This window comes from Amycolatopsis sp. NPDC050768, from assembly GCF_040654155.1.
In the GTDB taxonomy this organism is placed as follows: Bacteria; Actinomycetota; Actinomycetes; order Mycobacteriales; family Pseudonocardiaceae; genus Amycolatopsis.
Window position 1 is genome coordinate 221,098 of the sequence record NZ_JBFAHL010000013.1, and the last position, 89,755, is coordinate 310,852.

Genomic DNA, 89,755 nt, shown 5'->3' on the forward strand with positions numbered 1-89,755 from the left:
TGGCATGCCGGATCCTCCTCTATATTTGTTATGTAGAGGACTGTAGCAAATGTATCGACGTTAGGAAGCGAGGCGGTCCAGCCTTGTCAGTGGATCTGGCCCGCGGTCAATAGATCTGGCCTCGATGTCCCCCACCCGGCCTGAACCTTGCGGACGTTCAGGCAGCAGAGGTCGTTGCGAGTCGGGGCGACTCGCCCGGCTACGTGCCCTGGTGGCCACGTCCTGACGTGATGCTGTTCAACGTCCTGGTCCACATGCTCACGGAGACCAGCCGGCACGCCGGGCACGCCGACATCCTGCGCGAACAGTTGGACGGCGAAGTCGAGATGGATGCGGCAAGCATGGCCCGGCGGGGGCAGGATGCAGCCTTCTGGGAGCGTCGGCGGGCGGAAATCGAGCGGGCGGCCAAAGCCGCCGATCCAGCCACGGCCTGACCGTTTCACCGCCTAATCAGGCGGAACACCTCGTTCACGGCCCCTGGCCTGCCGCATCCATCGGGCCAACTCCGGCGCCGCTGGACACGACTCGGGTGAAATGAGGTCGCCCAGGTGACCTGGGTCGCCTTAGGAGGCGAGGCGGTCCAGCCACTCGCGCAGCATGGTCTGCTCGACCGGGGTGAGCTGCTCGCTCTTCCCGTCCAGCGCCGTCGCGAGGGCGACGGCCAGCGCGCCGACTGTCGACGGCGCGTCGGCGGGCTCGTCGGTGATCAGCTTGGCGAGCAGCGCGTCGCGGACCTGGTGGGACATCGCCAGGTCGCGCGCGTCTTCGGGCTGGGCGATGAGGCTGAGCGTGACGCCGGAGTTGGCGGCCGCGATCTGCCGCGCGGCCTCGGCGGGGGTCACGCGCAGGCGGCCCTGGCGGGCGGCGTGCGTGAGCAGCTCCAGCAGCATCGCCTCGGCGCTGGAGGTGAGGGTGCAGGGGACGCCGGGCTGGATCTGGCCGTAGAGCAGCACGTAGAAGGCGGGGTGGGTCAGGCCGTAGTCCACGTGGCGGTCCCAGCCCTCGCGGATCTGCTCGACCGGATCGGCGTCCGCGCGGTTTTTGTCGGTGCTCTCCACATACTGGGTGAAGCCGAAGTTGACCACCGTGTCGAGCAGTCCCTGCTTGCTGCCGAAGTGGTGGTACAGCGTCGGCGCCTGCACGCCGGCCCGCTCGCAGATCGCGCGGGTCGAGACCGGTCCGCCGGCCGCCGCGTCGAGGAGCTGGGCTGCTGCCAGGAGCAGCCGGTCCTTGGCGCTGGTGTTCTGGATGGGCATGTAACGAATGTAGCGCTTGATGGAGGGGAGAAGCGGATGCCGCTGGCTGACGAGATGCTCAACGACGCGGTCGTCAGGGGGCTGCTCGCGTCGATGAAGGCAGCCGCGCCCGGCGTCGCGTTCGGGGAGCTCCGCCGGGTCCGCCTGGGTGGGCTCGGGCTGCGGCAACGCACGGACGCGGTGCGCGACGCACTGTTGGCCGACCTGCCGGGCGGCTACCGCGAGCTGTCGGACGTCGTGGAGCGGGCGTTGGCCGACGAATCGTTCTCCGGCTGGATGATCTGGCCCGTCTCGGAGGCGGCTTCGGCGCGGGCTCTGGCGGACGGCGGGCCGGTCGCGTTCGACGCCGCGTTGGATCTGCTCGCCGCCTTGACCCCGCGGCTCACGGCGGAGTTCGCCATCCGGCCGCTGCTCGACGCGGATCTCGACCGGGCGTTGCCGAAGGTGCTGACCTGGACTTCCGACCCGTCGGAGCACGTCCGCCGCCTGGCCTCGGAGGGCACGCGGCCGCTGCTGCCGTGGGCGCGCCGGGTGGGGGCGATCACCGCCCGGCCGGGCGTCACGGCGCCGATCCTCGACGCGCTGCACCGCGACTCTTCGGCGTACGTGCGGCGTTCGGTTGCCAACCACCTCAACGATCTGAGCCGCGCGCGTCCCGAGGCGGCGGTGGCCGCGGCCGGCCGCTGGGTGGGTGCTTCCGGTGACAAACAGACTGCGCAACTCGTCCGACACGGCCTGCGCACCCTGATCAAACAAGGCGACCCGGGTGCGTTGGCGCTGCTCGGCTTCGCGCCACCGTCCGGCATCACCTTCGACGGTCTCGTGCTCTCGGCGCCTTCGGTGACCATCGGCGCCGAACTGGGCTTCACCGGCACGCTGCGCAACACGGGCGACACGCCGATGAACCTGGTCGTCGACTACGTCGTGCACCACCGCAAAGCCAACGGCACCACCACACCGAAGGTCTTCAAGCTCACCACCCGCGTCCTCGACCCGGGCGCGGAGCTGCTCCTGGACCGCACCCACTCCTTCCGCGTCATCACCACCCGCGTCTACCACCCGGGCGCGCACGCGCTGGAGATCCAGGTGAACGGAACTTCGTTGGGGAAGGCGGATTTCGAGCTGTTGGCGTGAAGTCGACGATCCACTGTGGACTGAGTCAGTGCAGCAGGTACCGCAGCATCAACGTCCCGTCGTCCTCCAGGACCGAGGCCAGCTGGAGCCGCGCGGGGTCGATGGTGTCGCCGAAAGCCGCGCGCGGGGCGAGGCCCGCGATGAGGAAGGGGGAGATCGTCAGGCGGAGCTCGTCGACGGCGTCGGCGGCCAGGAGGGACGCGAAGAGGCGCGGGCCGCCCTCGCAGTCGATGCGGGTGAGGCCGCGGGAGACGAGGGCCGAGACGGCGGAGCGGAGGTCGACGGCGTCCGTGCCGGCCACGAGCACGTCGGCGCCCGCGGCGGTCCAGGCGGCGCGTAGGTCGGGGTCGGTGCCGGCGTGGGTGATGACGATGGTGGGCACCAAGGCGTTCGTGATCACCGGGGCGTCCGCGCGCAGCGAGCCGCCGCCGGTGACCACGGCGACCGGCGGGATCGGCGCGAGGCCGTGGCGGCGGCGCCGGTCGGCGGAGTGCTCGTCGGGGCGTATGCCCTTGAAGCCCTCGAGCAGGGCGGTACCCGCGCCGACCAGCACGACGTCGGCGAGGTCGTTGCCCAGCCGATAGATCACGCGGTCGGCGGGCGTGGACAGCGACGCCGAGCGGCCCTCGACGGTGACGGCACCGTCGGCGCTCGACACGAAGTTCACCGCGAGCCACTTGCCGGGCGCCGGGTACGCGTAGAGCGCCTCCAGGTCGGCCTCGGCCAGGTCGCGCGCGCCCGGGAAGATCTCGCGCATCAGACCGACCGCACCACGTGCGCGGGCGGGCGCGTGCCCACGATGCTGGCCACCATCTCCGCCACCTGCCGCGTCTCCACGACCTGGTGGGCGCGGAACATCGCGGCCCCGTGCAGCGCCGCGACGGCCGTGGCCGCGAGCGTGCCGATCACGCGCTCGCCGACGGGCACGTCGAGCGTCTCGCCGATCACGTCCTTGTTCGACAGCGCCATCAGCACCGGCCAGCCCGTGTCCACGAGCGCCTGCGTGTGCCGCATCAGCTCCAGCGACTGGTAGGAGTTCTTGCCGAAGTCGATGCAGGGGTCGATCATGATCCCTTCGCGCGGCACCCCGCGCTCCAGCGCGCGCTTCGCGAGCTCGGTGGTGCCGTCGATCACGGCGCCGACCACGTCGTCGTACTGCGGCTTCGCGGCTTCGGTGCGCGGCGTGAGGCCGTTGGTGTGGGAGCAGATGTACCCCGCGCCGTGCTCGGCCGCGACGTCCAGGATCTCGGGCTCGAAGGCCGCCCAGTTGTCGTTCACAATGTCGGCGCCGGCGCGGCAGACGGCGTCCGCGACCGCGGCGCGGTAGGTGTCGACGCTGATCACGAGGTCCGGGAACGTCTCGCGCGCCCATTCGACGGTCGGCACCACGCGGGCGATCTCCTCCGCCGTGGTGACCTCGGGGCCCTTGCCGGCCGGCACGCCGCCGATGTCGATGAGGTCCGCGCCCTCGGCGCACGCGCGGCGGATGGCGTCCTGCGCGCGGGTCTCGAGGTAGGTCGCACCGTTGTCGTAGAACGAATCGGGGGTGCGGTTGATGATGGCCATCACCAGCGCGCGATCGCTGGTGAGGCGGCGGCCTCGGAAGACGAGGTCGGGCGTGTGCATGGCTTCTCCCGTACCGGAACGTCGGTTCCCGCGATCATAGGCGAGCGCACGACGGTGATACGGCGGGCAGGTGGCGGGCAACACCGCCGAAGGCCACCTGCTCCCGGGCCGGCGACTTCAGGAGGCGAGTGCCTCGTTGATGGCGTGGAATTCGTGGGAGGTGCGAGTGGCGGAGAATTCGATCACGGTGTAGTGCGCGAGGCGCTGGACCACGAGCGGGTCGGTGGCGAGCACGGCGTCCAGCTTGCCGCGCACGCAGGGGCGGGTGAGGATGACCTGGTCGTGCTCGGTGTCCCCTTTTCCGGAAACCAGGAACAATCCGCGGGAGAAGTGCGTGCGCAACCACTCCGCGTGTTCTGCCAGTGCGTAGTCGACTTCGTTTCGAGGCGCCGTGTAGGCGAGCAAGGCTATGTACATGTCTTCAGAGTAGAACTCACTCACGGCAGTCGCATCCTCCTGCCGAGTGGCGGCGCCCACGCGTTATCCCGGAATTGCAATGTGTTCTTTACGTGCTCTTTTTTCGCGTTTTCCCAATGGACGGTGTACGTAAATCTGCGTACGCGGGTGTCGACACCGAGCGGACGACGAAACGTTGTCACAGCACCAAACTGACGTCATGACTCAGCCGGTGATGGACGCCGTGAGCCGCATCTGGCGGGACGGCAGGCGCGTGGAACGCGTCGCGTACGTGGTGGGGGCGGTGCTCTTCGCGAGCGGCGTCGTGAACGCGGTGGTGCTGCTGGCCAGCGGCGGCACGTGGCTCGGGCCGGTGTCGCTGCGCAAGGCGGTCACGTTCGGGTTGTCGTTCGGTCTCACGCTGGCGTCGGTGGCGTGGGCGACGTCGTACGTCGTGCTGCGGCCGCGGGCCCGGGCCGGGTTGCTCGGCGCGTTCGTCGTGGCGTGCGTGGCGGAGGTCGTGCTCGTGACCATGCAGGCGTGGCGAAGGGTCCCGTCGCACTTCAACTTCGAGACCGGCTTCGACACGGTGGTGTCGATGTCGCTCGCGGCCGGCGGCGGCGTGATCGTGGTGACGGGTTTGGGCTTCACGGCTGCGGCTTTCCGTTCGCCGGGCAGCATGGCGCCGAGCATGCTGGTCGCCGTGCGCTTCGGCCTGCTGGTGCTGATGGTCGCCCTCGCCACCGGCGCGGTGATGATCGCCCGCGGTGTCGTCGAGGCACGCGGCGGGTCCCCTGAGCTGGCCTACACGACCGCCGGTTCGCTGAAACCACTGCACGCCGTGGCGATGCACGCGATCCTCGTACTGCCCGGGCTCGCGTGGCTGCTGCGCTTCACCGCGTTGCCCGAGCGGGCTCGCCTGCGCGTCGTCTGGCTCGCCGTGGCCGCCGACGCCGTGCTCACCGCGGTGATCGGCGTCGAGGCCTTCGCGGGAATTCCGCCCTTCGCCGCGCCTTGGTTCTTACTGGCGCTCTCGGCCTCGGCGTCTCTCGTTCTGGCCGGCACCGTTGTTTTTTCGTTAATTCGCGGGAAAAGCCCCGCTGGCTATTTCAGTGCAAGCAATCCCTGAACCGCTTCGACGAGCGTCCGCCGCCTCCCTGCGCGGGCGCTCGGCAGGTGCGGCCCCAGTTCCGGGTTGGTGCTGTGCCACGCCGCGGAAAGCGCTTGGATCAGCACGAGCAGCTGCACGGGCGAAAAGTGCCCGGAGATCTCGCCTTCGCGTTGCGCCCGCCCGATTTCCCGCAGTCGGACGTCGTTGACCTCGGTGATGGCCGCGAGGTGCTCGGCCTCCGACCGCTCGAGCCGGTACCACGTCGAGAGCCGCAACGTCTCGGGATGCTCGTCGAAGTAGTCGAACGCCCGCCCGGTGTACCCCGCGAGATCCCCGGCGTCGAACGGCACCGCCTCGAAGAACGCCGCCGTCCGCTCATCGAACGCGGCGTCGAACAGCCCCTCCTTGCTGCCGAAGTACGAGTAGATCATCGCCTTGTTGCACCCCGCCGCCGCGGCCACCCGGTCCACCCGCGCCCCCGCGATCCCGTATGCGGCGAACTCGCTGATCGCGGCTTCGAGCAGCCGCTGCTTGGTCTGTTCCGCGTCGCGCGCCATCCGGTGAGGTTACCAACCAACTGGTCGGTGAGTTGAGTTTTGGTCGTCCACGTCACGCGCGTGCAGGTCGAGGACGTCGTACGCAAGGGTGAGTGTCGAGCTCGGCAAGCTGCCGGCCGGCCGCGTCGAACAGGCCGGTCAAACTCTCCGCCATGGCACGGCGCCCTGACCCTGAGCATGCAGGGCACTGCAGGCCGGAAACCCGCATCTTCAGAGGGCAGCCGGCCGGCTTTGTCCGATGCGAAGATGCGGGCGAGTCCCGGCGAGCTTGATCCCGTCGAGTTGGGAGTCGATCAGTGGTAGTGCTCGACATCTGGTACGACCGGACGCCGAACGGCGGCGACGACAACGTCGCCATCCGCGTGCCCACCGTCGCCGAGCTGGATGAACTCGTTGATCGCATCGTGGCGGAGACGGCTGGGCACGTCGTGCCGCCGATGGTTCAGGTGTCGGTCGCCGGCGTGAAGCGGGGTACCGGCGAGTGTCGTGGTTCCGATGGCGACCGTGCGGCGCGGGCTGCACGAGTTCATCGCGTCCGGGCGGCGGCCGAGCGTGGTGGAAATCGACGAGGCCTGAGCTTCACGGCGCTACCGTCGACTCATGGCAGGAATCGTCGTGATCGGGGCGGGGCCGGGGATCGGGGCGGCGGTCGCGCGGCGGTTCGCGCGGGAGGGGTTCGGTGTGGCGGCCGTTGCGCGGCAGCCCAAGGACCTCGGGGTCGACGCCGTGACCCACGTGGCCGACGTCGGAGAAGAGGAGTCCCTGCGCCAGGCGCTCGACGCGGTGATCGAAGACCAAGGACTGCCCGACGTCGTGGTCTACAACGCCGCCGTCATCCGCAGGGACGCGCCGGGGGAGCTCGGCGCCGAAGAGCACCTCAGGCTGTGGCGCGTCAACGTCCTCGGCGCCTACCTCGCCGCGGCGCACCTCGCGCCGCGGATGGCCGAGCGCGGCCACGGGACGTTCCTCACCACCGGCGGGATGCCCGAGCCTAAAGCCGCCTACACCAGCCTCTCGCTGGGCAAGGCCGGCCTCCGCACGGTGACGGCGCTGTTCGCCGAGCAGTACCCCACGCTGCACTTCGCCACGGTCACTGTCGGCGGCACCGTGGAGAAGGGCACGGCGTTCGACCCGGACGTCGTCGCCGAGCACTACTGGCGCCTGCACACGCAGGGCGTCTGGGAGCGGGAAGTGCTGATCACGACCAACCCCAGTCCTGCGTGAAACACCCCGCCAGGTAGAGATCCACCCGGTCCGCGAAACGGCCCAGATCGCGGCCGGTCAGCTCCGAGACGCGCGAGATCCGGTACCGCAGGGTGTTCACGTGCAGGTGCAGCGTGCCCGAGGTCTGGGTCCAGGAGCCGGAGTGCTCGAGGAAAGCCTTCAGGGTCGGGAGAAGCTCCGAGCCGTGGGCGGCGTCGTACGCCAGCACCGGCCCCAGCACCTTCTCGCCGAAGGAGCGGCGCAGGTCGTCGGGGACGGCGGCCAGCAGCAGCAGGTGGGAGGCCACCTCGTCACCCGCCAGCACGGCCGCGCGGCCCGGCGAAAGGGCGGCCAGCGTGCGGGCGTGGCGCGCCTCCTGGAGGCCGGAGCGCAGGCCGGCCGCGTCGGGCGCGCGGCTGAGGCCGACGGACAGGCGGGCGGAGCCGAGGGCGGGTTCGACCGCGCGGACGGACTCGCGCAGGGTCTCGGCGAGGCGGCCCAGGCGGTCGTGAGCCGGGAACAACCCGAAGGTCTCGCCGTCGACGGTGGCCACCAGCGTGGGGGCGGGGGCCGAAGCGAGCAGCTCCTCCACCAGCACCTGGGTGAGGCCTGGGCCGCCGCCGTCGACTGCGGCGGAGAGGGTCACGACGTGCGCCGAAGGTGGGAAGTCCAGCGCCGCGAGCCGCGCGGACAACGAAGCCGGGGAAGCGTCGTCGGAGAGGGCCAACCGCAACAGCGGCTCGGCCGCCCGGTTCTCGATGCGCTTGGCCTCGTCGACGCGGGAACGCTCCAGCCCGATCATCGGAGCCAGCTCCAGAGCGAGTTCGCGCCGGGAAACAGCCCACCGTCCGATGTCGCCGGAGGCCACCAGGAACCAGCTCGCCACGCGGTGGCCCGAGCGGCTGGCGGCGGCCAGCAGCGTGACGGGACCGTCGTCGCCGGGGACGGTCAACGGGAGGCGTTCCGCGCGGAGGAACCGGCGCGCCAAGGCGGCCCGGCGCGCATCGGAAGGCGGCGAACCCGTGCCGGCGATCAGCCGGCCGGTCGCGCTCAGCACCCAGCAGTCCACGCCCAATTCGGAAGCGCCCGCGGAAACGAGCGCGGGAAGGCCATCACCGCTGGTCACGGCCGCGACCAGCCGCCGGTGCGAGTCGTGCGCGGGGGCGGAACGTTCGGCGGCCAGGCCGAGGATCACGCGCTCGGTCACCGTCGCGAAGGACACCGACAGCGGGACCTCGAACAGCGGCAGCCCGACCCGCCGGCACGACTCCACGAGGTGCTCGGGCACGGGCCCGCCCACCTCCGCCGTCCCGGCACCCAGCGCGACCACGCCCGCCGCCGCCAGCACGCCCACGAACTCCTCGGCCTCGGACGGCCCGGGCAGCCAGCGCATGCCGCACAGCACGATCTCCCCGCCGCTGAGGTACCGCGTCGGGTCCTGCAGTGTCGCCTGGAAGACGCGTCCGAACTCGCGGTCCAGCGCCGACTCGCCGGTGAGCAGGGTCAGCCCGAGCTCCGGCGTGTCCAGCAGCGCACCCAGCCGCACGCGGCACCTCCTTCCAGGCTCAAGTAGCGCACACGCCAGGGCCGCCGTCGTTTGGAGGAACCTACGAAAAACCACCCTCGACGCCCACCCGGTTTCGGTGGATCTGCCGTGGTCCGCGCCACGTCACGGCGTGTCTACTGACCGACGAGCGAAGGGAAGGAACACCATGGCGATCGTTCTGGGCGACAACCGCTACGGAAAGGCGGAGAACCGGGTCGTGCGCGTCGACCGCGACGGCGACGAGCACCGGATCACCGACCTCAACGTCAGCGTTTCGCTGTCCGGCGACATGAGCGACACTCACCTCACCGGCGCCAACGACAAGGTGCTGGCCACCGACACGCAGAAGAACACGGTGTTCGCGTTCGCCCGCGACGGCGTCGGCGAGATCGAGGACTACGCGCTGCGCCTCGCGCGCCACTTCGTCACCACGCAGGAGAGCATCCACGGCGCCCGCGTCCACGTGGAGTCGTACCCGTGGCAGCGGCTCACGGTCGGCGGGCAGCCGGCCCACCACTCGTTCGCGCGCTCGGGCGGCGGCACGCGCACCACGACCGTGCACTACGACGGCGCGCAGGCCTGGGTGCTCGGCGGCGTCGAGGACCTCACGGTGCTCAACACCACCGGCTCGGAGTTCTGGGGCTTCCCACGCGACGGCTACACGACGCTGCCGGAGACCAAGGACCGCATCCTCGCCACGGCCGTCAACGCGAGCTGGCGCTTCTCCGGCGAAGACGTTGACTGGGCCGGTGCGTACGACACGGCCCTGGCCTCGCTGCTCGACGCCTTCGGTGGAACGCACAGCCAGTCGCTGCAGCAGACGCTCTACGCGATGGGTTCGCGCGTGCTCGAGACGGTGCCAGAGATCGTGGAGGTGCGCCTGGCGCTGCCGAACAAGCACCACTTCCTCACCGACCTGTCGCCGTTCGGCCTCGACAACCCCGGTGAGGTCTTCCACGCCACAGACCGGCCGTACGGGCTGATCGAGGGCACCGTGCTGCGCGACGACGCGCCGCCCGCCGGACCGGCCTGGTCCTGAGACGGAGGCCGAAGTGGAGTTCCTGCGCCCGACCACGCTCGCCGAGGCCCTCGAGGCCAAGGCGGCGCACCCCGACGCCGTACCGATCGCGGGCGGCACCGATGTGATGGTGGAGATCAACTTCGACCACCGCCGCCCGTCGGCGCTGCTCGACCTCAACCGCGTCAGCGAGCTTTACGGCTACGACGTCGAGGAAGGCCGCATCCGGATCGCGGCCGCGACGCCGTACACGCGGATCATCGCGGAGCTGGGCGACCGGCTGCCGGGACTGGCGATGGCGGCCCGCACGGTCGGCTCGCCGCAGATCCGCAACCGCGGCAGCGTCGGCGGAAACCTCGGCGCGGCGTCGCCCGCGGGTGACTCGCACCCGGCGCTGCTCGCGGCCGACGCGGAGGTGGAGATCGCGTCCACCCGCGGCACCCGGCGCGTGGCGGCGAAGGACTTCTACGTTGGTGTGAAGCGAAATGTGCTCGAACCCGACGAACTGATCACGGCCGTCCACTTGGCACCGGCGAGCGGGCCGCAGCAGTTCAGCAAGGTGGGGACCCGCAACGCGATGGTGATCGCGGTCTGCGCCTTCGGCCTCGCGGTGCACCCGGCCGAACGCCGCGTGGGCACGGGCGTCGGCTCGGCCGCCCCGACACCGCGCCGCGCGTTCGACGCCGAGGAGTTCCTCGCGGGCGAGCTGGCGGCCGACGACCAGTGGGACCGGCCGCGTGCGCTCGCCGACTCGGTGAAACGCCGCTTCGGTGAGCTGGTGGCCGCTGCGGCCGCGCCCATCGACGACGTGCGCGGCAGCGCCGACTACCGCCGCCATGCGCTGTCGGTGCTGGCGCGGCGGACGCTCGGCTGGGCCTGGACCGAATACTGCGGAGGGAGGCGCACGGAATGCGTGTGAACGTGATCGTCAACGGCGAGCAGCGCCAGACGGACAACGTCTGGGAAGGCGAAAGCCTGCTCTACGTGCTGCGCGAACGGCTCGGCCTCGCCGGCTCGAAGAACGCGTGCGAGCAGGGCGAGTGCGGCTCGTGCACGGTGTACCTCGACGGCGTGCCGGCGTGCGCCTGCCTGGTCGCGGCCGGGCAGGCCGAGGGCCGCGAGGTGCGCACGGTGGAAGGTCTCGCCGACGGTGAGAACCTGGACCCGATCCAGGAGTCCTTTGTCGAATGCGGCGCCGTCCAATGTGGCTTCTGCACACCCGGGCTCCTGGTGACCGCCCACGATCTCGTGGCGCGCACCGAAAACCCGAGCGACGCCGAGATTCGTGAGGCCCTGGCCGGGAACCTGTGCCGCTGCACCGGGTACGAGAAGATCCTCGACGCGGTCCGGCTCGCGGCCGCGCGGAAGGAGCACGCATGACGCGCCCGGCCCCGGCCCGCTCACCGCAGGAGCTGGCCGACACCGTCACCGGCGGCATCGGCACGAGCCCGCTGCGACCCGACGGCACGCTCAAGGTGCGCGGCGAGTTCGCGTACTCCTCGGACCTGTGGCACGAGGACATGCTGTGGGGCGCCACGCTGCGCAGCCCGCACCCGCACGCGCGAATCGTGCGCCTCGACGTCTCCCGGGCGTTGGCGCAGCCTGGCGTCCACGCGGTGCTGACGCACGAGGACGTGCCCGGCGAGAACCTCTACGGCCTCAAGTACCAGGACACGCCGGCGCTGGCCGAGGACCGCGTGCGCTACCAGGGCGAGCCGGTGGCGATCCTCGCGGCCGACCACCCGGAGATCGCGCGGCAGGCGCTCAAGCACATCGTGGTCGAGTACGAGGTGCTCGAACCGGTCACCGATCCCGAGCGCGCGGCCCACGACGAGACCCTGCCGAAGCTGCACCCTGGCGGAAATCTCGTGCGCTACCAACGCATCGTGAAGGGTGACCCGGCCGCGAAGGCCGACGTGGTCGTGTCCGGCGTCTACGAGATCGGCATGCAGGACCAGGCTTTCCTCGGCCCGGAGTCCGGCCTTGCCGTGCCCGACGACGACGGCGGCGTGGACCTCTACCTCGCCACGCAGTGGCTGCACGTGGACCAGAAGCAGACTGCGCGGGCACTGGGCCTGCCGCTGGAGAAGGTGCGGCTCACACTCAGCGGCGTCGGTGGCGCGTTCGGCGGGCGCGAGGACCTGTCGATGCAGATCCACTCGTGCCTGCTCGCGCTGCGCACCGGCCGGCCCGTGAAGATGGTCTACAACCGCGAGGAGTCCTTCTTCGGCCACGTACACCGGCACCCGGCGAAGATGTACTACGAACACGGCGCCACACGCGAGGGCGATCTGGTCTACGTGCGCGCCCGGCTGTACTTCGACGGTGGCGCCTACGCGTCGAAGACACCGGTGGTGGTCGGCAACGGCACGACGCTGAGCGTCGGCCCGTACAACGTGCCGAACGCGAAGATCGAGGGCTGGGGCGTGTACAGCAACAACCCGACGTGCGGCGCCATGCGCGGCCTCGGCGCGGTGCAGCCGACGTACGCGTACGAGTCCCAAATGGACAAACTCGCCACGGCGCTCGGCATGGACCCCGCCGACCTGCGGATCCGCAACGCGATGAGCGAGGGCTCCACCAACGTCACCGGCCAGCTCGTCGATTTCCCGGCTCCCGTGGCCGAGCTGATCCAGCGGCTGAAGGACATGCCGTTGCCGCCGGAACGTGGTGAGAACGCGGACATCCGCGACCTGCCCGGCGGAGCGTCCAATGTGACCCACGGCGAAGGCGTGGTGCGCGGGGTCGGTTACGGCGTGACCATCAAGAACATCTCCTACGCCGAAGGCCTCGACGACTACTCGACCGCCCGCGTGCGGCTGCAGGTGATCGGCGGCGAGCCGGTGGCGATGGTGCACACGGCCGCGGCCGAGGTGGGCCAGGGGCTCGTCACGTTGCAGCAGCAGATCGCGCGCACCGAGCTGGGCGTGCCGCGGGTGACCGTGCACCCGGCCGACACGAGCGTCGGCGACGCGGGTTCGAGCTCGGCGTCGCGGCAGACCTACGTGACCGGTGGTGCCGTGCGCAATGCGTGCCGTGCGGTGGCCGACGCGGTCTATGCACTGGCCGAACGCCGGCTGGGCCGTGATGCGAAAGGGATGTCGCTGGCGGGCGGCAAGATCGTGGCCGGCGACGGTGAGGTCGTCACGCCCCTTGTGGACCTACTCGGCGACGAGATTGTCGAGGAGACCCGGGAGTTCCACCACCGCAGGACCTACCCGCTCGACCCGGAGACCGGCCAGGGCGACGCCCACGTGCAGTACGGTTTCTCCGCGCACCGCGCGGTGGTGGACGTCGACGTGGAGCTGGGCCTGGTCAAGGTCGTGCAGCTCGACTGCGCGCAGGACGTGGGCAAGGCGATGAACCCCGACGCGGTGCTCGGCCAGATCCAAGGCGGGTCCGCGCAGGGTCTCGGCCTGGCCGTGATGGAGGAGATCCAGGTGCTGGACGGAAAGGTGCGCAACCCGTCGTTCACCGACTACCTCATCCCGACCGTGCTGGACATGCCGCCGATGCGTATCGACGTGCTGGAGCGGCCCGACCCGCACGCGCCCTACGGCGTGCGCGGCGTCGGAGAGCCGCCCACGATCTCCTCGACGCCGGCGGTCGCCAACGCCATACGCGCGGCGACCGGCCTCGAACTGCCCCGCGTCCCGATCCGGCCCGAGCACATCACCGGAACCTGAGCCGACTCACTGGAACTGTCTGGAGCGCAAGCGAAATGACCCTCTCCCTCGACGCCGACCTCGAGCGTGAATGGCTCCTCGAGAGCGTGCGCATCGCGACCCGCAACGTCGCCGACGGCGGCGGCCCGTTCGGCGCGCTCGTCGCCAAGGGCCGTGACATCATCGCGACGGGTGTCAACCGCGTCACCCCCTCGCTCGACCCCACGGCCCACGCCGAGGTGGTCGCCATCCGCGCGGCCTGCCAGGCGCTCGGCACGTTCAAGCTCACCGGCTGCGTGCTCGTGTCCTCCTGCGAACCGTGCCCGATGTGCCTTTCGTCCGCGCTGTGGGCGCGGGTGGACGGCGTGGTCTACGCGGCCGACCGCCACGACGCGGCCAAGGCCGGTTTCGACGACCGCGCGTTTTACGAACTGTTCGACAAGCCCCGCGAAACCTGGGAAGTACCCGTTTCCCGGCTGTCCCTCAAGGACGGCTTCGCACCGTTCGACGCCTGGCTGGACCGGCCCGACCGCGTCGACTACTAGGCACTCGGGGCCGGCGGTTCTCCCCGGTCCGGCCCCGCAGTTCCCAATACAGACAGGCCCAATACAGACAGGCCCGATACAGACACGCCCGACACCGGAAGCCCGTACCCGGGCACATCCCGGTGCTGACCGGAGCACCACAAAAACGCAAATTCGTCCGGCTTGCCCGCCCCGTCCGAATGCGGGGCGCGGCCGAGCACACCCACCGGCAAGGGGAGGACGCATGACCCAGGTCCACATCGACGACGCTGTGACCCCGGCTCCAGGACCGGCCCGCAAGTCCATTGCGGACAGACTGTTCGACATCACCGCCCGCCGCACGACCGTGGGCCGCGAGGTGCGCGGCGGCATCACCACGTTCGTCGCGATGGCCTACATCGTGCTGCTCAACCCGCTCATCCTCGGCGCTTCCGCCGACATCACCGGCGCGAAGCTCAGCGCCGCCCAGGTCACCACGGCCACCGCGCTGGCGGCCGCGGTGATGACCATCCTCATGGGACTCGTCGGCAACGCGCCGCTCGCGCTGGCTGCGGGTCTCGGGATCAACGGCATCGTCGCGTTCCAGATGGCGCCGGCGATGACGTGGCCCCAGGCCTTCGGGCTCGTGGTGCTCGAAGGCGTCTGCATCGTGCTGATGGCCGTGAGCGGGATCCGGGAACGGATCATGAACGCGATCCCCGCGCCGCTCAAGATGGCGATCACGGTCGGCATCGGGCTCTACATCGCGCTCGTCGGCCTGGTCAGCGCCGGGTTCGTCACGCGTACGCCGGACTCGGCCGAGTCCACTGTGCCCGTTCGGCTCGGTTTCGACGGGCACCTCGACGGCTGGCCGATCGCGGTGTTCTGCTTCGGCCTGCTGCTGATGACGGTGCTGATGTCGCGCAAAGTCCCGGGCGCGGTGCTGATCAGCATCGCGGTGTCCACCGTGCTCGCCGTGGTGCTGCACGACGGATTCCATGTGGGAAACTGGGGTCTGACCACCCCGACGCTGCCGAGCCACGTGGTGGCGGTACCCGATTTCGGGCTGCTGGGCCACATCGACCTGTTCGGCGGCTTCGCTTCAGCGGGTGCGCTGACCGCCACGATCTTCCTGTTCACTCTCGTGCTGTCCGGCTTCTTCGACGCGATGGGCACGATCACCAGCGTGTCGGCCGAAGCCGGGCTGTCGAAGGACGGCCGCGTGCCGCGGATGGGCCGGATCCTGTTCGTCGACGGCGCGGGCGCGATCGCCGGCGGGCTCTCGGGTTCCTCGCCCAACACCGTGTTCCTCGAGTCGGCGGCCGGCGTGGGGGAGGGCGCGCGGACCGGGCTCGCGAGCGTGGTCACCGGCGCGCTGTTCGCCGCGACGCTGCTGTTCACGCCGATCGCGGGCATCGTCCCCGCGCAGGCCGCGGCGCCGGCGCTCGTGGTGATCGGCGGGATGATGGTGGCGCAGTGCCGCAACATCCCGTGGCAGGACAGTGATTACACGATCCCGGTGTTCCTCACCGTCGCGCTGATCCCGTTCACGTACTCCATCACCAACGGTGTGGGCGCGGGCCTGATCGCGTTCGTGCTCATCAAGACGTGCAAGGGTAAGTGGCGCGAGGCCGGCTGGATCCTCACGGTGCTGGCGCTGGTGTTCACCGTCTACTTCGGAATCGACGTCGTCAAGGCGATCTTGTAGCTGTGGTAGCTCGAAGGAAAGGAACTGCTGTGACCCTGATGTTCCTCAACGGCGGCGCCATGCGCGGCGAACCGCTGCACCACCTGCTCGACGGCGCCCCTCTCGTCGCGTCGACGACCACCGCGCCGAAGTACCGCTTCTACTCCGTGGGTGGCCAGTGCCCGGCTTTGGTCCCGGTCGCCCACGGCGGCGGTGCGGTTGCGGGCGAGGTGTACGAGGTGTCCCTGGACGCGCTGCGGGACCGGGTACTGCCGGCGGAACCGCCCGAGCTGGAGCTGGGCGTGATCGAGCTGGCGGACGGGAGCTCGGCGTTCGCGATGCTGCTGCGCCGGCCGCAGACGTCCCACGTGCAGCTGCGCGACATCACCGAGATCGGTGACTGGCGGTCGTTCCGGTCTCAGTCATGACAGTGCTGGTCGCGCCCGACAAGTTCAAGGGCTCGCTCACGGCGGCGCAGGTCGCTTCGGCGGTCGCTGCCGGCTTGCGTGCGGTGTCCCGCGACGAGCCGGTGGTCGAGCTCCCGGTGGCGGACGGCGGTGACGGCACGGTGGCCGCCGCCGTCGCCGCCGGGTTCCGCCGGGTGCCGGTGCGCGTGTCCGGGCCGACGGGTCGGCGGATCACGGCGTTCTTCGCGCTGCGGGGTGACGTTGCCGTGGTGGAGCTGGCCGAGGCTTCCGGTTTGCAGCGGTTGCCGGGTGGGCTGCCTGCGCCGCTGACTGCGTCGAGTTATGGCACAGGTGAGCTGATCGCGGCGGCGCGGGCGGCCGGGGCGGCGCGGATCGTGCTGGGCGTCGGCGGGAGTGCGTGCACGGATGGTGGTGCCGGGATGCTGACGGCATTGGGGGCGCGGGTGCTGGATTCTTCCGGCGCCGCGGTGCCTCTCGGCGGTATCGGGTTGGCTTCGGTGTCTGCTGTGGACTTGTCCGGTGTGTCTGCTGTGGACATCGACCTGGCTTGCGACGTGGACAACCCGCTGCTGGGTCCTTCGGGTGCGGCGGCGGTGTATGGGCCGCAGAAGGGTGCGAGCCCTGAGGATGTTGCCGTGCTGGAAGCCGGGTTGCGCCACTGGGCTTCGGTGCTGGGTCCTTCGTCCGCCTCGGCCGCGGGCGCCGGCGCGGCGGGCGGGGTGGGCTTCGCGGCGCTGGCGGCGTTGGGCGCTCGCCTGCGGCCGGGTATTTCCTTGCTGCTCGACCTCCTGGGCTTCTCCATCGCGGTCCGCGACGCCCGCCTCGTCATCACCGGCGAGGGCTCCCTGGACACGCAGTCCTTGCACGGCAAGGCCCCCGTCGGCGTCCTGCGTGCGGCCACGGGCGCCGGCGTCCCGACGGTTGCCGTGGCGGGCCGCTGCCTGCTGTCCCCGGCCGAGTGGCGCGCGGCCGGCTTCACCGCCGTCCACGCCCTCACCGACCTCGAACCGGACCCGGCGCGCTGCATGACGAACGCGGGGCCGTTGCTGCGCCGCCTCGCCGAACGCCTGGCCCGCGACCACGCCTCAACGGTCCAGCGCGGAGGATCGGCTGGGGTCGGCGAGCGGAAGTTCCGCGTGGAGGCTGGTTCCGGCTCCGGGCGGGCTCTGGAGGACGATCCGGCCGCCGATCGCTTCGACCCGGTCTTTGAGGCCGAGCAACCCGGTGCCCCGGGTGAAGTCGGCGCCACCGACTCCGTCATCGAGGACCGTGACGTGCAAGAGGGCCTTCGCGGCGTCGAGATGAATGGTCACCGAGGCGGAAGATGCTCGTGAGTGCTTGGCCGCGTTGGTCAGCGCCTCCGCGACGACGAAGTAGGCGCTGACCTCGACGTGCTTGGGGAGCGACAGTCCCGGCTGCTGGTCGACCTCGACCGGGATGGGCGAGCGGCGGCCGAGCGTGCGCACGGCCGCTTGGAGTCCTCCCGTGTCGAGGATCCCCGGGTGGATACCGCGCGCGATCTCGCGCAGCTCGTCCAGCTGGCTGGTGGCTTCGGCGGCGAGGTCGCCGAGATCGGCGGCGAGTTCGGTGAGTTCCGGTGGCACCTGCGCCTGTGCCGCGCGCAGCCGTAGCGCGAGAGAGACCAGCCGTTGCTGAGCGCCGTCGTGCAGGTCTCGTTCGATGCGCCGGCGTGCCTGGTCGGCTGCCGTGACGATCCGCGCCCGCGACGCGGTGAGCTGGGCGTACAGCTGGGCGTTGTCGAGGGAGACGGCGAGCTGGCCCGCGATGAGCTTGACGGCGTCGAGCCGCTCGGCGGTGAACGCGCCGCCGATCAGCCGGTTTTCCAGCAGCAGCGCCGCCCGCGGGGCGCCGCGGCTGAGGACGGGCACGGCGAGGAAGGAGCAGCGCGTGAGGCCCGCGAAGCACGGGTCGTGGGCGAAGCGGTCGTCGCGGGTGACGTCGTCGACGACGAGTGGTGCCTCGGTCCGGCGGATGTAGCGCAGCACGGACATCGGCACCGCGTGGTCATGATCGGCGCCTGTCGCTGTGTTCGGGGGAGCGGAGGCGGGCAGGAGCCAGTCCCGCCGGTCGTCGCTCCACAGCACGAGGCGGACGACGGTGGCACCGGTCATCGCTCTGAGCACGTCGACGACCCGCGAATGCAGGCGTTCGATGCTCGTCTCGGAGCTCAGCGCCCGCGACGCGGACAGGACGCCGAGCAGGTCGAGGGTGCCCGTGGTGACCGTTGAGCGCTGGCGGACGGCACCCGCCGGTCGGGCCTCCTCGAGACCGGCCGTCGCGCCGGCTCCTGATCGCAGAGCCGGGTACGCCCAGTCGAGCTGCGCCACCTTCGCGGTCGCGCCCCAGGCGGCGTAGTCGTCGCGGGCCTGTGCGAGCAGGTCGAAGCCGGTGTGGTCGATGTCGTGCGCCAGGTGGAAGCGCGCCGCGCGCTCGGCGATCAGGGCTCGGTGCCAGGGGCGCTGACGCTGGACGACCTCGCGCCGCGCGGCGTCGAACGCCCGCACGGCACCGCGGAAGTCGTCGACCGCCCAGGCCCGCTCGGCCTCGAGCAACCGCACCAGGTGGAGGAAGTTTTCCGGTGCGTCCCTGACCCGCGCGGCCAGCCACCGCATCACCTCGTCCAATTCGGACAGTGGAGCTCCGCGCTCGTCGGCAGTGGCCGCGCGGGCCTGGTCGGCCAGGGCGAGCCCGCGCAGCAAGCGGGCCACGGCGGTGGAGTAGAAGCCGGCGGCGGCCGGGAGAAGGGCCATGGCTGCCGCACTGTGTTCTGCCAGGCGAACTGGATCACCGAAGCAGGCAGCCGCGAGCGCGTGACACAGGTGCGCGTAGAACAGCGCCAGCGGATTGTCGGCGAAACGGTCGAGGGGGATCGGGTCGGCGCTCGAGGCTGGACTCTCGCCGCGCAGCACGTCGGCCAGCCACCGGTAGCTGTCGAGCCATTGGCCGGTCTGCTCGTTGCCGGTCCGTCGCAGGAAGGCGAACCCCCGGTCGACCTCGGCGACGAAATTCTCCAGGGACGGCGCGCACTCCGCCAGGTACGGCACCGAGAGCTGGTAGGTGTAACCGGCGTAGGCCAGGTCACCGCCCGCGATCAGCCCCGTCCTGGCCTCCTGCGCCGCGCGGGCGCCGTTCTCGATCGGCTCGAACCAGCCGCTGAGAGCGGAGAACATGTGCCGTGCCTGCGAGGTGCCGGGCTCGTAGCCGCGGGCCTCGCCCAGCGCCACGATCCGCTGCAACGCGCGGTATCCGGCCTCGTAGGCACCGCGCTGCGCCCCCGCGTGGTAGGCGGCGTGGCTTGCCGGGCCGATCACGCTCGGGCCGGGACCGTGCTCGATCCAGATCCGGAAGGCTTCCAGACCCAGCCAGGCGATCAAGGCCGGGTCGGCGACGAAGTACGCGGCCGGCAGGGCCGCGTCGATCAAGCGGGTCACGGCCAGCGCGGTGGCGTCGGCAAGGTCCGGCCGGGCCAGGTCATCCGCTGGGTCGCTGTCGGCCGCCCACCGGTACAGGCGCTCGAACCGCTGGTCGACTTCGGCGGGGAGCCGATCCCCCGAAGGTACGACGACGCCGCACTCCCGCAGCGACTCCAGGCTCAGCGCGATCGCCTCCGCGAACCGGGTTTGGTGCGTGAGGCCGCGCACCTGGACCGCCGTCGGGCCCGCGCGGTCCGGCATCCTCTCGCCGAGCCGCTCGATCACCCGGTACTCCGCGTCGGCCTCTGCCAAGCGCCCCGAACCGAACAGAGCCGCCTGGCGAGCAGTGCGCAGCTCGACCACCACGGCGATCTCGGCGGGGTCGACCAGCCGCAACGCCGCCGAGAGGAGCGCGTTCACCTGCACATCGTCACCCGTCAACGCGGCCTGGTCGGCGCCGCGCCGCAGCAGCTTCGTCACCTGGCGGCGCTCCGCGGCATCGTCGACCGCGTCGATCACCGGCAGGTACTGGTCGGCGGCGGCCGCGAACAGGTCAGGCACCCCGGCCAGCCGTCGCGCCATGGCCAGGTGCAGAACCCGGCGCCGCTCCCGATCGAGCGTGGACAGGATCGCCTCGCGGACGCGGTCGTGGCGGAACCGCACCGCGCCGTGGGCACCGCTCTCCAGTGCGAGAAGTCCCTCGTCCAGCGCCGGCGCCAAGTGCCGCTCCACCCCGCCGTCCGGCTCGCCCGTGGCAGTCCGCAGCACCGAGACCTCGACCTGCCCGCCCAGGCAGGCCATCGCCTCCACCAGCCGCCGGGACCGCGGCGGCACGGCCTCGATCCGCGCCGCCAGCAGGTCGCCGACCTCCGACGGACCCAGCCGGGCTCGCAGCCGCGCCGGATCCCACCGCCACCCCGAGGCGTTCGCGGTGAAAACACCGTGGCGGCCCAGCGCGTTGAGCAGCTGCACGGTTTCGTACGGGTTGCCGGACGTGCGCGGCTCGATCACCTCGACCAGGCCCGCCGCCGCGACCTCGTCGGCGTGCAGCATCTCGGCGACCATGGCGACCAGACTCGGGACGGGCAGGTTGCCCAGCCACAGGTACCGCACACCGGCTCGGTCTTCCGATCCTGCCGGTTGCTCTGCCGAAGCCACGTCGTCGTCGCGGCGCACGCCCACCAGCAGCAGGCCGGCGATCGGCTCCTCGTCGAGCAGGAGGTCGACGAACCCGAGCGGGCCTCGCCCGGCCCATTGCAGGTCGTCGAGGAGTAGCACCACCGGTCGTTCCGGCGACGCGATCGCCCGCAGGATCTGGACGCTGTTGTGCTGAGCCCGCGATTGCGCGGTGAGCGGATCGCCGGGATCGGGCGGCACCTTCAGCAGCGCGGCGAACTCCGGCACCACCGCGGTCAGCAGGCCCACATTCGGGCCGGCCGCGGCGAAGATGCGTTGCCGGACCTCGGTCAGCCCGCTCTCCGGCTCGGCCAGCAGCAGCCTTCCCAACGCCCGGAACACCTGGTGCACCCCGTCGAACTCCAGATCCCTCCGGTACTGGTCGAACTTGCCCGCCACGAACCAGCCGCCCCGGCTCGTCACGGCCGGGCGCAGCTCGTCGACCAACGCCGTCTTGCCCACCCCCGCCGCGCCGTTGATCATGACTCCCTGGCACCGGCCCGTCAGCGCGTCCTCGAGCGCCGCGTGGAGCACGGCCACCTCGGCTTCGCGCCCGACCAGTCTCGGTGGCGCGACCAGCCGGAGCGGGAAGTCGTGTTCACCGACCCGGACCGGTCCCGCACGGGCGTCCCGCAGCCGCTCCAGGTCGTGGACCACGCCCTCCGCGGTCTGGTACCGGCTGTCCGGCTCCTTCTCGAGCAGATGAAGGATGATCTCGGGCAGGGCCGCCGGCAAAGCCGGATTCACCTCGTCCGGCGGCACCGGGACCTGCGCCAGGTGGTCGTGGGTGAGGCGAAGCGGATCGCCGGAGCCGAACGGCGGTGCCCCCGTCGCCAGTTCGTAGAGCGTCGCACCCAGCGAGTACAGGTCGGCCCGCTGGTCGACGGAACGGCCGGTCCGCCCGGTCTGCTCGGGCGCGAGATACGCGAGAGTCCCGACGATCTCGCTGCGATCGGAGAACGGCCGGCCGGCGTCGGCGAGCGAGGTGGCCAACGTGAAGTCCACCAGGTACGGAGCACCGTCGCGGGAGATCACGATGTTCGCGGGGGTGATTTCCCGGTGCAGCACTCCGCGGCGGTGCATGGCCGCGACGGCTCTGGCCAGCCCCAGTGCGACGCCGACCAGGACATCGACGGGAAGCGGCTTCGACAGTCCTGACAGGTTCGTGCCGCCGACGTCCGCCAGCACGATCGCCCCCGCGTACTGCGGCGCGTCCGCCAGCTGCGCCACGCCCGGGACCCCGCGGAGCTGTTCCAGCACCGCCTTCTCGTGCCGCAGCCGTCCCGGCGCGTCCGGCCCGAGCGGCTGTTTGCAGACGACGGTGCGATCAGGGAGGAACAGCCGGACGATCCGCGTGCGCGCGTCCTCGCGAAGTACTGAGACCCGGGTCTCCGGATCTCGGCCCGGTAGCTCAGCTGTGCCCACCCGACACCTCCACACCGTCGGTCTCGACGCAACTTCTGCCTACACCCATCTCAGCGCGATCGCGACCCCCCGGGGCAGGCGGTGTACCGGCTTCTTCTTCCCCGGATTCGCCCGCTTTTCACCACCCTCGGCGGCACCCGGTGACCAGCCGCCGCCCTACCCGAGCAGGTGGAGGTGGGGCGACAGACGGAGTGCCGCGGCTTCTTCGGTTGTCGCCCAGGTGAAGTCGTCGTGTTCGGCGGGGTTGAGGGTGACCGTGCCGGGGGTGGGTTCGGTCGCGTCGTAGACGCGGGCGTGGATCGTGAGCGGCCGGCCGTCGAGGTCGGGCCACGAGAGGCGGGCGCGTTCGCCGAGGAGGTGGACGTGCAGGCCCGTTTCCTCGGCCACCTCGCGGACCGCGGTGGTCTCCGGGGCTTCGCCGGGCTCGGCGGTGCCGCCGGGGAGCTCCCAGTGCTCGCCGAGGAACGTGCCGGGCGCGCGGCGAAGGAGCAGGACCGTGGCCCCGCGGGGGAGCCAGACGTAGGCGAGGAGCTTGGTGGTCATGAGAAGCCGCCGTTGGAGGTGAGGAGCTGGCCGGTGACCCAGGTGCCGTCGGGGCCGCAGAGAAAGGACACCAGGTTGGCGCAGTCGCGCGGGGTGCCGAGGCGGCCCAGCGGTGTGCGGTCGCGGAGGGTGGTGGTCAGGGGGCCGTCCATCCAGCCGGTGTCGGTCGGGCCGGGGTTGACGGCGTTGGCGGTGATGCCGCGGGGGCCGAGTTCCGCGGCGGCGGCCACGATCAGGCGGTCGAGGGCGCCTTTGCTGGCGCCGTACGGGACGTTGTGGACCACGGCGTCGCTCGTCAGGGCGACGATTCGGCCGGTGCCGTGGGGTCCGCCGAAGCGCACTGCGAACTCGCGCATGAGCAGCCAGTTCGCACGTGTGTTCACCGCGAAGTGCCGGTCGAAGCTTTCGAGCGACGTGTCGAGGAAACCGGAGTCGACGGACTCGCAGTGCGCCAGCACCAAAGCCGTCACGTCGCCAAGGGAAGAAGCCACGCGGTCGAACAGCAAAGCCGGCGCCGCGGGATCGGCCAAGTCCGCTTCGACCGAGAAATCCCCGGCCCGCACCGGATCCGCACCCCACGGCATGCGGGCGTCGTAGGCCGGCCAGTGTGTGCACGCGACGAGCCAGCCGTCAGCCGAGAGGCGTTCGGCGATGGCCGCCCCGATGCCCGCGCGTCGGCCGACACCGGTGACCAGGGCGACCGGGCGCTCACTCTTCAATGGCCCCGCCCACGGCGCGCAGGTGCTCGCGGAAGGTCAGCGCGGGGTTGGCCTCGCGGGCACGCAGGAACTCGGCGAAGCGCACCTGCTCGCGCAGCGTCTTGCCGCCGCGGATGAGCTCGGCTTGGCGCCGCTCGGTGTCGCGAATGGACTCCGCGAGGCGGAACACGTCCTCGGCCTCGGCGGCGGGTACGAAGACCACGCCGTCTTCGTCGCCGAACACCAGGTCGTCCGACGTGACCTCCCACTCGCCGACGCGCGCGGATTCGAGCGCGTTCGCGGCGCGGTCGGTGAGCGAGAGCGGTCCGGTCGGCAGGGACCCGAGGCTGAACACAGGCAGCCCGATCGCGCGCAGGTCGGCGGTGTCGCGGTGCAGGCCCCAGATCACGATGCCGGACCCGCCCGCCGTCGCGGCCTCGATCGCCACGAGGTCGCCGACGCAGCTTTCGTCGAGGCGCCCGCCGTTGTCCACCACCAGCACGTCGCCCTCCTCGGCGCTCATCAGCGCCTCCAGGAACACGTCCACGCTGCCCGCGTGCCGCGCCGGCAACACCCGCCCGGCCACGCGCCCACTGACCGCGGCCCGTGTCCCCGCCGGCGCGCAGCGCACCTGCAGCCGCGCGCGGATGCAGCCGTCGGTGAGGTGCGCGGTGGTGAGCGTTTCGAAGCGGCGCCGCAGCTCGTCGTTTTTCATTTCCTTCAGGCCTTTCTCGCAGCGAGCTGGAAGACGTTGCCGGGTGGCGGGGTCACCACCCGAGCCAACCGCGTCCGCGACGCGCGCGCAATATCTTTGGCCCCGGCTCCGCCGGGGCGTGCGAGATCGCCTTTGAGCCGGTTTCCGGATTGGGGCGGTCGGATCGGCCGGGGGCCGATCGCACCGCCCCAATCCGGAAACCGGCGCGATCTCGCGTGTGGGTCGGCTTTGGCGGGTGCGCCTGCCGTGGCTCTCTGACCTTCCGGGAAAGGGACCCATTCCTGGGCTGCGTGGCCGAGGCGAGGAGGCCGCTTGGTTCAGAGACGGTGGTGGCGGTGTTCACGTGCCGCAGAAATCCACCATATGTGCTGAAAAGGACTTAACGTCGCTTGGTGCTTTGGTCCTTATATCCGATTTCATCGGTTTTTGGTTGAAGTCCTGGTGAATTCCCGGGCGGGAGGTGGTCTCGACCCCCTGTTTCTTCACGTTCCGCACGCATAATTCCCTCCCGGTAGTCCGATCGAGTGGCAGGAGTGTGCGCGTGCCGGGGTCTGTACGTGCCCGTTGGGTAGTGGGGGCCGCGGGTGTCGTGGTCGCCGCCGCTGCCGTGGGAATCGCCTTCGCGGTCTGGCCAGACGGGGCGTCCGCGCAGGATCCGGAGATCCAGATCTCCCGCTCTGCCTGTGGTCAGGGCTGGACGGACCCCAAGCCGGGCCCGCAAATCTTCAACCTCCACAACACCGGCGCCGTCACGTCGGAGGTCGATCTGATCGACCCGAAGACCGGCGTGATCTACGGCGAGGTCGAGGGTCTCGGCACGGGGACGATCAGGCCGATGTCAGTGACGCTCGGTAATGGACCGTACGCCTTCCGGTGCCTTCCGGAGGACTCCTCCGCGATCGTGGGCCCGACGACGACCGTCAGTGGCGGCGCCGAGCGCGGCCCGGGTGTCGCGGCGGTGACGCAGAACGACCTCCTGCAGCCGCTCAAGGTCTACGAGGCCAAGGTGACGCAGGGGCTCGACACGCTGGTCACCGACGTCGGCGCGCTCAAGGACGCCGTGCACCGCGGCGACCGCGGCGCCGCTGAGTCCACCTGGCTCACCGCGCACCTGACCTACGAGCGCCTCGGCGCCGCGTACGACGCGTTCGGCGACTCCGACGGCGCCATCAACGGCACGACCGCCGGCCTGCCCGGCGGCACCTCCGACCCGGACTTCACCGGCTTCCACCGCCTCGAGTACGGCCTCTGGCACAACGAGGACATGGGCTCGCTCGGCGGCGTCGTCGACCAGTTGGCCTCCGACGTGCAGAACCTGCGCACGGCCTTCCCCCAGAGCCAGGTCGACTCGAACGACCTCGGCCTGCGCGCCCACGAGATCGTGGAGAACGCCCTGCAGTTCGAGCTCACCGCCAAGACCGACTACGGCAGCGGCACCAACCTCGCCACCACGCGGGCGAATCTCGACGGCGTGCAGACCGTGCTCGACGTCCTGCGCCCGGTGCTCGCCCCGCGCTACCCCGAACTGTCCGGTGTGGACAGTTGGATGAAGCGGACCGAAGCGACCCTCGACGGCGCCCGGAAGCCCGACGGTTCGTGGACGCCCGTGTCCGCGCTCACCGCGCCGCAACGCCAGAAGATCAACGCCGACGTCAGCGAGCTCACCGAGCGGCTCGCCCCGATCGCGGCCATCGCCGAACCCAGGAGGGTTTCGTGACCGCCAAACCAGCCCAGCCGGGGGAGTCTTCCCGCCGGACGTTCCTGCGCCGCACCGTCGTCGGCGCCGGCCTGACCGCCGCCGCGGGCGTGGGGGTCGGCTCGGTCGCCGCGAGTGCTGCCGACTCCGGCTCCGGTTCCGTCGCGTTCCACGGCGACCGCCAGGCCGCGATCGTGCGCCGGCCGCCCGCGCAGAGCGTGGTGGCGTCGTTCGACGTCGTCGCCGACAACAAGGCCGAGCTCACGGACCTGTTCAAGGAGATCACCGACCGCGCCCGCTTCCTCACCACCGGCGGCGCCCCGGCGGCGCTCGGCATCACCGCGCCGCCCGCCGACTCCGGCGTGCTGGGCCCGGTCGTGCCGGCGGGCAACCTCGGCGTGGTGCTCGGCGTGGGCTCGTCGCTGTTCGACGACCGCTACGGTCTCGCGGCGCTCAAGCCGAAGAAGCTCAAGCCGATGACGATGTTCCCCAACGACGCGCTCGACGCCGCGCAGTGCCACGGGGACCTGTCGCTCGTACTTTCGGCGGACAACACCGACACCGTGCTTCACGCGCTGCGCGACATCGCCCGCGCCACCCGCGGCGGGATGCAGCTGCGCTGGAAGATCAACGGTTTCGCCTCGCAGCCGCGGCCTTCCGGCACCCCGCGCAACCTCATGGGCTTCAAGGACGGCATCTCGAACCCGACCGACGCCGAGTACGACAAGCTGGTCTGGCTCGGCGAGGGCAGCGGCGAGCCCGCGTGGACCAAGGGCGGCAGCTACCAGGTCGTGCGGCTGATCCGGATGCTCGTCGAGTTCTGGGACCGCGTGTCGCTGACCGAGCAGGAGAACATGTTCGGCCGCCGTCGCGACACCGGCGCGCCCCTCGACGGCGCCGAAGAACAGGACGTGCCGAAGTACGCCGACGACCCCGTCGGCACCGTCATCCCCCTCACGAGCCACATCCGCATGGCGAACCCTCGCAAGCCGGAGACGGATTCCAGCCGGATCCTGCGCCGCGCGGTCAACTACGACCGCGGCGTGGACACCAACGGCAACCTGGACATGGGCCTGATCTTCGCCTGCTACCAGCAGGACCTCGAGCGTCAGTTCGAGGCGGTCCAGAAGCGGCTCATCGACGAGCCGCTGGTCGATTACATCTCCCCGTTCGGTGGCGGCTACTTCCTGGCGCTGCCGGGGGTGACCGGTCCCGACGACCACTACGGCCGGGCTTTGTTGGCCTGACCGTGTTCCCGCAGTTGCAGTTCCCACCACTAAGTCATCGAAATCAGGAGGATTCCCCAGTGGACAAAGGAATCGGCAGACGGCGTCGCCGTTCACGCGGGCTGATCGGCGCGGGTGCGCTGGCTTCGGCCGCCGTGTTGGCGATCGTCACCGGCTCCGCGGCGTCGACCGCAGACGCCCAGGCGCTGCACACGCTGCCGGCGTCGTGGCTGCCGACGCTCACCCCGATCAAGCACGTCGTGGTGATCTTCGGCGAGAACATCTCGTTCGACCACTACTTCGGCACCTATCCCAACGCGACCAACCAGGACGGCACGCCGTTCAAGGCCGCGAAGAACACCCCGAAGGTCAACGGCCTCGACAAGAAGCTGCTGAACAACAACCCCAACGCCTACGACCCGAAGCGCCTTTCCCCCGACCAGGCGCTCACCTGCGACCAGAACCACAGCTACGGTGCTGAGCAGGCGGCGTTCAACGGCGGCAAGATGGACAAGTTCGTCGAGAAGACCGAGACCGACAAGTGCACGGGGCAGCCGATCCTCTTCGGCGAGCCGGGCCTGGTCATGGACTACTACGACGGCAACACCGTCACGGGCATGTGGAACTACGCTCAGAACTACGCGATGAGCGACAACTCCTACAACACGAACTTCGGCCCGTCGACCCCCGGTGCGCTCAACCTGATCTCCGGCCAGACGGGCGGGGCGCAGGCGCTCACCTCGGTGACGCACCAGCCGACCACCGACTCGTACGCCGTCGTTTCCCCCGACAAGAAGGGGATCGGCACGGTCATCAACGACCCGGACCCGGCGTACGACGACTGCTCGGACAAGAACCACACCGCCACCGACAACCTCGCCTCGCTGCAGGGCAAGAACATCGGTGACATGCTGAACCAGCGCCACGTGACCTGGGGCTGGTTCCAGGGTGGCTTCAAGCCGACCGGCACCCAGAACGGGTTCGCGGTCTGCGGCCAGCAACACAACAACGTCGGCGGCATCCCGGTGACGGACTACAGCCCGCACCACAACGCGTTCTCGTACTACAAGTCGACGTCGAACCCGCACCACCTGCCGCCGTCCTCGGTGCAGGCCATCGGTCAGACCGACCAGGCCAACCACCAGTACGACATCAGCGACTTCGACGCTTCTCTGAAGGCCGGCTCGATGCCCGCCGTGAGCTACCTCAAGGCCCCGGCCTACGAGGACGCGCACGCGGCCAACTCCGACCCGCTCGACGAGCAGCAGTTCGTGGTCAGCGAGATCAACAAGATCCAGCAGTCGCCGGAGTGGAAGTCCACCGCGATCGTCCTCGCCTACGACGACTCGGACGGCTGGTACGACCACCAGAAGTCCACGATCATCAACGGGTCGAACGACGCCGCGCAGGACCAGTCGGTCTGCACCGGCACCAACACCAAGCTGGGCACGACCGCGGACCGCTGCGGTTACGGCCCGCGTCTGCCGCTGCAGGTCATCTCGCCCTACAGCAAGGTGAACTTCGTCGACCACACCCGCACCGACCAGACCTCGGTGCTGCAGTTCGTGGAGGACAACTGGTTCACCGGTCGCGTCGGGGGGTCGTCGTTCGATTCCCGCGCCGGCGGGCTGTGGAACATGTTCAACTTCTGGTACCCGCAGGCGAGCAAGCTGCCGCTGGACCCGAAGACGGGTGCGGTCGTCAAGAACGGGCATCACTGAACATCGCGTAGGACCGAACACCAGTAGTACCCAGTAGTACCCAGTTCCGAAGGCCACCGGGTTTCCGAACCCGGTGGCCTTCGGCCGTTTCCGGGTCTGCCTGCTGTGTCCGACGCGACGGTCGTCCCAGTGGCGAATCAAGTAACCAACTGGTTGGATAGTAGGTGGAGGTGGTCACCGTGACCGGACCGTTCGTCTTCATCGCCACCAACAGCGTGGTCCCCGGCAGGTTCGACGCCGAGTCGGGCCGCGCGCCCGGCTGGGCCCGGTTCGTGGACGATCACGAGCCGCGGCTGATCGCGTTCCACGAGTACGCGAGCGCCGACGGCACCGAGGTCGAGTTCGTGCAGGTCCACCCGGACACCGACTCGTTCGAGCACCACATGCGCGTGCTCACCGAGCACGCCGACCCGGAGTTCCGCGAGAACCTCACGGCCACCACGAACATCCGCGTCCACGGCACGCCCACCGAGGCGATCCTGACGATGCTGCGCGACCTGGCCGGCGCGGGCGTGCCGATCACCGTCTTCCCGCAGCACCTGGGCGGCTTCACGCGCGACTGAACACATTTTCGCGACGATTTTTCCGGCAGGGGGCCACAGTTCGGAAATGCCCCTTGCGTTCGGACGGCCGCACTGGTCCAATCCCCGCCATGGCCACGTGGACCGAAACGCCGCGACTGCGGCTGCGCCGGTTCACGCCCGCCGACGCCGGCGCGCTCGCGGATCTCCACGGTGATCCCGAGGTGATGCGCTTCATCGACGACGGCCGTCCGGTGTCGCGTGAAGTCGTCGAGGACACGACACTTCCGGGTTTCCTCGCGGAATACCGGGATCTGCCCGCGGGACTCGGGTGTTTCGCCGCCGTGAATTCGGGGACGGACCAATTCGCCGGGTGGTTCTCGGTGCGGCCGGCGGCGAGCCGCGGACTCGGGGGAGGCGGTACCGAAGTCGGCTACCGCCTGCTGCCGGCGGTGTGGGGGCGCGGGTTCGCGACGGAAGGGCTGCAAGCGGTGCTCCGCAAGGCATTCGCGGAACTCGGTGCCGAGCGGGTCGTCGCGACGACGATGACGGTCAACACCCGTTCCCGTCGCGTGCTCGAGAAGGCGGGGCTCAAGCTCGTGCGCACCTTCTTCCTCGAGTGGCCGGAATACCTGGAAGGCGCGGAACACGGCGATGTCGAGTACGCGCTGTCCAGAGAGGAATGGGTGTCCAGCACCGCGCGACATTAGTCGACACGATAGGGTTCCCCCAGGCACGTCCTGTAGAAGGTGAAGGAACGACGAACCATGGCGCAGAAGGTTCACGTCGAGATGGTGGACGACATCGACGGCAGCATTGCCGATCAGACCGTCCCCTTCAGCCTCGACGGTGTGAGTTACGAGATCGATCTGTCCGAAGACAACGCCGCCGCGCTTCGTGATGAGCTCGCGCGCTACGTCACCGCTTCCCGCCGCGTCGGGGGCCGCAAGGTGCGCATGGCCGCCGGGCAGGCGCCGCGGGCGACGTCGTCCGCCGCCGATCGGGAGCGCAACCGCCTCATGCGGGAGTGGGCCGAGGTCAACGGCTTCAAGGTGTCCGACCGGGGCCGGCTCCCCGCGGAGATCGTGAAGGCGTTCGAAGAGCGTGAAGAAGAGATCGACGAGGTCGAAGAGGCTCCCGCCAAGCCGGCCCGCAAGCGTGCGCCGCGCAAGAAGGCCAACGCCTGAGCTGAGCTTTCCGTCAAAGGGGTCCGTCATCACGGTGACGGACCCCTTTCGGCTTTTGCGGGTGCTTCGCCCGCCATGGCGGAATCACCAGGCGGTGTAGCGGTGATGACACACGACGACCGTGGTGATGGCCACACGACGACGGCGCCACGCGCGGGGTAGGGTAGCCAAGCCTAAATGTCCTGTGAGTGAAGGTAACCGACTGTGGCCGAGAGAGCCCGCCCGAGAACACTCTCGCTGACGGCGGGGCTCGTGGTGCTCCTGGTGGCGCTCGTGCTCGCCGCCGCGCTGAGCATCGCCGTCGGATCGCGCGGGCTGTCGTTCGCCACCGTCCTCGACTCCTTGTTCCACTACGACGCCTCGAATCCCGATCACCTCGTGGTGCACGAGCTGCGCCTGCCGCGCACGCTCGTGGGCGTGCTCGCGGGTGTCGCACTGGGACTGTCCGGCGCCGTGATCCAAGGCGCCACGCGCAATCCGCTCGCCGACCCGGGTCTGCTGGGCGTGAACGCGGGCGCCGCGCTGTTCGTGGTGCTGGGCATCAGCACGCTCGGTATCACCACCGTCACCGGATACGTCTGGTTCGGCTTCGCCGGCGCGGCCGCCGCGGCCGTGGTCGTCTACGGGATCAGCGCGCTCGGGCGAGTCGGTGCCACACCGGTGAAACTGGCGCTCGCGGGTGCCGCGGTGACCGCGGCGCTGCAATCGGTGACGAGCGGGCTGCTGCTCACCGACACCACCACGTTCGACCAGTTCCGCTTCTGGCAAGTGGGCTCGCTGACCGGGCGCGACGTGTCGACGATCACGCAGGCCGTGCCGTTCATCGTGGTCGGCGTGGTGCTCGCGCTGGTGTCCGCGCGGATGCTCAACGCGCTGGCGCTGGGTGAGGACGTCGCCCGCGGGCTCGGGCAGAACGTCGCCGTGGCGCGGGCGGTCTGCGCGCTCGCCGTGGTCGTCCTCTGTGGATCGGCGACGGCCATCGCCGGCCCGATCGCCTTCGTGGGGCTGACCGTGCCGCACGTCGCGCGGCTGATCACCGGGCCCGACCACCGGTGGCTCCTGCCGTACTCCGCTTTGCTGGCGCCGTTGCTGCTGCTCGTGGCCGACGTGATCGGCCGGGTCATCGCGCGCCCGGCCGAGGTGCAGGTGGGCATCGTGACCGCCGTGATCGGCGCGCCCGTGTTCATCGTGCTGGTGCGGCGCCGGAAGCTGGTGAAGGTGTGAACCCGCCGCAGGCGCTCCCCGACGCGCTGAAGGCGGTCTCGGCCGCCCGCCGCCAGGGCGCGGCGCGGGTGTGGCTCGTGTCGATCGTGCTCTTCGTGCTGTTGGTCGGAGTTTTCGCGCTGTCCCTGGCTGTCGGTGACTTCGACGTCCCCTTGGGACAGCTGCCCGGCATCCTCTTCGGCGACGGTACGGGCGGCGGCGCCTACGTCGTCACGCAGCTGCGGCTCCCGCGCGCTGTGGCAGCCGTGCTCGTGGGTGTCGCGTTCGGACTCGGCGGTGCGCTTTTCCAGCGCCTGCTGCGCAATCCGCTCGCCAGCCCCGACGTGATCGGCGTGACGCAGGGTGCCAGCGCCGCCGCGGTGATCTGCCTGGTCCTGTTCGGAGTGTCCGGTCCGGTGCTCTCGGCCGCCGCGTTCGGCGGCGCGCTGATCACCGGCGTGATCATCTACGTGCTCTCGCGCCGCGGCGGCGTGAACGGCTACCGGCTCGTGCTCATCGGCGTCGGAGTCGGCGCGGTGCTCGCCAGCATCGTGTCGTACCTGATGACCTGGGCCGACGTGACGCTGGCGCAGCAGGCCCTGGTGTGGCTCACCGGCAACCTCAACGGCGCGAGCTGGGACAAGGTGGTGCCGCTCGCGATCGCCCTCGTGGTGCTCGGGCCGGCGGCGCTGCTCCTCAGCCGCGCGCTCACCGGACTGCAGCTGGGTGACGACACCGCGGCCGGGCTCGGCCTGCGCGTGGAACGCATGCGCCTGCTGCTGCTCCTCGTCGCCACCGCGCTCGCCGCGTTCGCCACGGCGGCGGCCGGGCCCGTGAGTTTCGTGGCGTTCGTGGCGAATCCCGTGGCGACGCGGCTCGTGGGCGGCGCCCGCGTCGGCCTCGTCGCGCCCGCCCTCACCGGCGCGCTCGTGACGTTGCTCGGCGACTTCGTCGCGCAGCACCTGCTCGGCACGCAGCTGCCGGTCGGCGTCGTGACCGGGGCAGTCGGCGCGCCGTACCTGCTGTACCTCCTCGCCACGGCGAACCGGGCCGGCCGAGTCTGAGAGAGAAGGCGCGTGAAACCGACGACACCCACCCTGCACACCGAAGGTCTCGAGCTCGGCTACGGGCCCGTGACCGTGGTGAAGGACCTCTCGGTGCGCATCCCCGAGGGCAAGGTCACCATGATCGTGGGGACCAACGCGTGCGGTAAGTCGACGCTGCTGCGCGGACTGGCGCGCCTGCTCGCGCCCTCGGCCGGTGCGGTGTTCCTCGACGGCGAGCGCATTTCCTCCTTGCGCAGCAAGGACGTCGCCCGGGTGCTCGGTCTGCTGCCGCAGTCGCCGACGGCACCGGAGGGCATCACGGTCGCCGACCTCGTCGGCCGCGGCCGCTACCCGCACCAGGGCGTGTTCCGCCGCTGGAACGACGAGGACGACGACGCCGTGGCGCGCGCGATGCTCGCCACCGACACCGTGGAGCTGGCCGGCCGGCCCGTCGACGAGCTGTCGGGCGGGCAGCGCCAGCGCGTGTGGATCGCGATGGCGCTCGCGCAGCGCACGCCGTTGCTGCTGCTCGACGAGCCCACCACGTTCCTCGACATCAGCCACCAGGTCGAGGTGCTCGACCTGCTCGCGGACCTCAACCACAACGACGGCACCACCGTCGTGATCGTGCTGCACGACCTCAACCTCGCGGCCCGCTACGGCGACCACCTCATCGCCATGAAGAACGGGTCGATCGCCGCCGAGGGAGCTCCCGGCGACATCCTCACCGCCGAGCTCGTCGAGGACGTGTTCGGCATGCCCTGCCGGATCATCGCCGATCCCGTGTCCGGCACCCCCATGGTCGTCCCGATCGGCCGCCACCGCGCCGCTACTCCCACCACCCAGCCCTAGGAAGGAACACCCCACGATGGCCAGATGGACCAAGGTCGTCGGCGTTCTCGCCGCCGCCACGCTCCTGGGTGCGTGCAGCCAGCCCGCCAACACGACGACTTCGGGCGTCGGGGACAAGGACGTCGCCACCGGCGGCCGCCTGTTCTCCACCGCCGACACCGAGACCGCCAAGCTGAAGGCCGACGTCGGCCCCGGCGTCTTCCCGCGCACGGTCACCCACGCGCTGGGCCAGACGAAAATCGAGAAGGCGCCCACCCGCGTGGTCGTGCTCGACAGCGGTGAGCTCGACGACGTGCTGGCGCTGGGCGTCACGCCCGTCGGCATGGCCACCACGGCCGGCCAGACCGGTGTGCCGAGCTACCTCGCCGACCGCGCCAAGGGCATCCCGACGATCGGCAACACCGACAACCTCAACCTCGAGAAGATCGCTTCGCTGCAGCCGGACCTGATCCTCGGCAGCAAGCTGCGCGCCAACGACCTGTACCCGCAGCTGTCGAAGATCGCGCCGACGGTGTTCAGCATCCGCCCGGGCTTCCCGTGGAAGGAGAACCTGCTGCTGGTGGGGGCGGCGCTGGGCCAGGAGAACAAGGCCGTGGCGGCGCTGAACGCGTACCAGAAGAAGGCCGACGAGGTGAAGGCCGGGATCAAGGGCAACCCCAAGATCTCGTTGCTGCGCTTCCACTCCACGGGCATCCGGATCTACGGCGACCTGTCGTTCATCGGCGTGATCTTCAAGGATGTCGGCCTGCAGCGGCCGGACAACCAGCACATCAACGAGCTGGCCAAGCAGATCTCGCGCGAGCGCATCGACGAGGCGAACGGCGACTGGATCTTCTACTCCAGCTACGGCGCGGGCCCGAACGCGGACGAGAAGGCCGTGACGAGCAGCGGGCTGTGGGCCGGCCTGAGCGCCGTGAAGTCGCAGCACGCCATCCGCGTCTCCGACGAGGTGTGGTTCCTCGGGCTCGGCCCGATCGGCGCCGACCACGTGCTCGACGACCTGAAGAAGTACCTCGGCTGAGGCCGTTTCGCCGAGAGCCAGGACACCGAGCAGGCCTCCCCGGGCGAACCCGGGGAGGCCTGTCCGATTTTGGCGTCAGGCGCCGCGGTAGATCGTCTTGAACTGCTGGTAGTTGCCCAGCGCCTCCGGGCCCAGCTCGCGGCCGATGCCGCTGGCCTTCACCCCGCCGAACGGCGCGACCGGGTCGGGCAGGTAGGTGTTGACGCCGATCGTGCCCGTCTCGACGCGCCGGGCCACGGCCATGCCGCGGTCGGGGTCGGTGGTCCAGACGGTGCCGCCGAGCCCGAAGTCGGAGTCGTTGGCGATGGCGATCGCATCAGCCTCGTCGGCGTAGGGGATCACCGACAGCACGGGCCCGAAGATCTCCTCGCGCGAGATCGTGGCGGAGTTGTCCACGTCCGCGAAGATCGTCGGCTCCACGAACCAGCCGACGTCCCGGCCGTTCGGGCGGCCGCCGCCGGTGGTCACCCGGCCGCCTTCGGCCTTGCCCTTCGCGATGCAGCCCTCCACGCGGGCGCGGTGCGCGGAGCTGGCCATCGGGCCGATCGTGGTGCTCTCGTCGAGCGAGTCGCCGATCACGGCACCCGACGCCATGTCCGTGAGCACGTCCACGACCTCGCTGTAGCGGCTGCGCGGCGCGAGCACTCGGGTGCCGAGGAAGCAGGTCTGGCCGTTGTTCATCATCGTGGCCACGAACAGGCCCTCGACGCTGCCGGCGACGTCCGCGTCGTCGAGGATGATCGCCGCCGACTTGCCGCCCAGCTCCAGCGTGACCGGGCGCAGCAGCTCGGCGCAGGCCGAGGCGATCGCGCGGCCGGCCACCGTCGAGCCGGTGAACGTGACCTTGTCCACGCCGGGGTGCTTCACCAGGTACGCGCCGAGCTCGCGGCCACCCGGCACGATGCTCACGACCCCCGGCGGCAGGCCCAGGTCCTTGAGGACCTCGGCGAGCAGGAACGTGTCGAGCACCGTCTCCGGCGACGGCTTGATGACGATCGGGCAGCCGGCCGCCAGAGCCGGGGCGAGCTTGAAGAACAGCAGCGTCTGCGGGAAGTTCCACGGCACGATCGCCGCGACGACCCCGACCGGTTCGCGGCGGACCACGGCGCTGCCGCCGAAGGCGCCCTGGCGGATCTCCTCCACGGGTTGCTCGCGGATGATCCCGCCGTACATCTGGAGGAGCCCGGCCGGGTAGCCGGTCTCCGCCTGCATCGCGGCGCTGCCGATCGGCATGCCGTTCTGGGCGCTCACCAGCCGCGCGAACTCCGAGCTGCGCTCCGCCATCACGGCGGCGAAGCGGTCGAGGACGTCGGCTCGTTTCGCCGGCTCCCAGTGGGCCCAGCCCTGCGGGTCGCGCAGCGCCGCGCGTGCCGCGGCCACGGCCTTGTCGACGTCCGCGGGTCCCGCTTCCGGAACCTGCCCGATGGCTTCTTCCGTGCTCGCCGACAGCACGGTGATGGTGGCGTCGGTGGACGGTGCGGTCCATTCGCCGCCGATGAACAGCGCGTCGTGTACGTGCTTCACCTGCAAAACTCCTCGGCCACTTCGGCGCCGCCCCGTTGCGGCGCGAACCACAGGGTGGACCGAAGTTCTACACAACAGTTGTCGCAGCGCGCCAGACTTGTTGTTCCTCGGCGTATGCTCGCTCGACCGCACCCAGAACGAGCTGGGAGATGCTGATGGGGCGAAGTCAGCCGGCCGACGCTTGGAGCCACGAGCTCGCGCGGGCCTTCGCCGGGCTGCACGCCGAACGGCGCGACGGCCTGCTCCCGCTCGGCACGCTCGACGCGGTGCAGCTGGACGACGTCGGGATCTACGACGTCCGCGGCACCACGCAGATCGTGCGCCGCACCTCCCGCACGGCGCGGACGGACACCGCCGAGCAGCTGAAGATCTGCCTGATCGAACGCGGGGGCGCGCTCGTCGAGCAGGGCCGGCGGCGCGTGGCGCTGGAGGTCGGCGACCTCGCGCTCTACGACTTGCGGCGGCCGTACCAGCTGACGTTGCAGGGCGCGTTCCGCTGCGCGGTGATGACGTTCCCGCGCGAGGCGCTCGGCCTGCCGGACTCCGCGCTCGAGGTGATGATGGAGCGCCGGTTTGTGACCGGCACCGGCGTGGGCCAGGTCTTCGCCTCCTGCCTGCGCAGCGCGCTCGACCAGCGCGAGACGTTGTCCGACGGCTCGCCGGTGCGTCTGCGCGAGGCCGCCGTGGCGCTGCTCGCGGCCACGCTCGGCAGCGGCGCCGGCCTCCCGGCGGGGCACACGAACCTGGCGCTGCGAGAGCGCGTGCTCGACCACGTCCGCGGGCACCTGGCCGACCCGCACCTGTCGCCGGCGACGGTGGCCGCGGCGCTGCACATGTCGCCGCGCTCGCTGCACCGGCTGTTCGAGGACTCCGGCGAGACGTTCGGCGGCACCGTCCGCAGGCTGCGGCTCGAGGCCGTGCGCCGGGATCTCACCGATCCGCTGCTGGCGGGGCGCAGCATCGCGGCCGTCGCGACGCGCTGGGGGATCACGGACCAGCCGTGGCTTTCGCGGGCGTTCCGGGCGGAGTACGGGGTGACGCCTTCGGGGCTGCGGCGGCGGATGACCGGGTCTTAGAGGCCCAGTCGCGCGTCGAGGTCGATCTTGCCGCCCACCGCGTCGAGGATCGCGCGCAGCGCCGTCTTCTCCTGCAGCGGCCTGCCGTGCTGGTCGGCGTGCGCGCGCATGAGGTTGCCGATGTGGCGCTCGGGGTTGCTCCAGTTCGGCCACCGGCGGCGCGCGATCGTGGCCAGTTCGGCGAAGTCGGGGGTTTCCGGAGTGGTCGCGTCGAGCAGCCAGTTGAGGTACGTGCGCAGCACGGCGACCGGGAAGCTGCCGGGGTGGCTGAGCGCGCCATGACCGGGCACGAACGTGCGGACGGTCGGGAAAGTCTTGTCCAGCCAGTAAAGCGCGTCGAGCCAGCCGGGGATCGAGCCGTGCAGCGCCATCGGCGTGGAGCCGACGGAGAGCAGGTCGCCCGTGAACAGCGTGCCGGTCTTCGGTTCGAAGACCACCAGGTCGCCGTCGGTGTGCGCCACGCCGGGGAAGGGCACGACCTCCACGACCACCCCGCCGAGATCGACCTCGCGTGGCGTGGTCACGGCGTGCACGGCCTCGGGTTTCGGCGCTTCGAGCGTGCCCCAGTTCTTGCAGTCGAACGTGTCCTCGTACCGCTGCGGCCCCGCCCGCACCGCGGACACGGCCGACTCGGCGGCGAGGATGCGCCCGCCGTTGCGCAACGCCACGCCGGCGCCGTTGTGGTGCGCGCCGTGGGCGTGGGTAAGCACGAGCGTGAGCGGCATTTCGACGGTCGAGTACTTGCGGACGTCCTTGACCAGGTCGAGCGTGTCCCGCTCAGTGCCGCACGTGTCGACCAGCATCACGCCGGACCGGCCGCGGATCCAGCCGCAGTTGGACACGAGCCAGTCGGTCGGGCTGCGGACGTAAGCGACCACGCTCGGGTCGGAGTACCTGAGCGGCACGATGTTTCGCCTGATGGCGGGCATGGGGTCCCCCTCGTGGGCTGCGCCGCCGTGATCCCGGACCACTGCATGGTAGTGGATCACTGACCTTTTGAATGGTATAGACCAAGTGGGCGTATGTCAGCAGGCTGCGAGCCCACCGTGTGCTACGTCGCACAGCCCAGGCCGATTCCTCCCTACGCCGACGGGCAGACCATACCTCCGGTTCGGACTTCCCTCAGGTCGGCGACTTGTGGTGATGATGTGGTCACTTTCCGTGAGGCCTTTTCGGACCAGTTCGTGGGCGCGGTCCAGAACTTTGGTACTGCTTCCGGCGCTTGACCCGCCTTTGTCCGCTTCGCGCGTTGACTCCCCGGTGACCGGCCGCTTACAGTCCGTTCAATCTGTTGAACCCCGTTCATATCTGTGAATGACGAGGTGTGTCGTGCGGCGCTGGTTGCCCGTGGTGTTGGCCGTGGCTCTGAGTTTGGCGTTCACGCCGGCGGTTTCGAGCGCCGCGAAAGACGCGGGGCGGGTGCAGACGGACCTCGACGCGGGGTGGCGGTTCGTGCGGGCCGACGTGCCCGGGGCGGAGAAGCCCGGGTTCGCCGACGGGTCGTGGGAGCGCACGAGCGTGCCGCACACGTGGAACGCGCTCGACGGACAGGATGGCGGCGGCAACTACTACCGGGGCGCCGGCTGGTACCGCAAGCACGTCACGCCGCCGCGAACCGCGCAGGGCAAGCGGCTGTGGCTGCAGTTCGACGGCGTGAACACCGTCGCCGACGTGTGGGTCAACGGGGTGCACCTCGGGCAGCACCGCGGGGGTTACGCGACGTTCCGCTTCGACGCCACTGACGCCCTGAAACCCGGTCGCGACAACGTGATCGCGGTGCGCGTGGACAACTCTGCGCCGGCCGATGTCGCCCCGCTCAGCGCGGACTACACGTTCTTCGGCGGCATCTACCGCGACGTCTCGCTGGTGGCCGTCGACCCGCTCGCCGTGCGGATGGACGATTTCGGCGGCCCGGGTTTCTACCTCACGCCGAGCGCAGTGACGGCGGAGGCGGCGACCGTCGGGGTGGTCACCAAGGTGCGCAACAGTTCCGGCGCCGGCCGCGAGGCGTCCGTGCGCACGACCGTCGCCGACGCCCGGGGTCACGTCGTCGCGCAGGCCACGTCGGAGCCGCGGCAGCTCACCGGCGACACCGACATCAAGCAGCAGCTGAGTATCACCAAGCCCCACCTCTGGCAGGGCAAAGCCGACCCGTACCTCTACCACGCGACCGTCGACGTCCTGGACGCGCGCACCGGTCGCGTCACCGACACTGTGAGCCAACCGCTGGGGCTCCGGGAATCCACAGTGGACCCCGACGAGGGCTTCTTCCTCAACGGACAGCACGTCGCCCTCCACGGCGTCAACGCGCACCAGGACCGCCTCGACGAGGGCTGGGCCGTGGCCGACCGGCAGCGCGACCAGGACTTCGACCTCATGGACGAGATGGGCGTCAACGCGCTGCGGACGGCGCACTACCAGCAGTCGCAGCACGTCTACGACCTCGCTGACCAGCGCGGGTACGTGGTGTGGGCGGAGATCCCGCTGGTCAACGGCATCACCGACAGCGCCGCGTTCCGCGCCAACGCGACGCAGCAGATGTCCGAGCTCATCCGCCAGAACTACAACCACCCGTCCATCGCGTTCTGGGGCATCGGCAACGAGCAGGCCAAGAACGACGACGTCACCAACGGCATCCTCCAAAGTCTCGCCGACCAGGTGAAGGCCGAGGACCCGGCGCGGCTTTCCGTGTACGCCAACCACAAGGGCGGCCAGGACGCCGTCTCCGGCCACGCGGACCTCGCGGCCTACAACAAGTACTACGGCTGGTACGACCTGTCCGCGCCCGGCCCCGGCCCGTGGACCGACCAGCTGCACGCGGCCGATCCCGCGCGCAAGATCGCGATCAGCGAGTACGGCGCCGGCGGCAGCATCTACGACCACGTCGAGAACTCCACAGTGAAGCCGCCGGTGATCCCGTCGCGCGTGCACCCGGAGGAGTACGAGACCTTCGTGCACGAGAACTCGTGGAAGCAGATCGAGACGCGGCCTTACCTGTGGGGCACGTTCGTGTGGAACATGTTCGACTTCGCCTCCGACGGCCGCACCGAAGGCGACACCCTGGGCCGCAACGACAAGGGCCTGGTCACCTATGACCGCCAGGTCCGCAAGGACGCGTTCTACTGGTACAAGGCCAACTGGACCACCACGCCGTTCGTCTACCTGACCAGCCGCCGCTGGACCGACCGCACGACCGCGGCCACCACGGTAAAGGCGTACGGCAACGGAGTGGACACGGTTTCGCTCACCCTGAACGGAACCCCAGTCGGCACGCCCGCCGCGTCACCCGATCACATCTACACCTGGCCGGTCACCCTCGAGCCCGGCAAGAACGTCGTGAAGGTGACCGGAGTCCGCAATGGACACTCGTACACGGACACCGTCACCTGGGCGCTCACGTCGTGACGCCGGGACCGGTCTCGGAGGGCTGCCCCAGGGTCGGGTCGTGGCCAGGCGAAGGACCAAACTCAGAGCTGCACTCGCGGCTGCGCACCGGCCGCCTGGGTGCGCCGGGGAAGACTTACGTCGTCCGGTTTCCGGCGGAAGCGAGGGCGGACCGGTCCGACGTCGTGGTCGAGGGCCGGAAATCCGTGCGGTAGCGGCTGGGCGCGACGCCGACGTGGCGGGTGAAGTGCTGCCGGAACGACACCGGTGAGCCGAACCCGCAACAGCCCGCGATCTCGGCGACGGGCAGGTCGGAGCTTTCCAGCAGCTGCTGCGCCCGGGCGATGCGCTGGTCCAGCAGCCAGCGCACGGGCGTGGTGCCCGTCTCGGCCACGAACCGGCGCGCGAACGTGCGCTCGGACATCGACGCCCAGCCCGCCAGCTCCGCGACCGTCAACGGCCGCCGCAGTTCCCGCAACGCGCGTTCCCGCACGGCGGCCAGCGGTTCCTCGTCGCGAGGCGGCGTGGGAACCGTGATGAACTGCGCCTGCCCGCCCGAGCGGAACGGCGCCGTGACCATGGCCCGCGCGATCCCCGCCGCGACGTCCGCGCCCTGCGTGATCCGCACGAGGTGCAGGCAGAGGTCGATGCCGGCCGCGACGCCCGCCGACGTCCACACGCCGTCGCCGCCCGCGTACAGCACGCCGGGGTCGACCCGCGCGGACGGATGCCGCCGCGCGAGCTCGGTCGTGAAGCGCCAGTGCGTGGCGGCCGGCCGGCCGTCCAGCAACCCCGCCGCACCCAACACGAACGCGCCCAGGCACAACCCCGCCACCTGCGCCCCGGCCCGATGCGCGGCGCGCAACGCGGCCAGCAGCTCCGGCGCGGGCTCGGCATCGACGTTCGCCAGGCCCGGCACCACGACGACGTCCGCCGTGCGCAACCAGGCGAACGTCCGTTCGGGCTTCAGCACGGCCCCGCCCGCCAGCTCCACCGGCTCCTTCGTGGCCGCGCACCGGCGCAGTTCCGCCCCGGGCCCGCTGCGCGCGCCCCACACCTCGTCGACCACCGCCGTGTCAAACAGCCGGGCTCCGTCGAACAGCACCAGCGCGATCTTCTGCACGGCTCCACAGTACTGGCAGGATCTCATCGATGAACGACTTAACTGCCACTCACCGCTCGCCGGCGCATCGGGGCAGGATGGCGGCATGACCACTTTCTCGCTGCGCCACCTGGGCGGACCGACGTCGTTGATCACCTACGGCGGGGTGCGGTTCCTGACCGACCCGACGTTCGACCAGCCGGGGGAGTATCCGATCGGCAACCGTGTGCTCGTGAAGACGACCGAGCCGGTGGCGAGCCCCGCCGAGGTCGGCGCCGTGGACGCCGTGCTGCTGTCGCACGACCAGCACGCGGACAACCTCGACCGCGGCGGGCGCGAGTACCTCGCGACGGCGCCGCTCACCCTGACGACGACATCGGGCGCCGAGCGGCTCGGCGGCACGGCGCGGGCGCTGCCGAACTGGACGCACGCGGACGTCGGGGGAGTGCGCGTGACCGGACTGCCCGCTTTACACGGGCCGGAAGGCGCCGAGGCCAAGGTCGGTGAGGTCACGGGTTTCCTGCTGTCGAAAGACGGCCTGCCGTCCGTCTACGTCAGTGGTGACAACGCCTCGCTCGACCGTGTCCGCGAAATCGCCGGCCGCTTCGGGCCCGTGCCCATCGCTGTCCTCTTCGCCGGTGCCGCGCGCACGCCGCTCATCGACGCCTACCTGACCCTGGAGTCCACGGCCGCCGCCGAAGCCGCGGAGATCCTGGGCGCCGACGACGTGGTGCCGCTGCATTTCGAGGGCTGGGGACACTTCACGCAGGGACCGGACACGCTGGCGGAAGCCTTTGCCGCCAACGGCAAGACCCGGCTGCACCTGCTCAAGCCAGGCGCTGAGGTCACCCTCGGCTGAACGTCGATCGCGCGAGGGCGACCGCACCCAGCGCGACCGCCTTGGCGCCGCCCCGGGCCAGCCGTACGTCCACCGGAGAGCCCGACAGCAGGGGGTGCTCGGTCAGCGCCTCCTGCATCGGCTTCTCCAGCAGCGCCCACGAGTTCGTCACGGAGCCGCCGACCACGGCCGTCGCGATGCCGAGCAGGCCGCACGCGTGCGTGATCGCCTCGCCGAGGAAACGCCCGGCGTCGCTGAACACCGCCAATGCGGCCTCGTCACCGTCCAGGGCGGCGGCCGCGACGGCCTCGGCGCGCAGGGAAACCCCCGTCGCCTCCGTGTAGCGGCGGGCCAGGGACCGGCCGGACGCGTAGGCCTCCAGGTGGCCGGTCTGCCCGCAGGTGCACGGCGCCGGGCCGTAGGTGCCGACGTGGCCGATCTCGCCGGCGCCCGTGCCGCCGCCGTGCAGCAGGGTGCCGTCCACGTACAGCGCGCCGCCGACACCCGTGCCCAGCGCGACGCCGAGCACGTGCCGGTCCGTTGTGGACAGTTCGCCCAGCAGGAACGCGTTCACGTCGTTCTCCGTCACCACCGGCACGCCACCCAGCCGGGCGGACAGCCCCGCGTTGACAGCCGTGCCCGCCCAGCCCGTGAACGAGTCGCCGGTGACCACGATCGTCCCGGTCTCCGGCTCCACCACGCCGGCCGCGCCGACGCCGACCCCCGCCGGCTCGCCGGGCGCCAGCGACAACACCAACGCGGCCGCCCCGTCCAGGATCGCCGCGCCGCCCAGGTGCGCACCCGAGTCCGCCGATGCCGACGCCACCTCCCGGCCGTCGGCATCGCACACGACCACGAGCGTTTTCGACCCGCCGATGTCGACCCCGGCCCACACTTCGCTCACGCCGCGGGATCCACGTCCGCCAGCGCGTCCCGACGGCCGCGCTGTACCGCGGGGTCCGGCACGGGCGAGGACAGCAGCAACGCCTGCGTGTACGCGTGCGACGGGTCCCGCAGCACCCGCGCGGCCGGCCCTTGCTCCACGAGCTCGCCCCCGCGCAGCACGGCGACGCGGTCGCACAGGCTGTCGACCACGGCGAGGTCGTGGCTCACGAACAGGCAGCCGAACCCGAACTCCTCGTGCAGCCGCTTGAACACGTCCAGCACCACGGCCTGCACGGACACGTCGAGCGCGCTCGTCGGCTCGTCCGCGATCAGCAGCTTCGGCCCCAGCACGAGCGCCCGCGCGAGGCTCACGCGCTGCCGCTGCCCGCCGGACAGCTCGTGGCCGTAGCGCTCCATCAGCGACTCCGGCAGCTCCACGGCGTCGAGCAGCTCGCGCACGCGCCGTCGCCGCTCGGACCCCCCGGCCGAGGTGTGCATGATCAGCGGCTCGGCCACGGTCTGGGCCACCGTCATCCGCGGGTCCAGCGAAGACGCCGGATCCTGGAACACCGCCCCGATCTGTCGCCGCACCGCCCGCGCCGAGCGTCCGGTACCGCGTGGCAGCGGCCCGCCGAGCACCTCCACCCGGCCCGACTTCGGCGTGACCAGGCCCAGCGCGCAGTTGCCCAGCGTCGTCTTGCCCGAACCCGATTCCCCGACCAGCCCCACGATCTCGCCCGGCCCGACGCTCAGCGACACCGAGTCCACGGCCCGCTTCCCGCCGTACTCCACCACGATGTCCGTCAACGCCAGTACCGGCTTGCCCGGCGCCGCCACCGCGTCGGCGTGCTCGCCCGCACCCAACCGTGGCACGGCGGCCAGCAGCTCACGCGTGTACGCGGCCCGCGGAGAGGAGAACAGCTCAGCCGTCGGAGCCTCTTCCACCAGCCGTCCGGACCGCAGCACGAGCACGCGGTCGGCGACGTCCGCCACCACGCCCATGTTGTGCGTGATCAGCAGCGTCGCCGTACCTTCCGTCGAACGGATGTCCCTGAGCAAGTCCAGGATCTGCTGCTGAACGGTGACGTCCAACGCGGTGGTCGGCTCGTCCGCGATGATCAGCTTCGGCCGTGCGGCCAGCGCGATCGCGATCATCACGCGCTGGCGCAACCCACCGGAGAGCTCGTGTGGGTACTGCTTCAGCCGCGCCTCGGGCTCTGGTACCCCAACGCGTTCCAGCAGCTCCGCACACCGCGGGTAGTAGTGCTTGTGCCGCCGCTTCCGGGGATCGTGGTTGCGGATCGCCTCCGCGAGCTGAAAACCGATACGCAGCAAGGGGTTCAGCGCCGTCATCGGCTCCTGGAACACCATGCCCGCGCCCTGCCCGCGCAGCTTACGCAGCTCCTCGCCCCGCAGTTCCAGCACGTTCTGCCCGTCCAGCTCGATCGCCCCGGACACCGAGGCTGACTCGGGCAGCAGTCCCAGCACCGCGAGCGCGGCCGTGCTCTTGCCCGAGCCCGATTCGCCGACCACCGCCACGATCTCACCCGGCTCGACCGTCAGCGACAGCCCGTTGACGGCCGGATCACCGTCCCCGTAGGACACCCGCAGGCCACGGATGTCGAGCACCGGCTCGCTCATCGCCGTCCCTTCACCGCGAACGCGTCGCGCAGTCCGTCGCCCAGGAAGTTGATCGCGCACACCACGAGCACGATCGCGATGCCCGGCGGCAGGATCAGCCACCACGCGCCGTCGAACGTGTAGGTGATGCCCTTCGACAGCATCGCGCCCCAGTCGGTGTCCGGCGCGGGCACGCCGAGGCCGAGGAAGCTCACGTACGCCACGAGCAGGATGGCGTCGGCGATCTGGAACGTCGCGTTCACCATCACCGTGCCGATGGCGTTGGGGATCACGTGCCGGAACACCACGCGCGTGCGGCTCGCGCCGAGCACCGTGATCGCGCGGATGTAGTCGCGTTCGCGCAGGCTCACCGTCTCCGCGCGCATCAGCCGCGCCGGCACCAGCCACGACACGCAGCCGATGATCAGCGCCAGCACCCCGACGCTCGGGGTGACCAGCGTGGCCGCCACCAGCAGCAGGAACAGTGCGGGAATCGCGACGCCGGTGTCGACCACGCGCATGAGCACCGTGTCGAGCCAGCCACCGGTGTAGCCGGCGAGCGCGCCCCACACCGCGCCGATAGCGGTGGCGATGAGCCCGGCCAGCACACCGATGATCAGCGACGTCCGCCCGGCCACCATCAGCCGGCCGAGCACGTCGTAGCCGAGGTCGTCGGTGCCCAGCGGATGGCCGCTGCCGGGCCCGAGCCGCGCGGCCGCGAGATCGGTGTGCGACTGGTCGGTGCCGTAGAGCAGCGGGCCGAAGAAGCAGAACAGGATCACCACCAGCAGCAGGATCGCGCCGACGAGCGCCGTACGCCGCGCGAACACTCGCGAAAGGACGGTCACGACCGCACTCCCTTCACCCGCACGCGCGGATCGATCACGAGCTGCACGACGTCCGCGAGCAGCGAGCCGATCACGGTCGCCACGGCGATCACCAGCACCACCCCGAGCAGCACGGGGAAGTCGGCGTTGCGCGCGGCCGTCCAGAACAGCAGGCCGACGCCGGGGTAGTTGAACATCGACTCCACCACCAGCGAACCGCTGAACACCACCGGCACGTAGTAGCCGAGCATCGAGACCACGGACGTCAGCGAGTTCGGCCACACGTGCCGCCAGATGATCGTGCGCTCCGGCGTGCCCTTCGCGCGTGCGGTGCGCACGTAGTCCTCGGCGAGGTTGTCCAGAGTGGACGCCCGCATGTACCGGCTGAACGCGGCCAGCGCCGCCCCCATGCCCGCCACCACCGGCAGCACCAGCGAGCCGGGCTGCGACAGCAGTTCCCCGATCGTCTCGCCCTGCGCGGCCTGCGCCGGGAACAACGGCAGCACCTGCGCGAACACGATGATCAGCACCAGCGACAGGAAGAACACGGGCGTCGCGTAGAGCAGGAACGTCACCCCGGTGGTCACGTGGTCCGCGGCCTTGCCGCGCCGCACCGCCTGCCACACGCCCACCGGCAGCGCCACCACGATCGCGAGCAGCGTCGAGATCGCGGTGAGCAGCAGCGTCTTCGGCACGCGCTCTTCCAGCAGCGTCGAGACGGGGGAGTTCTGCGTGTACGAGTCGCCGAGGTCGCCGTGCAGCAGGCGCACCAGGTACTCCCAGTACTGCACGGGAAGCGGTTGGTCGAAGCCCTGGGCCTTGTTGAACGCGTCGATCTGCTCCTGCGTGGCCTTCACACCGAGCACGCCGCGCGCCGGACCACCGGGCAGCAGGTGCAGCAGCACGAACGTGACCACGGTGACCAGCAGCACCACGACCACGGCCAGCACGAGCCGCTTGAGGAGGTATCGGGTCACGTCCTCACCTCGTCCAGTACCAGCGCTGCGGCTGAATCCCGGCCAGCGGATCCTGGGTCACCCCGCGCAGCGCGGTGTCGATCGCCGACACCTGGTACGGCGGGTTGGGCAGCCAGAGCACGGGCAGCTGCTCGGCCAGGTAGGCGCTGTAGTCGAGCATCGGCTGATCGCCCGTGGCCAGGTTGGTCGCGGTGATCAGGTCGTCGGCGTGCTTGTCGGCGTAGCTGCCGAAGTTCGTGCCGGCGTCGGTGGCGAACAGGTCCTCGCCGCTGGGGTTGGCGGGGAAGTACCAGCTGCCCTGCGTGCCGAAGTACGACAGCTGCCACGAGCACGCCGGCTCTTCCGGCTTGCACGCGGTTCCGTTGGCCAGCACGGTGTTCAGTGGCTGCGCATTGATCTTCATCTCCACGCCGATCTTCGACAGCTCCGAGCGCAGCTCTTGCATCGTCCCGTCGGTCTCGTCGGAGCCCGACTCGGTCAGCATCGTGAGCGACAACCTCGTGTCGGCGTTGACACCCTCGCCGCACTGCGCGGGTCCGTTGCCGGGCGACGCGCACTCGAGGACGCCGTCGGAGCCGGGTTTCCAGCCGTGACCGGTCAGCAGTTTCCGGGCGGCGACGAGGTCGAACGGGTACGGGTTGGTCTTCTGCCGCGCCGACAGGTACTTCACGTCGTTGTCCTGCGGCACGGGGCCGTAGTCCACGCGGGCCGTGCCGCGCCAGATCACCGAGGTGATGCTGTCCTGGTCCACGGCGTGCTGCAGGGCCTGGCGCATGTAAAGCTGCTTGAACGCGGCGCCCAGCTGGGGGTTGTTGAAGTTGAAGGGCGAGTACGTGATCGACCAGCCGTTCCACGGTTCGATCCGGTAGCCCTGCGCCTCCAGTTTCGGGCGCTGGCCGAGGTTCGACGTGGGCACGTAGCCGTAGTCGACGCCGCCGGCGCGCAGCACGTTGTACTCCGCCGAGGAGCTGGTGAAGGTCAGGAACTGCACGGTGTCGAGCTTCGCCGGGTCCGGGCCGGTGTACTTCGGGTTCTTGGTCAGCGTCACCTGGCCCGACGCGGTGAACCCGGCGAGCGTGAACGGCCCGTTCACGACCTTCCACAGTGGATTCGTCGAGTACGTGCCGAGCTGCTTCGCCTGCGCCACCAGGAAGTCGAACACCTTCTTCGCACCCGCGGGGTCGCGGTCGAAGTCGCCGACCGGGCCGCCCGCGCTCGTGCGGTCCCACGCCTTCTGCGGCATCGGCATCACCAGGCTGAGCTGGTTGGCGGTGAACCAGTCGGCGTTGTACGGCTTGTCGAGGGTGAGCGTGAAGGTGTGGTCGTCTTTCGCGTGGAAGGCCTTGATGTTGTCGGGCATCAGGCCTTCGGAGTACTTGCCCCAGTTGTCCTTGCCCGCGCGCAGGAGGTTGAGCCAGAACTCGACGTCACGGCTGGTCAAGGGATCGCCGGTGGACCACGTGAGCGGCTTGAGCGTGATCGTCACGGTCTTGCCGTCGGCGGAGTAGCTCGGCGCGTTGGCCGCGCTGGAGGGATCGTCGAGTGTGACCGAGCCGGAGCTGCCGTCGTAGTTGTACAGCGGCAGGTACAGCTCGGCCCGGATGGCGCCGTTGTAGCTCGCGCCGTAGCCGGGGATCGAGATCGGCAGGATCCAGTTCGGGGTCGCCGACGGGGGCAGTGCGATCCGCGCGCTGCCACCGGTCACCGGTTTGCCCGAACCGCCGTGCTGCTCGCGGCTCGTCGCGCAGCCGGAGAGCGCCAGCGCGGCGGCGAGCGTAACCCCGAGCGCGGCGCGCCACCGGTGTCGAGCCATCCGCATCACTTCCAACATCCTTGGTGTAAGTCGATGTCGAGGGACTGGGCGTGTTCTTGGTTGCCGTGTAATGTCGCATGCGTGTTGGAAATTGCCAAGAGGTGATTTCGGGGGCAAGTTTCCGGACAGTTACATCAGACATGAAGTAAGTAGGTGACGGCCGTGGCCCAGGATCCCGCCGGTCTGCTGCGGCTGCTCTGGCTCGTCGCCCACGAGCACGCCGTCTCGCGAATGGACCTCGCGCGCGTGCTCGGTCTGCCGCAGTCGACGGTGTCCGTCCGGACGCAGGCGCTGATCTCCGCCGGGGTTCTCGTCGAGTCCGGCGAAGGTAGCTCGGCGGGCGGGCGGCGGCCGAAACTGTTGTCCGTCAACGCGGGGTTCGGCCACGTCTGGGCCGCCGACGTCGGTTCGCGGCACGTGCGCATCGGCGCGCTCGACATCGCGGGCAACCTGCTGCACGTCGCCGAGCGGCCGCTGGACATCAACCGCGAGCCGGCGCAGGTTGTCGCGGCGTTCGCCGGCACCGTGCGGGAAGTCGCGGCCGAGGCGCGGTGCCCGGGCCGGCAGCTGGGCATCGGCGTCGCGTTCCCCGGACCGGTCGACGTGGGCGCGGGCACGATCACGCTGCCCTCGCGCATGCCGGGCTGGCGCGGGTTCGCCGTGCGCGACGCGTTGCGCGAGCACTTCGACCTGCCCGTGGCGGTGGACAACGACGCGAACCTGCAGGCGCTGGGCGAATCCGTCGCCGGGGCGCCCGGGCGCACGCTGCTCGTGGTGAAGGCGGGCACGGGCATCGGCTCGGGCCTCGTCGTCACCGGCCGGCTCTACCGCGGCCGGGCCGGCGTCGCGGGCGACATCAGCCACGTGCGCGTGCCCGCGGCCGGAGATCGGCCGTGCACCTGCGGAAACCGCGGCTGCCTGGAGACGGTGGCCAGCGGCGCGGCCCTCGTGGCGCAGCTGCGCGAGCAGGGAGTCGCGGTGAACAGCACCGCGGAGGTGATGGCGACGGCGGAGGACGGGCACCCCGACGCGACCACGGCCGTGCGGCGCGCGGGCCTGCAGCTCGGCGAGGTGCTGGCCACGGTGGTGAACTTCGGCAACCCCGACGAAGTGCTGCTCGGCGGCGCGTTGTCGGGTTCGGAGGCGTTCGTGGCCGCCGTGCGCGGTGCGCTCTACGAACGCTGTCTTCCCCTGGCCACCAGGGAACTGCGCATCGATCGGGTGCGCTTCGGCCCGGACGCCGGGCTGTACGGCGCGGGCGCGCTGGTGCTGGACGAGGTCTTCGACGAAGCGATACGGAGCAGACGATGACGAAGGTGCGGATCGGGATCACGGGGATCGCCATCGAGTCGAGCACGTTCTCCCCGCACCGCTCGACCGTGGCCGACTTCCACGTGACCCGGGGCGACGAACTGCTGGCCCGCTACCCGTTCCTGCGTGAAGACCGTCCTTCGTGGACGGACGACGTCGAATGGGTGCCGCTCGTGCACGCCCGTTCGCTGCCCGGTGGCGCGGTGACCGAGGAGGCGTACGCGGAGCTGTCGGGGGAGATCCTGGAGCGGGTGCGCGCGGCGGAGCAGCTCGACGGGTTGTTCTTCGACATCCACGGCGCGATGAGTGTGGTCGGCCGGACGGACGTCGAAGCCGCGCTGGCCACGGAGATCCGCTCGATCCTCGGGCCTTCAGTGCTCATCTCGGCGTCGATGGACCTGCACGGCAACGTCTCGCGTGAGCTGGCCACGGCGCTGGACCTGATCACCTGCTACCGCAAGGCGCCGCACACCGACGCATGGGACACGCGCGAGCGCGCGGCCCGCAACCTCGCCGCTCGCCTGCGGCGCGGGGGCAAGCCGAAGAAGGCTTGGGTGCAGGTGCCGGTGCTGCTGCCCGGCGAGAAGACCAGTACCCGCCTCGAACCCGCGAAGAGCGTCTACGCGGCGGTCGACGAGGTCGAAGCGCTCGACGGAGTGCTCGACGCCGCCATCTGGGTCGGCTACGCCTGGGCCGACGAACCGCGCTGCCAAGCGGCCGTGGTCGTGTCCGGCGACGACGAAGACGTGCTCGTGCACCAGGCCGAGCGGCTCGCGAAGTCCTATTGGGACGCACGACGCGACTTCGCCTTCGTCGCCCCGACAGGAACCCTGACCGAATGCCTGGAGCAAGCCGTCGCCTCGACCGCGCGGCCGTTTTTCGTCAGCGACTCCGGGGACAACCCGACCGCCGGTGGCGCCGGAGACACCTCCTGGAGCCTCGACGTCCTCCTGCGCACTCCGGCCATTGTGGACTCCGCGCTCACTACTCTGTACGCCGCGATCGTGGACCCGGAAGCCGTCGCCACGGCGGTATCGGCCGGGGTGGGTGCCACGGTTTCCGTGGCACTGGGAGGAAAGGTCGACTCCGGCCCGCACGGCCCGGTGCCGGTGACCGCGCGGGTCGAGGCGATCGACGTCGAAGACCCGGTCGCGGGCACGGCCGTGGTGTTCGCCGTCGGCGGCCTGCGCGTGATCGTCACCGCACGGCGCAAGCCCTACCACCTGGAGTCCGACTTCCTCGCCCTCGGCCTGCGCCCGCGTGAAGCCGACGTGGTGATCGTGAAAATCGGCTACCTGGAACCGGAGCTGTACGACATGGCCGCCGACTGGCTGCTCGCCCTCACGCCCGGGGGCGTCGACCAAGACCTGCTGCGCCTCGGGCACGCCGGGATCGAGCGGCCGATGTTCCCCTTCGACGCGGAGATGGCGGACCCGCAGCTGAAGCCCGAGCTGCTCTGAGCGCCACGGCCGTCAGCGCGCCGAAGGCCAGGTGGTCAAGCCACTGCGCCCCGCGCGGCAACGCCCGGATCGCCGCGTTGTGCCGGCCGACGATCTCCAGGTCCAGCACGGCGATGGCCGCTCCCGCGGCCACCCCGTCGGCGACCGAGAGCGGCCGGCGGCGGTCCACGTAGGCGAGCGCGGCCGTCCAGCCGGCGGACACGAGCCCGTGGACCAAGGCGCCGCGGACCAGCCCGGCCTTGCCGCCGGGCGCCAGCGTGCCCGCCGCGCGCGTCGCCGCCAGCGGATCACCACGCGTGATCACCGCGTGCAGGGTCGACGGCAGCCCGCTACCGGTCGCTGCCACTGTCCAAGCCTTGACCACGCTCTTCACCAGGCCAGTATGCCCGAGGGCTTGACATGCAGTCATTTGACTGCCTTACTGTGGGTGTGCAACCGGAGCTGGACAAGGGTTTTTTGAACGCGGTGTTCAAGGCGCTGGCCGACCCGACCAGGCGCCACCTGCTCGACCAGCTGCACGAGGACAACGGACAGACGCTCAACGAGCTGTGCGCCCGCCTGGACATGACGCGCCAGACGGTCACGCAGCACCTGTCCGTCCTCGAGGCGGCGAACCTGGTCAGCACGGTGCGCCGTGGGCGGGAGAAGCTGCACTACCTCAACCCGGTCCCGTTGCACGAGATGCAAGAACGCTGGGTGGACAAGTTCGAGCGCCCCCGGCTGCGCGCGCTGAGCGCCGTCAAACGCCGAGCAGAGGAAGCCATGACCGACAAGCCGAGTTACGTCTACGTCACTTACATCGAAAGCACGCCGGAGAAGGTGTGGGAGGCGCTCACCGACGCCGAGCTCACCGGGCAGTACTGGGGGCACCGCAACGAGTCCGACTGGCAGCCCGGCTCGAGCTGGAAGCACGTGCGCACGGACGGCTCCGGCGTCACCGACGTCTACGGCGACGTTGTGGAGGCCGTGCCGCCGAAGCGGCTCGTGACCCGCTGGTTCGACCCGAACAAGGAGGACACCCAGCAGCCTTCGCGCGTGACGTTCGACATCGAGCAGTACGAGGCGATCGTCCGGCTCACCGTGACCCACGAGGACCTCGCCGACGAGCAGGCGCACCGGGACATCAGCCGCGGCTGGCCCTCGGTCTTCGCGAACCTCAAGTCGCTGCTGGAGACCGGCCACGTGCTGCCGAACGCGCCGTGGGCGATGCCGTAATCGATCGGGCCTTGACTACTTGTCGACACCCTCGTACGTGCCTCGCGTGAAGCGCTTCGAGAAGACGAAGTACACGATCGCCACCGGCACCGTCATCAGCAGTGCGGCGGCGAGCTTGAGCGGGAACTGGTTGCCCTGCCCGAGCTCGCCGGACACGAGCGAGGCGACGCCGGTGGTGAGCGTGTTCAGTGCCGGGTCCTGCCGCGACACGATGTAGTGCGGCAGCTCGTTCCAGGACCCCTGGAACGCCAGGATCGTCATGGTGATGAGCGCCGGCTTCGACATCGGCAGCACCACGGACCAGAACGTGCGCAGCGGTCCGGCGCCGTCGATGCGGGCCGCCTCTTCCACGCTCAGTGGCACGCTCTCGAAGAACTGCTTCATGATGAACACGCCCGACGCGTCGGCCAGCAGGGGGATGATCATCGCCGCGTAGGTGTCGTACATGCCGAACTGGTTGAGCACCAGGAACTTCGGGATGAGCAGGACCACGCTCGGCACGGCGAGCACGGCCACGATCGCGCCGAACACCGCGCTCCGGCCGCGGAACCGCAGCCGCGCCAGCGCGTAACCGGCCATCGAGTTGAACACCACCCGGCCGACGGTGATCGTGACCGAGATGAAGATCGAGTTCAGCGCCCAGCGCGGGAAGTCCTGCTGGGCGAGGGTGCTGAACACGGCCACGGACCACTCGTGCGGCCAGGGGGTGAGCGGGTGGGCCGTCGCGTCGGCGTCGGTCTTGAACGCCGTCGCCAGCTGGATCAGGAACGGGTAGATGTAGGCGACGGCGACCAGCAGCAGCACGCCGAGGCCGACCCAGCGCAGATATCCGCGTCGCTTCACCGCCGGCTCCTCCGTTTTCCGTCCTTCTCCTTCAGCAGCCAGCGCTGCACGAGCGTGAGCACCACGATCACCAAGAACAACAGGAACGCGATCGCCGAGCCCTGGCCCCATTCCTTGCCGATGAACGACGTCGAATAGGACAGGTACGCGGGGGTGAGCGTGGTGTTGGCGGGGGCGCCGCGGCTGAGCACGTAGATCTGGTCGAAGACCTGCCACGTGCCGATCAGGCCGAGGGTGAGCACGAGGAACAACGTCGGGCGCAGTTGGGGCAGCGTCACGCGCCAGAAGCGCTGCCACCCGTTGGCACCGTCGATCAACGCGGCCTCGTCGATGCCCGGCGGCAGGTTCTGCAGCGCCGCGTAGAACATCAGCATGAAGCCGCCGGTGGTCGTCCACACCACGAGCACGATGATCGAGCACATCGCCACGCTCGGGCCCGAGAGCCAGTCCCACCAGGTCAGTCCGAGGAAACCGTGCGACGTCAGCGCGGCCGGGTTCTTCGGCACCCCGAGTCCGTTGAGGACGATCTGGAAGACGCCGCGCGGATCGGCGAACCAGCTGGGACCGTCCACTCCGAACAGTTTCAGCGCGGCGTTCACCGTGCCGGTGCTGGAGAAGAGGAACAGGAACACCACCGAGATCGCGACGGAGCTGGTCACGGTGGGGAAGTAGAACGCCGTGCGGAAGAACTGCTTGCCCTTGAGGCGGCGCTGGTTGAGCACCATCGCGAGGAACAGCGCGAGCGCCGTCTGCAGCGGCACCACGAACAGCACGAAGTAGCCGTTGTTGCGGATGCTCGTGGCGAAGTTGCGTTGCGTGAGACCGGGTTCGGTGAGCAGTGCGGCGTAGTTGTCGCCGCCGACGAAGTGCACGCGCGACGAGAACGGACTGCCGTTGCCGGTCCAGTCGCTCACGCTCACCCACAGCGCCATCCCGATGGGCAGCACGAAGAACAGGGCGAGCACCACCAGTGTCGGCGCCAGGAACAGCCAGCCCACGCGGCCTTCACGCCGGCTCGGGCCCTTCCCCCGCCGCGCCGGGGATGGTGGCGCGGCGGGGGTGCTCGTGGTGGTGAGCAGGGTCGTCATGCCCAGCTCACTGACCGAGCGCGGCGGTGGTGTTGGTCTGCAGCTGCTTCAGGATCTGCTTCGGGTCCGCGCCGGGCAGCTGCTGGATCTGGGCGTCGAAGTCGGTGAGCACCGGGTCCATCTTGGTGAGCGTCACCGGGCCGTGTGCCGAGTCGGCCCCGGCGAGGAACGCCGCCTGCTGCGGGAACTCCTGCTGGTACTGCGTCCGCGCCGATTGCCGCGAGGGCATCACACCGAACGTCTTCGCGAACGCCAGCTCCTGCTGCGGCTGCATCAGCGCGTCCACGAGCTGCTTGGCCTGGTCCTGGAACTTGCTCTTCGCGGCGATGCCCCAGCACTGCGTGAACGAGAGCGTGCCCGCGCCCGCCGGCCCGGCCGGCAGCGGCACGACGCGGTACTTCACGTTGGGGTAGTCCTTGGTCATCCCGCCGACCATCCAGTTGCCGTCGACGCTCATCGCGGCCTTGCCCTGGCCGAACGCCTCACCCGAGTCGCCCGCGCCGATCTGCTTCGGGTACTTGGCGACGCCGGAGGCCAGCAGGTCGCGCACGAAGGTGAGCCCCTGCAGGTTCTGCGGGGTGTCGGCCGTGGCCTTCTTCTGGTCCGCGTCGAGCGGCCAGCCGCCGGCCTGGACCAGGAACGCGCCGACGCGGTCGCGGGTGTCGTTGAACACGAGCCCGGTGTGCCCGCCGGTGGTCAGCTTCTGCGCGGCGGCTTTGAGCTGGTCCCAGTTCTTCGGGATGTCGTTGTCGGTCAGGCCCGCGGCGGTCCACTGGTCGGTGTTGATCGCCAGCGCCAGCGTGGAGAAGTCCTTGGGGACGCAGTAGAGCTTGCCGTCCTTGGTGAACGTGGTGCGCAGCGTCGGGTAGAGATCGTCCTTGTAGGACACCGAATCGCCGTAGGGCAGCATCTCGTCGGCGTAGCTCTGGAACTTGGTGGCGTCCACGGCGAACACGTCGGGCGGGCTGCCCGCGGCGAAGCCCTGGCTCAGCTGCTGCGGCAGGTCGTTGGCGGCGATCACCTGCACCTTCGAGCCGCCGGAGGCCGCCGCCCACTTCGCGGTGGCGTCCTGAACCGCCGTGAGCTCGGCGCCGCCGCTGGAGGCGATCATCAGCTTGAGCGACGCCGGGCCGGACTGCTGGGTGGCGGGCGCCGTCGAGTCGTCGAAGCCGCCGCCACACGCGGTGAGCGTGAGCAACAGGCCGGCAGCGGCGACAGCCGTGCGCGGGAGGGAACGGGGGTGACGCATCGATCCTCCTTGATCGTGCAGGTGGGGAGAGGTCAGGTCGTGCGGTCAGGTTGTGCGCAGCACTAGCCGGGGGGCGAGCAGGGTCGAGGCGGGTTCGGGGCCGGCGGTGCCGCGCAGCGTCGCGCGCAGCTGGCGCACGCATTCGGCGGCGACTTCGGCGATGGGCTGCGCCACGGAGCTCAGGCCGAGCACGGCGGCGGTCGGGGTGTCGTCGAAACCGATCACGGACGCGTCGGCGCCGGGGCGCTGGCCGCGGTCGCGCAGCTCGCCGACCACACCGAGCGCGAGGGAGTCGCTGGCGCACACGAACGCGGTGGGCGCGGCGGGCTCGTCGAGCAGCCGGGCGGCGGCCGAGCGCCCGCCCTCCACGCCGTCGAACACGGGGATCTGCGGCCGGTCCGCCAGTCCGGCGGCGGCGAGCCCGGCCTCCCAGCCGGCGCGCCGGTCGTCACCGGTCTCGGACCCCGCGGGCCAGCCGACGAACGCGATGCGGCGGTGGCCCTGGCGCACGAGGTGCTCGGTGGCCAGGCGGGTGCCGCGGGCGCCGTCGACGTCGACCCAGCCGTGCGCCCGCTCGTCGCCCCACGGCCGCCCGAAGGTGACGAACGGCAGCTCGCGCTCCTTGAGCCAGCGGGTGCGCAGGTCGTCGTGGTGGGTGTGGGTGAGCACGAAGCCGTCGACGCCAACCGAAGCGATGAGATCGGCGTACGCGCGCGTCTCGGCTTCGTCGTCGGCGGCGGTGAAGAGCATGATCCGGTGGTCGTACTCCTCGGCCGTGGCCGTGAGCGAGTGCAGGAACTGGTCGAGGACCACGCCGCTCACGCCGTTGCCCACCGGCGCGATGCGCATGCCGATGATCTGCGAGCGCGCGGTGCGCAGCTGGCGGGCCGCGGTGGACGGGCGGTAGCCGAGGCGGTCGATGGCCTCGAGCACGCGTTCGCGGGTCTCCGGGCTCACGAGCTCGGGCGAGTTGATCACGTTCGACACGGTCTGGCGCGAGACGGAGGCGGCCTCCGCGACCGAGTTCAGCGTGGCCCGCTGCGCCATCCCGCCTCCTGGTGACCTGGTCCCGCACCTCGATCGAGGTGCAGATTTGAACGTTCAATCTGGCGGCTACTCTGAACGTTGGCCGCTGACCTGTCAAGACTTCAATCCAACTTGACACGAACCCGGTTTGATCGATCAAATCGAAGGCACCCGACCCCACCGGAGGACGTTTCCATGCAGCCGCTGCTCCACGACCTCGCGATCGCCCTGCGCGCGCCGACCGTCGTCCTCTCCGGTCGCGACGGGCAGATCCGCGGCAACGGCACGCAGGGTCTGCTGCACGGTGACCTGCGGTTGGTGAGCGAAGCGGTAGTGACCGTCGACGGTCACGAGCCCGAACCGATCGGCTTCGAGGAGCCGGCGGCGGACCGCGGCACCTTCACCGGGCTGGTGCGCCACCTCGGCAACCCCGGCCCGGACCCGACGGTGTGGCTGCGCCGCCACCGCCGCGTCACGGCGAGCGGGGTGACGGAGAAGCTGGAGCTGGTGTCGTCGGCGTCCGAGGCCGTGGAGTGCGTGGTCGAGCTCGCGCTGGCGGCGGACTTCGCGTCGATCGAGGTGATCAAGTCCGGCGGCTCGACGGTCCCGCTGGAGCCGGTGCGCGTCGACGGTGGCGTGCGGTGGGAGCAGGGCCTGGTCAAGGCCGTGGTCGCCACCGACGGCGGGACCACTGTGGACGGTGCTCGCGTTCTGGTGAAGTGGCGGGTGCGCGTCGAGGACCGCGTGGAGCTGCACTGGACGCTGACCGCCACGGACCCGGAAGCGCCCTTCGTGCCGGGCTCGGCCGCGCGGCTGCCGACGCCCGTGGTGGAGGCCGACGACCGGCGGTTCACCGCGTTGCTCAACCGTTCGCTCGACGACCTCGACGCGTTGCTGCTGGCCGAACGCGAGCACCCGGGTGACGTGTTCGCCGGTGCTGGTGCGCCGTGGTTCTTCACGCTCTTCGGCCGCGACAGCCTCTGGGCTGCGCGCCTGGCGTTGCCGCTATCGCTTTCGCTGGCGGGCGGCACGCTGCGCACGCTCGCGCGGGCCCAGGGCGAGCGCCACGACCCGGCGACCGGCGAGGCGCCCGGCAAGATTCTGCACGAACGCCGTCGCGCCGGCTTCGAGGTCCACGGCATGTCGCTGCCCGCGCGCTACTACGGCACCGTCGACGCGACCGCCCTGTGGGTCGGCCTGCTGTACGACGCCTGGCGCTGGGGCCTGCCCGAGGCCGAGGTCCGCGCGCTGCTGCCGAACCTGCGCGCCGCGTTGTTCTGGATCACCGGCCTGTCCGACACCGACGGCGACGGCTTCGCGGAGTACCTCGACGAAAGCGGCCGCGGCCTGGCCAACCAGGGCTGGAAGGACTCGGGCGACGCCGTGCGCTTCGCCGACGGCACGATCGCCAAACCGCCCGTCGCGCTGTCCGAGGTGCAGGGCTATCAATACGAGGCAGCCGTCCACGCCGCCGAGCTGCTCGCCTCGCTCGGCGAACCGGCTGACGGCCTGCTTTCGTGGGCCGAGGCCTTGCGCTCGCGCTTCCGCTCGCACTTCTGGGTGTCCACTTCGGACGGCCACTTCCCGGCCCTGGCCCTGGACGGCGCGAAGCAACCGGTGGATTCGCTGACGAGCAACATCGGGCACCTCCTGGGCACGGGCATCCTGGACCCGGCCGAGAGCGCTTCGGTCGGCGAGTTGCTGCTCCACCCGTCGATGGCCGCCGGCTTCGGCCTGCGCACGATGTCCTTGACCGCGGGCGGCTTCTCGCCGCTGAGCTACCACTGCGGCTCCGTCTGGCCCCACGACACGGCCGTCGTCGTCCGCGGCCTGCACGCGGCGGGCCAGTCATCGCGCGCCGCTTCGCTCGGGCTGCAGCTCGTGCACGCGGCCGGCGGCTTCGACAACCGCCTGCCGGAGCTGTTCTCGGGCTACGGCTCGGACGACGTGTCGTCTCCGCTGCCCTACCCCGCGTCGTGCCGCCCCCAGGCCTGGGCGGCGGCCTCCGCGGTGACGTTGCTGGTCACGTTCCTGGGCCTGCGCGTCGACGTGCCCGCCGGCGTGGTCACCCTCGACCCGCCGCGGCCGAGCCCAGTGGGCGCCCTGCGCGTGACGGACCTGCCACTGGCCGGGGGCACGCTGGACGTCACTGTGGCCGCCGACGGGACGGTGACGGACCTGCGACTGCCGCCGGGCCTGCGGCTCGGCTGATCCGATCCCTACCTCGTCATCAACTGCGCCCACAACCCGTCTTCCGCGTTGCTCGACACTTCGGAAATATCCTGTCGCACGCGCGATTCCCGCTCCGCGACGCACGCTTCGAGTGCTGCAACTGAGTCTTCGTGCGAAAGTCCTCGCGCATCGAGGTTCTCGGCGGCGGTTCGATAGTGGCCGCGCTTGTCGACGAGGAAGACCGAGGTGTCATAGGCGTCGCACCGGACGATGGGATCGCCTTGCGGCATCGTGAACAAGGTGAACGCGCCCGCCAGCCCGGGGTGGAAACCAACGTCGCTCGGCACGAGTCGAATGGTCACGGCGGCGTTGATGGCCGTGGTGTCACCGAGGAACCGCAGCTGGCGCACCATCGTGTCGTCGTTGTCGACGGTCTCTTGCAACGCGGCCGCCCCGACGAACACGTCGACAGGCACGCGGGTTCCTGCGGGAGAAGACGTCCGTCGTTCGAGGAATTCGGCGAGGTAGGCCTCACGGGCGACGACGGTCGGCAGCGCGGCCTTCACCGTTGCGCGGAGGTAATCGGGGATCTGCAACAGAGGCGGGATGAGCAGGGGGCTCCAGATCGTCATCGCGGTTGCGACGGCCTCGTGCGCGGTCTCGGCCAGGTGGTGGCCCAGGGCGGCCTTCGACCCGAAGGTGATCGAGTTCGGGTCGGAGAGTCCGCGTGCGAGGTTGAGGATGTGCCGGGCCTGGTCGCGTCGCACGCCGAGCGCGCCGAGCACCCGTGACACCTCTTCCGAATCGGGAGTTCGGGTGCCGTGCTCCCAGTGCGCGAGGATCGAAGGATTCACGTCCAGGCGGCGCGCCAGTTCACGCAGGCCGAACCGGGCAGCCTGGCGAGCTTCGCGCAAGCTGGCGCCGAGGATCCTGACCCGTGGGCTGAGAGTTTGCGTGTCCCGCACGACGAACCTTCTTTCTACACACGGCGTGGCCGCACATTCCAGCTGGTCAACCTGTGAGCGGCGTAGTCTTTCGCCGCGAAACTGAGCTCGGTGGAGCCGGTGAAGGGACTCGTGACACCGCGGTAGGTCCACAAACCAGCGACGTAGCACGCGAACGCCGTCAAGGCTTCTTTCGTCGCGGTCTTCCAGCTCGGCACGGCGGTCGCCCATTGTTCTGCTTCAGCTGGTCGGTGACCTGCGGCGATGAGACGGATGACCAGTAAGGCGACATCCACCCAGGCGGCTCCGGAAGCGGGCCGACCCCAGTCGATCACTCGGACCCGACCGGTCTTGTCGTCGATCATGAACTGGTGTTCGTGGAGATCCGTGTGCAGCAACGTGCTTCCGCTGACGAGCCGGGCCGCTCGCCGGCTCCACTCCGTCACCTCGTCGAGATCCCAGCCGACGACGTCCTCCGAAGCGACCTCGGCCAGCTTGGTCCACCAGTCCGCCGCCGCCCACCGCGCGCTGAGCGGTTGAGCGGTGCCGCCGTCGAACTCGCTGATCCTGGTCACAGTCTCCGCGATCAGCGGCAGATCGGCGGAGTCGGGAGCCAGAACGGCCGGGCGGCCGGAAAGGTACTCGAAGCCTACGACGAGCCAGTCCGGATCGACGTCCTCACAGAACCGGGTCGCCGGGGCGAGCCCGGTGGCCAGCTCGCCGGCCGTGGCCTCGTTGCGCAGCCACCGCATCCGGGGACTGACACCCCGCACGCCCTTGAGGAAGGCAGTCCCGCGGTCGTTTTTGACGACGAGCGCCAGATTGCAGTTCTGCCCGTGCTCGACTTCGCGAAGAACCGTTGGCTGTCCGAGGTGCTGTCGGATCACACCCCGGACAGGCTCCGGTAGGGCGTCCCATCCGTACCGTTCGATCACGAGGTGATTGTCTCCGTTTGCACCGACCGGTGATGGCACCCGGTGTTGCCCCCGGAGTGGGTGCAGCCCTGCTGGCACTGGGAGCACCTCGCCGACGCATCCCAAAGCGCCAAGTCGACCGCGAACCCGGCGTCACGCATTGCCCGGATCGAGCGGTCGACGTTCTTCTGCGGAGAAAAACCCTTCGGTGTCACGCCGAGCGGTGTCGGGTCGTGGTGCAGGAAGTGCCCGGCGATCCCGTCGCAGAAATCCGCGTATTCCTTCGTGTAGAGGATGAACGCGTGCCATCCGATGTCGATGGTGCTGCTCGGCGAGAGCGGTGCCTCCGGCCGGGCACAGGCCGCGAGGAACGCCAAGGCTTGGTCCACGATGCGGGCCGCGAACTCGGCGGACATCCCCTGTTCCTTGACGATCCGTCGCGTGAGCTGCTCGAACAGCTCTTCGGACACCAAGCCCTGGCCTGTGTAGTCGTCCACGGAGATGGTCATGCCTCGTCCCTTCCCACGCTGCTCGTCGAGTGGTCGGGCAGGCGAGGCCCACCTTGTGAACAGTGGACCCCGCCTGCCGTCGGCTGGCCGGTGACGATGAAGAGCTGCTCTTCACTGCCGGGATCGGAAGCAGCTCTTCACGGGCGGTGACCGGGCCAGCACGTGAACAGTAAACCTATGCATGTACACGATGCAAGTAAAAATTTGTGCACATGCACGATATCTGCCGAACGCTATGCTGCGCGCATGGCTCAGACCCGCACCCGTGCGCGACGCCTCCTGGGCGCCTACCTGACGTTCCTGCGCAAGGACGTGGGCAAGTGTTCAGTGGTCGAGGTTGCCGAGTACCTGGGCATTTCCGCGCCATCGGTCACCCGGTATGAGAACGGCGACGTCCTCATGAAGGTCTCCGTGGTACGGGACATGTGCAGGTACTACGGGGCGGACGCCGACCAGAGCGCCGAAGCGGAGCGTCTCTTCAAGGTTGCCGATGAGGAACCGCCGCCGGCTCGTCTGCCTCCGGGTGCACCAAGCGAGTTCCGCCGGTACCTCGCCGCTGAGCGTGATGGGGTCGAGCTCTGGGTGTGCGAGCGAACCATGTGGCCTGCTCTGCTCCAGACTCGGGCCTACACCGCGGCCCTCTTCGACGCCGCTCCGCATTTCAACGATCCGAAGACGAAGACCGAGAGCTTGATCAAGGTTCGCCTGGAACGCCAAGAACGCTTGTCGCCCGATGATCCTCGGCCGCTGAAGGTGGAATTCCTGATCGACGAGGCGGTCGTCAATGGGTGCGTCGGCGGTCCTCAAGTGACCACGGAACAGCTGCGCAGCGTGCTCGCGGTCATGAAATACCCGAACGTGACGGTTCGAGTGGTCGAACACAAGCAGGGCGCTTATGGGTTGCTCTCGGGCGGCTACAACATCGTCTACTACGAGGAGTCCGACGCCCCGCCCGGTCTGTACATCGAGTTTCCCGGTGGCGGACGATGGTACGAGGACCCCAAAGACACCGGGCGCTTCACTGCCAGTCACAAGGACGCCCGGAAACTCGCGTTGTCAACCGATGACACGAGGGATCTTCTCGATCGACGTATAAGGGCGCTAGAGAGCAATGGACGAACGAAAGTGGCGGAAGAGTAGCTATTCCGGCGGGGAGAACAACAACTGCGTCGAGGTGGCCGAAGAAGCCGAGCTGCGGCTCATCCGGGACAGCAAGGACCCTGACGGAGGATTCTTCGAAGTACCGGCCGCCGGCTTCGCCGCACTTCTCGGATGCCTTAAGGCCAGCCCTCGACGGGCTGCCTAAGCACTGCCACGAACCCCGAGGTCCCCTGATGCGACCCCGCACCAGGGGACCCCGGCGTCGTGAGTTCAGCCCACCCGATACAGCACCGCTCGCTCCACCACCGTCCACGTCGTAGTCGTCAGCAGGTACAGCGAAGCGGCCAAGGGAACAAAAGCGGTGACCGCGACTGTTCCATAAGGCAGGAGGCGCAGGAACCGAGCGCCGGGAGCGGTGAGGTCGCGCTGGCGGTCCTGCCACCGGATCGAGAACCACGCCACCACGGCGAGCAGGCCGGCCACCACGAACACGACCGGTGCCGCCGCCAGTCCGTGGGCGCCGAGGGTGATGCCGAACAACGTGCTGCCGAGCAGGGCGTTGGGTGCGCCGGAGATCACGGCCGTGCTGAAGAGGTGGTACATCACCCAGAAGAACGGCAGCTGCGCGAGCATCGGCAGGCACCCGACGAACATCGACGTGCCCGACTCCTGCTGGAGTTTCGCCATCTCCGCCGCGAGCTTTTCGCGGTTTTTGCCGTGCTTCTCCTGCAGTTTGCGGATTTCCGGGGCCAACGCGGTGCGGGCCTGCTGACCGCGAGCCGCAGCCCGGGCGAACGGTACGAGCAGCAGCCGCACGGCGACGGTGAACAGCACGATCGCGGCGGCGGCCGCGAACGAGCCGGTGAGTGGTTCGGTCGCCGAGGCGAGCCAGTGGACGAGGTGGTACGCGCCGGCGACGGGCACGTCGAAGATTTCGGGCATGACAGCACTCCAGGGGAAAGCCGGTTCAGGGCAGGCGGAATCGGCTGCGGACCGTCCTGATCGGACTGACCTGGAAAGGGGTTACGCAGCCGGGGAGTGCCACCCGGGTGCGCGGGGCCGGCTTCGGCCGGGAGCGCCGGGATCGCGCAGCCGCAGGAAAGCCGCGCGACGGGCGCGCTGGTTCAGCGCGGTGCGGCGGGCGCGGACCGGGATGGTCCACGCGGCCAGCTCACCGCGGTTGGCGTTGCTGACGACCAGGACCACGAGCAGGCTCGCGGCCACCACGGAGGCGAACGCGAGGATCGCGGCCGGGCCGGCTTGGTCGAAGACGTGGACGGCGGGGAACGCCAGATGCAGTGGTGAAGCAAGGTGCAGCAGCGTGTACATGGCGACGTCCCCCTTTCTCCGTCGCCGCGATTATAGCGTGTTGTGGTCCTCGGCGCCCTTGCGCTATGCTCATCTCGATCCCCATGGATGCCGGCACGGCCGCCCGGGGGAGTTCTCAACTTTCACGAAAGCTGCGTCGCCTCGATGCGGCGTTCGCTCGTTTCGCGATCTCACCGAGAGACGCTTTCCATCCTTCAAGGAGTCAAAACCATGTCATACCAAGGAATTCTCGACATCCAGGGCAAGACCGCCACCCTCGGCTACGCGCCGGGCGGTCCGTCCGTCCCCTTTGGACTGATCCGCAAGCACAACCTGCGGCGCGGCGACGAGATCGTCGTCGACGGCGAGCAGGTCGTCTCGGTCAACGGTGCTCCTCCGGCGCAGAACCGCCCGGAGTTCGAACGGCTCACGCCGGTGCACCCCGACCGGCGCCTCGTCCTCGAAACCACCCGCCATCAGCTCACCACCCGCGTGCTCGACCTCGTCGCGCCCGTCGGCAAGGGGCAGCGCGCATTGATCGTGGCGCCGCCCCGGACCGGGAAAACGTCGGTGCTGCAGGCGATCGCGCAAGCCGTGGCCGTGAACCACCCCGACGTGCACCTCATGGTGCTGCTCGCCGACGAGCGGCCCGAGGAGGTCACCGACATGCAGCGGTCGGTGCGCGGTGAAGTGGTCGCGTCGACGTTCGACCGCAAGCCGGCCGAGCACGTGGCCGTGGCCGAGCTGGCCGTCGAGCGCGCCAAGCGGCTCGTGGAAAGCGGCCGCGACGTCGTGCTGCTGCTCGATTCGCTCACCCGCCTCGGCCGCGCCTACAACCTCGCCGCTCGCACGTCGGGCCGTGTCCTCTCAGGTGGTGTCGACGCCAGTGCGCTGCACCCGATGAAGAAGATCCTCGGCGCCGCGCGCAACATCGAGGACGGCGGTTCGCTCACGATCATCGCCACGGCGCTCGTCGGCACCGGCTCGCTCGCCGACACCGTGTTCTTCGAGGAGCTCAAGAGCACCGGCAACTCCGAGCTGCGGCTCGACCGCGTGCTGGCCGACAACCGCGTGTTCCCCGCTGTGGAGCTCTTCGGCTCCGGCACCCGCCGCGACGAGCTGCTCGTGCCGGCCGCGGAGCTGCAGGTCATGAACGAGGTCCGCCGCGCCCTGTCCGGCCAGGACCCCAAGCGCGCGACCGAGCAGTTCCTCGACCAGGTCCGCACCACGAAGTCCAACGCCGAGTTCATCGCCCGGGTCGCCGCGTCGCTCGGCACGCCGGCCGCGCTCGCCGCGTGAGCGCGAGAGGTAATCTCGAAACATGGCGACACACGGGCCCGAAGACCGGCCGGCCGGCAACCTGGGCTGGGCGCTGGGCACGGTGCTACGCCGCTGGAACGGCGAGGTCGACCACGTCCTCGCCGGCCTGCCCCAAGGTCCGCGCGGCTTCCAGGTCCTGGGCGCCGTCGTCCACGCCGACATCCCGACCCAAGCCGCGCTCGCCGCGCACCTCGGCATCGACCGCACGGTGATGACCTACCTCATCGACGAGCTCGTCGCCGCGGATCTCGTCGAACGCAAGCCCGCGCCGGAAGACCGCCGGGTGCGCCGCATCGTCGCCACGGCCCAGGGCCGCGAAGCGCTGGCCGACGCCGAGCGCCGCGTCGCCGCCGTGGAGGAAGCCGTGCTGGGCGGGCTGACCGCTGAGCAGCGTGCGTTGTTCCAGAACCTCACCTACCAGGCCGCGTGCCTGATCCACGAGCAAGACCCGGTGGCGGACTCGTGCCGCACCGTCTCCGAAGCTCTGCGCTGATCCTTCTCGCCCTCCTTGCGCGGTTGACGCTTGCCTGGGAATAGGTTGTCAAACAGATGAGTTGTAGATTAGATAAGTTGCAGCACAGACGAGAAGGCGGCAACCCATGCACGACCTGCTGTTCGGGACCTTTCTGACGCCCGACGCGCACCACCCCGAGCACGTCGTCGACCTGGCGATCGAGACCGAACGCGCGGGGCTGGACCTGGTGACCGTGCAGGACCACCCCTACAACGCCGGCCACCTCGACACGCAAACGCTGCTGACCTGGCTCGCGGCGAGGACGACGAAGCTGCGGGTCGCGGCGAACGTCACCAACTTGCCGCTGCGCCCGCCGCAGGTGCTGGCGAAGGCGGCGGCGTCGCTGGACTTGTTGTCCGGTGGGCGTTTCGAGCTGGGGCTGGGCGCGGGTGCGTTCGCCGACGCCGCGTTCCGGATGACCGGCCGGCGCCGCAGCACGGGCGAGTCGATCGAGGCGCTGACGGAGGCCATCGACGTCATGCGCGGTATCTGGGACACCGGCGCTTCCGGCCCGCTGCGCCACGACGGCAAGCACTACCAGGTCCCGGGCCTCAAGCGAGGCCCGCGGCCGGCGCACGACATCGGCATCTGGCTCGGTGCGTACCAGCCACGCATGCTCGCCCTCACCGGCCGCGCGGCCGACGGCTGGCTGCCCACCTACGAGTACCTCCGGAACCCCGGCCTCACCGAGGCGATCAAGCGCATCGACCACGCCGCCGCCGAAGCCGGGCGCGACCCGGCGGCGGTGCGGCGGCTGCTGAACGTGATGAACGTCGGCTTCTCGCCCACACGGCAAGGGTTTCTGCAGGGGCCGCCCGAACAGTGGGTCGACGAGCTGCTGCCGCTGATCCTCGACGTCGGCATCACCGGCTTCCTCTTCGGCGGTGACGATCCGCGCGTGATGCGGATCCTCGGCGAGGACGTCGCGCCGGCGGTGCGGGAGGCCGTGGAGAAGGAACGCAGTGGGGTGCGCTCGGCGGCTGCGTTGGCTCAGCGGCACCATGGGGTGGACTACGACGCGCTGCCGTCATCGTTGGCGGGCAAGGCGGTAGAGCCGGGGGATTCTGCGTACGAGCAGGTACGGCACACGTATGTGCGCACGGGGTCGCCGAACCTGGTGGTCCGCGCTCGGTCCACACAGGACGTGGTGGACACACTGGCCTTCGCGCGTCGGCAAAACCTGACGTTGGCCGTGCGCAGCGGTGGCCACGGCATCAGCGGTCGATCGACGCTCGACCGCGGGATCGTGCTCGACCTGGGCCGCATGAACGCCGTCGAGGTCCTGGATCGCGCGAAACGCTTGGTGCGCCTCGAGCCGGGCGCGCGGTGGGGCGACGTCGCGCAGGTGCTGGCGCGTGAAGGCCTCGCGATGAGCTCCGGTGACTACGGCGACGTCGGGGTCGGCGGCCTCGCCACCGCCGGCGGTCTCGGGTACCTGGCGCGGAAGTACGGGCTCACCATCGACCACGTCGTCGCGGCCGAGCTGGTGGTCGCCGACGGTCGGGTGCTGCGCGTGGATGCCGCCCACTACCCGGACCTGTTCTGGGCCCTCCGCGGCGCGGGCGGCAACTTCGGTGTGGTCACGGCGTTCGAGCTCGAAGCGTACGAAGTGGACAATGTCGCGTTCGCCAACCTCACCGTGGACGCCACCGACACCGCGGGCCTGCTGGAAGCCTGGGCCACGATCGTCGAGCACGCGCCGCGCGAGCTGAGCAGCTTCCTGGCTCTGCTGCCCGGGCGCCGCCGAAGCGCGCCCACCGCGCAGATCACCCTGATCTACGCCAACGACGACGTCGAAGCCGCGCAGGAGGTCTTCAGCCGTTTCCTCGACGTCGGCCCGGTGCTCGCGCAGCAGGCGCAGCTCGTGCCGTACGCGGCGATCATGGTGGCCCACCACAGTCCGCACCACGGCCAAGGCCTGTCCGACACGCGCAGCGGTCTGCTCACGCACGTGACCTCGCCGGTCGCGAACGCCGTCGCCGATCTCCTGGCTTCGGGTGACATCCTCATGGTCCAGTTCCGCTCTGCCGGCGGCGCGGTGAACGACCAGCCGGCCGACGCCACGGCCTACTCGCACCGCACGCAGAACTTCTCCGTGCTGGCTACTACCGCCCCCGCGTTGCGCGAGAGGATGGACCGCCACTGGGACGGCTTCCGCGCGCACTTGGACGGCATGTACCTGAGCTTCGAGACGGACACCCGCCCCGAACGCCTCCTCGACGCGTTCCCCGAGCCGGTGCTCACGAAACTGCGCGCGCTCAAGGCGGAATGGGACCCGGACGGCGTCTTCAACCGCAACTTCCCGATCACCTGACGGGTCAGTGGCCGGGAACCGTCACCAGCCACCGGCCGGAACGCCGACGCAGGTAGCAAAGCCAGTACACGCCCGACATCACGAGCACAGCGGCCGTGATGCCCAGGTCCAGCACGGTCTGCTCGACGAGCACGTACCCCAGTGCCAGCACCACGACCACCGGGATCACGGGCCAGCCCGGCATCCGCCAGACGTGCGGGCCGCGGTGGGCAGCGCGGCGGGCGCCGAGCACGGTGATCGCGATGGCCAGGTAGAGCGCGACCACGGCGACACCCGTGACGCCGCTCAGCGTCTCGACCGGGACGAAACACAGCACGGCCTCCGACAGGCCCACCACGAGCGTCGCGACCCACGGCGAGCCGAAGCGGGAGCTGACCACGCTCAGGGCACGGTTCACCGGGTCCGGCCAGGCGCGGTCGCGGCCCGACGCGTAGAGCACGCGCGAGTTCTGGATGACCATCACGATCACCGCGTTCACGATCGCGGCGGCGATGCAGAGGCTGATGACGGTGCCGAGCGTCGAGCCGCTCCAGCTCACGACCAGGGCGGTGAGGTCGACGTCGCCCAGGGAGCCGGTGTCGGCGAGCGTGATGGCGACGACGGGGACGAGGATGACGAGCGCGCTGATGCCGAGCGTCCACAGCACCGTTCGCGAGCGGTCGGCGTGCGCGAACCCGAGCACGACACGACCACCACGGCGATGAGCTCGATGGCGAGGAACACGCCGGTGATCCACGCGTTGGAGCGCAGGTTCGCCAGCCCCATGACAGTCGACGCCAGCATCACCGCGGCGCCGGCCGGCGAGGGGTCGAGGTGCACGATCGGGGCGAGGTAATCGGCCGTCGTGGTGGACTCGGCGAGAGCCGGATCAGGGGGCATTGGGGCGATGTCCCTCCGTCGGCGGCGCGATGTTTCGACGGATGGAACAGCACTGATTCGGTGTTGTCAACGCCGTCAAGACGACTAAATCCGTCGCCTGTCGCACTGTGGACGGTCGCGTTCAACGGCTCACGCACTGGCTTGCCGGGCGTCGGGCGGGTCGGGGATGATCCGGGGGGTGACCAGCCAGGAACCGAACCACCCCCGGCCCGCGCCGCCGGTGATCGACGACATCTCGAAGAAGATCATCGCTCAGCTTCAGGAGGACGGCCGCCGCGCCTACGCGACGATCGGCAAGGCCGTCGGCCTGTCGGAGGCCGCGGTGCGCCAGCGCGTGCAGCGCCTGTCCGATTCCGGGGTGATCCAGATCGTCGCGGTGTCGGATCCCTTGCAGGTAGGGCTTTTGCGTCAGGCCATGGTGGCGATCACCGTGGACGGCCCGCTCGAGCCCGTCGCGGACGCGCTCGCGGAGATGGCGGAAATCGACTACGTCGTGCTCTGCGCCGGCCGCTTCGACGTGTTGTGCGAAGCCGTGTGCGCCGACGACGAGGCCCTGCTGGACTTGATCTCCAACCGCATCCGCACGCTCCCGGGCGTCCGCACCGCGGAGACGCTCGTGTACCTGAAGCTGCGCAAGCAGTCGTACCAGTGGGGCACTCGCTGATCTAGGACGACTAAATCCGAAGTCCTGTCGTTCTCGATGGCCTGGAATTAGTCGACACTGGTCTTCTTCGCGACTGATCCGCTTGCATCTAATGGTCAACTCGTGCGATAACGAATAGGTCCGGCCGGTTCGCACCGCCATGCGTGCCCGGTACTTCGAGGTCCGCTTGCGAGGAGCCATGACCACCACCGCCGAACCCAACGCCGCCGCCGCGACCGGCCTGGCCGAGTCCGCGCGCGAGAATCTCTGGCTGCACTTCACGCGCCACTCGGGCTTCGAGTCCTCGGAGGTCCCCGTGATCGTGCGTGGGGAAGGTGCGTACATCTGGGACTCCCGCGGCAAGCGTTACCTCGACGGGCTCGCCGGTCTGTTTGCCGTCCAGGTCGGTCACGGCCGTGACGAGCTTGCGGAAGCGGCGGCCCGGCAGACGAAGCAACTCGCGTACTTCCCGCTGTGGGGTCACGCTCACCCGCCGGCGATCGAGTTGGCCGAGCGTCTCACGGCTGCCGCGCCCGGGGATCTGAACCGGGTCTTCTTCACCGTCAGCGGTGGTGAGTCCGTGGAGACGGCTTGGAAGCTGGCCAAGCAGTACTTCAAGATCGTCGGCAAGCCGACCAAGCACAAGGTGATCAGCCGCGCGCTCGCGTATCACGGCACTTCCCAGGGGGCGTTGTCGATCACCGGCATTCCTGGTGCGAAGGCGGACTTCGAACCGTTGGTGCCTAGTACGTTGCGGGTGCCCAATACGAACTTCTACCGTGCTCCTGAGCATGCTGATGACTACGAGGCTTATGGTCGGTGGGCGGCTGATCAGATCGAGCAGGCCATCGAGTTCGAAGGTGCGGATACGGTTGCCGCGGTGTTCCTCGAGCCGGTGCAGAACACCGGTGGTTGTTTTGTCCCCCCGCCCGGGTACTTCGAGCAGGTTCGAGAGATCTGTGACCGGCATGATGTGTTGCTGGTTTCGGATGAGGTGATTTGTGCGTTCGGTCGGGTCGGGTATGACTTCGCGGCCAAGCGGTATGGATATCAGCCCGACATCATCACCACGGCCAAGGGGCTCACGTCCGGTTATGCTCCTCTGGGTGCGGTGCTCGCGAGTGACCGGTTGATGGAGCCGTTTGAGACCGGGTCGACGACGTTCATGCATGGCTCCACTTATGGTGGCCATCCGGTTTCGTGTGCTGTGGCGTTGGCCAACCTGGATCTGATCGAACGTGAGGGCATTTACGGTCATGTCCTTGCTCAGGAATCAGCTTTCCGTTCCACGCTTGACCGGCTGCTGGATCTCCCGATCGTCGGTGATGTCCGAGGTGCGGGGTTCTTTTATGGGATCGAGCTGGTGAAGGACAAGGCCACGAAGGAAACCTTCACGTCGGAGGAATCCGAACGGGTCCTGCGAGGCTACCTCTCCGACGCCCTCTTCGAAGCAGGCCTTTACTGCCGTGCCGACGACCGCGCTGAGCCAGTCATCCAGTTGTCTCCGCCGCTGATCTGCGGTCAGAAGGAATTCGACGAGATGGAACAAATCCTCCGCGAGACTTTGACAGGGGCTTGGAAGCTTCTTTAGAAGAAACTACGCGCTCGTCTGGGTCGGCCGGGGGTAGGTTGTCGTGATGAGGCCTTTGAGGTATTCGATCAACATCACCCTCGACGGGTGTTGTGATCATCGGGCGGGTACGCCCGATGAGGAGATCCATCGGCATGCGACCGGGGTTATCGGGCGGGCGGATGCGCTGCTCTTCGGGCGGGTGATCTACGAGATGATGGAAGCCGCCTGGCGGGAGCCGGATCCGGCGATGCCGGAGTGGATGTTGCCGTTTGCGGAGACGATCGGTGCGGCGAAGAAGTACGTCGTGTCGGGCACACTGGAGCAGGTGGACTGGAACGCCGAGCTTGTGCGCGGGGATCTGGGTGAGGCAGTCCGGCGTCTCAAAGCAGAGCCGGGCGAAGGGATCTACACGGGTGGCGTGAAGCTGCCGATGGCACTGGCAGAGCTGGGGCTGATCGACGAGTACGAGTTCGTCGTACATCCTCGCGTGGCGGGCCACGGGCCGACGTTGTTCGCAGGGTTGCCCGAGTACCTCGACCTGCGGCTGGTGGACCGGGCGGAGTTCGAGTCCGGTGCGGTCGCGATGAAGTACGAGCCGAAGCGCTCAGCCTAGAAACGGACATTGGAGACACTCCCAGCCCGACCGTCGGACCTTCACTACGCTTCCCCCTGTTCCCTCACGAAACGGAGGAAGCCGCGTGGCGGGATGGGCCGATCTGGTCGCGTTCATGAGGCAGGAGTACCGGGTGATCCGGGAGGAGCCCGACGAGGTGCGGATTCGCATGGCGTTCGGGGAGGATGCGGAGACGACCGGGCGCGCGCAGGTGGTGGTGGTCGCGCACGAGGTCTTCGACAAGAAGGAAGACTGGGTGCAGATCGCGACGCCGTTCGCGCGGGTGGACGAGGTGGACCTGCTCGACGTGCTGACCGAGGTGGGGCACACGCTCGTGGTCGGGGGGATCGTGGTGATGGGGGAGCACGTTGTCCTGCGGCATTCGTTGCCGTTGGTGAACCTCGACATCAACGAGTTCACGGACCCGCTGGAGCTGGTGGCCGGGTCGGCGGAGTTGCTGGAGCAGCAGTTCACCGGACGTGACGATTACTGACCGGCAATCGAAGAAGGGCCTCCCAAGGAAACCTGGGAGGCCCTTCTCGGTTCAGTAGGTAGGTCCGTCCATTCTGGACTTCGATGGACCAGGAGTCACGGCGGCGCAGTGGGTACCGCGGGCGGGAAGCACACCGTCGATGAGGAACTTGTCCGTGGTGGACACCATGCAGTCGCTGTTCTTGAAGTATGCGCTGTGGCCCCAGCCGTCGTAGGTCAGGAGGGGTGCGCCGGTTTGGCGGGCGACGTGCTGGGCCCAGGAGTAAGGCGTGGCGGGGTCGTAGCGGCTGTTCAGGAGCAGCACGGGCAGGTTGCCCAGGAAGCCGGGTGCGCGCTGCGGGTCGCGGACGGTGCCGGGCCAGCCGAGGCAGCCGGTGGCGGAGGTCCAGGCCAGGGGTGAGAACCGGATGTCCGGGGCGATCGCGCCCAGCGAGCGGCGGAAGGTTTCGAGCTCGCCGTAGCCGCTGACGGGCAGGCGCCAGTCGGAGCAGAAGATGCTGCTGAACGAGGTGGGCACGGTGATGTCGCCGAACCCGGACTCGGCGGGTTTGCCGTCGCGCAGGTTGACCATGCTCGTGGCGAGGCCGGACCAGTCGGGGCCGTAGAAGGCGTGGGTGATCATGCCCATCAGCGCGACCGGGTCGAGCGTGTCGTCGGGAGTGCCGAGGGTGCCGTGTTCGGCGCGGGAGTAGAGCTGGGCCATGACCGAGCGGACGTCCTGGCCGTGCAGGGCGCACGTCGTGGTGGTGGCGCACCAGTGGACGAACTGGCCGAACATCTCCTGCGTCGCGCGAGTCTGCGAGCTCAGGAACTCCCACGTGCTGCGCACGGAGTGGTCCATCGTCCCGTCGAGCACCAGCGCGCGGACGTGGTCCGGGTAGGCCTCGGCGTACTCCTGGCCCATGAGCGTGCCGTAGGAAGTGCCGTAGTACGTCAGCTTGCTTTCGCCGAGCGCGACGCGGATGGCGTCGATGTCGTGGGCCACACTCGTGGTGTCGACGTGCGAGGCGAGCGGCCCGGTGGTTTTCGCGCAGCTCGTGCCGAGAGCCTGGTTGCGCGCGGCCAGCTGGCGGAACTCGGCGACGCTCTTCGGCAGCTGTGGGTTCGGGGCCGTCACCTCGGTGAGGCCGCAGCGCACGGGGCTGCTCTGCCCGACGCCGCGCGGGTCGAAGCCCACGGTGTCGAAGCGGGCGGTGATGGCGGGCGACAGGGTCCAGCCGTCCTGCACCTCACCCGCGCCCTCGCCGCCCGGGCCGCCGGGGTCCATGAGGATGGAGCCGATGCGGTGGGCGGGGTCGGTGGCCTTGCGCCGCGCGAGGGCGAGCTGGATCGTGCCGTCGCCGGGATTCGCCCAGTCGATCGGGACGGTGACCGTGCCGCAGTCGACGCCGGCGGCGGTGGGGCACGGTTTCCAGTCGACGGTCTCGCGCGCGGCGCCGGCCGGGGCGGCGAGCAGAGCCGCGAGTGTGGTGACCGCCGCGGTGACGACCGTCAGCCTTCTGCCCAGGGCCATGCGCCACGCCTTCCGGTGGTGAAGATCAACCGTTCGGGCGTGGATCTTGCCAGAAGAACGTCGTCCCGGCCCGGTGAGAAGGGGCTCGCCGAGTCCCCCTGTCGTACCGGGGGAGCTCGGCGAGCCAGGGCGTCAGCGGCGGTGCAGCGTCTCGAGCGCTTCGACGAGCACCTTGGGGTTGTGCTGTCCCTTGTAGACGGCCGGTGGTTGCCGGTCCAGGTGCAGGAGCTGGGCGACGGCCGTCCACGCGGTGCGGACGGAGTACTCGACGGTGAACACGACGTCGTCCGGGACTTCGGCGTACTGGCCGATGAAGGCCAGGTTGGTGGAGCCCGGCGGGACGACCTGCGGGCGGTCGCCGGCCTTGCGGACCAGGAACTGGCTGGTGATGTACGGCATGGTCGCCGGCAGCACGATGGAGCTGTCGAGGATCCGGTCGCGGACGTCGTCGAAGTGCAGGTGGCCGAGTACCTCGGCGAGGATGTCGCGCCCGGAGCTCTCGGCCATGGTCGTGCCGATGTGATCGCCCTTCTTGTGGGGGAACAGCGCGTAGCCCCACCAGACGAACGTGTCCGAGGGTTGTTCGTGGAAGTGCGGCTGGTGGTTGAGCACGATGGTCAGCAGCCAGCTGGAGTCCTTGAACGTGATCAGGCCGCCCTTGCCGGCTTCGCTGCCGCTGAACTCTTCCATGAGCGTGAAGAACGTCGGATCCTTGGTGGTGACGGTGAACGAGGTCCAGGTCGACTCGTCGATGCTGGAGTCGAACACCGACGGGTCGCCGAAGCCGTCGTTCTTGGCCGCCAGCGTGCGCCACAGCTTCCACGCGCCCGCCGAACGGGTGGTGTCCAGCGCCGGGGGTGTGGTGGTCGAGCCCAGCGTGGAGTCGGCGGTCATCGAGCCGTTGGTGACGAAGACGAGGTCGTCGGGACCGAGGGCGATCTGCTCGGTGGCGCCCTTGCGGGTCCACTGCAGTGCCTGGACGGTGACCTCGGAACCAGCGGCGAACGCGAGGTCGGTGACGGTCGTGCCGAGCTGGATGGTGACTCCCTGTGCGTCGAGCCAGGCCAGCAGGGGACGCACGATCGAGTCGTACTGGTTGAACTTCGTTCGGTAGATACCCGACATCGTGTCGAAGGTCTTGAACAGGTGGACGAACCGGTTCAGGTACCGGCGGAACTCGATCGCGCTGTGCCAGGGCTCGAACGCGAACGTCGTGCACCACATGTACCAGAAGTTCGTGGTGAAGAACTCGGGGTGGAAGCAGTCGGAGATCCGCTTGCCGTCCAGGAGTCTTTCCGGCGTCGACACGCACTTGACGAGCTCGAGGCGGTCTCGTTCGGAGAATCCCATGGAATGGGCGTCGACGGGTTTGCCGTCTTTGTCGATCAGGCGGGCGTGGTCGTCCCACGCGAAGTGTTCGTGGAACTCGAAAGTGTCCTCGGTGACCGATTTCCTCGGATCGCCGAGGGAAGGGATGGAGGAAAGGAGGTCGTAGGTGCAGTCGAAATGGACCTCGAACATGCGGCCGCCGCGCATCGTGTAGCCGCTGTCGGGTGAACCCGCAGCGTCGAGGCTGCCACCCGTGCGGTCCTGTTCCTCCAGAATGGTGATGTCCGAGCCGGAGAAACCGCCCTCCCGGATCAGAAAAGCCGCTGCGGACAGCGCCGCAATCCCACTACCCACCAGGTATGCCTTTGCCACAGAGCTCTCCCGTTCCTCCGAACAAGCGCTCCCCGGAAAATGACAGGTTTCCGCCCGCAGTTGTGGTCACGGGGAGGAACTTGAATTGTTTTCAGTGAAGGCGGCGGAAACGCCGCGGGAATCGGGCTCGGCAGTGAGCACGCTTCCCTTCGAAACATAACAGGGGTTCCGTGCCCTGCGACGGGCTGTACCTGTTCGGGTGACGGAACGTGTTCGCCGGTCCGGGCGGTGGGTGTCCGCTCGTCTCGGTGCCGGCGCGGCCGTGACCGCCGGTCAAAACCGAATCAGATTCTTGACATGGCCGACTAAGCGGGCGTTCACTGGCTGGCGCCGGAAAGAGGCTGTCACCCTCGTGAAGGGACGTACATGTCCGGAAACCGCACTCAACGAAGACTGCGAACCACCATCCTCCTGGCACCGCTCACCCTCTTGCTCGCCGCGACACCGGCGCTCGCCGCTCCAGCCGCTCCAGCCGCTCCCGCCGCTCCCGCCGCGAAGGCCCCGCCGTCGAAGCCCCCGACCTCCGCTCCGGGCAACGGCCCGGCGAAGATCACCGGTCCCATCCCCGCGCAGGGCAAACCTGGGGATCCTGCGCACGACTACGTCTTCTACTCGACGCCGTACGACCTGAAGAAGGCCGGCTACGAGGAGGAAGAGTTCTTCATCTCCGGCACCGCCACGCGGTACAACCCGAACCCGACCGTCGACGAGCAGAAGCAGGTCGCCACCCCGCTGGGCACCACGCCGTACACGACCCGGATCGTGGTGCGACGCCCGGTGAAGCCCGCGAAATCGGCCGGCGTCGCGGTGGTCGACTGGCAGAACGTGACCGCCGGGCACGACATCGACACCGAGTGGGGCACGAGCGCCGACTACTACGTGCGCAACGGCTGGACGTGGGTGGGTGCTTCGGTGCAGCGCGTCGGCGTCAACGGCGCCACCACAGGCGGGACCGCCGGCCTCGGCCTCACGCAGTGGAGCCCGCAGCGCTACGGCTCGCTCGACGTCACCAACGGCGGCGCCGTGCTCGACGACTCGCAGTCGTTCGACATCTACACGCAGATCGCGCAGCTGCTCAAGGGCCGCGGCAAGAAGAACCCGCTGGCGGACCTCGGCATCGACCGCGTGTACGCCGGCGGCGCGTCGCAGTCCGGCCGCTACCTCGGCGTGTACTACAACACGGTGCAGCCCCTGCGCCACGTCTACGACGGCTTCCTCTTCGCCCTCTCCGACAGCTCCCTGCCGCCGCGCGACGGCGTCGGCACCAAGGCCATCCGCGTCTACACCGAAAACGACGTCTACCGCGGCGCCGGCGTGCCGAGCAAGACCGCGCCCGACAGCGATTCCCTGCGCACATGGGAAATCGCCGGCGCGTCGCACGTGCCCGCCTACTCGACCGGCACCGACCCGAACGACTTCCGCACCACGCTCGGCGCCATCCAGTCCCGCGAGTTCGGCGAGCAGGCCCCATTCTCCTGCACCAACCCCGGCCCGAGCCAGGTCGAATCCTGGACGGTCTTCCACGCCGCCTACGACGCGCTCGACAAATGGGTCAGCCGCGGCATTGCGCCTCGCCGCGCTGCGCCGCTGGCTTTGATCGACCCGGGCCCGCCCGCGAGTATCGCGCGTGACGCCAACGGCCTCGCCCAGGGCGGCATCCGCCTGCCCGACGTGGAAGTCCCCACGGGCCTCAACGACGGCATCAACTCACCCGCCAACCTCGACAACCCGCTCAGCTCCTTCTGCGTCCTCTACGGCACCCACCGCGACTTCGACGCTGCTCAGCTGAAGTCGTTGTATTACAGCAATAATGACTACCGGCAGCAGGTGGCCGATGTCGTGCAACGGCTGGAGACCCAGCACTTCCTCCTCGCGGAGGACGGTCGCACGCTGATCAGCCAGGCTGCGAAGCGAAAGCTGTTCTGACGCCGCTCAACCGACAAAACGGCTCCTCGCCGGGGTGTGATTCCTGGCGAGGAGCCGTTCAAACACGTCTGTGCCCACGGTAGGTCCGCTCGATGTGACGCGGATTTCGCCGCCTGCCATCGCATTTGAGGTCCGACGCCATCGTCGCGTCCGACGTCGCGCTCGGTCCGCGAGGCGCGGCCGGCCTCGGTGTCGTTGTCGCCGATGGCATGACGCTCGGCGTCGAAGCCGGCCGGCGGACCGTGCCGGCTGCGTGAGGCTGACCCACTCCCGCTCGACGAACGAAAACGGCTCCTCGTCAGGGCGTGAACCTTGGCGAGGAGCCGTCTTCGAGCAGTACCTACGCGCGGCTGCCGTAGTTCCGCCACACGCCGGCGGGCTCGCGCTCGCCGACGCCGTCGCGGTGGTAGTCACAAACCCCCGTCGGGAAGGTCTGCTTCAGCGAAGCCTTCTCGGCCGCCGTGAACTTGACCGGGTAGGAGCCGAAGTCCAGCGGGCGTGTCTGGCACTTCAACACATCCATGGCCAAGCCTTCACCAGCCGCCATCCGGGTGTTCTCCGCCACCGGGTACAGCGCACCGCACTGGCCCGACGACGGGTCGGTCAGCTTCTCCTGCACCCGCTGGGTCGCTGAGAGGTAGCAGCCGTCCGAGAGGTCGTGTGGGCGAGCCGCGATGACCTTCGAAGCGGCATTGCGGTTCGAGTGGTCAGCAGAAATCGCCGTCAACCAACGGTCCATCGCGTCCAGCTCATACGCGCTCGCCGCGGCCTGCTCCGCACCAGTCGGATGGTTGGCGATGATCACCTGGTTGGCCGCGGTCCCATTCGCGGACAGCAACCGCTGCCGCAGCACGAACGACCACTCCGAAGTGTGGATGTCGTTCCCGGCGCCCGCCAGGTCGAGGTCCGTGCGCTGGTCGATGATCGGCGTCGACGCCAGACCCTGCGACGCCGTGTTGAAGATGTCGTCGCGGTACAAAGCATCCAGGGCCTTCGGGTCGGCTGACGACCGGGCGGCCACCGGCTTGCCCGTGTAGTCCAACCCGCCGATCGACGCGTTCAACGACACGAACTGCGCCGCCGAGATCTTCCCGGCCTTCAAGGCGTCCAGCCCGTACTGCACACCGACGTTGTCCAGCGTGTTGCGCACGAAACCCGTGCGCGGGTCGCGGCCCAGCTGGTTCGCGAACTGCTCATTCGAATTGCAGATCACGCCGTGCGGGTTCGTCACCGGGTCCCAGCGCACGTCGACGGGGATGGCCGAGTTGCAGCTGTCCGTGGCGGTCGCGCGGCTGGCGAAGGTGGCGTCCCACGAGAGGCAGCTCGAGTACGAGTTCCAGCCCGCCACGGCGAGCTTCTGGGCATCAGTAAACGCGGCAGAGGCGAAGTACCGGTTCAGCAAACGGCAGTCCGCCACCGGGCCGGCCGTGGTGATCGGGTCCGGGAAGGACACGCCGGGGATGATGCCGTCGACGATGCCGGGGTAGTTCTCGGCGATGTCGTACTGCTGGATCGCCCCGCCGGAACCGCCCCAGCCGATGGTGTGCTGCACCGGGCCGTAGGTCTCGACGAAGTGTTCCTTCACCATCATCGCGGCCTCGGCCGAGATGATCGGGCTGCAGTTGTTGTCGAGCACATTCAGGCTCGACGACGCGACCGCGTAGCCCTGCGAAAGGAACAGGTCGTTGACCACGCCTCCGGTTCCGTTGCCCTGGTGGTAGCCGGAGTTGCAGCCGCCGCCAAAGGTGTAGACCAGTTTGTCGTTCCAGCCCGGAGTGGCAACAAACGGTGACGGCGTGGCCGGCCCGGAAGCCAGCGCGGCGATCTCGTACACCGCGCGGTCGATCGTGCCGCGTTCGATCCGCACGATGTAGGGCACGCCGCCGGCCGCGGTGGCGAGGTCGGCCGGGCGGCTCGCCGGGTCGGCCAGCGCCACGAACTTGCCCGCGGTGTTCTTGTACTGGTAGGTAACCTGCGTTGGCGCGCTGCACAGCGGCATGGTCGCCGGCGGCAGGCCGAACGCGGTGGTCTCGCAGTAGAACGGCTTCTGCTGCGCCCCGGAGAACACCGGGCCGGTGATCGAGTGGTTCACCACGCGCACGCTCGCGCGATCATGTCCGGCAGTCGCGACCAGGTCGGTCGAGCCGTCTCGCAGCCCCGTGACGAGCCCGAGCAGGCTGCCGTCGGGCTCGGCGTGGAACGACCGCGTGACGTCGTGGCCGCCGGCGGACACGCGAACAGCCGCGCGAGCGTCCGGCGGCGTGACTCTGACCAGGACCTGGCCTCCGCTGACCAGATCGGGCCGCGGGTTGGAGACGGTCGTGATTCCCAACCGGGAGTGGTGATCGGGTTGCGCGACGGCCGAGGTCGCCGCTGTGGTGAGGAGGATCGGCACGGCCAGAGCGGCCACTACCGCGGTCGAGCGCCAAGTACGGTTTCTCAACTTCGCACCTCGTTGCTCACGGCACCGCTCGGGTGCGGTGCCACGCAAGTGCCGGGTATAGCACGCATTACTTAGCCAGAACAACATTCGGCCGCATCAGTTGATCAAGGTCTGCCCGATCAAGCTTCGGTAACCGCGAACTCGGCCCGATAACAGGTCTGGGCAAGCAAGGGAGATGTCTGTACTGTTCGTCGCGTCCGAATCGGATTCTGCTTTGCCGGTGTCACTGCAACGAGGCGGTGGGGTGAGCGTGGTCGAGGATCCTGTACTCCTGCGCGCTGAGGGACTCTGTGTCTCCTTCGGCGGGCTCGAGGTGCTCAGGCAGGTTTCGCTGGAGGTTCACGCCGGGTGCGTGCTCGGCGTCATCGGCCCGAACGGCGCGGGCAAGACCACGCTGTTCAACGCGATCTGCGGGTTCGTGCGGCCCGACTCCGGCACGATCACCTTCGCCGGCCACGCCCTCGAACGGCCCAGGCCCGAGCGGCTCACGAGTCACGGCATCGCCCGCACGTTGCAAGGACTCGGTCTGTTCGCGGGATTGACGGTGCTGGACAACGTGGTCGCGGGCGCCACGCACCGCTCGCGCACGAGCCTCGGCGGCGCGCTGCTCGCGTCGCCCTGGGCCGACCGCGACGAACGAGCCCTCGCCGGCCGCGCGAGGGAGGTGCTGCGCGAGCTCGGGATCGACGGTGACGCGGGCCGGATCTGCGCCGGGTTGCCCTACGGGGTGCGTAAACGCGTCGCCCTCGCGCGAGCCCTGGTGAGTGAGCCCCGGCTGCTGCTGCTCGACGAACCGGCGGCCGGCCTGTCGGCGACGGAGGTCGGGGAGCTGGCCGACATCGTCCGAGGCCTGGCGCCGACCACCACGGTGATGCTCGTCGAGCACCACATGGACTTCGTGATGAACCTGTGCGACCGGCTGGTGGTGCTCGACTTCGGCGAGGTCATCGCCCGAGGTACGCCGGCGCAGGTGCGGGCCGACCCGCAGGTGCAGCGGGCCTATCTGGGCGACCCCGTGGCGGCCGCCGCGGGAGAGGGCGGTGCGCATGCTTGACGTCAGCGGGCTCGTCGTGGACTACGGGCCGGTGCGGGCGCTCGACCACGTCGACCTGGTGGTGGAGCAGGGATCCATCACCGCCGTGCTGGGCTCCAATGGTGCCGGCAAGACCACGCTGCTGCGGGCGCTCAGTGGTCTGCACCGCCCGCGTGACGGCGCCGTGCAGCTCGACGGCCGCGACATCACCCGCCTGGCGCCCGAAGATCTCGTGCGCCTCGGGGTCGCGCACGTGCCCGAGGGCCGCGGCGTGATCGCCGAGCTGACGGTGGAGGAGAACCTGCGTCTCGGCGGGCTCTGGCGACGCGAGCGCAAGTGGCTCAAAGCGGGCACCGGCGAGATGTACGACCTGTTCCCCCCGTTGGCGGACCGTCGGCACCAGCGTGCGGAAGCGCTTTCCGGCGGTGAGCGCCAGATGCTCGCCATCGGCCGCGCGCTGATGAGCCGGCCCGAGCTGCTCCTGCTCGACGAACCCTCACTCGGCCTCGCGCCACGGGTTTCGGCCCGGATCGTGGCCGTGCTGCGGACGCTGCGCGAGGAGAACGGCCTCACGCTGCTGCTGGTGGAGCAGAACGCGGCGACCGCGCTGTCGGTCGCCGACCGGGCCGTCGTCCTGCACCTCGGCCGCAAGGTCGCCGACGACACCGCCGACACCCTCGCGGCCGACGACCGCGTGCGCCGCGCCTACCTGGAGGTGTGATGGGCCGCTTCCTCGACCTGACTCTCGCCGGGCTCACCAGCGGGGCCGTGTACTCGGCCGTCGCGCTGGCGCTCGTGCTGATCTGGCGCTCCACGCGGATCGTGAACTTCGCGCAGGGCGGCATGCTGATGATCACCACGTTCATCGCCTACACGATCGTCTCCCACGGCGGCTCGTACTGGCTGGCGCTGATCGTGGCCGTCCTCAGTGGACTGATTCTCGGCGCCGTGGTGGAACGTGTGCTCGTGCGGCCGGTGGAGAAGAGATCGCCGCTCGACGCGGTGGTGGTCACCTTCGGCCTGCTCGTGCTGCTGCAGGGTGTGGCCGGCATGCTCTTCGGCGGCACCCCGCGCTCGTACCCGCCGGCGTTCGGCATCGCCGGGTTCAAGGCGGGCGATCGGCAGCTGCTGTTCGCGCCCAACGACCTGTGGATCGTGCTCGTGGTCCTGGTCATGATGGCCGTGCTGGCGCTGGTGTTCCGCAAGACGAACCTCGGCCTGCGGATGCGGGCCTCGGCCTTCGCGCCGGAAGTCGCCCGCCTGCTGGGTGTGCGCGTCGGGCGGATGCTCACGGTCGGCTGGGCCCTGGCCGCGGCGGTCGGTGCGATCGCCGGTGTGCTCGTGGCGCCCAGCACGTTCGTGAGCCCCACGGCGTTCGACGCGGTGCTGGTGTTCGGGTTCACCGCGGCGGTGATCGGCGGCCTCGACAGCCCGCCGGGCGCCGTCGTCGGCGGGCTCGCGCTCGGCATCGTGCTCAGCTACGTGGCCGGCTACCTCGGGTCCGACATCGTCACGCTGGCCTCGCTCGTCGTCCTCATCGGGGTGCTCATGCTGCGTCCGCAAGGGCTGTTCGGATCGACGAAGGGAAGGCGGGTATGACGGCGCTCGCCGCGGCGGCACCGGTCCGCTTTTGGCAGCGGTCCACGCTGGTCCGCCACCTCACGCTCTCGGTGCTGGGGCTGATCGTGCTGTACTTCGTGACGACCTCGCTCGACTCGTTCGCGAACCTCCAGTTCGCGCAGATCTGCTACACCGCTATCGCGACGGCGGGCCTGACCGTCCTTTCCGGACTGTCCGGCCAGATCTCCCTGGGCCACGGCGCGTTCGTGGCCGTCGGGGCCTACACCACGGCGCTGCTGCTGGAACACCTCGACTGGCCGCTCGTGCTCGTGCTGCTCGGTTCGGTGGTCGTCGGCGGCGCGCTGGGTTCGCTCGTCGGCGTGGCGGCAGCGCGGTTGCGCGGCCCGTACCTGGCGGGTGCGACGCTCGCGCTCGCCGTCGGCCTGCCCTCGCTGGCCGACTACCACGGCCTGCGCGACCTGCTCGGCGGCGCCAACGGCCTCATCGTGACCTCCGACCCGCCGCCGCTTTCCCTCGGCGAGACCTTCCCGCTCGAACGCTGGCAGGCCTGGATCTGTGGCCTCTGCCTGGTGGTCACGTTGTTCCTGCTCGCCAACCTCACGCGCAGCCGCATCGGCCGGGACATGCGGCTGGTGCGCGAAGACGAACAGGCCGCCGCACTGTCGGGCGTGCACGTGGCCCGCACGCAGATCGTCACGTTCGGCATCAGCGCGGCGTTCGCGGGCCTGGCGGGCGGGCTGTTCGCGATCGTCAACAGCCTGGCCGCGCCGGGTGCGTTCACGCTGTCGCTTTCCCTGTCCCTGCTCACCGCGGCCGTGCTCGGCGGGCTCGGCAGCCTCGCCGGCGCGGTGTACGGCGCGGTGATCGTGACCCTGCTGCCCAACTGGACCGCCGACCTCGCGCAGCAGGCCGACCTGCCCCGCGCGATCTACGCGAACATCCCGCTCGTGCTCTACGGGCTGGTGCTGATCGTGGTGATCATCGCGTTCCCCGGCGGCATCCAGTCGGGAGTCCGCAAACTCGGCGCCTTGCTCCAGGCTCGTTTCGTCCGTCCACTCCAGACCCGTCAGGAGACGAGAAGATGACCGTACGCCGACCAGTATCCGTCGCGGTCGCCTTGGCCGCGGTGGTCGCCCTCACGGCCACCGCCTGTGCCTCGGGTGACGACGCCGCGGAGTCCACGCCCGGGATCACCGCCGACACCGTCACCATCGGGTCCACCATCCCGCTCACGGGCACGGCCGCGCCGGGTTACAGCGAGCAGGGTCCGGCCGCGAAGGCGTTCTTCGACTACATCAACGCCAACGGCGGTATCAACGGCCGCAAGATCACCCTCAAGTACCTCGACGACGCCTACAACCCGGCCCAGACCGTCACGCTGACCAAGCAGCTCGTGTTGCAGGACAAGGTGTTCGCGATCGTCGGCTCGCTCGGCACACCGACGCACACGAAGGTCGTGGACTTCCTCAACTCCTCGCGCGTGCCCGACCTGTTCGTCGCGTCCGGCTGCACGTGCTGGGACCAGCCGCAGAAGAACCCCTACACGTTCGGCTGGCAGCCGGACTACACGGTGGAGGGCAAGATCCTCGGCGACTACGTGAAGAAGAACCTGGCCGGCAAGAAGGTCGCGTATTTCTACCAGGACGACGACTTCGGCCGCGACGGCATGAAGGGCCTCGACAAGTACATCGACCAGAGCCTCGTCGTCTCGCGCCAGCCGTACCAGCCGGGCAACACCGACGTGGCCGCGCAGGTGTCGGCGATCGCGGCGTCGAAGGCCGACGTCGTGGTGCTCGAGGCGATCCCGGCCTACACCGCGTTGTTCAAGCTGACGTCGCTGAAGCTCGGTTACTCGCCGACGCTCGTCGCGTCCAGTGTGGGCGCCGACCCGATCACGGTGTCGGGGCTGCTGGAGAACTTCGCCAAGCAGGCGGGTTCGTCGGTGAAGGGCCAGGACCTCATCGAAGGCCTGGTCACGTCGGCCTACCTGCCGCCGCTCGACGACACGAGCAACTCGTGGACCGCGCTGTTCAAGAAGATCCACGACCAGTACATCCCGAATGTGCCCTTCGACGGCAACGTCTACTACGCCATGGCCTACGCCTACACCTTCACGCAGGCGCTCGCCCGCGCCGGGCAGAACCCGACGCGCCAGGGCGTGGTCGACGCGCTGAAGAAGGGCGGCCTCACCGGGCCGGGCCTGGTGCCGTTCCGCTACGGCGCGGATTCGCACGCCGGCTACACCGGCGGGCAGATCGCGACCATCAAGGACGGCAAGCAGGTGGCGTCCGGTACGCCGCTCACGACGGACGACGGTGACGGTCCCGTGACCCCCTACACACAACCGCAACCTCCGGCTCCGGCCAACGGCATCCCCGCGGCGTGAGTCCGTCCGGCACAATCACGCCATGACGGAGGCGACAGGGAGCAAGCGGGCGCAAGCGACCCGCGCGGCGCTGCTCGAGGCGGCCGGTGAGGTCTTCACCGCGTCGGGGTACGAGCAGGCGAGCATGGCCGCCATCGCCGAACGGGCCGGCGCCAGCATCGGCAGTCTGTACCACCACTTCGTCGCGAAGTCCGATCTGTACATCACGCTCTACAACGAATACAACCGCCGCCAGCAGCACCGGTCCGCCAAGGCGTTCCGCACGGCGCTGGCGCAGGGTGAGGAGGACGCGCTCCGGCTCTACATCTCCGGAGCGCGCGCCTACCTCGAAGGGTGCTGGCAGGAGCGCAAGCTCGCCCGGCTGTTCCTGTCCGGCAACGGCCCGGCGGGCTTCGGCCTGCTCACGCGCGAGCGGTTCCGGGAGTGGCTCACGGCCAACGCCACGCTGGTCAACGGCCACACCCGGCCGCTTTCGGACATGCTCGTGCTCTCGCTCACCGCGATGTCGACGGAGGCGGGCCGCGAGGTCGCGGCCGCTGGGTCGAAGGCGAAGGCGGGGCAGATGATCGAGGAGGTCCTCGAGCTGATGGGCCGCCTCTACCCCACTTCGTGACGCAGGTCACCCCTCTCGGTTCCGCGCTCGCTCCAGCAGCGCAAACGTCGGCGCCCCGGCCGGATCGGCACGCGCAAGTCCGATTCGTCCGGGTGGCGTCCGCGCCCGTGAGCCAGTTTCATTCCCTATGAATGTTTCTCTCTGAAGATGTTCCGGGGGCTGGACATGTGCGGGATCACGGGATGGGTGGACTACGGCCGCGACCTGGCGGCCGAGCGGGAGACGGTGGCGGCCATGACGGCCACCATGGCGTGCCGCGGGCCGGACGCGAGCGGGATGTGGTTCGACCGTCACGTGGCGTTCGGCCATCGGCGCCTGGCCATCATCGACCTCGAGCTGGGCACGCAGCCGATGACGGCCGAGGCCGGCGGCACGGTCGCGCTGACCTACAGCGGTGAGGTCTACAACTTCGCCGAGCTGCGCGCGGAGCTGCAGGCGCGTGGGCACCGTTTCACCACGAACAGCGACACCGAGGTGGTCCTGCGCGGCTACCTGGAATGGGGCACCGGCCTGGCCGAACGCCTCAACGGCATGTACGCGTTCGGGATCTGGGACCCGCGTGAGGAGCGCCTGGTCCTGATCCGCGACCGGATGGGCATCAAGCCGCTGTACTACTCGCCGCACGGCGACGGGCTGCTGTTCGGCTCCGAGCCCAAGGCGATCCTCGCGCACCCCGAAATCCGGCCCGTCGTGGAGACGGACGGCCTGCGTGAGCTCTTGTCGTTCACCAAGAACCCCGGCCAGGCCGTGTGGGCGGGCATGCGCGAGGTCGAGCCCGGCACCGTCGTGACGCTGGACCGGACCGGCCTGAAGGTGCGCCGCTACTGGCAGCTGCAGCCGGCCGAGCACACCGACGACATCGGCGTGACCGTGCAGCACGTGCGCGAGCTGCTCGACGACATCGTGCGCCGTCAGCTCGTGGCCGACGTGCCGCGCTGCGTGCTGCTCTCGGGCGGGCTCGACTCCAGTGTCATCACCGCGCTGGCCGCACGGCAGCTGGCCGATCAGGACGAGCGGGTGCGCAGCTTCGCGGTGGATTTCGTGGGGCAGGAAGACAACTTCGTGCCGGACGCGTTGCGGTCCACTCCGGACGCGCCGTATGTGCGTGACGTCCACGAGCACGTCGGTTCGATGCACCAGGACATCGTGCTCGACTCGGCGGAGCTCGCCGACCCGGCCGTGCGCCGCGCCGTGGTGCGCGCTCGCGACCTGCCGACGGGGCTGGGCGACATGGACGGCTCGCTGTACCTGCTGTTCCGCGCGATCCGCGAGCGCTCCACCGTCGCGTTGTCCGGTGAGTCGGCCGACGAGGTCTTCGGTGGTTACGCGTGGTTCCACGACCCGAAGGTGCAGCAGGCCGACACCTTCCCGTGGCTCGCGCGGCGGCTGCAGTCGGGCGAACGCGGGGTGAGCCGGATCTTCGCCGAGAGTGTGCGGTCCTCTTTGGACCTTGCCACGCACCTGCGGGACTCGTACTCGGCGGCGGTCGCGGAGGCCGGCACACGGCCCGGCGAGACCGAGCATGAGCGTCGCATGCGCGTGATCGGCTACCTGCACCTCACGCGGTTCGTGCGCATCCTGCTCGACCGCAAGGACCGCCTGAGCATGGCCACCGGCCTCGAGGTGCGGGTGCCGTTCTGCGACCACCGGCTCGTGGAGTACGTCTACAACACGCCGTGGACGACGAAGACGTTCGACGGTCGCGAGAAGAGCCTGCTGCGCGCGGCGGCCCGCGACGTGCTGCCGGTGTCGGTGGCCGAACGGGTGAAAAGCCCGTACCCGTCGACGCAGGACCCGAAGTACCTCGAAGCCCTGCGCGACCAGGTCGGCGACCTGCTGGCCGCGCCGGCGCACCCCGTGTTCGACCTGTTCGACCGCGGCCTGCTCGTGGGCCTGCTTGCCCGGGAGGACACCGTGCCCTTCCTCCGGCCACTCGTGGAGCGTGTGCTGAACTTCGCGACCTGGTTCGATCTGTACTCACCGGAGCTGCGCATCCGGTGAGGTGACCACGAGGGGTGAGGAGCGGGCCATGGTGGGCGAGTCGCCGGACGTCGACGCCGACGAAGCGTTCCAGTTCGTGCTGTCGCTGCACCGGCTGCTGCGCGAGCTGCACCGGGCGGCGCCACCCGACAACCTCCCGCGCACGCAGCTACTGGTGCTCGCCAAGCTGGCCCGCTCCGGACCCCTGCGCATCGGGACGCTCGCCGAGGAGGTCGGCTGTTCCCAGCCCACGGCCACGAAGGTCGTGCACGCCATGGAGGAGGCCGGCTTCGTCGCGCGTGCGGCCGACGCCGGCGACAAGCGCGTGAGCTACGTGCACCTCACCCAGCTGGGCCGGCGCCGGCTGGGCGCGGTGGTGCGCGACGAGTCTCGGGTGCTCGTGGAGCGGTTCGGCGATCTCGAGCAGGACGAGGTCGAGCTGCTGCTCAAGGCGGGCGCGGTGCTGCGCCGGATGACCGACGGCGCGGAAACTGACATTCGACAAATTCCTCGCGGCCCGCAATAGTTATGAAGCCAACCAAAAGTAGGCGGGTACTCACCGGCGGTCGCCTTGTCTGGCAACCGCTCCCGCCGTGGCTGTGGTCGGCTTCATAACCAGCAGCACAGATGGAGACACAGCGGGTCTCGAGGAGGAGACGGTCGAATGTTCGCTGAACCCGACGTCGAACGCGAGGACCGGCCGGACGGGAGCGTCGTCTTCCGCTCCCGCGACCCGCTGGGTGCTTACCCGCGCAGCGTGGCCGCGATGCTGCGGGACTGGGCCGGAGTCGACCCCGGCTACCCGCTGGTGGCCGAGCGCGACGGCGACGGCTGGGCGACGCTGACCTACGGCGAGGTCCGCCGTCGCGCCGACGCGCTCGGGCAGGCGCTGCTCGACCGCGGTCTGGGGCCGGACCGGCCGGTGATGATCCTTTCCGGCAACTCCGTCGCGCACTTCGTGCTCACGCTCGGCGCGCTGACGGCGGGCGTGCCGGTGGCGCCGATCAGCGTCGCGTACTCCCTGCTCAGCAGCGACCACGCGCGGATCCGGGAGATCGCGAAGGTACTGAAGCCGGGGCTGGTGTTCGCCGAGGCCGGTGGTCCGTTCGCGAAGGCGCTCGCCGCCGTCGAGGCGCCCGGTGTTGATCGGCCCAGTGTTGTGCTGGCGCGCGAGGTCGACACTGTGCCGGGCGCGGAATCCCTCGACGACCTGCTGGCCACTTCGCCGGGCCCGGAGCTTGAAGCCGCGTACTCCGCGACGGGACCGGACACGCTAGCGAAGGTGCTCTTCACGTCGGGCTCGACCGGTTCGCCGAAGGGCGTGCTCAACGCACCGGATGCTGTGCGCGAACCAGCAGTCGATCCGGCAGGCGTGGCCGTTCCTGGGCGAGGAGCGGCCTGTGCTCGTCGACTGGCTGCCGTGGAGCCACACCTTCGGCGGCAACCACAACGTGGACCTGGTGCTGCACAACGGCGGCACGCTCTACGTGGACGACGGCAAGCCGGCGCCGCAGCTGTTCGGCCGCAGCCTGGAGAACCTGCGTTCGGCGCAGCCCACGCTCTACTTCAACGTGCCCGCCGGCTACGCACAGCTCGTACCCGTGCTGGAGCAGGACCCCGACTTCGCGCGCGTGTTCTTCTCGCGGCTGCGGTTGCTGTTCAACGCGGCGGCCGCGTTGCCGGCGGCGTTGCGCACGCGGCTGGCGGACGCGGCCAGGGCAGCCGGCGTCGACGTGCCGCTGACGAGCTCGTGGGGCGCGACCGAGACGGCGCCCGCGGTGACGAGCGCGCACTTCCCGTTCGAGGACGCGCGGTGCATCGGCGTGCCGCTGCCGGGGCTCGAGGTCAAGCTCGCGCCCGTGGGCGAGGCGCGGGAGATCCGCGTGCGCGGCGCCTCCGTGACGCCCGGCTACCTGCACCGGCCCGACCTCACGGACGCGGCGTTCGACGAGGAAGGCTTCTACCGCACCGGCGACGCCGCCGTGCCGGCCTCGGCCGACCCGAACGCCGGGCTGCTGTTCGGTGGCCGCATCGCGGAGGACTTCAAGCTCGACACGGGCACGTTCGTCCGCGTCGGCGCGCTGCGCACGGCGCTGCTCTCGGCCGTGCCGCTGCTGTCCGACGCGGTGATCGCGGGGGAGAACCGCTCGTACGTCAGTGCGCTGGCCTGGCTCAACCAGGCCGAAGCGCGGGCGTTGTTCGCGGGTTCGCTCGATGCCTCGGACGGCTGTGTGGTCCACGCCGAGCTGCGCGCGCACGTCGGGAAGCTGCTGGCCGCGATGAACGCGGCGGCCGGGTCGGCGGGCCGAGTCGAGCGGCTCGTGGTGCTGGCCGAGCCGCCGGACCTCGACGCGGGCGAGATCACGGACAAGGGCTACCTCAACCAGCGCCGCGTGCTGGCCCGGCGGGTGGCGTTCGTCGAGCGTCTTTACGCTGGTGAACCGGACGCCG

79 protein-coding genes and 5 pseudogenes (1 of these 84 cut by a window edge) are annotated in these 89,755 nt (G+C 69.8%); 51 read left to right on the plus strand and 33 right to left on the minus strand.

All coding sequences use genetic code 11. The features are described 5' to 3' along the window. Positions 1–6, minus strand: partial view of an LLM class F420-dependent oxidoreductase gene (locus AB0H62_RS33505; RefSeq protein ID WP_220243652.1) — the 5' portion only. It extends 834 nt beyond the left edge of the window; only the first 6 of its 840 coding nucleotides appear in the window; its start codon is at positions 4–6; the stop codon falls past the left edge of the window. A 182-nt stretch (positions 7–188) separates the two neighbouring features. On the opposite strand from AB0H62_RS33505, the pseudogene AB0H62_RS33510 reads away from it, so the two are divergent. Continuing rightward, positions 189–434: pseudogene (locus tag AB0H62_RS33510) on the plus strand (DUF664 domain-containing protein); the annotation flags it as partial. Between the two features lie 129 nt (positions 435–563). On the opposite strand, the gene AB0H62_RS33515 reads toward AB0H62_RS33510, so the two are convergent. Beyond that, positions 564–1,256, minus strand: coding sequence for a TetR/AcrR family transcriptional regulator (locus AB0H62_RS33515; protein ID WP_220243651.1), 693 nt, complete (start codon positions 1,254–1,256; stop codon positions 564–566). A 36-nt stretch (positions 1,257–1,292) separates the two neighbouring features. On the opposite strand from AB0H62_RS33515, the gene AB0H62_RS33520 reads away from it, so the two are divergent. Next, positions 1,293–2,390 (plus strand): DNA alkylation repair protein, encoded by a 1,098-nt coding sequence (locus AB0H62_RS33520; protein WP_220243650.1) that lies wholly within the window; start codon positions 1,293–1,295, stop codon positions 2,388–2,390. Positions 2,391–2,415: 25 nt separating this feature from the next. Here AB0H62_RS33520 and AB0H62_RS33525 read toward each other — a convergent pair whose 3' ends face one another. The 3 genes from AB0H62_RS33525 to AB0H62_RS33535 form a co-directional block, all read right to left on the minus strand. Then, positions 2,416–3,147, minus strand: a complete 732-nt coding sequence (locus tag AB0H62_RS33525) for a pyrimidine reductase family protein (protein ID WP_220243649.1) — start codon at positions 3,145–3,147, stop codon at positions 2,416–2,418. Then, positions 3,147–4,016 carry a dihydropteroate synthase gene (gene folP / locus AB0H62_RS33530; RefSeq protein WP_220243648.1) on the minus strand — a complete coding sequence of 290 codons (870 nt, stop codon included), beginning with the start codon at positions 4,014–4,016 and terminating at the stop codon, positions 3,147–3,149. Before folP ends, AB0H62_RS33525 begins: the two co-directional genes overlap by 1 nt. 117 nt (positions 4,017–4,133) lie before the next feature. Beyond that, the gene (locus AB0H62_RS33535) at positions 4,134–4,433 is read right to left on the minus strand and encodes a hypothetical protein (protein ID WP_220243647.1); all 300 of its coding nucleotides are present in this window, start codon (positions 4,431–4,433) and stop codon (positions 4,134–4,136) included. A 214-nt stretch (positions 4,434–4,647) separates the two neighbouring features. Here AB0H62_RS33535 and AB0H62_RS33540 point away from each other — a divergent pair, with 214 nt between their 5' ends. Continuing rightward, positions 4,648–5,541: a hypothetical protein gene (locus tag AB0H62_RS33540; RefSeq protein ID WP_220247057.1), complete on the plus strand. Its 894-nt coding sequence runs from the start codon at positions 4,648–4,650 to the stop codon at positions 5,539–5,541. Here the strand turns inward: AB0H62_RS33540 and AB0H62_RS33545 are convergent. Next, positions 5,517–6,080 carry a TetR family transcriptional regulator gene (locus AB0H62_RS33545; protein WP_220243646.1) on the minus strand — a complete coding sequence of 188 codons (564 nt, stop codon included), beginning with the start codon at positions 6,078–6,080 and terminating at the stop codon, positions 5,517–5,519. The two genes, AB0H62_RS33540 and AB0H62_RS33545, sit on opposite strands and share 25 nt — an antisense overlap. Positions 6,081–6,442: 362 nt before the next feature. Here AB0H62_RS33545 and AB0H62_RS33550 point away from each other — a divergent pair. From AB0H62_RS33550 to AB0H62_RS33560, 3 genes and pseudogenes are all read left to right on the plus strand, one after another. Next, positions 6,443–6,535, plus strand: a pseudogene (locus AB0H62_RS33550) (hypothetical protein); the annotation flags it as partial. Between the two features lie 25 nt (positions 6,536–6,560). Beyond that, a pseudogene (locus tag AB0H62_RS33555) lies at positions 6,561–6,656 on the plus strand (Imm1 family immunity protein); the annotation flags it as partial. A gap of 24 nt (positions 6,657–6,680) precedes the next feature. Then, positions 6,681–7,304 (plus strand): SDR family NAD(P)-dependent oxidoreductase, encoded by a 624-nt coding sequence (locus tag AB0H62_RS33560; RefSeq protein WP_220243644.1) that lies wholly within the window; start codon positions 6,681–6,683, stop codon positions 7,302–7,304. Here the strand turns inward: AB0H62_RS33560 and AB0H62_RS33565 are convergent. After that, positions 7,279–8,829: a helix-turn-helix domain-containing protein gene (locus tag AB0H62_RS33565; RefSeq protein WP_360590551.1), complete on the minus strand. Its 1,551-nt coding sequence runs from the start codon at positions 8,827–8,829 to the stop codon at positions 7,279–7,281. The genes AB0H62_RS33560 and AB0H62_RS33565 overlap by 26 nt on opposite strands. A 166-nt stretch (positions 8,830–8,995) precedes the next feature. Between AB0H62_RS33565 and pucL the strand changes: the two genes are divergently transcribed. The 8 genes and pseudogenes from pucL to AB0H62_RS33605 all read left to right on the plus strand — a co-directional run. Next, complete coding sequence (pucL, locus tag AB0H62_RS33570; protein ID WP_360590553.1) at positions 8,996–9,868, plus strand: factor-independent urate hydroxylase; 873 nt, start codon at positions 8,996–8,998, stop codon at positions 9,866–9,868. 13 nt (positions 9,869–9,881) lie between these two features. Further along, the gene (locus AB0H62_RS33575; protein WP_354872196.1) at positions 9,882–10,766 is read left to right on the plus strand and encodes an FAD binding domain-containing protein; all 885 of its coding nucleotides are present in this window, start codon (positions 9,882–9,884) and stop codon (positions 10,764–10,766) included. Then, positions 10,757–11,227 carry a (2Fe-2S)-binding protein gene (locus AB0H62_RS33580; RefSeq protein ID WP_220243640.1) on the plus strand — a complete coding sequence of 157 codons (471 nt, stop codon included), beginning with the start codon at positions 10,757–10,759 and terminating at the stop codon, positions 11,225–11,227. The genes AB0H62_RS33575 and AB0H62_RS33580 overlap by 10 nt, the downstream gene beginning before the upstream one ends. Continuing rightward, positions 11,224–13,533 carry a xanthine dehydrogenase subunit D gene (gene pucD, locus AB0H62_RS33585; protein WP_220243639.1) on the plus strand — a complete coding sequence of 770 codons (2,310 nt, stop codon included), beginning with the start codon at positions 11,224–11,226 and terminating at the stop codon, positions 13,531–13,533. Before AB0H62_RS33580 ends, pucD begins: the two co-directional genes overlap by 4 nt. A gap of 35 nt (positions 13,534–13,568) precedes the next feature. Continuing rightward, on the plus strand, positions 13,569–14,057 hold the full coding sequence (locus AB0H62_RS33590) for a nucleoside deaminase (protein ID WP_220243638.1): 489 nt from the start codon (positions 13,569–13,571) through the stop codon (positions 14,055–14,057). A gap of 223 nt (positions 14,058–14,280) precedes the next feature. Continuing rightward, entirely contained in the window at positions 14,281–15,723 is a 1,443-nt protein-coding gene (locus AB0H62_RS33595) for an NCS2 family permease (RefSeq protein WP_360590556.1), read from the plus strand. A 29-nt stretch (positions 15,724–15,752) separates the two neighbouring features. Continuing rightward, positions 15,753–16,130 (plus strand): gamma-glutamylcyclotransferase, encoded by a 378-nt coding sequence (locus AB0H62_RS33600; protein WP_220243636.1) that lies wholly within the window; start codon positions 15,753–15,755, stop codon positions 16,128–16,130. After that, positions 16,127–17,218, plus strand: a pseudogene (locus AB0H62_RS33605) (glycerate kinase); the annotation flags it as partial. The gene AB0H62_RS33600 and the pseudogene AB0H62_RS33605, both read left to right, overlap by 4 nt. Here AB0H62_RS33605 and AB0H62_RS33610 read toward each other — a convergent pair. From AB0H62_RS33610 to AB0H62_RS33625, 4 genes are all read right to left on the minus strand, one after another. Beyond that, positions 17,216–22,180: an AAA family ATPase gene (locus AB0H62_RS33610; protein WP_360590558.1), complete on the minus strand. Its 4,965-nt coding sequence runs from the start codon at positions 22,178–22,180 to the stop codon at positions 17,216–17,218. The pseudogene AB0H62_RS33605 and the gene AB0H62_RS33610 sit on opposite strands and share 3 nt — an antisense overlap. 141 nt (positions 22,181–22,321) lie before the next feature. After that, positions 22,322–22,708 (minus strand): NUDIX hydrolase, encoded by a 387-nt coding sequence (locus tag AB0H62_RS33615; protein ID WP_220243634.1) that lies wholly within the window; start codon positions 22,706–22,708, stop codon positions 22,322–22,324. After that, on the minus strand, positions 22,705–23,427 hold the full coding sequence (locus AB0H62_RS33620; protein ID WP_360590561.1) for an SDR family oxidoreductase: 723 nt from the start codon (positions 23,425–23,427) through the stop codon (positions 22,705–22,707). The genes AB0H62_RS33615 and AB0H62_RS33620 overlap by 4 nt, the downstream gene beginning before the upstream one ends. Next, a complete protein-coding gene (locus AB0H62_RS33625; RefSeq protein WP_360590563.1) occupies positions 23,417–24,121 on the minus strand; it encodes an RraA family protein in 705 nt (234 codons plus the stop codon). Before AB0H62_RS33625 ends, AB0H62_RS33620 begins: the two co-directional genes overlap by 11 nt. Positions 24,122–24,662: 541 nt before the next feature. On the opposite strand from AB0H62_RS33625, the gene AB0H62_RS33630 reads away from it, so the two are divergent. From AB0H62_RS33630 to AB0H62_RS33675, 10 genes are all read left to right on the plus strand, one after another. Next, positions 24,663–25,838, plus strand: a complete 1,176-nt coding sequence (locus AB0H62_RS33630; RefSeq protein ID WP_220243631.1) for an EfeM/EfeO family lipoprotein — start codon at positions 24,663–24,665, stop codon at positions 25,836–25,838. Further along, complete coding sequence (locus tag AB0H62_RS33635) at positions 25,835–27,064, plus strand: Dyp-type peroxidase (RefSeq protein WP_360590565.1); 1,230 nt, start codon at positions 25,835–25,837, stop codon at positions 27,062–27,064. The genes AB0H62_RS33630 and AB0H62_RS33635 overlap by 4 nt, the downstream gene beginning before the upstream one ends. A 59-nt stretch (positions 27,065–27,123) precedes the next feature. Next, positions 27,124–28,764, plus strand: coding sequence for an alkaline phosphatase family protein (locus tag AB0H62_RS33640; protein ID WP_220243629.1), 1,641 nt, complete (start codon positions 27,124–27,126; stop codon positions 28,762–28,764). A gap of 179 nt (positions 28,765–28,943) precedes the next feature. Then, positions 28,944–29,327, plus strand: a complete 384-nt coding sequence (locus AB0H62_RS33645) for a hypothetical protein (RefSeq protein ID WP_220243628.1) — start codon at positions 28,944–28,946, stop codon at positions 29,325–29,327. Positions 29,328–29,416: 89 nt separating this feature from the next. Next, positions 29,417–29,995, plus strand: a complete 579-nt coding sequence (locus AB0H62_RS33650; protein WP_360590568.1) for a GNAT family N-acetyltransferase — start codon at positions 29,417–29,419, stop codon at positions 29,993–29,995. A gap of 57 nt (positions 29,996–30,052) precedes the next feature. Further along, positions 30,053–30,472 carry an Lsr2 family protein gene (locus AB0H62_RS33655; protein ID WP_220243626.1) on the plus strand — a complete coding sequence of 140 codons (420 nt, stop codon included), beginning with the start codon at positions 30,053–30,055 and terminating at the stop codon, positions 30,470–30,472. Between the two features lie 204 nt (positions 30,473–30,676). After that, positions 30,677–31,696: an iron chelate uptake ABC transporter family permease subunit gene (locus AB0H62_RS33660; RefSeq protein WP_220243625.1), complete on the plus strand. Its 1,020-nt coding sequence runs from the start codon at positions 30,677–30,679 to the stop codon at positions 31,694–31,696. Beyond that, entirely contained in the window at positions 31,693–32,739 is a 1,047-nt protein-coding gene (locus AB0H62_RS33665; protein WP_360590571.1) for an iron chelate uptake ABC transporter family permease subunit, read from the plus strand. The genes AB0H62_RS33660 and AB0H62_RS33665 overlap by 4 nt, the downstream gene beginning before the upstream one ends. A 33-nt stretch (positions 32,740–32,772) precedes the next feature. Then, positions 32,773–33,573 (plus strand): ABC transporter ATP-binding protein, encoded by an 801-nt coding sequence (locus AB0H62_RS33670; RefSeq protein ID WP_255638742.1) that lies wholly within the window; start codon positions 32,773–32,775, stop codon positions 33,571–33,573. A 16-nt stretch (positions 33,574–33,589) separates the two neighbouring features. After that, positions 33,590–34,594: an iron-siderophore ABC transporter substrate-binding protein gene (locus AB0H62_RS33675; RefSeq protein ID WP_220243623.1), complete on the plus strand. Its 1,005-nt coding sequence runs from the start codon at positions 33,590–33,592 to the stop codon at positions 34,592–34,594. A 75-nt stretch (positions 34,595–34,669) separates the two neighbouring features. Here AB0H62_RS33675 and AB0H62_RS33680 read toward each other — a convergent pair whose 3' ends face one another. Beyond that, a complete protein-coding gene (locus tag AB0H62_RS33680; RefSeq protein ID WP_360590573.1) occupies positions 34,670–36,118 on the minus strand; it encodes an aldehyde dehydrogenase in 1,449 nt (482 codons plus the stop codon). A 155-nt stretch (positions 36,119–36,273) separates the two neighbouring features. Between AB0H62_RS33680 and AB0H62_RS33685 the strand changes: the two genes are divergently transcribed. After that, complete coding sequence (locus tag AB0H62_RS33685) at positions 36,274–37,194, plus strand: helix-turn-helix domain-containing protein (RefSeq protein ID WP_220243621.1); 921 nt, start codon at positions 36,274–36,276, stop codon at positions 37,192–37,194. Here the strand turns inward: AB0H62_RS33685 and AB0H62_RS33690 are convergent. After that, positions 37,191–38,123 carry an MBL fold metallo-hydrolase gene (locus AB0H62_RS33690; protein WP_220243620.1) on the minus strand — a complete coding sequence of 311 codons (933 nt, stop codon included), beginning with the start codon at positions 38,121–38,123 and terminating at the stop codon, positions 37,191–37,193. The genes AB0H62_RS33685 and AB0H62_RS33690 overlap by 4 nt on opposite strands. A gap of 430 nt (positions 38,124–38,553) precedes the next feature. On the opposite strand from AB0H62_RS33690, the gene AB0H62_RS33695 reads away from it, so the two are divergent. Continuing rightward, on the plus strand, positions 38,554–40,599 hold the full coding sequence (locus tag AB0H62_RS33695; RefSeq protein ID WP_360590576.1) for a glycoside hydrolase family 2 TIM barrel-domain containing protein: 2,046 nt from the start codon (positions 38,554–38,556) through the stop codon (positions 40,597–40,599). A gap of 115 nt (positions 40,600–40,714) precedes the next feature. Here AB0H62_RS33695 and AB0H62_RS33700 read toward each other — a convergent pair whose 3' ends face one another. After that, entirely contained in the window at positions 40,715–41,701 is a 987-nt protein-coding gene (locus tag AB0H62_RS33700; protein ID WP_360590578.1) for a helix-turn-helix domain-containing protein, read from the minus strand. Positions 41,702–41,786: 85 nt separating this feature from the next. Here AB0H62_RS33700 and AB0H62_RS33705 point away from each other — a divergent pair, with 85 nt between their 5' ends. Further along, on the plus strand, positions 41,787–42,539 hold the full coding sequence (locus AB0H62_RS33705; protein WP_220243617.1) for an MBL fold metallo-hydrolase: 753 nt from the start codon (positions 41,787–41,789) through the stop codon (positions 42,537–42,539). On the opposite strand, the gene AB0H62_RS33710 is transcribed toward AB0H62_RS33705, so the two are convergent. The 5 genes from AB0H62_RS33710 to AB0H62_RS33730 are packed head-to-tail and all read right to left on the minus strand — an operon-like array spanning position 42,526 to position 48,640. Beyond that, on the minus strand, positions 42,526–43,422 hold the full coding sequence (locus AB0H62_RS33710) for an ROK family protein (protein WP_220243616.1): 897 nt from the start codon (positions 43,420–43,422) through the stop codon (positions 42,526–42,528). The two genes, AB0H62_RS33705 and AB0H62_RS33710, sit on opposite strands and share 14 nt — an antisense overlap. Then, positions 43,419–45,044 carry an ABC transporter ATP-binding protein gene (locus tag AB0H62_RS33715; RefSeq protein WP_360590580.1) on the minus strand — a complete coding sequence of 542 codons (1,626 nt, stop codon included), beginning with the start codon at positions 45,042–45,044 and terminating at the stop codon, positions 43,419–43,421. Before AB0H62_RS33715 ends, AB0H62_RS33710 begins: the two co-directional genes overlap by 4 nt. After that, on the minus strand, positions 45,041–45,871 hold the full coding sequence (locus AB0H62_RS33720) for an ABC transporter permease (RefSeq protein ID WP_360590582.1): 831 nt from the start codon (positions 45,869–45,871) through the stop codon (positions 45,041–45,043). The genes AB0H62_RS33715 and AB0H62_RS33720 overlap by 4 nt, the downstream gene beginning before the upstream one ends. Beyond that, entirely contained in the window at positions 45,868–46,827 is a 960-nt protein-coding gene (locus tag AB0H62_RS33725) for an ABC transporter permease (protein ID WP_360590584.1), read from the minus strand. The genes AB0H62_RS33720 and AB0H62_RS33725 overlap by 4 nt, the downstream gene beginning before the upstream one ends. A 4-nt stretch (positions 46,828–46,831) precedes the next feature. After that, positions 46,832–48,640, minus strand: coding sequence for a peptide ABC transporter substrate-binding protein (locus AB0H62_RS33730; protein ID WP_360590586.1), 1,809 nt, complete (start codon positions 48,638–48,640; stop codon positions 46,832–46,834). Between the two features lie 162 nt (positions 48,641–48,802). Between AB0H62_RS33730 and AB0H62_RS33735 the strand changes: the two genes are divergently transcribed. Next, entirely contained in the window at positions 48,803–49,951 is a 1,149-nt protein-coding gene (locus AB0H62_RS33735) for an ROK family protein (protein ID WP_360590587.1), read from the plus strand. Further along, the gene (locus AB0H62_RS33740) at positions 49,948–51,411 is read left to right on the plus strand and encodes a M81 family metallopeptidase (protein ID WP_220243611.1); all 1,464 of its coding nucleotides are present in this window, start codon (positions 49,948–49,950) and stop codon (positions 51,409–51,411) included. Before AB0H62_RS33735 ends, AB0H62_RS33740 begins: the two co-directional genes overlap by 4 nt. Here the strand turns inward: AB0H62_RS33740 and AB0H62_RS33745 are convergent. Beyond that, on the minus strand, positions 51,293–51,784 hold the full coding sequence (locus AB0H62_RS33745; protein ID WP_220243610.1) for a hypothetical protein: 492 nt from the start codon (positions 51,782–51,784) through the stop codon (positions 51,293–51,295). The genes AB0H62_RS33740 and AB0H62_RS33745 overlap by 119 nt on opposite strands. Positions 51,785–51,834: 50 nt before the next feature. On the opposite strand from AB0H62_RS33745, the gene AB0H62_RS33750 reads away from it, so the two are divergent. Beyond that, the gene (locus AB0H62_RS33750; RefSeq protein WP_360590590.1) at positions 51,835–52,626 is read left to right on the plus strand and encodes a metalloregulator ArsR/SmtB family transcription factor; all 792 of its coding nucleotides are present in this window, start codon (positions 51,835–51,837) and stop codon (positions 52,624–52,626) included. Positions 52,627–52,641: 15 nt separating this feature from the next. On the opposite strand, the gene AB0H62_RS33755 is transcribed toward AB0H62_RS33750, so the two are convergent. Genes AB0H62_RS33755 through AB0H62_RS33770 form a run of 4 tightly spaced genes read right to left on the minus strand, consistent with a single transcriptional unit; the run spans position 52,642 to position 56,853 of the window. After that, entirely contained in the window at positions 52,642–53,469 is an 828-nt protein-coding gene (locus tag AB0H62_RS33755) for a carbohydrate ABC transporter permease (protein ID WP_255638388.1), read from the minus strand. Further along, complete coding sequence (locus AB0H62_RS33760) at positions 53,466–54,557, minus strand: sugar ABC transporter permease (protein ID WP_220243607.1); 1,092 nt, start codon at positions 54,555–54,557, stop codon at positions 53,466–53,468. Before AB0H62_RS33760 ends, AB0H62_RS33755 begins: the two co-directional genes overlap by 4 nt. A gap of 7 nt (positions 54,558–54,564) precedes the next feature. Next, positions 54,565–55,806, minus strand: coding sequence for a sugar ABC transporter substrate-binding protein (locus AB0H62_RS33765; RefSeq protein ID WP_220243606.1), 1,242 nt, complete (start codon positions 55,804–55,806; stop codon positions 54,565–54,567). Between the two features lie 45 nt (positions 55,807–55,851). Continuing rightward, positions 55,852–56,853 carry a LacI family DNA-binding transcriptional regulator gene (locus tag AB0H62_RS33770; protein ID WP_220243605.1) on the minus strand — a complete coding sequence of 334 codons (1,002 nt, stop codon included), beginning with the start codon at positions 56,851–56,853 and terminating at the stop codon, positions 55,852–55,854. A 174-nt stretch (positions 56,854–57,027) separates the two neighbouring features. Between AB0H62_RS33770 and AB0H62_RS33775 the strand changes: the two genes are divergently transcribed. Further along, the gene (locus tag AB0H62_RS33775; protein WP_360590593.1) at positions 57,028–59,043 is read left to right on the plus strand and encodes a glycogen debranching N-terminal domain-containing protein; all 2,016 of its coding nucleotides are present in this window, start codon (positions 57,028–57,030) and stop codon (positions 59,041–59,043) included. A gap of 8 nt (positions 59,044–59,051) precedes the next feature. On the opposite strand, the gene AB0H62_RS33780 is transcribed toward AB0H62_RS33775, so the two are convergent. Genes AB0H62_RS33780 through AB0H62_RS33790 form a run of 3 tightly spaced genes read right to left on the minus strand, consistent with a single transcriptional unit; the run spans position 59,052 to position 61,371 of the window. After that, positions 59,052–60,101: a Scr1 family TA system antitoxin-like transcriptional regulator gene (locus tag AB0H62_RS33780; protein ID WP_360590595.1), complete on the minus strand. Its 1,050-nt coding sequence runs from the start codon at positions 60,099–60,101 to the stop codon at positions 59,052–59,054. Then, positions 59,984–60,883: a phosphotransferase gene (locus AB0H62_RS33785; RefSeq protein ID WP_360590597.1), complete on the minus strand. Its 900-nt coding sequence runs from the start codon at positions 60,881–60,883 to the stop codon at positions 59,984–59,986. The genes AB0H62_RS33780 and AB0H62_RS33785 overlap by 118 nt, the downstream gene beginning before the upstream one ends. Then, a complete protein-coding gene (locus tag AB0H62_RS33790) occupies positions 60,880–61,371 on the minus strand; it encodes a hypothetical protein (RefSeq protein WP_360590599.1) in 492 nt (163 codons plus the stop codon). Before AB0H62_RS33790 ends, AB0H62_RS33785 begins: the two co-directional genes overlap by 4 nt. A gap of 246 nt (positions 61,372–61,617) precedes the next feature. On the opposite strand from AB0H62_RS33790, the gene AB0H62_RS33795 reads away from it, so the two are divergent. Both AB0H62_RS33795 and AB0H62_RS33800 read left to right on the plus strand, forming a co-directional pair. Continuing rightward, positions 61,618–62,511 (plus strand): helix-turn-helix transcriptional regulator, encoded by an 894-nt coding sequence (locus AB0H62_RS33795; protein ID WP_360590601.1) that lies wholly within the window; start codon positions 61,618–61,620, stop codon positions 62,509–62,511. Further along, positions 62,483–62,677, plus strand: a complete 195-nt coding sequence (locus AB0H62_RS33800; RefSeq protein ID WP_360590603.1) for a DUF397 domain-containing protein — start codon at positions 62,483–62,485, stop codon at positions 62,675–62,677. Before AB0H62_RS33795 ends, AB0H62_RS33800 begins: the two co-directional genes overlap by 29 nt. 65 nt (positions 62,678–62,742) lie before the next feature. Here the strand turns inward: AB0H62_RS33800 and yidC are convergent, their stop codons facing one another. Together yidC and AB0H62_RS33810 are read right to left on the minus strand one after the other, a co-directional pair. Then, positions 62,743–63,414, minus strand: a complete 672-nt coding sequence (gene yidC / locus AB0H62_RS33805; protein ID WP_220243600.1) for a membrane protein insertase YidC — start codon at positions 63,412–63,414, stop codon at positions 62,743–62,745. Between the two features lie 81 nt (positions 63,415–63,495). After that, the gene (locus AB0H62_RS33810) at positions 63,496–63,801 is read right to left on the minus strand and encodes a DUF6412 domain-containing protein (protein ID WP_220243599.1); all 306 of its coding nucleotides are present in this window, start codon (positions 63,799–63,801) and stop codon (positions 63,496–63,498) included. 210 nt (positions 63,802–64,011) lie between these two features. Between AB0H62_RS33810 and rho the strand changes: the two genes are divergently transcribed. The 3 genes from rho to AB0H62_RS33825 all read left to right on the plus strand — a co-directional run bounded on the left by rho (position 64,012) and on the right by AB0H62_RS33825 (position 67,928). Then, positions 64,012–65,079, plus strand: coding sequence for a transcription termination factor Rho (gene rho / locus AB0H62_RS33815; RefSeq protein ID WP_360590606.1), 1,068 nt, complete (start codon positions 64,012–64,014; stop codon positions 65,077–65,079). Between the two features lie 22 nt (positions 65,080–65,101). Next, positions 65,102–65,593, plus strand: coding sequence for a MarR family winged helix-turn-helix transcriptional regulator (locus tag AB0H62_RS33820; RefSeq protein ID WP_360590608.1), 492 nt, complete (start codon positions 65,102–65,104; stop codon positions 65,591–65,593). 106 nt (positions 65,594–65,699) lie between these two features. Beyond that, positions 65,700–67,928, plus strand: a complete 2,229-nt coding sequence (locus tag AB0H62_RS33825) for an LLM class flavin-dependent oxidoreductase (protein ID WP_360590610.1) — start codon at positions 65,700–65,702, stop codon at positions 67,926–67,928. A 4-nt stretch (positions 67,929–67,932) separates the two neighbouring features. Here the strand turns inward: AB0H62_RS33825 and AB0H62_RS33830 are convergent, their stop codons facing one another. Next, on the minus strand, positions 67,933–68,610 hold the full coding sequence (locus AB0H62_RS33830) for an amino acid permease (protein WP_360590612.1): 678 nt from the start codon (positions 68,608–68,610) through the stop codon (positions 67,933–67,935). Positions 68,611–68,973: 363 nt separating this feature from the next. Here AB0H62_RS33830 and AB0H62_RS33835 point away from each other — a divergent pair, with 363 nt between their 5' ends. The 4 genes from AB0H62_RS33835 to AB0H62_RS33850 all read left to right on the plus strand — a co-directional run bounded on the left by AB0H62_RS33835 (position 68,974) and on the right by AB0H62_RS33850 (position 72,129). After that, complete coding sequence (locus AB0H62_RS33835) at positions 68,974–69,471, plus strand: Lrp/AsnC family transcriptional regulator (RefSeq protein WP_220243594.1); 498 nt, start codon at positions 68,974–68,976, stop codon at positions 69,469–69,471. A 178-nt stretch (positions 69,472–69,649) separates the two neighbouring features. After that, positions 69,650–71,041 (plus strand): aspartate aminotransferase family protein, encoded by a 1,392-nt coding sequence (locus AB0H62_RS33840; RefSeq protein ID WP_360590614.1) that lies wholly within the window; start codon positions 69,650–69,652, stop codon positions 71,039–71,041. A 46-nt stretch (positions 71,042–71,087) separates the two neighbouring features. Continuing rightward, on the plus strand, positions 71,088–71,636 hold the full coding sequence (locus AB0H62_RS33845; protein ID WP_360590615.1) for a dihydrofolate reductase family protein: 549 nt from the start codon (positions 71,088–71,090) through the stop codon (positions 71,634–71,636). Positions 71,637–71,721: 85 nt separating this feature from the next. Beyond that, the gene (locus AB0H62_RS33850) at positions 71,722–72,129 is read left to right on the plus strand and encodes a YbjN domain-containing protein (protein ID WP_220243591.1); all 408 of its coding nucleotides are present in this window, start codon (positions 71,722–71,724) and stop codon (positions 72,127–72,129) included. Between the two features lie 51 nt (positions 72,130–72,180). On the opposite strand, the gene AB0H62_RS33855 is transcribed toward AB0H62_RS33850, so the two are convergent. Together AB0H62_RS33855 and AB0H62_RS33860 are read right to left on the minus strand one after the other, a co-directional pair. Continuing rightward, positions 72,181–73,641: an alpha/beta hydrolase gene (locus AB0H62_RS33855; protein WP_220243590.1), complete on the minus strand. Its 1,461-nt coding sequence runs from the start codon at positions 73,639–73,641 to the stop codon at positions 72,181–72,183. A 132-nt stretch (positions 73,642–73,773) separates the two neighbouring features. Further along, positions 73,774–75,342, minus strand: a complete 1,569-nt coding sequence (locus AB0H62_RS33860; protein WP_360590618.1) for an oleate hydratase — start codon at positions 75,340–75,342, stop codon at positions 73,774–73,776. A 366-nt stretch (positions 75,343–75,708) separates the two neighbouring features. Here AB0H62_RS33860 and AB0H62_RS33865 point away from each other — a divergent pair, with 366 nt between their 5' ends. Further along, on the plus strand, positions 75,709–77,268 hold the full coding sequence (locus AB0H62_RS33865; RefSeq protein WP_360590620.1) for an alpha/beta hydrolase domain-containing protein: 1,560 nt from the start codon (positions 75,709–75,711) through the stop codon (positions 77,266–77,268). A 125-nt stretch (positions 77,269–77,393) separates the two neighbouring features. Next, positions 77,394–77,525, plus strand: a complete 132-nt coding sequence (locus AB0H62_RS33870) for a hypothetical protein (protein WP_360590622.1) — start codon at positions 77,394–77,396, stop codon at positions 77,523–77,525. Positions 77,526–77,608: 83 nt separating this feature from the next. Here the strand turns inward: AB0H62_RS33870 and AB0H62_RS33875 are convergent, their stop codons facing one another. Then, positions 77,609–79,711: a DUF6351 family protein gene (locus AB0H62_RS33875; RefSeq protein ID WP_220243587.1), complete on the minus strand. Its 2,103-nt coding sequence runs from the start codon at positions 79,709–79,711 to the stop codon at positions 77,609–77,611. A gap of 244 nt (positions 79,712–79,955) precedes the next feature. Here AB0H62_RS33875 and AB0H62_RS33880 point away from each other — a divergent pair, with 244 nt between their 5' ends. From AB0H62_RS33880 to AB0H62_RS33920, 9 genes and pseudogenes are all read left to right on the plus strand, one after another. Continuing rightward, the gene (locus AB0H62_RS33880) at positions 79,956–80,765 is read left to right on the plus strand and encodes an ABC transporter ATP-binding protein (protein WP_360590624.1); all 810 of its coding nucleotides are present in this window, start codon (positions 79,956–79,958) and stop codon (positions 80,763–80,765) included. Continuing rightward, on the plus strand, positions 80,758–81,465 hold the full coding sequence (locus AB0H62_RS33885; RefSeq protein ID WP_220247053.1) for an ABC transporter ATP-binding protein: 708 nt from the start codon (positions 80,758–80,760) through the stop codon (positions 81,463–81,465). Before AB0H62_RS33880 ends, AB0H62_RS33885 begins: the two co-directional genes overlap by 8 nt. Beyond that, positions 81,465–82,343, plus strand: coding sequence for a branched-chain amino acid ABC transporter permease (locus AB0H62_RS33890; protein WP_220243585.1), 879 nt, complete (start codon positions 81,465–81,467; stop codon positions 82,341–82,343). Before AB0H62_RS33885 ends, AB0H62_RS33890 begins: the two co-directional genes overlap by 1 nt. After that, the gene (locus AB0H62_RS33895) at positions 82,340–83,410 is read left to right on the plus strand and encodes a branched-chain amino acid ABC transporter permease (protein ID WP_255638384.1); all 1,071 of its coding nucleotides are present in this window, start codon (positions 82,340–82,342) and stop codon (positions 83,408–83,410) included. Before AB0H62_RS33890 ends, AB0H62_RS33895 begins: the two co-directional genes overlap by 4 nt. Then, entirely contained in the window at positions 83,407–84,711 is a 1,305-nt protein-coding gene (locus AB0H62_RS33900; protein ID WP_220243584.1) for an ABC transporter substrate-binding protein, read from the plus strand. Before AB0H62_RS33895 ends, AB0H62_RS33900 begins: the two co-directional genes overlap by 4 nt. Positions 84,712–84,733: 22 nt before the next feature. Continuing rightward, entirely contained in the window at positions 84,734–85,324 is a 591-nt protein-coding gene (locus AB0H62_RS33905) for a TetR/AcrR family transcriptional regulator (RefSeq protein WP_220243583.1), read from the plus strand. Between the two features lie 165 nt (positions 85,325–85,489). Next, complete coding sequence (asnB, locus tag AB0H62_RS33910) at positions 85,490–87,325, plus strand: asparagine synthase (glutamine-hydrolyzing) (RefSeq protein WP_220247051.1); 1,836 nt, start codon at positions 85,490–85,492, stop codon at positions 87,323–87,325. A 28-nt stretch (positions 87,326–87,353) separates the two neighbouring features. Next, positions 87,354–87,830, plus strand: a complete 477-nt coding sequence (locus tag AB0H62_RS33915) for a MarR family transcriptional regulator (RefSeq protein WP_220243582.1) — start codon at positions 87,354–87,356, stop codon at positions 87,828–87,830. 240 nt (positions 87,831–88,070) lie between these two features. Further along, positions 88,071–89,755: pseudogene (locus AB0H62_RS33920) on the plus strand (AMP-binding protein); the annotation flags it as partial.

Excerpts from the sequence above, each read along its gene's own strand:
- AB0H62_RS33515 (WP_220243651.1), bottom strand. The coding sequence starts at position 1,256 with ATGCCCATCCAGAACACCAGCGCCAAGGACCGGCTGCTCCTGGCAGCA.
- AB0H62_RS33520 (WP_220243650.1), top strand. The coding sequence starts at position 1,293 with ATGCCGCTGGCTGACGAGATGCTCAACGACGCGGTCGTCAGGGGGCTG.
- AB0H62_RS33525 (WP_220243649.1), bottom strand. The coding sequence starts at position 3,147 with ATGCGCGAGATCTTCCCGGGCGCGCGCGACCTGGCCGAGGCCGACCTG.
- folP (WP_220243648.1), bottom strand. The coding sequence starts at position 4,016 with ATGCACACGCCCGACCTCGTCTTCCGAGGCCGCCGCCTCACCAGCGAT.
- AB0H62_RS33535 (WP_220243647.1), bottom strand. The coding sequence starts at position 4,433 with ATGTACATAGCCTTGCTCGCCTACACGGCGCCTCGAAACGAAGTCGAC.
- AB0H62_RS33540 (WP_220247057.1), top strand. The coding sequence starts at position 4,648 with ATGGACGCCGTGAGCCGCATCTGGCGGGACGGCAGGCGCGTGGAACGC.
- AB0H62_RS33545 (WP_220243646.1), bottom strand. The coding sequence starts at position 6,080 with ATGGCGCGCGACGCGGAACAGACCAAGCAGCGGCTGCTCGAAGCCGCG.
- AB0H62_RS33560 (WP_220243644.1), top strand. The coding sequence starts at position 6,681 with ATGGCAGGAATCGTCGTGATCGGGGCGGGGCCGGGGATCGGGGCGGCG.
- pucL (WP_360590553.1), top strand. The coding sequence starts at position 8,996 with ATGGCGATCGTTCTGGGCGACAACCGCTACGGAAAGGCGGAGAACCGG.
- AB0H62_RS33580 (WP_220243640.1), top strand. The coding sequence starts at position 10,757 with ATGCGTGTGAACGTGATCGTCAACGGCGAGCAGCGCCAGACGGACAAC.
- pucD (WP_220243639.1), top strand. The coding sequence starts at position 11,224 with ATGACGCGCCCGGCCCCGGCCCGCTCACCGCAGGAGCTGGCCGACACC.
- AB0H62_RS33590 (WP_220243638.1), top strand. The coding sequence starts at position 13,569 with ATGACCCTCTCCCTCGACGCCGACCTCGAGCGTGAATGGCTCCTCGAG.
- AB0H62_RS33595 (WP_360590556.1), top strand. The coding sequence starts at position 14,281 with ATGACCCAGGTCCACATCGACGACGCTGTGACCCCGGCTCCAGGACCG.
- AB0H62_RS33615 (WP_220243634.1), bottom strand. The coding sequence starts at position 22,708 with ATGACCACCAAGCTCCTCGCCTACGTCTGGCTCCCCCGCGGGGCCACG.
- AB0H62_RS33625 (WP_360590563.1), bottom strand. The coding sequence starts at position 24,121 with ATGAAAAACGACGAGCTGCGGCGCCGCTTCGAAACGCTCACCACCGCG.
- AB0H62_RS33650 (WP_360590568.1), top strand. The coding sequence starts at position 29,417 with ATGGCCACGTGGACCGAAACGCCGCGACTGCGGCTGCGCCGGTTCACG.
- AB0H62_RS33655 (WP_220243626.1), top strand. The coding sequence starts at position 30,053 with ATGGCGCAGAAGGTTCACGTCGAGATGGTGGACGACATCGACGGCAGC.
- AB0H62_RS33675 (WP_220243623.1), top strand. The coding sequence starts at position 33,590 with ATGGCCAGATGGACCAAGGTCGTCGGCGTTCTCGCCGCCGCCACGCTC.
- AB0H62_RS33685 (WP_220243621.1), top strand. The coding sequence starts at position 36,274 with ATGGGGCGAAGTCAGCCGGCCGACGCTTGGAGCCACGAGCTCGCGCGG.
- AB0H62_RS33690 (WP_220243620.1), bottom strand. The coding sequence starts at position 38,123 with ATGCCCGCCATCAGGCGAAACATCGTGCCGCTCAGGTACTCCGACCCG.
- AB0H62_RS33705 (WP_220243617.1), top strand. The coding sequence starts at position 41,787 with ATGACCACTTTCTCGCTGCGCCACCTGGGCGGACCGACGTCGTTGATC.
- AB0H62_RS33715 (WP_360590580.1), bottom strand. The coding sequence starts at position 45,044 with ATGAGCGAGCCGGTGCTCGACATCCGTGGCCTGCGGGTGTCCTACGGG.
- AB0H62_RS33730 (WP_360590586.1), bottom strand. The coding sequence starts at position 48,640 with ATGGCTCGACACCGGTGGCGCGCCGCGCTCGGGGTTACGCTCGCCGCC.
- AB0H62_RS33740 (WP_220243611.1), top strand. The coding sequence starts at position 49,948 with ATGACGAAGGTGCGGATCGGGATCACGGGGATCGCCATCGAGTCGAGC.
- AB0H62_RS33760 (WP_220243607.1), bottom strand. The coding sequence starts at position 54,557 with ATGACGACCCTGCTCACCACCACGAGCACCCCCGCCGCGCCACCATCC.
- AB0H62_RS33765 (WP_220243606.1), bottom strand. The coding sequence starts at position 55,806 with ATGCGTCACCCCCGTTCCCTCCCGCGCACGGCTGTCGCCGCTGCCGGC.
- AB0H62_RS33770 (WP_220243605.1), bottom strand. The coding sequence starts at position 56,853 with ATGGCGCAGCGGGCCACGCTGAACTCGGTCGCGGAGGCCGCCTCCGTC.
- AB0H62_RS33775 (WP_360590593.1), top strand. The coding sequence starts at position 57,028 with ATGCAGCCGCTGCTCCACGACCTCGCGATCGCCCTGCGCGCGCCGACC.
- AB0H62_RS33790 (WP_360590599.1), bottom strand. The coding sequence starts at position 61,371 with ATGACCATCTCCGTGGACGACTACACAGGCCAGGGCTTGGTGTCCGAA.
- AB0H62_RS33795 (WP_360590601.1), top strand. The coding sequence starts at position 61,618 with ATGGCTCAGACCCGCACCCGTGCGCGACGCCTCCTGGGCGCCTACCTG.
- AB0H62_RS33800 (WP_360590603.1), top strand. The coding sequence starts at position 62,483 with ATGGACGAACGAAAGTGGCGGAAGAGTAGCTATTCCGGCGGGGAGAAC.
- yidC (WP_220243600.1), bottom strand. The coding sequence starts at position 63,414 with ATGCCCGAAATCTTCGACGTGCCCGTCGCCGGCGCGTACCACCTCGTC.
- AB0H62_RS33810 (WP_220243599.1), bottom strand. The coding sequence starts at position 63,801 with ATGTACACGCTGCTGCACCTTGCTTCACCACTGCATCTGGCGTTCCCC.
- rho (WP_360590606.1), top strand. The coding sequence starts at position 64,012 with ATGTCATACCAAGGAATTCTCGACATCCAGGGCAAGACCGCCACCCTC.
- AB0H62_RS33820 (WP_360590608.1), top strand. The coding sequence starts at position 65,102 with ATGGCGACACACGGGCCCGAAGACCGGCCGGCCGGCAACCTGGGCTGG.
- AB0H62_RS33825 (WP_360590610.1), top strand. The coding sequence starts at position 65,700 with ATGCACGACCTGCTGTTCGGGACCTTTCTGACGCCCGACGCGCACCAC.
- AB0H62_RS33835 (WP_220243594.1), top strand. The coding sequence starts at position 68,974 with ATGATCCGGGGGGTGACCAGCCAGGAACCGAACCACCCCCGGCCCGCG.
- AB0H62_RS33840 (WP_360590614.1), top strand. The coding sequence starts at position 69,650 with ATGACCACCACCGCCGAACCCAACGCCGCCGCCGCGACCGGCCTGGCC.
- AB0H62_RS33845 (WP_360590615.1), top strand. The coding sequence starts at position 71,088 with ATGAGGCCTTTGAGGTATTCGATCAACATCACCCTCGACGGGTGTTGT.
- AB0H62_RS33855 (WP_220243590.1), bottom strand. The coding sequence starts at position 73,641 with ATGGCCCTGGGCAGAAGGCTGACGGTCGTCACCGCGGCGGTCACCACA.
- AB0H62_RS33865 (WP_360590620.1), top strand. The coding sequence starts at position 75,709 with ATGTCCGGAAACCGCACTCAACGAAGACTGCGAACCACCATCCTCCTG.
- AB0H62_RS33885 (WP_220247053.1), top strand. The coding sequence starts at position 80,758 with ATGCTTGACGTCAGCGGGCTCGTCGTGGACTACGGGCCGGTGCGGGCG.
- AB0H62_RS33890 (WP_220243585.1), top strand. The coding sequence starts at position 81,465 with ATGGGCCGCTTCCTCGACCTGACTCTCGCCGGGCTCACCAGCGGGGCC.
- AB0H62_RS33895 (WP_255638384.1), top strand. The coding sequence starts at position 82,340 with ATGACGGCGCTCGCCGCGGCGGCACCGGTCCGCTTTTGGCAGCGGTCC.
- AB0H62_RS33900 (WP_220243584.1), top strand. The coding sequence starts at position 83,407 with ATGACCGTACGCCGACCAGTATCCGTCGCGGTCGCCTTGGCCGCGGTG.
- AB0H62_RS33905 (WP_220243583.1), top strand. The coding sequence starts at position 84,734 with ATGACGGAGGCGACAGGGAGCAAGCGGGCGCAAGCGACCCGCGCGGCG.
- asnB (WP_220247051.1), top strand. The coding sequence starts at position 85,490 with ATGTGCGGGATCACGGGATGGGTGGACTACGGCCGCGACCTGGCGGCC.
- AB0H62_RS33915 (WP_220243582.1), top strand. The coding sequence starts at position 87,354 with ATGGTGGGCGAGTCGCCGGACGTCGACGCCGACGAAGCGTTCCAGTTC.